Genomic DNA, 115,343 nt, shown 5'->3' on the forward strand with positions numbered 1-115,343 from the left:
GGGCATCATCATACTATCAAAGCTCCTATCGCGGGAGAGGGGGTAGATCGAAGTGAAATAGAAAAATTTGTGCTCAATTTAAGATGAAATCTTGTCTAAAAAACTTTAGGGACGTTGCCTAATCAAGGATTGGGCACAGATTTTTAATCTCGCCTCGTTCTACCTCTTCCCGCTATTAGCCTTTGAAAGTAATGGTGGTTTCTCGGGAGAGCGAAGAGCGATTAATTTGAAAAATCCCTGCTCAGATTCAGCCTGGGAAAGCTATGAGAAAACTTCAGGGACGTTGCCTGGTGGGTTTTAATTGCTGCAATAATTGTTTTGCCGCCTGCTGCTCTGCTTTGCGTCTGTTGGCTCCATGTCCTTGGGTTTTTAGCTTAAGCTTTGCAACTTCACACGTTACATAAAATATTTGATCGTGTTCTTCGCCATCAATTTTTGTCAGTGTGTATTCGGGGAGGGGATACTTTTCCGCTTGCAAAAATTCCTGCAGCTGAGTTTTGGCATCTTTCAAATTATTATCCAGATTTTTGTCGTTAAGCCGTGATTCATACAGCTTTAAAATCACTTGCTGGCAAGCGTCAAGGCCGCCATCAAGAAAAACAGCTGCAAATACAGCTTCCAGAGCATCGGCTAAAATGGAAGCACGCCGAAAACCACCACTTTTTAATTCGCCTTGTCCTAGGTACAAATAATCTCCAAGCTGTAGTTCCAGAGCGATTTGTGCCAGCATTTCTCCTTTTACCAAATGGGCGCGCAAACGGCTGAGTTGGCCTTCACTTTGGTCCGGAAATTTTTCAAATAAGGAATTGGCAATAACAAAACTCAATATTGAATCACCCAGAAATTCCAAACGTTCATTATTGATCATGCCGGCGCTGCAATGAGTCAAGGCTTGAATTAGATAGGCCTGGTTGTTAAAGGTATAGTTCAGGCGCCTCATGAAACGCGGTAAATTATTATTTGCCAATGTTCACCTCTTTAGATACATCAAAATTAAATAGAAGGCTGGCGTTACTCACCACGGGTTTTATCACTTGATATTTAATTTTAACCGTAAAATTTCCACCATTCCCTGGAATAACCTGAATTTGGTTTTCCGGTATTTCTACCCCATTTACATACAATTGGTTCATAAGTTTACTTTTTAAAAGTTGCGCGTTGGCTGATGGATCTGCTGAGAAATCCTCGGCTGGTATTTTTTTTAGCGCATCGATGGAACGGGTTATCGTATAATTTTCTATGTATACTGGAATAACCCGCATAACGAGTATCCCCAAAATAACGATTACCGCTGCGGTCAATAACATGCCGATTACAGTCATTCCTTTTTGCGTATGCATAATACCTTCCTGGTGATGTGTAAGGTTTAAACTTAATATTAATGAATCAGGTTTCCTATTTTCGACCAGCGGACGGTGTCTTTCTTACCATTCCAGCTCATCCACACAATGAATGCTTTCCCGCGCAAATATTCATCAGCAACGAATCCCCAAAAACGGCTATCCGCGCTGTCATCACGGTTATCACCCATCATAAAGTAATGACCAGCAGGCACTTCCACGGCAAAATCGGTAGCTTTTATGTCCGGTCGGATAAAAATATCGTGTTCGATGCCGTTTAGGTTTTCTCTATATTTTGCTACGGCTTTTCCTGAGCTTTCATCCGTTGTGTATTCAACAAATGCTTGTTTGACTTCCTGGCCATTGATGGTCAGTACTTTGTTGCGATATTCAATCTTATCACCGGGCACGCCAATGACTCGTTTAATGTAATCATAGGATGGATCAGGCGGCCAACGGAACACGGCTATTTCACCACGTTTGGGGTTTGCGATGGAAATGGCTTTCTTTTCCCAAACGGGCAAGCGCAACCCGTAGGCAAATTTATTTACGGCTACGAAATCGCCAACCAGTAAAGTAGGTTCCAGGGAGCCGGATGGGATGCGGAAAGGTTCCACCAAAAAAGAACGCAACAGTAAAACAATTAAAAATACTGGGAAAAACGAGCGCGAATACTCTACAATGCGTGAGGCTTGTTTGCCAGGCTTGCGTTTTTTTGCCCAAAATAACACATCCAGTAAATAAATAACCCCGCTTAGCAGGGTTAAGATGACCAACATTAAAGCAAAATTCATGCAGAATTACCTCTAAAGTTATTTTTTCCTATCGGTTTGAAAAACAGCCATGAATGCTTCTTGGGGAATTTCTACATGCCCCACTTGTTTCATACGTTTTTTACCAGCTTTTTGTTTTTCTAATAATTTTCGTTTGCGCGTTATGTCGCCGCCGTAGCATTTTGCGGTTACGTTTTTACGTAATGCTTTTACTGTTTGGCGGGCAATGATATGGCTGCCCAAGGCTGCTTGGATGGCCACATCAAACATTTGCCGGGGGATTAATTCGCGCATTTTATCGACCAGCGCTTTTCCACGGCTGTGGGCGGTGGCACGATGCACGATTACCGCAAGCGCATCCACTTTTTCGCTGTTGATAAGAATATCCATTTTTACCAAATCCGCTTCCTGGAAGCGTAAGAAGTTATAATCCAAGGAAGCATAACCTCGGCTTACGGATTTTAAGCGGTCAAAGAAATCTGAAACCACTTCACTCATCGGTAAATCGTAAGTTACCGAAACCTGCCGGCCGCTGTATGTCATATTCACTTGTACGCCGCGTCTTTCAACGCATAAGGAAATGATTTGCCCAAGATAATCTTGTGGTACTAATATATTGGCGCGCACAATGGGTTCAAGCATTTGCTTAATTTGCGGGGAAGGTGGCAGCCGTGATGGGTTGTCCATCATCAAGGTTTCACCTTTGGTGGTGATAACTTGATAAATAACGGTAGGAGCCGTTGAAATCAACTCCAAATTATACTCACGCTCTAAACGCTCCTGGATGATTTCCATATGCAGCATGCCAAGAAAACCGCAGCGGAAGCCAAAGCCAAGTGCGTCGGAAGATTCAGGCTCATAAAAAAGAGAAGCATCGTTTAGGCTTAATTTCGCCAAGGCTTCACGGAAGGCTTCAAAATCGTCTGAACTGATGGGGAAAAGACCGGCATACACTTGCGGCTTTACTTTCTGGAAACCGGGTAATGGTTTTTCCGCTTGATTTTTTTCCAAAGTCAGCGTATCGCCTACAGGCGCACCATGAATGTCTTTAATGCCAGCAACGACATAGCCGACTTCCCCGGCTTGCAATGCGTCTGTCGCTGTGCGCTTAGGTGTAAATATACCCACTTGATCCACTTCATATGCCCGGCCGGTAGACATAACCCGCAATTTATCGCCTTTGCGCAACGAGCCGTTTACGATGCGTACCAAAGAGATGACGCCTAAATAACTGTCGAACCAGGAATCTATGATTAACGCTTGTAAGGGAGCTGCAATTTCGCCTTGGGGTGCTGGTATGCGGTTGACTAGTGCTTCCAGTACGTCCTCGACACCCAAACCGCTTTTGGCGCTCACGCGAATGGCATCATGAGCTTCAAGACCGATGATGTCTTCAATTTCCGTGATTACGCGCTCAGGCTCTGCTTGCGGCAAATCAATTTTGTTCAGCACGGGAAGAACTTCAAGGCCCTGGTCAATGGCGGTGTAACACACGGCAACGGTTTGTGCTTCTACGCCCTGTGCCGCATCCACAACCAGTATAGCCCCTTCACAAGCAGCCAGGGAGCGCGATACTTCATAACTGAAATCCACGTGTCCTGGAGTGTCAATAAAATTGAGAAGATAAGTTTTGCCGTCACGGGATTTATAATTTAACGAAACGCTTTGGGCTTTGATGGTAATGCCGCGTTCACGCTCGATATCCATAGAATCCAAGACTTGGTCGGCCATTTCCCGATCGGACAAGCCGCCGCATAATTGGATAAACCGGTCAGCCAGAGTCGATTTGCCATGATCGATATGGGCAATAATAGAAAAGTTACGAATACGCGTTAAGTCGCTCAACTGAAAAACCTGCTGGTAAATTGGGCTATTTTAACGTAATTATTGGTATCCAGAAAGAGGATAAGGATATTTGCCGAGGCTTTGCTGCAATTATTGCCAGTGACAAAGAAAGCGCCCAGGTTCTACGCCACTATGTGGATGGCACGGCCCGAGTGAGCAAGGCAGCGGTTTGTGCTGAATTTAAGACAGGTGAAGATTGCAAAATATGGCGAATCCATGGATGATCAAGTCCAGGTTTTTTGAGAGGATAATTCATGCGAAATATGGGTAAACTTGTTTTAATGTTTTTTCTAATGTGCTGCTCTATTGCTCATGCAGATGAATCTTTGCTCAAACGTAAAGACGTGCAACGATTTGTAAGCGACATGGTACGTCATCACGGCTTCGATAAACGGCAACTTTTAGCTATTTTAAGGGAAGCGCAATATCAGCCCCAAATCATTGAATCGATGAATAAGCCCTTTGAGAAAAAGACTTGGGATGTATATAAAGCCTTGTTTTTGACAGAAGAGCGCGTGCAAAAAGGAATTGAATTTTGGCGGATGAACCAGGCTGCCCTAGAAAAAGCGCAGAAACGATTTGGAGTCCCTGCGCATATCATTGTGGCCATTATCGGCGTCGAAACCCTTTATGGTGAACGGCAAGGGAATTATCGCGTCCTGGATGCCTTGTCCACCTTGGCATTTTATTACCCGAAACGTGCGGAATTTTTTACCAAAGAGTTGAAAGAATACTTATTGCTTTGTCGCGAACAAAGAGTTTCTGTCACAGAGTACAAAGGATCTTATGCAGGCGCTATCGGTAAACCGCAATTTATGCCGAGCAGCTATCGGTTTTATGCTGTGGATTTTACCGGAAATGGTAAGCGCGATTTAGTGAATGACGATCGAGATGTCATAGGCAGCGTTGCCAATTATTTCCATAAGCATGGTTGGAAAATGAATGAGGGCGTTGCTGAGCCTGCCATCGTGAACGGCAGTTCCTACAAGCAAATCCAGAGCAATGCCAGAAAGGCGGAGTATGATTATTCACGTATTGTTGCGGCGGGAATAACACCTGTGGTGCAAGCGGCAAATCATCCGCACAAAGTAGGTCTCATTGAGTTAACAACGCCGGAGGGGCAAGAATTTTGGCTGGCTTATCCCAATTTTTATGTCATTACGCGCTACAATACGAGTCCGCAATATGCATTGGTGGTTTATTTGTTATCGCAGCAGCTACAGCGGCAGTGGGCAGCTATCAAAGCCAGCTCTGCCACGAATTTAACTTAACAAACAAGGCAGTATAAGGGATTAATGTGGCCACTTGTTTTTTATTCATCCAGGGGATGGATGACGAGAATTGCTTGAGCCTCCGGCTTGGAGAAGATGGGGATGTGGATGTCCCCCTTAAGACCCGTTCATTTTCTGAAATAAAAAGCCTGCAAAAAGATGCCAGGACGTTTGTCATTTTGCCGGCTGAAGTGAGCAGCTTGTATGAGGTGGAATTGCCCTGGCTTTTAGAGCGCAAGGCACGGGCTGCCATTCCTTATGCCTTGGAAGAACAATTGGCCCAAAACGTAGTGTCGTTGCATTTTGCCTATGACAGACGTCACTATCAGAATGGCCGATACCTGGTCGGCGTTATTGATAAAGACTATTTACACAATCTATTGGCGAAGCTTGCGCAAGCTGGGCTAGCTTTCGATGCAATCACCTTGGACTGGTTTGCATTGAAAGACGATGAGGCTTGCATTTCCGAAACCAGCTTGCTCATCCGTGAGGAGCATTTTAAAGGGGCATTAAGTTTTGCATTGGCAAGCCGCTACCTAATGAACAAACCCGCGTCGTTAAACCTCTTTTCTTTTTCCGATAGCCCCGATTTGGGCTATTCATCCGCAAATAAGCTGGATAGCTCCTCCCAGCTGTGGATTGCCAAGCGCTTGTATGAAGTCCCATTTTTAAATTTTTGTCAGGGAGAATTTCAACTGCGCTCCGCACAATATAATAACCGTTATTGGTATGCGGTTGGCGCCGGTTTGGCAGGAACTTGGTTAGTGGTCTGGTTAGTAATGAATATTTTCAATTTGTATTTTTTGAGTAAGGAAAATCGCAAATTGGACGAACAAATTGCAGTAATTTACAAGCAATTTTTTCCGGAAGCACGGCAAGTGATTAGTCCAAAATTTCGCATTACCCAATTGCTGAATTCCAAAACGGGGGATGACAACCCATTATGGCCGTTACTAGCCAAATTGACGCAAGCATTTAACCCGGACGAATTTAAAATCCAGCAATTCCGTTTCCAGAATCAAGCGTTGACGGTCACTTTGGCCAGCAAGAATTTTGCGGCGCTGGAGCAATTACAGCAAAAATTGCAGCAAGCTGGGGTAACGGTGAAACAAACCCAAGCCGCATCGTCTGAGCAGGAAGTATTAGCCACCCTGGAGTTAAACTTGTGAAGGCATATTGGAATAACTTAAATGAGCGTGAACGCTGGTTGTTAGGCGTTGGATTTTTGGTATGTATTTTTTATTTATTTTATTTATTATTGTACTCACCGCTGGTCAATGCCATACAAAGTAAAAAACAACAGCTAGCCGAAAAGCGGGAAACCCTTAATTGGATGCAGCAAGTGCGGCAGCAGCATAAGGCAGGAGGACGTCCGGCAGAAAGGTTGAATAATACGCAATTATTAACTGCTGTGGCCAATCAATTAAACACATCGGATGTCAAATCTTATACGCATCAATTGCAACAAACCGCTAATGGAGATGTGCAATTGAGTTTTGAACGAGTACCGTACGCGGTTTTTATTCACTGGTTATGGTTATTGAATCAAAAATACGCATTGACCATAAAGCAATTCAATGCGGAGCAGAATGATACACCAGGAATCGTTAAAGCCGTCGTCATCTTGTCGGCGCAGTAATCTAAATTGCACCTTGAATTTCATTTAAGCTGGTGCTAGGGTTCGTGATGAAAAATATGATAAAGGGGAAAGGTGTGAAATTAACAAGCATTTTAACAGCAGGAGCGTTGGCCGCGGTTATAGCATCACCGGTTAGTGCTGCAGAAACCATGTCAGCCGAACAAAAAAAAGAAATTGAACAAATTATTCATGATTATTTAGTCAATAATCCGGAAGTATTGGTAGAAGCTTCACAAGCTTTGCAACAAAAGCAACAGCAAAGCATGCAAGAACAAGCAAAAGGCGCCATTATTGAAAATGCCGAGCAATTGTTCAACGAAAAGTTGGCTATTGCTGGCAATCCCAAAGGGAATGTGACCTTGGTCGAGTTTTTTGATTATCAATGCATCCACTGCAAGAAAATGAAGCCTATTATCAGTGCACTCATTAAGAAAGATGCTAATTTACGGGTGATTTACAAAGAATTTCCTATCTTTGGTAAAAGTTCTGAATTAGCTTCGCAAGTTGCATTAGCGGCTGCCATGCAGGGTAAATACCAACAAATGCATGATGCCCTGTTAGATTTGAACAAACGTTTGGATGAAACCATCATTATGGATGCTGCCAAATCGGTTGGGCTTGACTTAGAAAAATTGAAAAAAGACATGGAAAGCAAGCAGGTGATGGATGCCTTGAATGCCAATCGTGAATTGGCGGAAAAAATGCACTTGATGGGAACGCCTGCATTCATCATTGCGGCTACCCCGGGTGGTCAATTCAAAAAGGACAGCGAACCTGCTTTCATTCCAGGGGCTGCCAGCGAAGAAACGTTACAAGACTTAATTAAAAAAGCTGAAGGTTAATAGATATATAGCGCGCCTGGCGGTAGAGTGACCCAGGCGCTAATCCTCGTGATAGTTCGCATCAACTATTAAACCAATTCTGTTGTAATCCGAGATACAAATGACAAAACCGAGCACTTTTCAGGATATTATTTTAACTCTGCAAGAATTTTGGGCGGCTCAAGGTTGTGTAATTTTGCAACCTTTGGATATGGAAGTAGGGGCAGGCACATTTCATCCTGCAACCTTCTTGCGAGCCATTGGTCCTGAGCCTTGGTTTGCAGCATATGTGCAGCCTTCACGCCGGCCTACAGACGGTCGCTACGGGGAAAATCCGAATCGAGTACAGCATTATTATCAATTTCAGGTAGTACTAAAACCTTCCCCCCTGGACATCCAGGAAAAATATTTGGATTCCTTGCGTGCTTTAGGGGTTGATCCTTTAGTCGATGATATTCGTTTCGTCGAAGATAACTGGGAGTCCCCTACGCTTGGTGCTTGGGGGTTGGGTTGGGAAGTATGGCAAAATGGCATGGAAGTGTCACAATTTACCTATTTCCAGCAAGTGGGCGGTTTGACTTGCAAGCCTGTAACCGGGGAATTGACATACGGCCTGGAACGTTTAGCCATGTTTATTTTAGGTGTGGATAATATGTTTGATATGCCTTGGAGTGAAACAGCCATGGGCATGGTCACGTATGGGGATGTATTTCATCAAAATGAAGTGGAAATGTCGGCCTATAATTTCGAACATGCCAATGTCCCTGCTTTATTCAAGCAATTTGATTATTATGAAGAAGAAGCGCAAAAATTAATCGCCTTGCAGCTGCCATTGCCGGCTTACGAAATGGTAATGAAAGCTTCGCATACGTTTAATTTGTTAGACGCACGACATGCTATTTCAGTAACTGAGCGGCAACGCTACATTTTACGGGTACGGCAATTGTCCAGAGCTGTGGCTCTTGCCTATTATCAAGCACGTGAAGCGCTTGGTTTCCCCATGCTCGCTAAATAATATTGGTTGCGATCCGAAGCTTGGATTGCGAAGGTACAGGTGTATAAGATGTCCAATAATTTATTATTTGAATTAGGAACAGAAGAATTACCGTCTGCATCCGTATGGCCTTTGGCAGATGCGTTGGCTAATAATTTGATTACTGGTTTGGCACAAGCCGAGCTTAAACATGGCAAAGTATCCCGATATGCTACTCCGCGGCGTTTGGCAGTTTTCATTCAAGATGTGGAAACCTTGCAGCAGACACAAAAAATTTCCCGCAAGGGCCCGGCTTATCAAAATTCACTCAATGAAAAAGGTGAGCCCAGTGCCGCTTTGCAAGGCTTTGCCAAATCTTGCGGCGTCAGCGTGGCAGAATTGACCCGCCTGCAAACCGATAAAGGAGAATGGTGGGCTTATGAGACATTAAAGGAAGGGGCGCACACTGCTGATTTGCTGCCGGATATGATCCGGCAGGCGGTAGCGGCATTGCCTATTGCCAAATTAATGCGTTGGGGAGCAGGTGATGCTGAATTTGCACGCCCTGTGCATTGGGCGGTTTTATTATTCGGAAATAAAGCGATTACCACCGGATTGCTTGGCATCACAACCGGCGCTCAAAGTTTCGGACATCGTTTCCACCATCCTCAGGCAATCACTATTTCTTCGCCGGACCTATATGAAGCCTTGCTGCAAGATGCATATGTGATTGCAGATTTTGCGAAAAGACGCAATATGATTAAGCATCAGGTAGAAAATTTAGCACAAAGCATTGGTGCCCAGCCTGTCATGCCAGATGCATTACTTGATGAAGTGACTTCCATTGTGGAATGGCCGCGAGCCTTATTAGCCAATTTTGCAGAAGAGTTTTTGGAAGTACCGCCCGAAGTGCTGATTGCCTCCATGCAATCCCATCAAAAATGTTTCGCATTGCGCGACCTTCAAGGTAAATTATTACCGCACTTTATTACCATCAGTAATATTGAAAGCCAGCAGCCCGCACAAGTCATTTTGGGCAATGAAAAAGTGATGCGCGCGCGGCTTAGCGATGCTGCCTTCTTTTACCGGCAAGATAAGAAGCAAGCGCTACATACTTATCAGGAAAGAACCGCACATGTTATTTTTCAAGCACGTTTAGGCAGTTTACAGGATAAAGCCCAGCGAATACAAAGATTGATGGATTATCTCGTACAGCCATTACAGCTTAAGCATACCCAGGCTTTGCGCGCAGCAGAACTTAGCAAATGCGACTTGATGTCCGGGATGGTGGGAGAATTTCCTGAGCTGCAGGGGCTAATGGGTTATTACTACGCGCACCATGACGGGGAAGATGAAGCAGTTGCGCAAGCCATTAATGAGCAATATATGCCGCGTTTTGCAGGCGATATATTGCCGGCATCAACTTTAGGCCTCGCTTTATCCTTGGCGGATCGCATCGATACATTGGTTGGTATTTTTGCAATTGGGCAAAAGCCCACAGGCATGAAAGATCCCTTCAAATTGCGCCGCCATGCATTGGCTGTAGTGCGTTTGTTAGTGGCAACCCCTGCTGCGTTAAATTTATCCACGCTTTTAGAAGAAGCAGCCAATGGGTATGAGGAGTCAGTAAAGGCGCATGACATATTAGCAGAGCTACGTTTGTTTATTTTGGAACGTATGCAGTCTTTTTATCAAGGGCAAGGAATACCGGCAGAATTGGTGCAAGCAGTACGGGCAGAGCAGGACGATTGGCTTTATGATGCCGACAAGAGGATAAAAGCCCTGTTGGATTTTATCCTCTTGCCAGAAGCAGCTAGCCTGTCGGCAGCTTGTAAACGGGTGAATAATATTTTGCAACAATCTTCACCCAACGCAGAGATAACCTTGGACCCGAATCTATTTACGGAAAGTGCAGAGCAAAATTTGTTTAATTCTTTACAAAAGATGGAAAATCTTGTGTTTTCCCTTTACACAGAGGGGGATTACAAGGCTATTTTGAACCAATTGGCCAGTTTGCGTGAACCTGTAGACGCTTTTTTTGATCAAGTCATGGTGATGGTAGACAATGAGGCAATAAAAAAGAATCGCCTGGCACTGCTTGGTAGACTAAGATTATTATTGCAGGGCGTGGCTGATATTTCCTTGCTGCCGCAAGCATGAGTAATGCCGTTGCAGTAGGTTATGCAAATGCTTCTTTAAAAGAAGAAGCTGGAATTTTGGCGGATAAATTACAACTTGCGTTGGACAATGCATTATTTCCGCAATTATGTCTAACTGAAGACAAGCTTGTATTACTGCTTACTGGTTTCTCGCCATTGTTTGCTGATTTTTCTGTTAAAACCTTGCAGAGGAGGCGAGATGCTGGAAAGAAACAAGGATTGGTAAAAGCATGCAAGCCTTTTCCAGGTAAACGTATTCTCGACGCTACAGGCGGGTGGGGTCGAGATGCTGCCATACTTGCAAGTTTTGGCGCTCAGGTATTGCTGATAGAGCGCGACCCCGTCATGGCAGCACTGCTTGCCGATGCCTTGCAACGGATCCCGCCTGAATCTCGATTGCGCCATTCATTATCATTGCAATCTTTGGATGCCAAATGCTATTTGCAGGAATTATCACCCAATGCCTATCCGGATGTAATTTATATTGATCCCATGCATCCAGTACGGGAAAAATCTGCTTTGGTAAAAAAAGAAATGCAAGCTTTACAGCAAATACTCGGGGCAGACGAAGATGCGTTGGCATTGCTGCAAACAGCATTACCGCGTGCACGCGAGCGTGTCGTAGTGAAATGGCCGCACCGTTTGGAACCGCTAATGCCGCCAGATCTCAGTTTTGATGGAAAAACGGTACGTTTTGATGTTTATTTAACGAATAAAAAAGCGGCAGGGAAGAAAACTTCATGATGCCGCTCCAAGGGAGCGGGCTTGCTACTAATTCAACTAATAATAGGATTAAAAATCTTCTTCTATTTCTTTAAGCAAACGTTTATGGTCTTCAAGTTCTTCGATGCGTCTTCGCCTTTGTCCTTTTGTTGTTAAGCTGGTAGGGTTTTCATCAGAATCAATGAGTTTATCAAAGCTTGTTTCATATTCATCAAAAGAGGGAGCAGACATGGCTTGTTCTCCTTGTGCAGCCTATTATCCTGGTACGGGTTTCCACCCATCGATAACATACCAGAATTCATGCTTGAGAAACAGAGCCTAAAGCGTCCTTGCTCTTTATTTATTAGATAGTCGGAGCGGGAGGTTGCTCCTCGGAAATTTGTTGTGCCGCTTGTTTTGTCTTATATTCTTCGAACGATTTTTTAAATTCCTGACATTTAAGTTTAGGATCCACGCTTTCGCTGATTTCATGCCGGGCCTTGGCATAAGTTTCAGCTTTGGATTGGATGGCTTGCAGCTTAGAGGGTGAATTCTTGAAAATTTCATCGATGCTCATATCCTTTCCGTTTACTTTCATTTGCTTTGGGTCGGTGCCCGCTTCACGGCACGCAGCATACATACGTTGTGCCAATTCAATGGCATGTTTTTCTTCCTTATGAGAAATGACCCATTTTACATTATACCCGGAAATTTTGGCGGCTTGCACAAGCGATACCATATCGGCTTGGGATTTGCTATTCCAACCACCATAGTAAAACGGGCTTATGATGCGGTTTGGCAATTGTATGGCAAAGCCATCATCTTGTTTTTGGATGGGTAGTCCTGTTACTGTCTGGAAAGTTTTAAGATCAGTTAGTTTAATACCTTTTAGCAAGGCAGATTTTTTATCGCCGTCTACTGCAATGGTGATGCCTTGTTCTTCTTCTGGCGTACCCTTTTTCCTTTTCTCTTCAATTATGCGATCAATTTCTTTTTGCATAATCTTATTTTTATCGTAAAGGGCAGCTATAAAAGTAATTTCATCGCGTCTTTTTTGCGCTGCAATGTGCAAGTCATCAATTGGTTTTTTCATTTCCTCATCGAATTTTTCCAATTGTTTTTTATTGGAATCTTGCAAAGCACTGAGCATTTGTTCCTTAATTTGCGGAATCTCGCTCTCGTTTATTTTCAAACTCGTAGTTAATTGCGTGCGAAATTCCTCTGAATCAAATTGTTTGCTTAGTTTATCGACCTGGGCTTGCATTTCATTTTCAATAGCCCTGCGTGCATCGTTTTTAACTGTATGCAGATAAGAAACCAGGCCATCGGGATTATAGGCACTGTCAGGATCCATAATAAATTGATTAATGGATTCCAATTCTTGATTAAACTTTTCCTGGGCTTGTGTGGTTTTTTCATCAAATTTTAATGCTTCCTGCAAAGACTGTTTAAATCCTGCTATAGCTTCAGCAGAATCTTCTTCGGCCTCTGCTTCTGCATTAGGAGCTTGTTTCAGTCTTTCCTCGAAGGTTTTGCCGTCTTCAGTTTTAAGCATTGAAAAACCTGAAAAATCCTTGATGCGGTTTTGTGCGTAATTATTGAAGGCTTCCTTGTTAATTGGATTTTCGCCTATATCCATGCTGTCGGCGTATTCTTTAAGGTATTTTTTCTCATCTTCAGGGGTTAATCCTGGAGGGGGGCCTGCTATTTTTTCTTTCAAAGATGCCACACCGGAATTAAACAAACGTGTAGCGGCTTCTTTACCAGCATACCCAAGAACAAAGGCACCAGCGCCAAGAATGATTGGAAGCATAATACGTACCTAATGATTACGACTAACTAAAGTATAACATTAAAATCATTAAGCAATAATTAAGGGATTGTGTTTAAAACATATCGAGTAAATTTTTTACAATGCTTGCATTGGAGCTTTTAAAAACCCGTTACTACATCTTACAACGTATCTTTTTAGTCGGACTTGAAGCATGCAAAAGCATCAGCTTCATTTGCAAACAATTCCTCAAAGCTGCCCCGCGAGGGGCAGCCTTAGGAACGGCAAAGTCCGCAGGCTTTATGCTATTTCCAGGCTGGTATAGCAGCGTCGCCGAACAATTCCTGCGCTTTTTTCTCCACTTCCGGGGAATTTAAGGCTTTAACAAATAATTCCAATTGCGGGTTTTTCGTGCTGTTACTGCGGACTACAATGAGGTTTGCGTAGGGTGAATCTTTATTTTCAATAAAAAGGGCGTCCTGTTTTGGACTAAGCCCTGCCGGAATGGCAAATGTTGTGTTAATGATGGCTGCGTCCACATCAGGTAAGACGCGGGGAAGCTGCGCGGCATCTAATTCTTTAAAACGCAATCTTTTGGGGTTCGCAGCAATATCCTGGATGGTAGCATTTTGTTTTTCATGTAAAGTAATCAATCCTGCTTTTTGCAATAGCAAAAGGGCGCGCGCTTCATTGCTAGGATCATTGGGCAAGGCGATTAAGGCGTGCTCTGGCAATTCTGCCAATGATTTGAACTTTTTAGAATAAATCCCCGTGGGGTAAATAAACGTTTTTCCAATCACTTTAAGATGATAACCGTGCGCTTTACTGGCTGCTTGCAGGTAGGGGAGATGTTGATAGACATTGGCATCTAAACTGCCATCCTGTAAGGCTTCGTTTGGCAAATTATAATCATTAAATTCAATGATTTTTATATTTAAATCGTAGCGGTTTTTGCCTACTTCTTGTGCTACTTCGACCAGCTCAGTCTCAGGTCCGGAAATCGTCCCGATGGTTAACGTATTGGGTGAGGGTTTACTGCAGGCAACCAATGCCAGCAACAAAGAAAAAACACAAACAATGCGCATGTACATCTCCTAGTAAGTAATTGCAGCCTCTTAATGATGAGAGAAACGGCGAGCCAAACGATCGCCTCCCATTTGCAACAGTTGCACCAAGACAACTAAAATCGCAACGGTTGCCAGCATGACCATCACATCAAAGCGTTGATAACCATAGCGGATGGCTAAATCCCCTAGACCACCGCCACCTACTGTGCCCGCCATGGCTGAATAATTGACCAAGGTAATCGCCGTTACTGTCGTTGCATGAATCAAGGCAGGAATTGCTTCGGGCAACAAGATGAAGCGAATCATTTGCAGGGTACTGGCACCCATGGCATGGCCGGTCTCAATTAAACCTGCAGGCAAACTTTGATATATATTATCCACCAACCGCGCAAAAAAAGGCGTGGCGCCCAAAGTTAGAGGAACTATGGCAGCGTGTAAGCCTATGGAAGTCCCTACAAGTAAACGGGTAAAAGGAATGAGCGCCACCAGCAAAATGATGAAGGGGATGGAGCGGCTAATGTTAATAACTCCTGCAATTAAACGGCTAATCCAGGGATTAGGTTTTATTTTTTCCGCAGTAAACAACAAAGTACCTAATGGTAAACCCAATAGCACAGCCAACAGAGTGCTGAGTGCAACCATGTAAATCGTTTCGCCTGTGGCAGTTAAAAAATCATAAAGCATGGTCGGCGACATACCCTAAAACCTCCACAGTTAGGCCAAATTGTTCACAACGTTTGCTGAATGTTTGCAGCAATGTTGCATCCGCTGATAATTCTGCGATGAGTACACCGCAAGTGACTGTATCATAGCGGTCAATATTCGCGAGTAAAATATTAATATCCAGATGCAATTCGCGGCTGGTTTGGCTGATGAAAGGAACGGTTGCTCCTTCGCCTTCAAAAAATAAACGCACCAAAGGCTTATGATTGGCTACCTCGGTTAAGTGACTGCTAAGGCAGATCGGTAATTCCGGGCTCAATTCCTTATAAAGCATGGTGCGTGCGATGCTGTTTTTTTGTTTAAAAACATCGGCAATGGCTGTGGTTTCAATGATTTTACCCGCTTCCATTACCGCCAGGCGATGACAAATGCGTTTCACCACATCCATTTCATGTGTAATGAGAACGATGGTAATCCCATAAAGGCGGTTAATTTTTTTCAAGAGGGCCAAGATGGCATCGGTTGTTTCAGGATCAAGCGCCGAGGTTGCTTCGTCGCAAAGGAGAATCTTAGGGGAACAGCTAAGAGCCCGAGCGATTGCTACGCGTTGTTTTTGCCCTCCGCTCAACTGGCTTGGATAGGCTTGTACTTTGTTGGTTAATTCCACCAAAGGTAGAAGTTCATCGATTTTTATTTTTATCTTGTCTTCCGATAAGCCTTGAATGCGCATGGGTAAAGCAATATTGTCGTATACGGTTTTCGAATTGAGCAAATTGAATTGTTGAAAAATCATCGCCATTTTATGGCGCGCGCGCCGGAGTCCGTCGCTATTTAACTCAATTAAATTTTCTCCATCGATAATGACTTGCCCGCAATCAGGACGCTCCAGCAAGTTAAGGCAGCGCAATAACGTTGATTTTCCGGCACCGCTTTTGCCGATGATGCCAAAAATTTCATTTTCCTGAATGAATAAATCAATGTCATGCAAGACCTTATGGCCTGCGTAGGATTTTGATAAAGCAGATAATTCTATCATTTTATTCCAAGCTAATGCAGCAGGCGGGAGACTGAAGGGGGTAAATGCTGGATGCCCGCTTTAGCCGATTTTCAACAGTTCGTTGAGCGCCCGCAAGCTGAGAGTTCAAATCGGCGCATTGAGATTATACCGCAAAATTTCATAAACAAAAGTAATAATGATAGGTCCTGAGCGCTTGCATCCTTGTTTTTTCCTGCAGGTTAAGTTATCAACACCATGCATGGGAGCAGGATGCAGCATATCTAATGTCAGAACAATAATTCTTCCCGGTCTTTAAAATCATCCAAAGCTTCGGGATTTGCAATCGATTGCAAATTATTAATTGCTTGCCCATGGATGATTTGACGTACCGCCAGTTCTACAATTTTGCCATTAATGGTCCGCGGGATGTCTGTAACTTGCAGAATTTTGGCTGGGACATGTCTTGGCGATGCATTATTACGGATGGTTTGACCAATGGTTTGCTTAAGATGTTCATCCAAAGTCATGCCCGCCTTTAATTTCACGAAAAGGATGATGCGAACGTCATCTTGCCAATCCTGGCCTATGACGAGACTATCCAATACTTCAGGAATTTTTTCCACTTGTCGGTAAATTTCTGCAGTCCCTATGCGTACGCCGCCAGGATTTAATACCGTATCGGAACGCCCATAAATGATAAGTCCGTGGTGTTTTGTGATTTCGGCAAAATCACCATGCGCCCAAATACCGGGGAAGCGTTCGAAATAAGCGCGACGATACATCTTTTTATCTGCATCGTTCCAAAAGCAAACAGGCATGGAGGGAAATGGTTTCGTACAAACCAGTTCGCCGCGCGCTTCGCGCACCGGTTGCCCTGCCTCATCGAATACATTCACACTCATACCTAAACCAATGCACTGCAACTCGCCACGATAAACCGGCAGCAGGGGATTTCCCAGGGCAAAGCAAGAAACAATATCAGTCCCGCCTGAAATCGAACTCAACTGCACGCCAGGCTTTACATGCATGGAGACGAAATCATAATTTTTAGGCAGCAAGGGCGATCCTGTCGAAAGAATACAGCGCAAGCTTGCCAGTGAACACGCAAGACGGGGTTTAACTTCTGCTTTTTCGATGCTGGAAATAAATTTGGCACTGGTGCCAAATACCGTGATGTGTTCATCATCAATTAATTGAAATAAACGATTGGCTGTGGGAAAGGTGGGTGAGCCTTCATAGAGCGTTAAGGTAGCACCTAAAGCAAGTACGGACACCATCCAGTTCCACATCATCCAGCCGCAGGTAGTATAAAAAAATAAATTATCATGGGTGTTGATGTCGGTATGTAATCCTAATTCTTTAACATGTTGTAAAAGCACGCCGCCGGTGCCATGTACAATGCATTTTGGTTTGCCGGTGGTGCCGGAAGAGAAAAGAATGTATAAAGGGTGGTCAAAAGGAACGGATACAAACTCAAGATGATTTGCAGGCTGTAAAAATTCTTCCCAAACCATGGTCTTAGTGGAAGAGGGTATGGACTCCACTGCATTTAATACCGGACAAACAACCACATGTTCAATGCTTGGAATAGTATCTTTTAGCTTAATCTTATCCAGATCGCTGTGGGTTTTTCCATGGTATTGATGGCCGTTGCTGATAAATAAAACTTTAGGTTCTATTTGTCCTAAGCGGTCAAGGATGGCATTAGTACCAAAATCAGGCGAACAAGATGACCAGATGGCTCCAAGGGAAGCTGTGGCTAAAAAGGCAATGATTGTATAGGCAACATTGGGTAGAACCGCAGCGACGCGATCGCCTTGACCGATCCCTAATGCCTGCAAGCCGGCCGCACAAAAAGCTACTTGCTGCTTTAATTCTGCATAACTAAGGCATTGGCGGCTGCCCTGTTCATCGATGCTGATGATAGCAGGGTGTTCATCGTTGCGGGACAATAATTGCCGGGTAAAATTAAGGCTTGCGCCGCTAAACCAGCGTGCGTCAATCATGTGCTGATAATCATTAAGAATTCGCGCGGCAGGCGTAGCAAATTGTATACCAAAAAATTCTTGCAAAGTGGGCCAGAATTGCTCGCAGTTTTCTACCGACCAAGCATGTAGGGCTTCGTAACTGCGGAATTCTTTTTGATATTTTTTGCCGGCAAATTGCATGAATTGCCACATCCTGCTGTTTTCTGGGTTCCTGGGTCCCCATACTTTGCTTTCCATCCTTTATCCTTATTCATCTGGATTAGCCATCCGGTGCGGCTGTTGTTGTGTAATGCAATGAATGCCGCCGCCGCCTGCGAATACATCCCGCGCTGCCAATTGCATGATTTTATGCTGTGGGAAGAGTTCGGTAAACAATGTGTAAGCTGCTTTATCATAAGCATCATATCCAAAAGCGGGCATAATGATGCCTTTATTCGCCAAGTAAAAGTTTATGTAGGACAAGGTCAAACGCTCACCATCAAGGTAAGTGGCTGGCGGTTGTTCAATGGTAAAGACTTGCAGGGGACGGCCTTTTGCATCCGTTGTGGTATTTAAAATTTCAAGATTTTCCTGCAAGGTTGTAAAATTAGGATCATCCTTATCGTGGGTAATTAAAGCCAGCGCTTTTCCCGGAGCGACAAAGCAAGCTATTTCATCGATGTGGCCATCAGTTTCATCCCCTAAAAGGCCTTTATTTAACCAGATTATTTTATCTGCCCCCACATATTCGTATAAATAATGCTCGATTTGGCTTTGGGATAAATGGGGATTACGGTTTAAATTCAGCAAACACTCGCGGCTGGTGAGTACAGTTCCCTCTCCATCTACGTGAAAAGAACCACCTTCCATAACCAAAGGCGCATGGAAGTATCGCGCTTGTACCTGATGAATCACGTGTTCAGCAATTTTATTGTCAAGTTCGTATTCGGAGTAATTGCCTCCCCAAGCATTGTGTATCCAATCGATGCCGGCCAATTCGCCTTGTGCATTTAGCAAAAAGGTTGGGCCTGTATCTCTGGTCCAGGAATCATTGATGGGCAGTGCCAGCAACCGAATGGATTCATGGCCACATAAACGGCGCGCAGAATCCATGTCTGTTGGATTAACCAGCATATTGACTGGTTCAAATTGCGCAATTGCTTTGGCTACTTTCGCATAAGCCATGCGTGCTGCTTCCATCCCTATGTTTGCCCATGTTTCCTGATGGCAAGGCCATGCCATCCAGCATGCCTCATGCGGGTACCATTCGGGAGGCATAAAAAAGCCTGCTTGTCTTGGTGTCATAAATAACCCTTTCTTAAAAACACTTACCATGAGAATTAGGCTGGGTGCTGATTCTCGATATATGAATTTCCATTTAAATAAGTCAGCTGTGGGAATATACTGCGAAGTTCATTTAAGTATTGCTGGATTTTTTCTTCGGGTAATTCATTATTAACCAATTGTTTTTCATAGGATTGTAGCAATTTTTTAGTGTCGAAATGTGCATAAGTCAATACATTCGCGACTGTGTCGCCGCTAACCAAATCATTAATTTCAAAACGGCCATCTTCTAATAATTTTACATCCAAAGAATTGGTATCTCCGAAGAGGTTATGTAAATTTCCCAGAATTTCCTGGTAGGCACCTACCAGGAAAAATCCCAAGGCATAAGGGTTTTGTGCATCATAGGCTGGCAGCATTAGGGTAGAATTAATGCAACTTTGCCCGGTATATTGTTTCAATGTGCCATCAGAATCACAAGTCAAATCTTGTAAGATGCTGTGCATTGTTAGTTCTTGCCTCAAATGGGAAATAGGCGCCACCGGGAATATTTGCCCTATCGCCCAAGCATCGGGTAAAGATTGAAAAAAAGAAAGATTGCAAAATACCTTGGTTGCCAAACGCTCATTTATTATTTCCAACAGCTCTTTGTCCCCTGGGTTGTTTTCATCTAATTCCTGCCGAATTTCTACGCAAATTGCATGATACAATTGCTCAACTTTTGCTTTCTCCGTAAGACTGATGACCCCATGCTTGAATAAGGAATTTGCTTCTTTAAACGCATGCTCCGCATAATGGTATGTTTCCGTGGGTGAGTTTTTATTAATTCGATGGTAAGCATCCCAAATGCCGTGGAGCACACGTGACTCATGGGGTTTAACCGTTGGTAAAATAGAAATTGCCCCAACGGTTTCAATACCGGTTATATTGGTAATCAGAACGGCATGGTGAGCGGTCAAGGCGCGGCCCGATTCGGAAATGATATTGGGTTCGGGCATACCAGCTTCTTGACATAAATCGCGTACAGCCAAAAGGATATTGGTTGCATATTCCTCCAGGCTGTAATTCATGGAACAACCCGCATTAGAGCGCGTGCCTTCATAATCTACACTAAGCCCACCCCCCACATCAATGGTATTTATGGGCGTGTTAAGACGGCGCAATTCAATATAATAACGTGCCACTTCCTGCATACAATTGCGGATATCATGAATATTGGCGATTTGTGAACCCAGATGGCAGTGCATGAGTTGTAAACAATCCAACACACCACGAGATTCCAAGTAGTTTATTAAGGAAAGTACTTGCTCAGCATGCAAGCCAAATTTAGATTTTAAACCGCCGGTATTTTCCCACTTGCCGGCTCCTTGGGTAAGCAAGCGAATACGTACCCCAATGTTTGGTTTTATTTGCAATTGCTTTGCTTCCTGCAAAATAATCTCAATTTCAGAAGGCTTTTCGATCACGATGAATACTTGATGCCCCATTTGCTGGGCAATCAAGGCTGCACGAATATAACATCTATCCTTATAGCCATTACAAACGATGGTAGAGGGTTGCTCGCCCAGCAAGCCCAGGACAGCCATTAATTCAGGTTTGCTGCCAGCTTCAAGTCCTACAGGGTATTGTGGGGCTTTTAATAATTCACGCACTACACAATATTCTTGGTTCACTTTAATGGGATAAACCAATTGGTAAGTTCCCTGGTAATTAGTTTCCCGGATAGCCAAGTTAAATGCCTCGTATAACTTTTTCACCCGATCATGCAGAATATCGGTAAAGCGGATCAATAAAGGAAGGTGCAAACCTGCGCGTTTAGCGGCGTGAACAATTGAAAGTAACTCTACGCCCGCCTGGGAAGAATGTTTACATATTTCAATATTACCTTTTGCATTAATATTAAAATAGCCTTCCCCCCAAGTATTGATGTTATATAAATTTTCATCGGAAACAGCATTGTGATTCATGACACGCTCCATTGGCGTCAGGGTGAAGGGATAACCAAGTGATGGTATGTCGCGGGCTGGCGCTGCAGTGGGAAAGGAAATAAACGCCCCCATAAATCTCGCTTGGAAAAATCTAGTTCGGCTACCAGTACTGCGGCTTCATGGCGCGGAGCTTGGGCTAAAATTTCTCCCATAGGGGTGCTGATAAAACTGCTGCCATAAAATTCCAAGCCATCTTCACAGCCAATGCGATTTACAGCGATGATAAATGCATTGGCCATAATGCCCTGGGCAACCATGACTTTTTGCCACATGGGTTGACTGTCAAAGCCTGGAGCAGTTGGCTCAGCCCCAATAGCCGTTGGGTATATTAAAATTTCTGCCCCTTTTAAGCCATAGATCCTTGAAAGTTCGGGAAACCACTGATCATAGCAAGTGGGCAGGGCCACCTTGTGTTGAGCAAGAGTATGCACAGGATAATTTGAATCACCTGGCTTGAAATAATAATTTTCGTGGTATTTTTCGCCGCTTGGGATGTGTTGTTTACGGGTATAGGCAACCAGTTGTCCGCAATCATCGAATGCGACTGCAGTGTTATAACCAGCTTTTTCAAATAATGAAGCGGTGATCCAAACTTTGGCTTCTCTTGCGCACTGGCTTACAAATTGAGCGGTTGGACCTGAATGCAGCTCCTCGCAATAAGGGGTGCTGTCAACATCAGGGCGCGTGCAAAAATAGGGGGATAGGGTTAATTCCTGCAGGCAAACGAGTTTTGCTCCTTGTTTGGCTGCTGAAAAAATTCCCGTAGCCAGCTTGTCACGGTGCACTTGAGGATTTTCATGCCAGCGTTCTTGCACTAAACCTACTTTTAACTGCAGTGCAGACATCGTTTCTTATCCTTAGGAAAAAATTACTTAAGTATATATTTCTTAAATTAATTTTCACACCCATAATCCACATAATTTTATGGTAAAAAAAATTAATTTTTTGTTGAATTCTTAATCAATTCTTAAGGTGATTTTTGCTACACTTTCAGGAGAAAAAGAATTAATTTATTTAACCAAGAAGGCAGCCATGTTGTTTGTTGTAATTGAATTGCCGCTTCGCATCAGTTTTAATCCGTTTTGTTCGCTGCACGATGATTTATTTGCTTTTTACAAACAAATCAAGCATTACGAAGCGCAAAAACGGATGCCACTGACGTCTTATTTCACTAATTATCATCATGCCGCAGAGCATACGGATGAATTGTCGAGACGTTTATCTCGGTACTTGGTGCTGGAAATGGTCTTGAATAATCGTTTTGAAATCAGCAATCGTCCACTACACTTCACGCGTTCTTTGGTAAGTGCCACCTTCCATTGTGGTGGCTTGGAGACTTATATTCAAAGAGAGCGTATCGAGAATGTATATCAGCCTATCCATGCAGTTAAGCCGTTTTCGCATATTCCAACTCAAGAGCCAAGCCTTGTTGCAAAAGCGCAGGAAGTTGCCAAAGAATTGGGCGAAGATTTGCCGGAAGAATTTCTCGACCCAATAACTGCAGAATTATTGCATGATCCGGTGGAAATCAATCATCGCGTCTATAATCGCCAATCTGTCGAACACATGATAGAAGAAGGGAAGTTCAAAGACCCATTTACTCGACAAAAAATTGACCCAGCGACCATGAAGTCGGCTTCCTATATGCTGGAAGCCATGGTAGCGCACCAGGAAGTTGTTGCAAACAAAAAAGAACCAGCCTTGATGGAAGCTTATAAACAAACTAAAGTCTTGCCGTTAAAAACATTGTTTAAACACTGGGAAGAATTGATCCATAATTCCTCCATGCAGTTGCGAAGCTAATTTTCCAAAATTATCAGTTAAATTGTTTGCGCTTTAGACAAACCGTACGGTGATGGCTTAACCCATTTGATAGATATTGGTGTCAAGCACTGCGCTTAAACCATCTAATTTTTTAGAAGAATCTGTTTTATTGAAAAAGAAATTTCTGTTGATTAAAACGGCAACAAAATATAGGACACCAAATCCTAGGATTGCGAGTGCAATATTGGCTAATATCGGCTTCCATACTTGCCGGTGTTTATCGAGCTCTTGATGTGCCTTGTCGATTTCTTGCTCTGCATTTTCTTTAAATTTGACATAGCCATGCTCAGTAGGATTGGCGAAATAAATTTTCGAAATCTCGGTTAAGTTAGTATGGAGACGCTGAGCTGCTTCGGCCGCAGGTAGGTAATTATTTTTGCGTAAATCAGCAGCTTTTGCCCTAATGATGTCTAATTGCATAAGGAAGTCGGCTTTTTTTTCTTCCAGTTTCAGTGAGAACTCCATTGCATGCGCTTCTTTTTTTAAGAGTCCCTGTAACCAGGATTCCGGATAGCCTGCAACGGAAATCTTCCTGATTTCATCAGCTTCCTCTGCTGCTTTTAATGGGGATTGTTCCTCCCCTATAGTCATTAAAGTCCAGGAAGCAAAGGCTCTATACTTCTTAATTTCTGAAAGCATTTTCTTAAGAAGCTCTTCCCTATTAGGGCATAATGGATCATAAATTAAGATGAGTTTGGTAGTGGTGACACTCGGATTTGCTGGTTCGATGGATGAGAGAAATTTAATGATATTGTCAAGGCCCTGAACCATGCTAAAGCCATCAGAGCTATTCACGTCCAAGTCACCGGAGGCATGATTGAGTTTAGTATTTTTAAATCTTTTTTCTATTTCACATAGTCTGAAATTTTTTTCATCTGCGTCAATCATTATGCCAATAACATTAACACTTATGTGCGACATAGAGGTACTACCTGTGTGATGGTTTTGCAGAATTGGTATTTTTCAGATCAAATCATCCGAATTGCGAAATTTACTTGAATTATCCGGGGTTTGCAAGTAAAGCATTCGCCACTTTAGATTGATTTTTCTTGCCCATTTTTTTACAAATCATATCGCCGATGACTGCGATTTTAAAAATATCCACCCCAGTTTCAATCCCTAATCCGTGCATGAGATAAAGCACATCTTCCGTGGCGACGTTGCCTGTTGCCCCGCGCGCATAAGGGCAGCCGCCAAGGCCTGCAACTGAGCTGTCGAAGCGGTGAATACCACACTGCAGGGCAGTATAAACATTTGCTATGGCTTGCCCGTAGGTGTCATGAAAATGCATGGCTATTTTTGAAAATGGCATATTGCTTTCAAGCGCATCAATAAGATTTTTGGTTTGCCTTGGCGTGCCGACACCTATGGTATCGCCGAAGCTAATTTCATCCACGCCCAGCAATAATAATTGTTCGGTAACCGCCAATACCTGCCGTGGAGTAATTTCTCCCTCATAGGGACAACCTAAAACACACGAGATATAAGCTCTCACGCGGATATGATGGTGTCTTGCTAATGCCATGACAGGAGTAAACCGTTCGATACTTTCTGAAATGGAGCAATTGATGTTGCGTTGATTAAAGGTTTCACTGGCGGCAGTAAAAATAGCTATCTCTTGCACTCCTGCTTCCAAGGCTTTCTGCATTCCCTGTTCATTCGGTACCAAAGCTGAAAAATGCACCCCGGGTTTTTTCTCAATGCCCAAGGCTACCGCTTCGTGATCGGCAAGTTGGGGGATGGCTTTTGCGGAAACGAAACTGGTGATTTCAATGTGCTGCAAACCGCTTTGGCTTAATGCATTGATCAACTCGATTTTAATGGGGGTAGGAACGAATACCGTTTCATTTTGCAGGCCATCGCGTGGTCCAACTTCAATAATCGTCACTTGCTGTGGGTAATTCATGGCAATCCCTTATGTAAAGCGAATTTGACAGTTAACTGCCGGTTAGCCAAGGCATGCGGTTTTGCTTTAATCCAAGGCTTCCATCGCCACCAATTCTGCCCCTTCGTTAACTTGAGCACCAATGTCATAAAATATTTCAACCACTCGCCCGTCTGCAGGAGCTTGAATGGTATGTTCCATCTTCATGGCTTCCAGCACAATTAAACGCTCCCCAGCCTTAATTTTATCACCTTTATTTTTTAAAATCGCTACTATGGTGCCGGGCATGGGAGCAGTCAACTGGGCTTTGCTGTGGCTTGTATCAGCGCTGGCTGTGTCCCAGTTAAAGCGATCCACCGTAATGGGCCCGGTTTCCAAATAAAAAATCATTTGCGGGGCTAGCTCTTCCAGCCACACCATCCAGGTTTCCTTGCCATCGCTTAAGCGCAATTGCCCATTGCACCAGCTTGCCTGGAGCTCACGGGTGGTTTTATTATTTAACTTAAGCACAAATTGTTCCAGACTTTTGGGGGAAATGGTTACTTCATAAAGCTCGTCCTGGATCCGATAGCGCCAGCGCCACTCGCTTGGTAAATGCATTTGCCAGGCAAAGGTGTCTGCTTGTAAGCCAGTTTTGTCCGTAGGGACAATGCGCAAATAATCGACACTGGCTGCCAGATATATTGCCAACCTGTTATCGCCTAGAGGAAGTTCAATCGTTTCCCGCTCCAGAAAATCAGTGCTTAGCATGGCTTCGGTAAATTGCCGATGCTTGGTAATTGCTTGTAAAAAGGCAATATTGGTTTTTACACCACCGATGTGATAATGCTGCAGAGCTTGTTGTAAACGTTGTAAAGCTTCATGGCGGTTATCTCCACAGGCAATCAGCTTGGCAATCATTGGATCGTAATAACGCGTAATCATAGAGCCGGCAATGACCCCGCTATCGATGCGTATCCCTGGCGAAGAAGGCTCTTTCAACAAACGTATTTGCCCAATGGAGGGTAAAAAACCATGTGCAGGATCTTCGGCATAAATACGGCATTCAATGGCGTGACCCTGCAAGTTGATTTCTTCCTGGCGGCAAGGTAAAGGCTCATTGGCAGCGATGCGTAGCTGCCATTCCACCAGGTCAAGTCCGGTTATAAGTTCGGTAACAGGATGCTCTACCTGCAGGCGGGTATTCATTTCCATGAAATAAAAACATTCATTATTTTCTACCAAAAATTCCACGGTACCGGCACCGCGATAATCGATGGTACGGGCAACCGTAATGGCAGCATTGGCCAAACCTTGGCGCAGAGCTTCTGACAAATTCGGGGCAGGGGCTTCCTCAATGATTTTCTGATGGCGGCGCTGCATTGAACAGTCGCGTTCAAAAAGATGCACAATGTTCCCATGATTGTCCGCCATAATTTGTATTTCTACATGCCGTGGATTGCGGATTAATTTTTCAATGAGCATGGTATCGTCTGCAAAACCGGCTGTTGCTTCCCGGCGCGCCCCTGCTAGGGCATCAAAAAAATTTGTTTCATCAAACACAGCGCGCATGCCTTTGCCGCCACCACCTGCAGCGGCTTTAAGCAACACAGGAAACCCCAGACGTTTGGCTTCAGCTAATAAATATTCGTCGTCTTGCCTCGTCCCATGATAGCCGGGTGTTAGGGGAACTGCGGTATTCTCGAGCATTTGTTTGGCAAGCTGTTTTGAGCCCATAGCTTCCATCGCTTGTTCACCAGGACCTATGAAAATGATCCCGGCTTTATTACAGGCTCGTACAAAATCGGAATTTTCCGACAGAAAGCCATATCCAGGATGGATAGCTTCTACTTTTGCCTGTGTGGCCACCGCAATGATTGCCTCGATATTCAGGTAACTCGCAATGGCTGCGGGTTCTCCTATACAAAAGGCTTCATCAGCCAAAGTAACATGCAGGCTGTTTTTGTCTGCAGTAGAGTAAACGGCTACCGTTTCAATTCCCATATTCCGCGCAGTTTTAATGATGCGGCAGGCTATTTCGCCACGGTTGGCTATTAGAATTTTTTTAAACATGAAATTCTTTTCCTGTTTATAATGAACCTTTTGACTAATCCCAAACGGGCGTCTCTTTATTAAGAAAAGCTTGCAAGCCGCGTTGTCCTTCTGCAGAAACGCGCTTTTTAGCAATGAGGGCTGCTGTTTTGTGCAGCAATTGTTCATTGATGGATTCATCAGCCACCTCGGCAACCAATGCCTTCGCTGCCTGAACTGCAAGCGGAGCCAATTCCGCAAGCTTTTGAGCATAATCTAGCGTATAAGCATAAAGCTCGCTTTCTGGAACGCAATGTTGTATCAAATTAAGCCGCAGTGCTTGCTTGGCATCAAACATTTCCGCGCTCATAAATAACCAGGCGGCAGCGCGTGCTCCAATGGCGTTGATGACATAAGGGCTTATGACCGCAGGAATTAATCCAAGCTTGACTTCAGAAAAGCAAAACCGGGCAGTATCTGCTGCTATGCCGATGTCACAGGCAGCAATCAAGCCTGCGCCGCCGCCAAAAGCAGAACCTTGCACCATGGCTATAGTGGGTTTAGGGCTTTGATTTAAAGTAAACATCAACCGCGCCAAAATAGTCGCATCGGCCAAATTTTCAGCCTCACTGAAACCTGCCATGCGCTGCATCCAATTAAGATCCGCTCCTGCAGAAAAATGTTTGCCGTTTGCTTTTAACACAATGACGCGGACTTCGTGGTTATGCTTTGCCTCATCCAGGAGCTTTTGCAATTCTTCCAACAGCAATTCATCGAATGCATTGTATTTATCAATTCGATTTAAAGTTATGAAGAACACACGCCCTTGCAGTTCACTTAAAACATCACTCATGTAAATTCCTTTCTTAATTACATTCTAAATACGCCAAAATGAGTTTTCTCAATAGGAGCATTAAGAGCGGCTGACAAGCTCAATCCCAAAATTTTACGGGTATCGACCGGTGCAATAACCCCATCATCCCACAGTCTGGCACTGGCGTAATAAGGATTTCCTTGAGTTTCATATTGTTCGCGAAGGGCTGCTTTGAATTGTTCTTCTTCAGCAGCCGGCCATGCAATTCCTTGTTTTGCATATTTATCACGATTGACTTGAGCAAGGACATGGGCCGCTTGTTCGCCTCCCATCACGGAGATGCGTGCATTTGGCCAAGACCATAAAAAGCGTGGATTGTAGGCGCGTCCGCACATGGCGTAATTTCCTGCGCCAAAGCTTCCCCCTACAATCACGGTGAATTTGGGCACTTGCGCGTTTGCAACAGCAGTAACCATTTTTGCCCCATGCTTTGCAATACCCGCTGCTTCGTATTTGCTGCCTACCATGAAACCGGTAATATTTTGCAAGAACAGTAATGGAATTTTCCTAAGGCAACAAAGTTCAATAAAATGCGCGCCTTTTAATGCGCTTTCACCGAATAAAATGCCGTTATTGGCAAGGATGCCGATGGGGAAACCATACAAATTGGCGAAGCCGCACACCAGACTGGTTCCATACAAAGCCTTGAATTCCTCAAATTCCGATGCATCAACAATCCTTGCAATGATTTCCCGCATGTCGAAAGGCTTGCGTGAATCGGTTGGAATAATGCCATTTAATTCAGCCACATCGTAGAGGGGTTCACGGCTGGCAATCGTCACCAGTGCTTCAGGCTTGCGGCGGTTAAGCTGTCTTACTATGCCTCTTGCCAAATGCAAAGCATGCTCGTCATTTTCGGCATAATAATCAGCGACCCCGGATTGCCGGCAGTGTACATCGGCTCCGCCTAATTCTTCGGCGCTGATTACTTCGCCAGTAGCGGCTCTCACTAAAGGTGGGCCGCCTAAAAAAATAGTCGCTTGATTTTTTACCATAATGGATTCGTCCGCCATGGCAGGCACATAAGCGCCGCCAGCTGTACAAGACCCCATGACCACGGCAATTTGCGGGATATTTTGCGAAGACATGGTGGCTTGATTATAAAATATGCGTCCGAAATGATCCCTATCGGGAAATACTTCATCTTGTCGAGGTAAAAAAGCGCCTCCGGAATCTACTAGATAAATGCAAGGTAAATGGTTGATTTGCGCAATTTCTTGGGCACGTAAATGCTTTTTAACCGTAAGAGGATAATAAGTGCCGCCTTTAACTGTGGCATCATTTATGACAATCATGCACTCTTGATTTTCAATGCGCCCAATTCCTGTAATCAGACCCGCAGCAGGCACGTTGTCTTCATAAACTTGATAAGCCGCGAGCTGAGACAATTCAAGAAACGGGCTGCCTGGATCAAGCAGCTGTTGCAAACGTTCTCTTGGGAGTAATTTCCCATGCTGTAAGTGACGTGTGCGTGCTTTTTCATCGCCGCCAAATGCAATTTTTTCTACTGTGGTTTGCAGCTGTCGGACCAATGCCTGCATTGCATCCTGATTGGCTTTAAACTCGCTGCTTGCCGTGTTAATTTTGCTCGTGATTTTCATTGGACTTCTCAAATAAGAATGTTACTGAGTACGATAATCAGCCATAAAAGCCATGTAGCCAAAATAAAATAGGGGAGGGATTTTCCTTTAACCAGCCGGTAAATAAATGCGGGCACAGCTACGATGCAAACGGGTATGAATACCAGCGTAATGATTTCACGGATCATCACGCCAAGCTTGCTTGAGCTAAAGACAGGCATTAGTTTTAAATTCACATAAGTGTAAAACATATCCACATAGACGATTAACAAGTGGGCATATTTAGCACAAGCAACGAGCAAGATGCTAAACAAAAGATAAAGAGCGCTTTGTTTAAGTAACATAAACTTCCTTGACAAGCTGGGTGTTATGCCCGGATAACGCGAAGCGTATCCGGCTTTTAATTGCTGCCTGGCGCGAGCCATGCCGCAATTTTATCATATTAATTCAATGGCTATGGCAGTTGCTTCGCCGCCGCCAATACAAAGAGCTGCCACACCCCGACGTTTTTGTTGTTGTTTTAAGGCATGGATTAAGGTAACCAGAATGCGTGCGCCGGAAGCGCCAATAGGATGCCCTAAAGCGCAGGCGCCGCCATGAATGTTTACTTTTGCAGCATCCAATTCCAAATCTTTAATGGCAGCCATGGCAACTACAGCAAACGCTTCATTGATTTCATACAAATCCACTTCGTGTGCCTGCCAATTTATTTTATTTAATAAATTCCGTATAGCGATAACGGGTGCGGTAGTAAACCAGGCAGGTTCTTGTGCATGCGTCGTATGGCCTATGATCCTTGCCATGGGGTTTATGCCTCGTTGCTCGGCCCATGCGGTGCTTGTTAAAATTAAGCTGGCTGCTCCGTCTGAAATGGAACTGGAGTTGGCGGCCGTCACGGTACCGTCTGCTTGAAATGCCGGGCGTAAATTAGGGATTTTTGCAATTTTTTGCGCATCAGGCCCTTCATCGCGGTTTACGGTCAATGTTTCTTTCCGGCCGCTGCTGGTAACGGGAGTTATTTCCTCGCGAAAGCTGCCGTCTTCTTCTGCCTGTAAAGCAAGCGTCATGGAGCGGATAGCATAAGCATCTTGCTCTTCGCGCGAAAAATTATATTTTTTAGCTGTGGCTTCGGCAAAATACCCCATAAGCTTGCCGCGATCATAAGCATCCTCAAGCCCGTCCAAGAACATGTGATCTTTTAATTCGCCATGGCCCAGGCGGTAACCGGCACGTGCTTTAGTAAGCAAATAAGGTGCATTACTCATGCTTTCCATGCCGCCTGCCAAGATGACATTAGCGGAGCCCGCCTTAATGGCATCGTGAGCCATCATCACCGCTTTCATGCCTGAGCCGCACATTTTATTGATGGTTGTCGCACCCTTGGAGTCAGGGATGCCGGCAAGTTTTGCTGCTTGGCGTGCAGGTGCCTGGCCGATGCCGGCTTGTAAAACACAACCGCTTAATACTTCGTCAATTTCAGACGGCTGGACGCCAGCTTCTTGCAATACGGCGCGATGGGCTGGTGCAGCCAATTCAGGAGCAGAAAGTGAAGATAAACTGCCTAACATATTGCCCATAGGGGTGCGTTTGGCTGCAACAATAACAATATCATCCTGTTTCATGTGAGAATCCTATTAATTTTTTGTGTCGTTAAATAATTCACGCCCAATTAACATGCGCCTGATTTCCGAAGTGCCGGCACCGATTTCATATAATTTTGCATCACGCAACAATCGTCCGGTCGGGTATTCATTGATGTAACCGTTTCCACCCAGGATCTGAATGGCTTGCAGAGCCATTTGCGTTGCATTTTCTGCAGTATATAAGATGATGCTTGCCGCATCTTTCCGGCTTACCTTGCCTTGATCGCAAGCGCGGGCAACAGCATAAAGATAAGCGCGGGAAGCATTTAAATCCGTATACATATCAGCCAGTTTGCCCTGGATGAATTGAAACTCTCCTATGGCTTGATTAAATTGGCGACGTTCATGCACATAGGGAAGTACTACGTCTAAGCATGCTTGCATAATGCCTACCGGACCTGCTGCCAGAATAGTACGCTCATAATCCAGGCCACTCATTAATACTTTTACACCTTGGTTCAACTCGCCAAGTAAATTTTCCGCAGGTACTTCACAATCCTCAAAGACCAATTCACAAGTATTTGAACCACGCATACCGAGTTTGTCGAGTTTCTGGGCAGTACGAAAACCTGCAAACCCTTTTTCAATAATAAAAGCGCTTATCCCTTTGCTGCCTGCTTGCTTGTCGGTTTTGGCGTATACCACGAGAACATCAGCGTCTGGACCATTGGTGATCCACATTTTTGTGCCATTGAGGATGAAAAAATCACCGCGCTTTTGCGCGTTTAACTGCATGCTAACCACATCGGAGCCTGCATTAGATTCGCTCATGGCAAGTGCGCCAATGTGTTCCCCACTAATGAGTTTAGGTAAATAACGGCGTTTCTGCCAGTCATTGCCATTGAGATAAATCTGGTTCACGCACAAGTTGGAATGTGCGCCATAGCTCAAGCCTACGGAAGCGGAAGCACGCGAAATTTCTTCCATTGCAATGACATGCGCAAGATATCCCATGTTTGCGCCACCGTATGCTTCGCTAACCGTGATGCCCAGCAAGCCCATGTCACCTAATTTTTTCCATAAATGATTTGGAAAAGCATTATCTACATCAATTTGGGCAGCCAAGGGGGCTATTTCATGACGTGCAAATTGCTTTACACTGTCACGCAATAAGTCATACGTTTCACCAAGACAATGTTGTAGACCGAGATGCATAGACGACTTCCTGTTGCTCAGACAAATACGTTAGACTATACCTCTCATAGTTGCAGTTGTGAAGATATGGAGAATACCTGATGCGTGAACTGGTTTTATGGGGACACCATGTGGATGAATATCGGGAGATGTTTAATTTAACTGCGGCAGATTTTAATTCCCGCATACTGGAATATGGTTGTGGTCCTAGCGCAATCAATGCAGAATTGCATGAAGTGACACACCATATAATCAGCTGTGATCCTTTGTTTACGTTGGACAAAGCCACTCTCTCAACCAAAGCTTCCCTTATTTTTGAAGACGTAATTTCTAAAATAAGTATGGAAAAAGAGAAATTTGATTTTAGCCGATATGGAGATTTGCAAGGCTTGATCCGTAAACGCAGGCAAGGTATGCAAGAATTTTTTAGGGATTATGAGCGTGGTCGTACAGAAAAACGTTATTTACCCGTTCATGACTACCATTTGCCTTTTGCCGATTTCTCTTTTGATTTTGCATTGAGTTCCAACTATTTATTTGCTGATTTGGAAGAACAAGACGTCGAATTTCATCTGCGTATTTTGCGTGAATTGGCAAGAGTTGCCAAAGAAGTACGGGTCTTTCCCTTGATCGACAGGCAGGGACAACCTTCTTCTTTCCTTGGTCCGGTTCTTTTGGGGTTGCAGAAAGACAATTATGGTGTGGAAGTTTGTGAAGTGCCTTACCGGTTGCAACGGCAAGGCAATGCCATGTTGCGCGTTTGGGCACAACAATGCCCGGTTGAATAATAGCAAGCAATCTTTGGGTTTGCCAATATTCTCCCTCACTGTTTAAGGTTTTTATGTATTCATTACTTAAGCATTTGTTATTTTGCCTGGAACCTGAGAGGGCACACCGCGTTGCGCTTTCTCTATTGCATTATTCTCCTGCGGCTTTCTTTCCAAAGCCTTTGCAAAAACCGGTTGAAGTATTGGGTTTGTCGTTTCCCCACCCGCTTGGTTTAGCTGCAGGTTTTGACAAAAATGGGGAGCATTTGGCTGCATTAGCTAAATTAGGCTTTTCGTTCATCGAAGTGGGTACTGTGACGCCCAAACCGCAGCCGGGAAATCCTAAACCCCGCTTGTTTCGTTTGCCTAAAGCGCAAGCATTGATTAACCGCATGGGTTTTAATAATGGTGGAGTTGATGCGCTGGTAGAGAATATAAAAAAAACCAGTTATCAGGGAATTTTGGGCATTAACCTTGGCAAAAATAAAGATACGCCGCTTGCGCAGGCAGCAGATGATTATTTATACGGTTTACGTAAAGTTTATGCGCATGCTTCTTATGTGACCGTCAATATTTCATCGCCCAATACTCCGGATTTACGCCAGTTGCAGCAAGGCATTTATTTCAATCAGCTGATAAGTGCTCTTCGAGAGGAACAATTGTATTTAGCGGATTTGCATCAGCGTTATGTCCCTTTGCTGATTAAATTGTCGCCTGATGAAACAGATGAAGAATTAAAAACAATGGCTGATGCGATTGTTTCCTGTGGGATAGACGGTATCATCGCCACGAATACGACCTGCACACGTGAAGCGGTTAAACATTTACCGCATGCTGAAGAAAGCGGCGGTTTGAGCGGATGTCCGCTGGCTAAGCGCTCTACTGAATGTCTGCGCGTGTTAAAACAAATCGTAGGGGATGAAGTCACCTTAATTGCCGCAGGGGGTATTGATTCAGCCGAAGTGGCGCAAGAAAAACTTGCAGCCGGGGCGTCATTATTGCAAATTTATACAGGATTAATCTATCAAGGGCCGCGTTTGATTAAGAGCATAGTCGACACCATCGATTGATTAGTTCGTGCGCTTGCTAACCCTACTATGGGCCGTTATGAATACACTTAAAATAGGAATTATTTGTCTTTCACTGTCTTATGCCTGCAATCTTTATGCTGCAGAAAAATGGCCGGAAATACTTTTGTACAAGGATAAGCCGGTTGATTCCTTATGCCTTTTTGAAGGAAACGAGGAAGCAGAAGGGGAAGTGAGTTTAGCGAAATGCGGACTTCATGCAGAAGCTGCGCGGAAAAAAACTGGAGAAAATCCGGATCTTATTCAGCAAGGATATGCTGGCTATGATTATACGTGGGAAGTAGAAGATGCAGATACGCAAGGGTATAGCTATTACAAGCCTTTTGCCATGACTGGGAATGCCGCCGTTGTTTTAACCAGAAACAACAGTGGCGGTACCGGCCAGTTTTCATCGTTAATTTTGGTAGCGCGGAATGCAGATCGGCTTAAAATTACTGCTTTTGCTGGCGGAGATCGCTGTAACAATGGCATTACCGATATGAAGCTTGAGCAGGACGCACAAGGTAACTCATATTTAGTATACGGGGTTAATTTAACAGCATTTGATTTCTTGGATTTGGCCAACGATAATCCACATCACCTAGAAGCTTATGCGGATTTGGATGCTTGCGCGGCTTGCTGCAAAGCAAGTGCCATCATGCAGCGCAGTTTGGATGAGAATTTTGCCAAGGAAAAGTTGTTATACGTTGATTTGTCTTCGTATGCTGCCAATGCAGAGGAAGCTTCATCCGACATAAAATATCAGGCTTGTTTTGACAGCTTGTTTAACGAATATGTGAAGAAAAATAATTCTCGATTGAATCCGCAAGCCCTGGCCCAATTCACGCAGCGGTTTAATACGCAATGCGTGTCAAAAAAATAATTCGGTTTGTTGCTGCAAAACTTAGGTATTCAGCAACGCACCAGAGGCAGTTCAGACCATTGCGTCGTATAGTTTGGAGACTTTAATTGCTTTAATGCTGCCCAAGGTTGCTGACAGCCCTCGGCAGCGAGATGGATGGTTTGCCGCCCAAATTTGGCATTAATCTTATCCATCAAACCCATAAATTGTTCTGTTTTTTCTCTTTCTTTTGCAGAGGCTGATAAAAATAAATCCAACTGCGAGGTTTCTCTAGCCACCAAATCGCCCAAACGGATCCCTACTTTTTTGTATTGGATCCCATTGCGGTGTATTTTTTGCAAAGCCAGTTTCGCATAATGGGTGATTTGCCGCAAATCGTCGGTAGGGGCGGCCAGCTTCATCTCTATCCAATTATCATATTGTTCTAAATCGTTACGGAAGCGATTGGAATAAACAAAAACAGTCACATGCTGTGCCAATAAGCGGTGTTCACGTAATTTCTCACAGCTTCTTCTGCAATGGAAACTAACTGCCTGCGCTATTACTTCATACTCTGCTTGCATAACCCCAAAAGAGCGTGACGAAATAATGCTATGCTGGGACTCTTTCACTGTGAGATTCGCACAACGGGTGCCATTTAATTCCATAACCGTGCGTTGCAACATGACCGTAAATAAATTTTTCATATGATGCGGATTAGCTTCTGCCAAATCCATGGCTGTATAAATTCCTTGCTCAGTCAGTTTCTTATGAAGTTTGCGGCCTACTCCCCAGATGTCACCGACGGAGATTTTTTGCAGCCATTGTCTTTGTTGATTGATATTAAACACCGGGATTTTAAGTTTACTTTTGGCAATGTAGTTGGCTGTTTTTGCTAGTGTTTTGCTGGCCCCTATGCCGATGGATGTAGGAATGCCAGTGCAGCGCAAAATAGTTTTTTGTAAAGTGGAGCAAAAAATTTCCAGCTCGTTTTCGGGTAAACTGCTTAAATCCAAAAAAGCTTCGTCAATGGAGTAGATTTCAACATGCGGCCAATGAGCTTCGATTACGCTCATTACCCGCTGTGATATATCGCCATAGAGCGTAAAATTTGAAGAAAATATTTGTACATTATGTTGTTTGCATAAAGTTTTAACTTTGAAAAAAGGTATTCCCATGCCAATGCCCAAGTCTTTGGCTTCATTGGAGCGCGCAATGACACAACCATCATTACTCGATAACACCACAATCGGGTGGTTTCTTAAATCTGGGCGAAACAATCGCTCGCAAGAAGCATAGAAATTATTGCAGTCGAGCAAAGCGAACATTATTTCATCTCATGGATGACAAAAGTGACTACACCCCAAATGATCACGTCTTGTTCGTGCGTGATATCAAGCGCGGGATAATCTGGATTCGCCGCAAGCAGTTGCACACGCCCATCCCGCCGTGACAGGCGCTTTACTGTGAGTTCGCCATGGACAGCAGCGATGATAATTTTCCCGTGTGTTGCCTCCAAACTCTTGTCCACCACGAGAATATCGCCGGGTTGAATTCCTGCATGCATCATGGAGTCACCAGTGGCGCGCACCAGAAAAGTAGCTGCGGGGTGTTGGATGAGATGTGAGTTTAAATCCAGTTTTCTTTCAATATAATCATCGGCTGGGGAGGGAAAGCCTGCCTGTACTTTGCACCCGTACAACGGTAATTGGTAAGGATTATCCTGCAAAAGGAGTGTGCGAATTTCTTCCACGCGCGATAAAGGAAGCCGCATTGCTGTCGTCGCTTCCCCATATTTACCCAAACCTTTAGGCCGCCCGGCGCCCGGCCTTGCCCCGCCGCGTTTACTCATCATAAAAACTTGAAAAATGTACAATTATCAAAATTATACTCACCTGAGCATGTTTTGTATAGAAATGTTTTGAATTCCGGCGCAGTTCTTGTAAATCAGAAAAAGATAACTTACTTTGTACATACTGCAAAGCAGGGAGCAGCCATGCGCATATTAGCCAATATTGTCCTATTCCTTTTAGCTTCATTCCCGCTGCATGCGAATGACACCGCTTTTGGTGGACAAGGAGCATTGCCTTTTCCGGTTAGTGAAACCGGCATTCGTATGTTAAGCGAGAAAATTACAATTGTTGGCCACCATTTAAATCAGGAAGGTTGGAAGGGCGAGTGGAATTATACCTGTCATTTTACCTTTCAAAATATGCTGGATAAGCCCATGCAGATTAAGATGGGTTTTCCTTTTCCAATTTATGATGAATTGAGTGAAGTGGCTATTCCTGAAAAACAAACGCTCCGCAAAGGAGATCCGTTGATTTACGGTTTTATTGTCCATGTTAATGACCGTTTGATTCCTGCGGAAAAACAAAAAATTGCCGCAAATGAAGAAAAGGGGTTGTATTATACGGATGCTTATCTTTGGAATATGTCATTTTTGCCACGGCAAACAGTTGAAATTACCCATCGCTATAAAACCGGTGCTACGTTTGATGCGCTTGGTTTTCATTGGATAACTTACGTTTTAAAAACTGGAGGATTATGGAAAGATGGCAGTATTGGCCATACTGACATAGAAGTCATCCCCAATACTCCAACGCGCTTGTGCAGTGAGTTGGACTTAAAATCTGCCTACCTTAAACCACTTCCTCCTGGTATAAAAATTATTGCTGAGGGTAAAAATCGAATTTATCGTTGGAATTTAAAAAACTTCCGTCCGCAGGAAGACTTAAGGTTATGCCTGCAAACAGGGAAAAACTATGTGCGCTACCAATTACTTTATCCTTTACTGCAGGAAGAAAATGCGATTTCGCTTAAAAAACTGTCGCGGGCTGAAGTCAATCTTTTAAAAAATACGGTGTATGCTCAGTATGGACGGCCGTTTAAATCGCAAAAGCTGCAATCTTTTTTTAATAAACAATGGTGGTATGAAATAAATCCGAATTATTCCGATGCGCTGCTTAGCACAGAAGATAAAAAAATTCTTGCCATTTTACAAATACAGCAAGGCGAAAGCCCATAGGATAAACGTTCACGTTATCGGTTATCGCTTCTGCATCGGATTCAGTTTTATCATAAAAGATTTGCGAAAAAATCTCCTTTTGTTGGTGCAAGGCTTCAATAAGGAGTACAATTTGACATTTTTAAAATCAATTCGATTACGTTTTCTTATGAAAAAAAATCTACACGGGAAGGCTTGGCCTTTATACTGCCGCCTGCTTGCCTACATTAAGCCGTTTTGGCCTATCCTTTTGCTGGGAGTATTTGCCAACATTTTGTACTCCGCGATTGATGCGAGTTTTACCTACATGATGCGGCCTTTTCTCGATAAAGGTTTTATCGATGTTGACATGGCGTTTGTCAAAAAAATTCCCGCGATTGTATTAATCGGGATTACAGTACGGGGACTTGTCAGTTCACTTGGCAGTTACTGCATGACTTGGGTGGCGCGCTCTGTAGTCAAGGTGCTGCGTCAACAAGTATTTGCTCACATCATTCGCTTACCTGCAAATTATTATGATGAAGCCACATCAGGGCAATTGTTATCTAAAATTCTTTATGACGTTGAGCAAGTAGCACAAGTCAGTGCAGATGCATTGACTGATTTTGTACAAAATACCTGCCTGGTTCTTGGCTTGTTAACCGTCATGATGGTGATTTGTTGGCAGCTCTCATTGATGTTTTTACTCACGATTCCGTTTGTCGGACTTTTGGTTAACTTTACAAACAAACGCGTACGCCGCGTCAGCCATAAAGTACAAAGATCCATGGGGGAAGTCACTGAAATTGCCGGCGAAGCCATTGAAGGCTATCGTGTGGTGCGTATTTTTGGCGGCGAACGCTACGAAGTCGATAAATTTAATAAAGCCATTGAAATATCCCGGCAAAACGACATGAAAGTAGCAGTCAGCAAAGCCATTAACGTATTTGGCGTGCAGTTCATTATTGCTGTAGGCATTGCTGCGATTATTTTCGCTGCCATTCAACTTGCAACCGTGATAACGATTACAGCGGGTTCATTCCTTGCCATCATTGCTGCCATGTTGCAATTGATAAAACCCATGAAAACCCTAACGACTTTGAATGCAACAATTCAGCGTGGATTGGCAGGGGCTGAAAGCGTATTTGCCCTGCTGGACAAACCCATTGAGCCTGAAAGCGGCAAGATTTTAGCGCAGAAGGCGCAGGGAAACCTTCGTTTTGAGCAAGTTAGTTTTGCTTATCGCCAAGGTCCTGAAGTATTGCATAATATAAGCTTCAGCATGCAGGCTGGAGAAACCATTGCGCTGGTTGGGCATTCAGGCAGTGGCAAAACAACCATAGCCAGTTTATTGCCGCGTTTTTACGAAGTAACGCAAGGTAAAATTTTGTTGGATAATATGCCAGTGCATGAATTAGCCTTAAGCAGTTTGCGCTCACAAATTTCCTTAGTGAGCCAGCACGTGACATTGTTTAATGACACATTAGCCAACAATATTGCCTATGGTTCGTTTGCGGTAAGCCGCGAAAAAATCATTCAAGCTGCCAAATTAGCCTATGCAGATGAGTTTATCCGCGACTTGCCACAGGGTTATGATACGCGCATTGGTGAAAACGGCGTACTGTTATCAGGTGGTCAGCGTCAACGCTTGGCGATCGCACGTGCGATTTTAAAGGATGCCCCTATTTTGATTCTGGATGAAGCGACCTCCGCATTGGATAGTGAATCAGAGCGCTACATTCAGGCAGCATTAGAAAAAGTGATGCAAAACCGCACCACATTGGTGATTGCCCATCGATTATCCACGATTAAGCGGGCTGATAAAATTATTGTGGTGCAGCATGGAAAAGTAGTTGAGCAGGGAACGCATCAGGAACTCATCGCATTGGATGGCCATTATGCGCAGCTTTATCGTATTCAAAAGCTGGGGGCGGAACTGTACGAAGAGGAAGAAGCAGTCGCCTAGAAAGAGGAAGCAGTTGTCTGATGAATGAGTTGATCGAAAAAATATGGTACGGGCGGCATCCTTTGCGCTGGTTCTTATTACCATTTTCTTTAATTTATAAACAAGTGGTATGGGTGCGGCGTTTTTACTTAAAACGCTTTTGCACCAAAATTTTCCCAATACCCATTATCGTGGTGGGTAATTTAACCGTTGGTGGCGCAGGAAAAACTCCATTGGTGATTGCTCTGGCGCAAAAATTACGTGAACGCGGTTTGCGGGTTGGCATTGTAAGCCGTGGTTATGGCGCGTCAGTTAAGCAGTTTCCCCACGAAGTCAAGCCAGATGCAAATGCACGATTGGCTGGCGATGAGCCTTTGTTGCTGGCGAGGAGAACGCAGTGTCCAGTCGTCATCGATCCGAAACGCGTACGGGCTGTGCAATATTTAATGGACACGTACCAAAGCCAGATCATTCTCAGCGATGATGGTTTGCAGCATTATGCGCTGGGACGGGCGCTGGAAATCATGGTGATTGATGGGGTACGTGGATTGGGGAATGGCATGTGTTTGCCAGCAGGGCCGTTGCGTGAGGATGTGAGTCGCTTGCAACAAGCGCATTTTTTGATTGCAAATGGGGGGCAATGGCCCGGAGCATTTACGATGGAGTTAATGCCAGGCCAGTTAACGCAGCTGACCAGCGGTAAGCCTTTACCGTTAGCGCGTTTAACCGGGACCGTTGCAGCCATTGCCGGCATCGGTCACCCGCAGCGTTTTTACAATACCTTATCCAAATTGGGAGTGGCGTTTACCCCGTATTCTTTTCCGGATCATCATCCTTACACACAGGAAGAATTATGTTTTGCTGAAAAAACATTGGTGATGACAGAAAAAGATGCGGTAAAATGCCAAGCATTTGCCACGGATGAAATGTATTTCCTACCGGTGGAAGCTCAGGTTAATAATGCATTCTGGGATGCATTATGGTCACATGAACAATTACAGGGTTATGTTTAACATGCATCGGATTCAATTAGGTAGGTTATTGCTGTGCCTTGCTTTATTTTTTGCAGGGTCGCTTTTTGCAGAAGAAGCAACGGAGGCAAATATCTTTTTGCCCAGTGCTGCAAAGCATGTAAATTGGGTTTTTTCGGGAATTGTCACCAATGAACGCGATGAGCAATACGGCTATATTTTTCAAATGCAACGTGAAAACGATAAATTTCATGCCATGGCTGCATTGCTGGATGCACAAAGTAAAAAAGTAATTTTATTTGATGAAAGCGAGGCCATTATCCCCGAGCCAAAAGCAAATAATTGGCAAGTCGGGAATGAATTCATGAGCTTTAATCCAATCAATGACAGTTGGATCTTCGGCTTTAAAACTAAGGATAAAAAAGGTTTTAATTTTAAGGTGGACATGCTGGACGCGTTGGAGCATAAACCAATTGTACAAAATTTAAGGCCTGGCATGCGTTTGCTCATTAGCCAGACCAGCCGGTTAAATGGTCATCTGCAAGTAGAAACTGGCGAGGGCAAGAACACCGGGGAACAGTTTGTGACGGCTAAGAATGCTTGGTTCCGGCAAGTATGGCTTAATGAAGAAGAAGACAAAAACCATCTTTTTTCAGGGGTATTATGCCAGTTTAATGATAATAGTGGCTTTTACTCCGTAAATATAGAAGAAGAGGATGCCCAGCAAGGAGCGGTCACCGGACTTTGCAATGCGCAGGGAAAAAGCCTTTCCATGTCACAATTTATCGATGTAAAACGGGGGGAGGATGGTCTTTGGCATATAAAAATTTCTTCCCCGAAGCATCATTTAAGCGTCCCGGAAGAAATTAATAATAAAACGGTTATTGCCGGTTTTATTACTGAAGATAAGCAACCCGGATTTTGCGTGTTAAGCCAAAATGAACTAGGTAAAGAAGCGCTGCTTAAGCCCCAAGCGCCAGCAGAGAATGAAGTTAATCCTGCCGCTTAATGTTTTAAGGCTTGCCTTTATTTTTCGTAACTTTCCGGCAGATGCCAAGCCAGGACGGTAGCAATCAGCAAACACATCGGTACCACGGCGAGCGCTAGATGGTAATCGTGCAGGGTATAGGCTCCCTTGTGTCCAAACGTATCCAATAAATATCCGACAAGGGGTTGCAATAAAGGCGCTGAAATCACGGCCAGCGTGTTTGTAAAACCGGTGCAGGTAGATAGGGAGTTTTCCGGAGCAAGTTCATTGGCAATGGTAAATGCCAACATATAAGCTCCGCAGCAGCAACCCATGAAAAACATTAACATGCCTATGAGCAATGGATTTTGAATCGGGCAGTATAAAGTAATCAGAAGCAGTAGATTGGTGGAGATGCACGAACTTAAAATCAAGGGTTTGCGGCGTGGCATTTGGCTGGATAGAATTCCAAACAAGGGACAACTGACCCCCGCTCCCAGGAAAAAAACGGCACCTAGAATGCTTGCTTCAGGCAACGTACAATTTAATTTTACCTGTAAAAAAGGGATTGCCCACAAAGCGCCAAATACGGTCACCAGAGCGAAACTTAAGCCCACAAAACAGCCATTTACCCAAGCTTTACCGTTTTTCAATATTTTTAATAATTGTTGCGTATAATTTCGCTCTATTTTTGCAGTTTTCGCAGAATCAGGGAGATATTTCCAGCATAAAAAAGAAATGAGCAAGCCTATGATTCCGGCGCCATTGATAAAGCCGCGCCAGCCCCATTGTTGCAATAAAGTGCCCATGCTGATCATACCCATTACGGTAACCAGAAAAGCCAATGTCTCGGAGAGTCCAATCATGAAGGCAAATTTACGTAAGGGGAAATGTTGTCGCAACAGGTGGGAAAAACCAACAAATGCAAAGGCTGAGCCCATGCCGATTAAAACTCGTCCCAGCAAAAGGCCAGGCAAGGTATGGCTTGCAGCAAAAAGCAGGCATCCCAGACTGCAGATAAAGGCATTTACGGCAAGCAGAAGGCGAGTATTTCCTCGATCAAACATAATGCCGACTGGTATTTGCAAGCCTGTGTAAACAATATAAAAAGCGCTTCCCAACCAGCCTGCGGTAAGGGCGGAAAGTTGCATATCATGCATGATGGCCCCAATCACCACACCAGAGGACAATTGCATAAAGAATTGAAATAAAACAAAAGAAACACCCACCCACCATATACCCAAGGGTGCACGGGCTTTAAATAAACTAACTGCTATCATTTATGAAACTTTATGAACTTTAATTAACATCCCGGCTTGAGGATGATCAAGATAATATACCACCCCACCTTTCAGGCGTTGCTTTTGCGAAATAAGAAAAGAGCCGCGATTACTATTTGCAGCTGAAAAAAGAAGATTGGCATCCAGTGAATAATAACTGCTTTGCTGGATAGCCAAGGTACCTTCAACATTCCAGCCATTCTGATCAACAATCGCAACAGCTACCGGGCGCTTATTATTGCTGGGTTGTAGCCAGGAATAATGAGCGAGTACCTGATAAGCGGATTTATTTCGCAAAGTCCAAAATTCACCGCGTAACTGGGAACGTGAAGGAGGCAGCAAGCGAAACGGGGGATTTCCTCTTTCCGCATTTTTTTGCAGCAAGATTGCCTGCCTGGTGCTTGGGGCAACCAAGGAGGACAGGCTTTCTTCGCCTTGGCTGGAAGCAGGCTGAGCAAAGATAATCAAATCCACCTGATAAAGCGAAGATTTCTGAGCAGCAAAATTTAATCCTGTATTTAGAATCAAACTAAATAATATCAATATCCGTAACATGTCTATATGCTTAAGAAAATAAGCTGAGCATTATACACATTCGCTGAACTTAGGAATACTGGCTTGGAATTAGCAGTTACAAAATGGATTGATAGTCATTCTCAAGGTAAGGCTTGGAACAATCACAATCCAGTTGAAATGGCCAAGATACAATCATGCAAGACCAATGGTGTGGGCGTGACAACACCTCCATACTAACCCCTGTTGGCGGAAATTATTGTAAGGCCAGAGTTGGCGCCAAGCCTTGGGTTTCGTTGAAAGAAAAGTAACTAAAGAGCGCTGCAGTTAATATTACATTCGGGATCTTGGATATGTCCCTTCAACAGGGTTTTCTAATTGCTCGCTCCTGCTTTGACTTGAAATTGCCACGTTAGCATATAATGTACTTCCATAAGCAGGATCTTTCTGAGCTCTTTCAATGACTCTTTCATATCTTGCCTGATCAGTAGCCTTTAAACGTTCTAGATTGTCCTTGTACTTATTAACTTGGTTGATATCGCTGGTTATTGTGCCATTCTTTAATACATACAGTATGTTAGAGGTAGATGTAGTCACTTTTATTCCTATTTGCTGGAGGCAGGGGATTATAGTTAAATCATGATTGGAGTGGAAGATATAAGTAAGAGCGATACAGTGATAATAAGCTTTTTTGTTATGAATGCTTGTGGCTGCAATTCTTAAGCTAAAGCTAGAAAGCAATGGATAGCTGAAGCTTTTTAAAATTTTAAACAAATGGATTTGGTAATTGGTAGATTGGCCAAAATTTCATTGGCAAGAGCAAATCATACAATTTGGCGTAGGACACGCTTAAAGCAGGGAATTTAAAGAAAGTGACCTTCTCAAGCAACAAATAAAATCATTAATCTGATGTCGGTGATGGGAATAAAACTGTTGAAAACGGGATTAGTGCTGTGCAATATAAAAAAATCTTATTGGTCGGAGTGACAGGAATTGAACCTGCGACCCCTGCCTCCCGAAGGCGATCCCGATTGTTTCTTAATGCATTTCTATACATCTCCATGAACAATAACTCCTTGTAATACGAGGGTTAATGGCATTTTTATGATGTACAGTGATATATTGTTATGTTACATTCCACAATGAAAATGCACCCTATATGCACCCTGTAATTCAAAAATAGGATTTTTATTACATGAATGTGATATTAACTATGATAAAGTCCAGGGTATTAAAAAAGCAAGGATTAAGCAGCAGAAGAATTTCACGGGTGCTATAAACCAAAAAACCACCGAAAAGGTGGTTCTTGGTCAACTGCTAAAAGGGGCGCTTTCGCGGATCCCTAAAAGCTTACGTTGTAATTATGAGTCATTTTACATGGATATGTCAATTTTTTTTGGTTATTTTTTGGATAACTATTCTAATTTGATGCAACAGGATAGGGTATGAAAGAATATATTAGTGCATTATCAATAGATAGGCTTACAAGCTATGAAATATTATGTCCAAGTAAAGTGGATACGGATATTATAGGAGCTTATCATTGGAATTTATTGATAAGCCAAGCATTTTATCCCTTCATACATTCAGTAGAAGTTGCATTACGTAATTCAATTCACCACGCAGCCACCAAGAAATTTGAAAATGAATTTTGGTTCGATATCGTTGTAACTGATGGTAAGTCAAGATCAATTCTTGAAGATACCAAAAACGATTTACATCGTAGATTTGGGCAAGTAACAGCGTCAGACATTGTTGCAGGATTAACATTTGGATTTTGGACAAATTTAATAAAACAAAAAACATACACTGATCAATTTAATCCAAACCGACTATGGCCTGACTTAATTCCTTCGGTTTTCCCCCATTATGCAAGAGGGCATGATGATAGAAAGAATATTTCCAAGCGATTTGAAGAAATAAGACTGATTAGAAATCGCTTGTTTCATCACGAGCCTATCTGGAAATTTAAAAATGCCCAAACACCGCAAGAATGTATCGCTGAATTGCGTCGTAAGTTCAATGACACATTTAAAGCGATTGGCTGGATATCAAAATACAAACGAAATTGTTTAAGAGAATTTGGTTTTGTTGAATCGTTTAAAAACAATTGCACTCTTGAGACCTTGGAAAGCTATAAAGTGAAGGGTGCTGAAATATTACAACAATTAGCAGATTAATTATGAAAGCAAAAATCAATAACACGCTTATTAAAAAACTGCTTCCTAGAGATAAAGAATACGAAGTCCATGATCTTGATCTAAAAGGATTCATGATAAGAGTTTTTCCATCAGGAACCATGCGTTACGTCTGCCAGTACAAAAGAGGCAAAAAAATTAATCTTGGAACAGTCGGCGTTATGACAGCAGCTCAAGCTCGTGAAAAGGCTATTGAGGTGCTAAGTAATGCCAATAAAGGGATTGAGCCAACCGCACAAAAAGGGATAAATAAGCCTAAGACACTACAAGAATTTATTGAGAGTGATTATAAGCCATGGGTTTTATCAACGCATAAACGAGGTCAAGAAACGCTAGCAGGACTTATTAGATGTTATAAGGCTTTTTTTTCAAAGCCGTTGGGTGAAATTACGCCTGCTCTTGTAGAACAATGGCGCGTTAAACGTCTTAATGAAGGCACTTCTCAGGCAACCTTAAATCGTAATATTACCATGTTGAAATCACTGATGACCAAGGCAGTTGAATGGGGCTTTATAAAAGAAAATGCACTTGGTAAGTTAAAACCGTATAAAATAGATCGTTCACCTAAAATCCGATACTTGTCATTTGAAGAAGAGACACGTTTACGCAAAGCGTTACTCGAACGAGACAACCAACTTCGGTTGATGCGAAAAAATGGAAATCTCTGGCGAGAAAAGCGAGGTTATGATTTATTACCTGAGCTTTCAGAAGACGATGCCTGTGATTATTTAATGCCGATGGTGCTATTGTCAATTAACACAGGATTAAGACGAGGCGAATTATTTCATTTGACATGGGATATGGTGAATTTGTCAGAAGGTTCATTGATTTTGTCTGGTGAAATCACAAAAAACAAACATTCTCGTTTTATTCCGCTTAATGATGAGGCTTATAAAATTTTGGATCATCTGCATAAAAAAACAGCGAAAAAAGAAGGATTGGTTTTTCCAAGTAAAAATAATCAACCATTTAACCATGTGAAACGATCATGGGGATCGTTATTGAAAAAAGCAAATATTACACAGTTTCGATGGCATGATTTACGCCATCATTTTGCGAGTAAGTTGGTGATGGCTGGGGTAGATCTAAATACGGTTCGTGAGTTATTAGGACATTCTGATATTGCCATGACACTAAGGTATGCACATTTGGCGCCAGAACATAAAATTAATGCTGTTAAAAAAATAGATTGGACGATGCAAGAACCAGTAACATGAGTGGTCGTATCCCCTAGTTTGATAAGGCATCAAATTTCCATCGATGCCAAATAACTGGGGCAATAGATAAAATTGAATCTGCTGAAATAACGGGATCACTGACTGAAGTTCTATTGTTATTACAAACCAATAAATATTTATCTTCACTTTTTATCAATCGTCGAAAAAAGGTGCCTTCGGTGGTTTCCACTATACAATTATGCCCTACGCATTGATTTTTTTTATTTTGATTTATAAATTTTATCCCGCCAACAATGTCTCCAACCTTATACTCCGGCTCCATCGCATCATCTGAGACCGTTATCACAACAGCATTTGGGTTATTCGTTTTAAAGAAGTCTATCTCTTTTTGTATGGCTTGTTCTGAGGCGAGAAGGTTACCAACTGTATCTGCAAGAAATGGATAATTTTGAAATTCATTTTCGATTACTGATGGGCCTTTTCCTATCCCTTCTAATAACCAATCAATTGAACAACTCACATCATATTGATTAAGTATTTCTACTAAAGAAGCAGCTTTGGCTTTATTTAATGGGTTTCTTCCAAGCTCCCATGATTGGAGTGTATGGATACTGATTCCATGCTTTTCTTCCAAATCTTTTCGAGATAAGCCAGCAAGCATGCGTGCTCTTTTGATGCGTTGTCCCATTGCAGAACTATCTTTTTTTACTTTAGTAGCATTTTTCATAAATATGTCTTTACATTTATACGCTTTATATGTATATAATAAATTATTATACGCGATTCACGTATATGAAGTGTGGATTTATACGCGTTATGAGTGTAAGGATGCCTCTAAAATTAATTATTTTCAACATATTAAAGAGGATTCAGTTTTGAAGGTCAATTTCAGATAGGAATGTAAGTAGTCAATGGACATGTTAATAAACCAGGATGAACTGGCAGCAATGAGTGGCTTACCTCATATCCAGCAATTGGCTTATCTAAGAGGAATCAGACCGTATCTGGATGTTAAAACAGGAATAACAGGTATCAAGCGACGAATCAGCTATCAATCGATATCTGAACAATTATATATCGAGCCACATCAGGGGATTAAAAGCCAAAGCTTTTCTCGTGATCAAGTACGTCGTGCAGTTTCAGGTTTGGTACGTGCGGGAATGATTGAAGTTCAATCTGACGGCATGCAGCTCATTTTAAAATGTCCCTTAGCTTCAAGGCATTATTCTGCCCAAAATAAAGCCGCCATAAACCCGCCACAGAAAGCCACCATAAAGCCGCACGTGGAAACCCTTGTAAACAATGAGTTTTCTGAAGGTGAGGCCATAAAAGCCGGCATAGCTGAACCCCAAAAAGTCGCCACACCTCTTAAAGATAATAATTATATTTATTTATTAAACCGCTTCGAACAATTTTGGAATTTATACCCCGAGAAAAAATCCCACGAGCGTGCTTTTGAAGCCTTCAGAAAAATCAGCCCTGACGAGCATCTATTGCGAATGATGTTGCAAGCACTGGAAAACCAAATCAAAGCACGAAATGTAAAAATAGCCCACGGCGAATGGGTGCCACCCTGGAAATATCCAAGCAACTGGTTGGTTCAAAAATGCTGGGAAGATGAAGTCAAAATCGAAGTAAAGCAGGAGAAAAGGAATGCAAAGCGCCGCCCAAATACTGAACTCACAACCGTTGATCCATTCTGGAACCCAGAAGGAGAAGACACAGCAAGCACCAGTGAAGACGAGTACGAACAAAGCAATGTCATCAACCTGCGATGCTACCGACAGCAATAAAAAGCGGATTGAGAGTTTGTTTACGCGCTTTGCAGTTTTTTATGGGCATTTGTGGCGCAGTCAGTTCAAAAGCGATGGGTTTTTGGAGTTTGCCAAAAAGGAGTGGATGGAGGGGTTAAGCAAGTTTAGTGATGACGTTTTGAATCAAGCCATCGTTGAGTGTCGTGATTTTTGTGAAATGCCGCCAAGCTTGCCTCAACTGATTCGCATTTGTCGTGACATAAAAAAACGAAATAACGTTTATGTCACGCCTGAAGAAGTTGCTCCTGCGAGTGCCGAAGTGGCGGAAGCGAATATTAAGCAATGTAAAGCCTTTTTATTTTAAAACCTGATAGGAGAGAAGACATGTTGGTATTAACAAGAAGAGTTGGGGAGTCTGTTGTGATCAGTGAGGATATTTACTGCACGATTGTGGGGTATCAAAACGATGAGGTCCGCCTTGCTTTTGATGCGCCTAAGTCCATCCCAATCCATCGTGATGAAATTCAACGCCGCATTTACCGCGATCAGATTAAAGATAACAAGTTTGTAGATAAAGCAGCTAACAACGAGAGCATTGTCGACAGGCTTATTAATAAGTTCAAAAGCAGTGCTTCTTCAACAAATTCCTGAGAATTGAGTCATGACTATCGATGAAGAACAGCTGATTACGGTTAAAGATCGAGCCAAAGAAAAGTTAAGGCGTGATCTGGGTGGATTGATTGAACGGGCTTTAAACGATCCAAAAACCGTTGAAATCATGCTCAATGCGGATGGCAGGCTTTGGCAGGAACGTCTTGGGGAAACAATGCGTTGCATTGGAAGTATCAATGAGGTGCGTGCCGAAAGCATCATCAAAACTGTTGCAGGCTTTCATGGTAAAGAAGTGACCCGATTTAAGCCGATGCTTGAAGGGGAATTACCACTGGATGGTTCCCGTTTTGCAGGACAACTGCCACCGGTTGTATCACGCCCTACATTCGCTATTCGTAAAAAAGCCCTATCCGTTTTTACACTGGATGAATATGTTCGAGCAGGAATTATGACGGATGAGCAAAACGAGATAATTCAACAAGCGGTTTCGAACCACCGGAACATTTTAGTGATTGGCGGCACAGGTTCAGGCAAAACAACATTAGTGAACGCCATTATTCATGAAATGGTAAAAAGCGCACCACATGAGCGCATTTTTATCATAGAGGATACCGGCGAAATCCAGTGTTCAGCTGAAAACTGCGTTCAATACCATACCACCATGGATGTCAACATGACCCAACTTCTAAAAACCACACTCAGAATGCGCCCTGACCGAATCCTTGTCGGTGAGGTTCGAGGCAGTGAAGCTTTAGATTTATTGGATGCCTGGAATACCGGCCACGAAGGAGGAGCGGCCACCTTACATGCGAATAACTGTCTTGCAGGGCTTCATCGTTTGAAATCATTGATTACCAGAAATCCGGCTGCACCCGCTGAAATTGAACCTTTAATTGGCGAGGCGGTTCATTGTGTGGTGCATATTGCAAGAACGCCAGATGGTCGCTTTGTCAAAGAAATCATATCTGTCGAGGGTTTTAAAAATGGTCAATACAACATCAAGAAACTTGTTTAAGGAGAATATGAATGAATCAGTTAAGCAGTTTTAATCACAAGAAAATTTGGATGCTGGGGGCAGTCATATTATTTCTATTTTTAATGACTCATCCGGCTAGCGCCTCCACAGCAGGTGGAGGACTTCCATTCGACTCATGGTTGACCAAAATCCAGAAGTCCATTACAGGTCCATTTGCCTTTAGTGCGGCGATTATTGGTCTGGTTGCTGCCGGTGCCACACTTATTTTTGGTGGTGAATTAAATGGTTTTATGCGAACCCTTGTCTTTTTTGTATTGGTGCTTTCATTCCTGGTAGCGGCACAAAATACTATGACAGCGATTACTGGTAAAGGGGCGGAAATTTCCAAGCCATCTGTTGAGATGACAGCAATCGAGTCTCAGCCATGAGCCTTCGCACTATCTCCATTCGTAGATGTGGAAATCGTCCCAGTCTCTTTATGGGCGGAGACCGTGAGCTTGTCATGTTTTCAGGATTGCTATCAGCCATTTTGGTATTTGCCGCTCAGGATTGGCTGGCGGCGATTGCTGGTATCGTCATGTGGTTTTTATCTCTGAAAGGACTTCGCTTAATGGCGAAATCTGATCCCTATATGAGAGCGGTTTATCTGAGGCAAAGACGTTATCAGGCTTATTATCCGGCTCGTTCAACCCCTTTCAGGGAAAACAAAAGAGGTTATCAATGATTGAATTAATCGCCTTTTTGATTAGTACTACAGGGCTTGTCATTTTGGGTACTTTGTTTTGGGAAATTCGAAGTAAAAGCTGTGGGCACCATGTCAAAAAGCATCGAAGTCATACACCTGGACTAGTTGATTTACTTAATTATGCGGCGGTTGTAGATGATGGCGTAATTGTCGGAAAAAACGGCTCTTTTATGGCGGCCTGGCTTTATCATGGCGAAGACAATGCCAATACTACCGATGAGGCGCGTGAGATGGTGTCATTTCGGATCAATCAAGCCTTATCCGCTATGGGTAGCGGTTGGATGATTCATGTAGATGCCATGAGGCGTGCTGCACCTGGTTACAGTGCGCGGGGTTATTCTCACTTTCCTGATCCCATATCAATGGCAGTTGATGAAGAAAGAAGGAAGCTATTTGAACAGTTGGGAACCTTATATGAAGGATATTTTGTTATCACGTTAACCTGGTATCCGCCTGTATTGGTACAAAAACGTTTTGTTGAATTGATGTTTGATGATTCAGGGGAGCGCTTAAGCCAGAAAGCAAAAACGCATCAATTGATTGAGACCTTCAAGCAATCTTGCCGCAATTTTGAATCACGCATGAGTTCGGCAGTTCATCTGGAAAGGCTTGGCTCAGATGATAAAGACGATACAGTAATGCAGGATAACTTTCTAAGGCACTTACAGTATTGTGTCACAGGACTTAACCATCCCGTCAATCTGCCTAAAAACCCAATTTATCTTGATGCCTTGATAGGCGGTCAGGAATTAACGCCAGGCATTACTCCCAAAATTGGTCGGAAGTTTGTTCAGTGCGTCGCGATTGAAGGTTTTCCCATGGAATCTTACCCTGGAATTTTAACCGCGCTATCGCAACTACCCATTGAATATCGCTGGAACTCCCGCTTCATATTCATGGATGCGCATGAAGCTGTCGCACATTTCACTAAATTCCGTAAAAAATGGAAGCAAAAAGTCAGAGGATTTTTTGATCAGATTTTTAATACCAATTCAGGCATTGTCGACGAAGATGCGCTTAGCATGGTCAATGATGCGCAATCAGCCATTGCTGAAACCAATTCTGGCATGGTAGGGCAAGGTTATTACACTTCGGTTGTTGTTTTAATGGATGAAGATCGCGCACAAGTTGAAAAAGCAGCGCTGTTCATTGAAAAGAACATCAATGCGTTAGGTTTTGCGGCCAGAGTAGAAACCATTAATACCATGGATGCTTTTATGGGAAGTTTGCCAGGCCATGGTGTTGAAAACATCAGACGACCATTGATTAATACTATGAATCTAGCGGACTTATTGCCAACATCCAGCATCTGGACAGGTGAGAATAAAGCACCGTGCCCACTGTTCCCACCCTTGTCACCACCTCTGATGCATTGCGTCACCAGTGGTAATGCACCGTTTCGCCTGAATCTTCATGTCAGAGACTTAGGCCATGGCATTATGTTTGGTCCAACGCGTTCTGGTAAATCAACTCACCTTGGTTTACTCGCATTGTCTTGGCGTCGGTATAAAGATGCCCGTATTTATTCATTTGACAAAGGACTATCCATGTACCCAACCTGCAAGGCGACAGGTGGTGAGCATTACACCATTGCCGATAAAGACTCAAAGCTTGCCTTTGCGCCCTTGCAGTTTTTAGAGTCCAAGGCAGACAGGGCTTGGGCTATGGAGTGGATTGATACAATATTGGCATTAAATGGTTTGGATACAACCCCAGCACAGCGTAATGAAATCGGCTATGCCATTATCAGCATGCACCAAAGTGGCTCTAAAACCTTATCTGAATTTGTCATGACCATTCAGGACGAACACATTCGTGAAACCCTAAAGCAATACACCATCGATGGATTGATGGGGCATTTATTGGATGCTGAATGTGATGGTTTAGGTCTGTCCTCGTTTATGACCTTTGAAATTGAGCACTTAATGGGATTAGGCGAAAAATTTGCACTACCTGTGTTGCTCTATCTGTTTCGACGCATTGAAACCTCACTGGATGGCCGCCCAACGCTCATCTTACTGGATGAAGCGTGGTTGATGCTCGCGCATCCTGTCTTTAAAAACAAGATTGCTGAATGGCTTGATTCCATGGCCAAGAAAAACTGCGCTGTATTTATGGCAACTCAACATCTTTCCCATGCAGCAAAATCCGGCATTTTAGACATCATTGTTGAATCCACAGCCATCAAAATCTTTTTACCCAATCTATATGCAAGAGATCCTGAAACCTGCGTGATTTATGAACGCATGGGCTTAAATCCACGTCAGATTGACATCATAGCTCAAGCCCAACCCAAGCGTGATTACTACTATGTCAGCGAAAAAGGACAACGTCTTTATCAATTAGCATTAGGCTCTATGGCTTTGGCTTTTGTAGGGGCTACTGATCCCGATTCTATCGCGCGGATGAAACAGCTTGAGTTGAAGTACGGTGATGGGTGGGTATCTAAGTGGCTTACGGAAAAAGGAATCCAATTGGAACGGTACGGAGAAGCAGCATGAAAAAAATAAAACAATGGCTTAATACCCCAAGACTTGAAAAGAAAAATGAAGCGTTAACGGATAATCCCTTTCTTAACGCCAGACGCTCCTGGAATGTTCATACCGCAGGTCTTATGAAATCGGTACAGGTTTGGCAACTGGTGGGCTTAAGCAGCCTCTTAGTGGCACTGGCCGCTGTTGGTGGGCTTATATCCATTGGCACCCAGTCCAAATTTATCCCTTTGGTATTTCAGCAGGACGCTAATGGCAATACCTTGTCAGTCACCCGTGCGGATAGGGTTGGACAAGCCAATATTGATGATTATCGGGCGGCTGCTGCACATTTTATTGAAAATATCCGCATGGTAAGTAGCGATGTTGAACTACAAAAGAAGGCTGTGTTTCAAGTTTATTCCTATTTAAATCAGAATGATGCGGCTCTAGCCAAAGTTCAGGAATTTTACAGTAATAAACAGCAGTCTAATCCCTTTGAAAGAGCGACGCATGAAATCGTCAGCATTGAGATTCGATCAGTTCTACAAGAGTCTGATGAGACCTGGCAGGTTGATTGGGTTGAGACGGTGAGAAATCGTGACGGAACGCTTAAAGAAAAGCCCTATATGATGAAAGCCATGATCACGATGTATCAGGACAACGAACTTAATGATGTCTCCAGTGAGTCTATTTTGAAAAACCCACACTTAATTTTTATCCGTGATTTTAACTGGTCCTATGAATTAAAGCATGGAGAACAGCGATGAAAAAAATAATGCTCATTTTTTGTTTATTGATGCCATTGACAGGTTTTGCCCTGGATAATAATGAGCTGGCCACTCGTTATTTTTCCGAAAACGATCCAAAACTGTCAAATCAGGAAAAGCAGGCTTTAGATATTGCAGAGCGTTGGCAAAAGGGAGACAAAACCAGCAAACCATTTCCATCCTCGGATGGATCAGTCAGTTTTGTCTATGGCTCAGGGCAAATAAGGGTAGTATGCGCGCCCTTGCAGGTTTGTGATATTGCTTTGCAGGCAGGTGAGCAGTTTAATGATATGAATGTTGGTGATCCACGCTTCATTGTTGAGCCATCCATTACGGGTGCGGGTAGCGCGCAACAAATCCACCTGTTAATCAAACCTAAAGATGTTGGACTTGACTCCTCTTTGGTCGTAACCACAGACAGAAGAACTTATCATTTCAGATTAAAGTCAGACCGCTTTGAGTTTATGCCCTATGTATCTTTCATTTATCCCGATGAAGCAAAAGCGAAATGGCAGTTAATTCAGCAAATTCAAGCAGAAAGACGGAAAGCGGATACCCTTCCAGAAACCAATGAATATCTTGGCAATCTTAATTTTAACTATCGAATTCAGGGGAATGCACGATTTAAGCCAGTTCGGGTTTACAACAATGGCGTTAAAACCATTATTGAGATGCCGAAAACGATGGCACAAAGTGAAGCCCCTGCTTTATTGGTTTTAAGAAGCCGTGGGTTGTTCCAAAAATCAGAGTCCGTCATGGTGAATTATCGTCTGCAAGGTTGTCGTTACATCGTCGATAGCGTTTTTGATAGGGCAATATTGGTTATCGGAAGTGGAAGCTCTCAAGAAAAAATTACCATTACGAGGTGCTAAAGATGAAGAAACTAAGCGTTTTATTGCTCGCTCTATTGTTATCAAGCTGTGCAAGTCAGCGTTATGGGAATTTTACTCAAGTATCTCAAGGCCGAGACGTTTATTTGGCACAAGACGCGGCATCCCAATTAACACGTGTCTATCCACCTGCTCAAAATACGTTTTACATCAGTCAAAAGGTAAGGGATGCTTTTGGCATCAGCCTGATTCATGAAATGCGAAAAAAAGGTTATGGCGTGATTGAAAACAATTGCCCCAAACAAAAGGCCAATTTTTTCTATGTTGTCGATGAGATTAAAGCAACCAACCTTTACCGAGTCAGCCTTTTTATTGGCTCACAGACCCTCAGCAGAATTTATGCCAAAACCGGTGGAAAAATTCCCCCAGTTAGCGCATGGACTCATAAGGAGTGAGACTGATGAATCAAAACAACGATTTTTTATCAAAAGACTACTCACCGCAAAAACTCCAGACAGCCGGTGTGAAGCGGGTGAATAACGTACCATTAATCATTGTCATTGGTATTTTAACTGTGTTTGTGGTGTTGATAGCTTTTGTTGCCAATAAACGGGCAAATGCACAGAACCAATCTCCCGAAATAGTAAAGATTAAAAGTCAGAAAAAAAACACCATGAGTCTGGCTTATGAAGTGGTAGGAAACCACAAAGTACCAGTCGTAGCTCCGCAAACTGAAACGATCACAATCAAGCAGGAGGCTTCCCTACCCATACTTGAGCAACAAGACTTGCCTCAAAAACAAGAGACGTTGGATCAAAATGTGACTGATGCTGAAATAGAACGCATTCGCCAGGAAAAAACACAAGAATTTGAAGAGGCGGTCAAAGCAAAAACATCCATTATGGTGGATAACGTACGGCTGAATAACAGAGCAAGTGTAAGGACATCCATGAGCGGGAATGACGTGACATTCAATGTTGACCCATCTACGGCCTTTAAAGAGCAACTCATGTTAGTACAAGGGATGCACAACAAACCCATGCCGCAAACCTTAGGTGGTGAAGAAAATGAAATGCGTTGGCATTTAAACTCAAGACTTGAAAGTCCAAACAGCCGATATGAACTCAGAGCGGGTGGGGTGATTCCAGGAGTAATGGTCAGTGGCATCTCCTCTGAATTACCAGGGCAAATCATCGGTCAGGTATCACAAAACGTCTATGACACCGCAACGGGTAAATACCTTCTCATTCCTCAAGGAACCAAAGTATTTGGCATTTATTCCAGTGATGTGAGCTTTGGCCAGAATTCCGTATTAGTGGCTTGGCAGAGACTGGTATTTCCTGATGGCAAGGCATTGGATATTGGCTCCATGCCAGGCGCTGATAGTGCGGGATTCGCCGGATTTCGTGATCAAGTGGATCATCATTATGCAAGAATTTATGGCTCAGCGCTTTTAATGTCTGGCATTGTTGCAGGTATTACCTACAGCCAGAATAGTAATCAGCCTAACCAGTTCGGTTACAGCCAACCCACAGCGGGTTCTGTCTTGAGTCAGGCATTAGGACAACAGTTAGGTGAGGTGACATCACAACTGGTTTCAAAAAATTTGAACGTATCCCCGACCATTAATGTCCGTCCGGGTTACCGTTTCAACATCATTGTAGTGAAAGATTTAACTTTTAAACAACCTTATAGACAGTTTGCTTATTGATACAGGAGGAGTGCAATGAAATTTAGAATCATGCTTATTTATTTATGGACACTACATGTTTTCGCCAGCGGTGCGCCCGTATTTGATTTTGCCAATTGGATTGAAAATGGAAAAATCATACTGAATCAGGTGAGTCAGTATAAAACTCAGATCGATCAATACAACAATCAGCTGCAGCAATACCAAAATATGTTAGAGAACACTAAGTCGCTCACTTCCTTCCAGTGGGATAATGCCAACTCTGTCATTAATAATCTGCTTGAATCGACTAATACAATTGATTATTACAAGCAGGAAGCAGGCAGCCTTCAAGGTTATCTGGACCGATTTCAGAGCCAGGAATACTATCAGAAAACTCCTTGTTTTAATGGTAATGGTCATTGCTCACCCGAAGAACTCAGGAAAATCAAACAAAGTAGACTCTCAACTTCTGTTGCCGAAAAGCGTGCTAATGATGCCATGCTCAAAGGGATTGATAAGCAACAACAGAGCTTGAAAGATGACTCAGAAAAACTACGGGTCTTGCAATCTCAGGCGCAAAGTGCCGTTGGGCAAAAGCAAGCACTACAGGCTGCTTCACAATTAGCCAGCAATCAATCACATCAATTACTTCAAATCAGAGGGCTTTTATTAGCACAACAAAACGCGCAGGCGGTAAAAGATGCGGCAAACGCCAATAAAGAGGCCATACAGGCCGCGGGTGATGAGCAATTTCGAGCGGGTACGTATCATAAAAGTTCAGGTAAAAAATGGTAATTCAGTCATAACGACAAGGAGAAGAAATGAAACGCTTAAGTTTATCCATCATGGTGTTCGCTTGTTTGCTTTCAGGCTGTGAAAGTACAGAAACCAAAGCAAGGAAAAAGTCAGAGCACTTGGCCTCGTTAACCTGTGACAGCCCAAGAGAAGGCCACACAAAAGAAGAACTCCAGGCCATTGGCGAGGCTTGTTTCAGAGGGGGAAGCTATTCAAAAAGTTCAGGGAAAAAGTGGTAATACTATGAATAAAAAGACAACCACCTCTTTACTCATACTCTGTTTGCTAGGCTTTTCTGTATGCTGTCATGCCCAGGGCCATGGTATAGACAGCAGAGATTTGCTAGACAATATCTTATATCGTTTTTCCAGCACTGCCTCGATGTGGAGCCAAACTATTTTAAGTTATGCTCGTTACCTTTTTTGGTCTTTGGCCACCATCAGCATGGTATGGACTTATGGTCTCATGGCTTTGCGAAAAGCAGACATTCAAGAGTTTTTGGCAGAAACCGTAAAATTTTTAGTGGTTGTCGGTTTTTTCTATTGGATTTTAGATAATGGGCCTGCGATTGCAACTGCAATTATGGATTCTATGCGACAGCTCGCTGCAAAAGCTTCTGGAATTAACGAACATGTGTCGCCTTCTGACATTGTGGATGTGGGGTTTGATATTGTATCAAAAGCAATCGACAGCTCATCAATCTGGTCACCGGCTGCAACGACGGTAGGATTAATTGTTGCTGGGCTTATTCTGATTATATTGGCGTTGGTCAGTATTAATATGCTCATTATCCTGATTACAGCCTGGATCTTGATTTATAGTGGCATCATTTTATTAGGTTTTGGCGGCGGACGCTGGACACAGGATATTGCGATTAACTATTACAAAACAGTACTAGGGATCGCATTACAAGCCTTTGCCATGATTTTGATTATCGGCATAGGAAAGTCTTTTGTAGATCAATATTACGCGGCAATGTCAGAAAACATCATGCTAAAAGAAATGTTTGTCATGATGGTTGTTGCCGTACTTTTGTTGGTACTTATCAATAAAATTCCCCCTGTTTTATCCGGCATCGTTTCAGGTGGAGGATCAGGTGGCGGTGGTGGTCTTGGTCTTGGAGGCGCGTTAGGGGCTGCGGGAATTGCAGGAACAGCCTTAGCAGGCGCTGCGGGTGCTGCAGCTCTGCAGAGTGCTGGGGGATTATCCGCTTTACAGGCTGCATTCAAGGCTGCTTCTCATAGTATCGGCGCAAGTGGCGCTGGCTCCGTGTCAGGAGATAGCCCAGGCTCAAAACAAGGTAGTTTGGCTCAGGCTATGGGACAAGCTTCTAAATTTGCTGGTTCCTTTGGTTCACATTTAGCTTCTGGGGCGTTTGATGTCGCCCGTGAAAAAGCAGCAAGTATGAAAGATGCTTTTTCTGCAAAAGCGGCTGATACCACAGGCGGTAAAATTGCTGATGCCATTCATCAGCGCATATCTTCCAATGCTGAATCGCCAACTATTAATCAACAGGTATCCGAGTCTCAAAATGTCACTTCTATGGGTGCTCCAGAAGGTAGTTTTAGTTCAGGGAACATAAACAGTGATGATGAAGTCAGTCAATTTGTCAATCAAAAAGCATCTGGAGACGGTCAATGAGCTTGAACAAACCCAACAAAGCCATTGGCCCACAGGTGAGACAAAAGCATAATGAAAAAACGAATAAACAACTTGTTATTTTAGTTGCTCTCTCGCTTTTCATCAGTATGCAGGTTGGCACACAATTTGTGGCTTATAAGTTGCATTTTAGTGATGAATTAGGGTTTTCTCTGAATCATGTCTACTTTCCATGGCAGTCCCTTTGGTGGAGCTTGAAATACCATCATTATTATCCTGATTATTTTAATGCAGCCTTTGGTTTGATGGCGATGAGTGGCTGTCTTTTTTTAATGTTGATTGTTTTTGTTGCTAAGCATTTAAAAAAAGAAAACATCAGTGAATACCTGTATGGTTCAGCCAGATGGGCCAACAGAGATGATTTAAAAAATGCTGGACTGTTTGGCAATGAGGAAGGCGTTTATGTCGGTGCTATTGAAGATGAAAAAGGGGATATTCATTATTTACGCCATAATGGCCCAGAGCATATTTTAACTTATGCCCCAACGCGTTCTGGCAAAGGGGTTGGTCTTGTTATTCCTACCCTTTTATCCTGGAAACAGTCTTGTGTGATTACGGATTTAAAAGGAGAGCTTTGGGCATTAACAGCTGGTTGGCGTCAAAAGCATGCCAACAATAAAGTCATTCGCTTTGAGCCGGCAACATTAAAGGGTTCAGCCCGATGGAATCCATTAGATGAAATTAGAGTAGGTACGGAATATGAAGTTGGTGATGTACAAAATCTTGCAACGCTTGTAATTGATCCTGATGGTAAAGGACTTGAAACCCACTGGCAGAAAACATCCCAAGCACTTTTGGTTGGGTTTATTCTACATGCAATTTATAAGCTGAAAAATCAAGGAGAACCGGCTACTTTTCCAAATATTGATCGCATGTTGGTCGATCCAAATACCAACATCGCCGATTTATTGATTGAAATGACTCAATACCCGCATGTTGATGGCAAAACACATTTTGTTATCAGCGCATCGGCTCGCGATATGATTGATAGGCCGGAGGAAGAAGCAGGTTCTGTCTTGTCCACCTTAAAATCGTACCTGGCTTTATACCGTGATCCGATAGTTGCTTACAATGTCTCTGCATCAGATTTCTGTATTAAAGATTTGATGCATCATGCAAGCCCTGTCAGTCTTTATATCGTGACCCAACCCAATGATAAAGCACGATTACAGCCTTTAGTTCGGGTTATGCTGAATATGGTTGTCCGCCTTTTGGCGGATAAAATGGAATTCGAACGAGTCGATGATGGGCGAGGGAATTATTTCGTAAGAACGAAGAAAACCTATAAACATCGCCTGTTGTGCATGATTGATGAATTCCCAAGTCTTGGGAAGCTTGATATTTTACAAGAGTCATTGGCGTTTGTTGCCGGTTATGGTTTGAAGTTTTATTTAATCTGCCAGGACATTAATCAGCTTAAAAGTCGTGAGCGCGGCTATGGCCCAGATGAAACCATCACCTCGAACTGCCATATCCAAAATGCTTATCCGCCCAACCGGATTGAAACCGCCGAGCATCTATCAAAACTTACCGGCCAAACCACTATTGTGAAAGAGCATATCACGACCAGTGGCAAACGATTTTCAACCTTTTTAAACCAGATTTCCAAAACAAAACAAGAAGTCTCGCGACCGCTTTTAACGGTTGATGAATGTCAACGTATGCCTGGACCAAAAAAAGATGAAAACGGTTTAATCAAGGAAGCAGGCGATATGGTGGTGTATGTGGCAGGATTTCCTGCCATTTATGGCAAACAGCCGCTTTATTTTAAAGACCCTGTGTTTATCGCCAGAGCTTCTGTTGAAGCGCCAGAGCAATCAGATATCTTACGCGTCCGCCTTCGTGAAGATGAGGAAATCAGACTATGAAAAAGTTCACTTCCTGGATTGCTGTTCTTATGCTAAGCATCATCGGCATGGCATTTCTTTTCATGCTGATGGGCTTTCGCCTGAACACCACAGATTCCATTCCTTTTGGTCTTTATCGTATTACAAATATAAAAAACATCAAAAATTCCTATGTGATTTTTTGCCCTGACGATCGACCGGCTTTTAAACAGGGATTAGATAGAGGCTATATCGGAAGTGGCCTTTGCCCTGGCGGTTATGGGTATTTAATGAAAAAAGTGGTGGCAACAAATGGTGATCAAATATCTATCACCTCCGACGGCATTTTTGTTAATCGCCAACTTATTCCCTTTTCAAAACCGATATTAATAGATGGAAGGAAACGACCTTTGCCTCAATGGCGCACCATAGATTATCAGATCAAAGAAGATGAACTCATAACCATGACTAGCCAAAGCGAATGGTCTTTTGATAGTCGTTATTATGGCCCTATTCGTATATGGCAAGTGAAGGGAGTGATTAAACCCATATGGGTAAATGCAACAAGTGGAGAAATAGCATGAATAAAGCTGAATTAATGGATGTAATTTCAGAAAAATTAGATGATTTGATGGTTCCTGGTTTTATCGCCGAAGTCACTCCCATCGAAGCAGAAATCATGGGTGCCTTTTCTGAGGATGCGCTTAGTGAAGATGACGCTAAGGAGGCAGCCTATGACTAAATTGTCTCACCATCAGGTTGTGGCCAACCAAATCATTGAAAGCCTCAAACAAGGAACCGCGCCCTGGGTAAAACCATGGGAACCAGGCACGGGCGGCGGCCAAATCCCGTTTAATCCAGTCACAGGAAAGCGGTATCGAGGCATCAATGCCTTGTATTTGATGTTGAATCAAAGCGGGGATAACCGCTGGCTCACCTACAAACAGGCGCAAAGCATTGACGCGCAGGTTAGAAAAGGAGAAAAAGGCACGACTGTTCAATACTGGAAATTTACTGATGAAAAAATCAAAAACGATGATGCGGGAAACCCAGTCCTCGATGAGCAGGGAAATCCTGTCAAAGTGCAGGTTAACCTTGAAAGACCCAAGGTGTTTTACGCAACGGTATTTCATGCCTCACAAATTGATAATATGCCGGAACTTGTCCAAAAAGAGCAGGACTGGTCTTTAATTGAAAGAGCAGAAAACCTGCTACTTAATTCTGGTGCTGCCATTTTTCATTCGGAGGCTGATAGAGCATTTTACAGGGTATCAACCGACAGCATTCACCTCCCTCCCAAAGAGCAATTTAAATCAGCCGCCCATTATTACGCCACAGCCCTTCATGAGCTTGGTCATTGGAGCGGGCATCCTTCAAGGCTTGATCGAGACCTACGCCATCCCTTTGGCAGTGAAGCTTACGCCAAAGAAGAACTAAGGGCTGAAATCGCCAGTATGCTGTTGGGTTCGGAGCTTGGTATTGGACATGACCCCTCCCAACACACGCCTTACATCAAATCATGGATTCGCGTTTTAGAAGGTGATCCGCTGGAAATATTCAGAGCGTCAGCGGATGCTGAAAAAATTGTCAATCACATTTGCTCATTGGAACAAGCACAAGACATCCAGCATGAGCAATCTATTGTAAACAGGAATGAAAAAAATAATGAGGAAACTCTAATGGAATCCGAAAAGAATATCCCTGAAAAAGTCTGGCTTAGCATCCCATTCAAACAAAAAGAGTTAGCCAAATCCGTGGTAGGGAAGTTGCCCGATGGAACATCTGGCATTGCCTGGGATAAAACACAGAAATGCTGGTATGCAAAACCAGGTGTTTCCATTGAAAAAATCAAAGCCTGGCTTCCAGAAAATCAAAACTCACCAGAAGACAAAGCACTTTCACCAGCCGATGAATTCAAGGAAGCGTTAATCAGTTTGGGTGCAGTATTGACAGGTGAGCATCCTATCATGGACAGCAAGACTCATCGTATACAAATGGAGGATGATAAAGCTGGTGAAAAGGCAGGATTTTACGTGGCCCATTTAGATGGTATTCCCGCAGGCTATATCAAAAATAACCGCACAGGTGCTGAGCTAAAATGGAAAAGTAAAGGTTATGTTTTAACCGATGAACAAAAAGCAGCACTTAAGGCTCAGGTACTCGAAAATCAAAAAAATCGCGAGCTTGAATTGGTGGAAAGGCACAAAAGCACCGCATTAAGGCTCAAGCAAAGGCTTTCCAAAATGAGTGAGATTACCGAGCCAACACCCTATATGAAATCAAAAGGCATTCAGGTTCATCCAGATGTTTATACTGATGATGACAAAAAATTAACGTTTATTCCTGCAACCGATATTGAAGGTACAATTTGGACGGTTCAATATATTGCAGAAGATGGCACCAAGCGCTTCGCTAAAGATTCAAAAAAGGAAGGCTGCTTTCATGTTCTGGGCGGCATGAACAAACTTTCTGATGCGCCGGTTATTGTCATTGCGGAAGGATATGCAACCGCTGCAACGATAAAAGAAGCATGCGGGCTGCCTGCTGTCGTTTCTGCCTTTGATTCAGGTAACCTTAAATCGGTAGCGAAAGCATTGCATGAAAAATATCCGCATACTCCCGTTATGATCGCATCTGACGATGATAAGCACTTGGAGTTAACGCAAGGCATCAATCCAGGGAAAGAAAAAGCTTTGGAGGCTGCGAGTGCAGTTAATGGCTTTATTGTTATGCCGACTTTCGCACCCCATGAACAATCTTTAGACCCTAAAAAATTCAGCGATTTTAATGATTTGGCAAATCACAGTATGCTGGGCTTGGATGGGGTTAAGCGTCAACTCAAACCAAAAATTGAAAAAGTTGCCAAACGATGCAATCGTCTGCGCTTATTGCAAAAAGTAATGTGATTCATATTGCTTAGGTTATTTGATAAGGTGAAGTTTCTTACTTTCATCAATTAACCAGCGAAGGCCATCAGTAACCTTGGTTTGTAATAAAATGTGGGCGCTTTCATTAAAGAATCGTGGCAAGCCTTCATAACAACCCGTTATAGTTCCTTCCTTATCATGCCAGAAAAAAGTATGTATCAATTCTTTATGCTTTGACATGGATTCAGTGATTGCACCAAATGATACGAGTTCTTTGAGCTTTACATTACCGCCTAACTCTTCCTTAAGCTCACGGATTACAGCTTGTTCTGGCGACTCATTATGTTCTATTCTGCCGCCAAATTCGCAAAGATAATCAGGGTATGTTGGCCAGTCATGAGGGCGATGTTGTAATAGAATTTTATTATCTTTGGTTAAAACAAGGCAGCCTACATATTGATTTGGGTAGCGGTCTATATTGATATTGAAATTTTTTATTAATTGAACAGTCATAGTATAAAGGTTACTTGGCCAACTCACTATTACCTATTGTTATTTCACCATTAATATTATAAGAAAAACAACCCAAGAATTCGTCTAGATAATCGATGTTTAGAACCAGTATCGAAATCGAGTCATATTCTATTTCATATTTCGGAACAATGAATAAATTATTTTTTATTTTTACTTTATGTAAAACCCATTTATGTTGGCTAACTCCAGGTTCTGAAGATTTATTGTAATCAATTACCCATATTTTTGCATTTGTGACAATCATAGGAATTATAATCGGAAAATCTTTTGATTTATCTTTATCTGTATCCGTTAATGATATGGCTTTTATTGCTGACAAAATTTGATATTGGGCTTTGAAAAAATTATTTTCAGAGTCGTTCTTAGATATTTTTTTTAATTGCTGGCCTGTTTTGTTAAAAAAATCACCGGTAAAGGTGAAGAAATATTGATTTTCATCCGGCTTGAATTGAGCAATCCGATAATTGGAATCTTGAATAGCGTGTCGTTTTGTGTTGTAGCTCTTTGGGTCATTGCTACTATCTTCTTTTATCAAAATTAGATGTGATGAATCAGATGATCCTTTACACTCAATTAACCATTCCCTACCTGTATATTGCGCTGCCCTAATATCGATTTCAACAAACTCATCCCCACTTTTCATTAACTGGTTCATCAAAACAGAAAAATTTTTCTCTTCTAGTACCTTTTTTGTTCTGAATTCTAAGTTAAAACCATATCTGTTAGCTGCATCCAAAATTAATTTTTTATCATCCATAATTTTTCCTAAATTACCAATTATTAATCCAAAAATCAGTGCACTTCCTAATTATTCCCTTTAATTATAATTATAGGGTTACAGGGGTGAATTATCCCAATTCATTTATTATTTGTGCTCTACCTTTCTGCTTAATCCAGAAACTTTCCGTCGCACATAGTTATCAGATTTGAGTCTTTGCCGCTCCAGCTGATCATGTGCATTATCCGGCAATAACACTTTACTTCTTCTGGCGAGCTGAACCATATCGAGTTGGGACAAGTCTCGCAAGCTGTTTTGACTTTTGGCTGGCGGGCCTTGTCTAATGCTGTCAGCGTTGGGCTTCGTACTGGAAAGTGTTCCTCTTTTTCCAATGGCTGCTCTAGCAGCTTCATTGCTTCTTGGAGTTCTTCCTCCATCATTAAATCTGTATCGTCTTGATTGCTCATAGCGTCTCTCCTGTTCTAAGACCATTTTTTGGCGCTGTGCTTCCATTTCTGAATTAGCAAAGGTGATCGGGATATTATGCTGGATGGTTATTTGAAGAATGATCTGTTTAAAAAGTGGCGAGCCATTTACCTGGATACAGTTGCCGTATCTCTGCTGTGCCATCTCAATGGCTTTTTTCAGTGTAGCAATAGAGCCGCCCTTAGAAATTTTAATTTCCTTGCCGGTGTTTCTGATGACCGCCTTATCCATTTTATATATCTCTGTTCCCTCTTTAGTAATGGAATCAACTTGCTTAATATCCGCTAAGGAAAAATTAGATGACGCGGCTGATAAGGAATAATTACTTTGATTTTTTCGATTGTGATAACGCATAGCTGTTAAGGCTTCTTTGTCTCCTTCCCGAGCTTTTTGCTGCAACCAATCAGCCCAGGTTTTGTTTTTATGTAATTCAAGAAGATGCTTTCGTTCTTTGGCATAATTTTGGCGAACTTTTTCAATTTCTTTCAAAAGGGTTTTGCTGGTTTGCTGGTAAAGATATTTTTTTTGAGTCCTCGGGGCTTTCATTAACTTCAAAACTGCTCGTTCGGTTCGACCACGTTTCTTGGCTTTCGTAATCAGTCTGGCTTTAGCTTCACGCAGATGTTTGAGTTTCTCGGCAAGCAGAGTTTTGCCATGTTCTTTTTCATGTAGGTAACGCGCATAAATTTCTGAACCGATCACTTTCCTATTTAGTGGTTCATAACGATAAATATTTTGCCTGGATCTTTCAGTACTAAATGGTGAGGGCTTAAATTCACCCAGCCTGGATTCCAGGTTCTTTTTGGAAAAGCATCGTGAAACAGAGCTTGCCTTAACTATAAGTCCTGCCTCATTACAAAAGACCAGACCATTAGCTTTAATATGAATTTCCAAGCCATGAAGGGATAGGATTTTATGAACCTCATTCCAATGGTTGGCCTGGTTAATCTGTTCCAGACAATTTCTCTTTATCCAGTTAATCAAGCTTTCAATGCCAGAATGTTGTTCCATATCATCGGCAAGATTCTCTGAACGACTTTTTCGGGTTCGATGATTGGTTATTTCAAGACCATACTCAATTTCCAGTTTCGATGCCACATCTGCAAAAGCTCTATAAGCTCTATACGGCTCAATCATGTTAAAGGTTTTTGGATGAATTTTATTGATAGCAATATGAATGTGAAGGTTGTCTGTGTCGTGATGAATAGCGCTAATCCTTTGATGATCTTTGAATCCAATAGATGATGCGACACTTTCCTCTATAGCTTTCAATACCTCGTTGGAGGGATTTTCCCCTGGGGCAAAAGATATGAGCATGTGGTAAGTTTTATCGCTTTTAGCTCTTTGGTTTCTCGCCTGAGTTGCCAATACTTCATGAATAGCCCAGGTAGGATCAACACTGTTACAGTTTGATATCCTGACTTTACCTACTCGTTCCTGTTTATTTTGTTCATCAGTAATGTATTTTACCAGATCTGAATAGCTGCTCAGTCTTGCCGACTTCATTGGGATATGGCGAATAATCATAACTTTTTCACCACTTCAAACATTGCAGCCTGCATTGTCTGAATGCGATCCAATAAGGCTTTTACTTTTCGGTGATCAAAATGTGCGACACGTCTATCCTGGGTAAGCCATAGCTTAAACAGCCCGCCAAGCCTTCCCATGTCTGCATTTATTTTGGATAACTGGAGAATATAATCCTTATCAATGGCACTTTGGATTTGATAGCCCAACCCAATCCGGCGCAAATATTCCGCAACAGAAAGTCCCGCTTGGGCAGCATGGGATTTAATAGAAATTTCTTCATCGGGAAGGACGGGAACACGAAGATGACGACCGTGTTTTCTGGAAGGTGATTTATTTTTATCGTCCATAAGGATGCTGACCTCTTAACAAGTGGTTTGCAATCCTTTAGGTGCTGATTAATTGTTTTCTTTTTGATCTCAAAAAGCAAGATACCCGTTGAGCACCGAAGGTGCGAATAATGTTCGTGAAGATTGATAGCCAGCTTACTGGTTAGCTAACTTCACCTATCTTGCCCTGCTTTTCCAGATCACTTTAAAGAATCATATCAGGAACTTTTTGGAACTTGCAACGATTTTTAAAGAACTTTTTTGCCTATAGAACTAAAATAATCCAAATTATTCCTAAAAGTTCTTTTATAATGCTCAAATGCTCATTTTTATATTCTAGTAAATTCTTAATAGTTCTAAAATATTCCTTTTTTCTTGTTCCAATCCTAATTATGATTTAGACTTTTTCAATAATAAAAATTGACACCAAAGAAGAATGAAAAAGCCACTTTCCGAACGGGTAATCCAGAATCAGTCAGAAAAAAAGAACGGGCGAACCAATGCCAAGATTCAATTTATCGCACTGAAAGAAGATATTCGAGAAGCCCTTGATAAGGGCTGTTCGATGAAAGCTGTTTGGGAAACTTTATCTGATGAAGGACAAATTTCATTCGGCTACAAGGCATTTAGGCATTACGTACTTAAGTTAATTAAGTCAGAGCAGGAAAACATCAGGGATGATAAACAAAGCAAAAGTAAAACTACCAATGAAATCAAAGGTTTTACTTTTAATCCAATACCCAACCCGGAGGAACTCTTGTAATGGCAAAAATACATATCACGATGCAGGGCAAAGGCGGTGTCGGTAAATCCTTTGTTTCGGCAACTACCGCTCAGTACAAACTTAATAAAGCACAATCCCCACTTTGTATCGATACCGATCCCATTAACGCTACCTTTCATGGCTTTAAGTCACTTAATGTCGAACGCCTGAATATTATGGAAGGCGATGAAATCAATCCGCGCCATTTTGATACCTTAATTGAAAAAATTGCAAATACACAAAATGACGTGATTATTGATAATGGCGCCAGTTCTTTTGTGCCTTTATCGCATTATCTCATCACCAACCAAGTACCCACCTTGTTAAAAGACATGGGGCATGAACTTATCATCCATACTGTTATCACTGGTGGTCAAGCGTTACTGGACACAATAAATGGTTTTGCTCAGCTGGTAAATCAATTTCCAGGAGATGTTCGCTATGTTGTGTGGCTAAATCCCTATTGGGGAAAGGTTGAGAGTGAAGGAAAACCTTTTGAGCAAATGAAGGTATACAAAGAGACCAAAGATCGAATCGCAGCAATAATCAACATTCCTGATTTAAAGGAAGAAACTTTCGGCCATGATCTCTCAAATATGCTTCAACAAAAAATTACATTTAATGAGGCAATCGATTCCCCTGAGCGAAATATTATGACCAGGCAGCGATTAAAGTTGATACGGGATCAACTATTCAGCCAGATTGACAACGCTATGGTGATCTAATGTCAGAGAAAATTAATGAGGCAATTCAAGACATTGCAGGCAAGCATGGTGTTGTTCTGGGTAGAGATGATCCAGTTCTTATCTTCCAAACCATGAATGACAGGCTGCTTGAGGAAAATCGAAAAGCACAACAGGAAATGCTGACTCAATTCAAAGAGGAAATGGAGAGCATTTCCTCTCAATGGAAGGTTGATGCTAAAGACAAAGCTGAGAAAGTACTTAATGCTACATTGGCTAGTAGTAAAGAAGCTATGAACAAAATATTGAGAGAGGCCACCAATGAATTCGTTCAAGTCATGAAAAACGTGATATCAAATTCACTGACGGAAGCAAAGGATTTGACTCAACAGACGCGTAAAGCAAATCGATTTACATTGTTAACATCGGTAACAATACTGACTGTTTCTTGCGCATTTATGTTGTTCTTACTTATTAATTTTTTGAGGTAACTCATGCATTCAATTGGAATCAAAGATGAAGAATGAAAATAATAAAAAGATACAAAATCTGAGTACATTTTCATGGTCAATAGCTGAAATACTGCGAGGTGATTTCAAGCAGTCAGAATATGGTAAGGTTATTTTGCCATTCGTTGTTTTGCGTCGATTGGATTGTATTTTAGAACCCTCAAAAGATGCCGTAGTGCGTGCGTACGAAAATTTACCTGAAGGAATTGATGATCATACTAAAGACATGATGCTATTTGGTGCTGTTGGTGGCGGTCTGAAAGTATATAACTACAATAATCTCACTTTTAGTAAAATACGAAATCAAGATCCAGGCGATGTACATAAGAATTTATTAGACTATATTACCAGTTTTAATAGCAGCGTTCGCGATATTTTTCTTGAAAAATTTCTCTTTACTGATCAGCTTAAGCGCCTAAAAGATGGTGGAATTTTATGGCAAGTATTCGATCTTTTCTGCCAGATAGATTTACATCCTGACAATGTTTCCAACATGGAGATGGGGTACCTCTTTGAAGATTTGATTCGCCGTTTCTCTGAAATTTCGAATGAGACAGCAGGGGAACATTTCACACCTCGTGAAGTCATTCGTTTGATTGTGGATCTTTTATTGATTAATGATGCCGAAGCATTGGCGGGTTCAGGAATCATTCGTACAGTTTATGATCCTGCCTGTGGAACCGGCGGTATGCTTGCACTTATGGAAGAGGCAATGAAGGAATATAACTCTAAAATTCGTGTTGAGCTCTACGGGCAGGAACTAAACCCAGAATCCTTTGGTATTTGCACGTCTGACATGCTGGTGACAGGTCATAACCCAGAGCAAATTGCTTTCGGTAATACGTTAACAGAGGATGCTCACAAGGATAAAAAATTTCACTATATGCTTTCCAATCCTCCGTACGGAGTAGATTGGAAAAAGTACCAAGACCCTATTAAGCAGGAAGCGCAAGAAAAAGGGATGGATGGTCGTTTTGGTGCTGGACTACCGCGTATATCTGATGGACAGTTGCTTTTCCTGCAGCACATGATATCAAAAATGCGAGATGATGAAGTAGGCTCACGTATCGGTATAGTGATGAATGGTTCACCTCTTTTTACAGGTGGGGCAGGCTCTGGGGAAAGTGAAATCCGTCGCTGGATGCTTGAAAATGATTGGGTAGAGGCGATTATCGCATTACCTACAGACTTGTTTTACAACACCGGCATTCAAACCTATGTTTGGATGCTTACCAATAAGAAGGATAAGAACCGTCGAGGAAAGGTGCAGCTCATTGATGCAAGCAGTGAACGATTTTGGCAATCCATGCGAAAAAGTCTTGGTAGCAAACGTCGAGAGATTCCAGATCATGCTCGTAGAGAAATTGTTAAAATTTATTATGAAATGCTCAATGGTGGTGGTGATTGGAGCGAATTTTCTAAAATTTTTGATAGGCAAGAGTTTGGTTATCGAGAAATACGCATCGAGCGGCCTTTGAGGCTAAATTTTGAAGGAAGCAAAGAGCGCTTGGAATTGCTTCAACAAGAAAATACGTTTCTAAAACTTTCTGAAATAGAGCAACAAGAATTATTAACCGCACTTAATCACAACATATTAAAACAGCAATTTAAAAATCGTGATGCATTTGAGAAAGCACTTAAAACAGCATTAAAAAATTTAAGTTTCAAATTAACTGCACCATTGAAAAAAGCGATCCTTACAGCGCTCTCTGAGAAAGATGAAACTGCTGACGTTTGCTGTGACGCTAAAGGTAATCCTGAACCTGATACTGATTTACGTGATCATGAATTAGTGCCACTTACAGAAGATTGGCATGAATATGTTGAACGAGAAGTAAAGCCTTTTGTTGCAGATGCTTGGGTAGATGAAAACCACAAGGATACCACCGATGGCAAGATTGGCCGTGTAGGGTATGAAATTAATTTTAATCGTTATTTCTATAAATATGTCCCACCGCGCCCTGTGACTGAGATTGATGAAGAGCTTAAACAATTGGAAGCAGAAATTGCTAATCTGTTGAAAGAGGTAGTGGCATGAGCATAATGATTAGCCATGTCCCAGAAACCTGGAAGCTTGAAAAATTAGGTCAGCTTTTCGAAGAGCGTAAAGAGAAGGTTAGTGATAAAGATTTTGCTCCACTCTCTGTTACAAAACAAGGAGTTGTCCCTCAGATGGAGCATGTCGCTAAATCAGATGATAGCGACAATAGGAAACGTGTAGCAGAAGGGGATTTCGTAATTAACAGTCGCTCAGATAGGCGCGGTTCTAGTGGATTATCTAATCTGAATGGCTCTGTTTCTCTGATAAATATAGTTTTAACCCCTCGACATGGATATCCACGATTTCTGCATTATTTGATGCGTAGTTATGCCTTTCAGGAAGAGTTTTATCGTGTTGGTCATGGAATTGTCGCTGATTTATGGACTACCCGCTATTCTGAGCTCAAAGGTATAACGGTAGCTCTACCAAGTGAACAAACTCAAAAAGAAATTGCAGATTTCTTGGATCGTGAAACTGATCGCATTGATCAGTTGATAGAGAAGAAGCAAAAATTAATTGTGGTTCTTCAAGAAAAGCAAGGAGCTGAATTAGATCATCTTACATTTAGCAATCCAAGTAAAAATGAATGGAAGAGAATACCATTTCGATGGGTATGTAGAATTCCAAATGGACAAGTAGATCCCCGTGAGCAGCCTTGGTTAGAAATGCCTCTTATTGCGCCGAATCATATTGAAAGCAATACCGGAAGAATAACGCATATTGAAACCGCCAAAGAGCAATATGCAATTAGTGGTAAATATACTTTTCCTAAAGGAACTGTGTTATATAGCAAAATTCGACCAGCCTTAGCTAAGGCATGTATTGCCCCACGCTCAGGGCTTTGTAGTGCAGATATGTATCCTCTTATTCCAGCTAAAAATCTAATACCTGAATATCTGCTGATGCAAATTCTCTCACGAACATTTACTGATTGGGCGTCAATAGAGTCTATGAGAGTTGCGATGCCAAAAATTAATAGAGAGACTCTAGGAGGCTTTAAACTACTTATTCCACCGTTGACTACACAAAATAAACTTGCTTCCATTTGGACAATAAAAACACAAAAAATTGATACCTTAATACAAAAAATTAAGGATAGCATTGGGCAATTAATAAATTATCGAACATCTATTATTACCGAATCTGTAACGGGCCAGCTAGACATCAAATCATGGAAAAAGAGAGGTAGCACCGACAAGCACCTCGATAATATCGAGGAGGCAATGCGGTATGACGGATACAAGTAAGCGAATTTACTCTCAGGACACTATCTTTCGGGAAAATGTGTTGCAATATCATGTGATCGATCAGCTAGTTAAAAAATTAAGTTATGTCCATCGCAGCACAGATGATTATGATCGTGCTTCAGCACTCGACAAAAATTTAGTGATGCAATTCATTAAATCCACACAGCTTGATCAATGGAAACGGTTGCAAGAGCAATATTCTGCTAGCGCCGAAACTGAATTTTTCAAACAATTGGAAAAAGCGTTGAAATCTCGCGGAACGCTGGATGTGCTGCGCCAGGGTATCAAACTTATTCCTGGCATTAAATTCTCTCTTTGCTTCTTCAAACCGGCTTCAGGCATTAATAAAGAACTATTACAGCTCTTCGAGGCCAATATTCTTTCGGTGATTGACGAGCTGAAATATAGCAGTAAACATGATAACCGCATTGATATTGGCGTGTTTGTTAATGGCATTCCATTGGCGACTATCGAATGCAAAAATCAATCAACAGGTACGACGTTCCGTCATGCTGAAAAACAATACCGTACCGATCGTTCCCCAGCAGGTGAGCCATTACTAACCTTTAAACAAGGCGCATTGGTACATTTCGCAATGGACGAAGACAATGTTTCCATGACGACACGATTAGCAAACGGTAAAACTCGATTTTTGCCATTTAACCGAGGCCATAATGGTGGTGCAGGAAACCCTGATATCGCCGATCAATTTCGTGTTGGTTATCTTTATGCTGACCAACCAGAAGGAAAAGCCATTCTCTCGCGAGATATTCTGCTTGATATCGTTGGACGATTTATGCACCTGGAAGTAAAAGATGGTAAAGAGGTCATGATATTTCCGCGCTTTCAGCAGTTAGATGCTGTATTGAAGTTATTAAGACATGCAAAACAACATGGCCCAGGTCATAGCTATTTAATTCAGCATTCAGCAGGTTCAGGTAAATCTAATACCATTGGTTGGACAGCTCACCGTATGATTACTCTACATGATGAAAAAGACCAACCAATTTTTAACACAGCCATTATTGTGACTGATCGTATTGTGTTAGATCGCCAACTACAAAATACTGTGGCTCAGTTTGAGCAAACTAAGGGCGTGGTGAAAAAGATTGATGGCACCTCGCGACAGTTGAAAGAAGCCATTAAGCAAGGTGCGCGTATTATCATTACCACCATCCATAAATTTTCGACTGAGCACCTAAAGGAAATCTCTGGTCAAAGCAAGCGCCGATTTGCTGTACTGATAGATGAAGCCCATGGTTCTCAGTCGGGTAAGCACGCTGATAACCTCTCAAAAACTTTGACACGTGAAGAAAGCAATAATAGTCCGTCTGATATAGAAGATATGATTGCTGATTATCAGCGCCAGCGTGGGCCACAGGCTAATATCAGTTATTTCGCTTTCACAGCTACACCACGTAATGTCACATTGGAGCGTTTTGGTACAAAAGGATCAGACGGTTTGCCATATCCATTCCATCTTTATTCTATGCGTCAAGCTATTGAAGAGGGCTTTATTCTTGATGTGTTGCAGAATTACATGACCTACAAACAGTACTATAAGCTGGAAAAAGCCATTGAAGATGATCCTGAATTGCAAGGACGAAGAGCGCATCGCCGTGTTGCCAGATTTGCGATATTACATCCAACTGCAATTGCTCAGAAAGTGGAGGTTATTGTTGAGCATTTCCGTCGCCATGTGATGCAAGAGATAAATGGCAAAGCTAAAGCAATGGTTGTCACTCAAAGTCGTGAACATGCACTTAAATATTATTTTGGTATAAAAAAGTATATTGAAGAGAAGCAGTATGTAGGTGTGAAAGCCTTGGTGGCTTTTTCAGGTGAGCTAGAAATCGATGGTGAAACCTACACTGAAGCAGAATTAAATGGCTTCGCTGAAACCCAATTGCCAGAAAAATTTGATAAAGATTTTCAATTATTGATTGTGGCAGAGAAATATCAAACCGGGTTTGATCAGCCAAAGTTATGTGCCATGTATATTGATAGAAAACTGGATGGTTTACAAGCGGTACAAACCCTATCAAGGCTAAATCGCACTACCCCAGGTAAAATTAATACATATGTGCTCGATTTCCAGAATACGATTGAAGACATTCAAAATGCATTTCGACCATTTTATGAAGTCACGTCGCTGGAGGAGATATCTGACCCTAATCAAGTTTATGAGTTGGAGGGTCGCATTAAGTCTTTTTCTATTATCGACGAAGATGAAGTTAACCGTTTCTCAGAAGTTTTCTATAAAGGAGCGCTTGATCCCCACGATAGAATCGCGCTAGAAAAGTTGGTTAAGAACGCTGTCCAACGTTTTGAATATGAAGAAGACGAAGGAAAGCGTGAAGAATTTCGACAATTGCTGAAGAGCTACATGCGTTTTTATTCATTTGTCGCGCAGGTGATGAGTTTGCAAGACACTTGGCTGGAAAAACTTTTTTCCTATGTATCATGGCTTAATAGATTACTGCCTAACCGAGAAGTGCCGCCGGAAATTGAGATTACAGACGATATGATTCGTTTACAGGCATTCAGAATAGAGAAAAAAGAACAGGGTTCAGCTTCGTTATCTCCTGGCACAACTTCACCCCTATCTGCTATCAAAGCGTTTGGGGCTAATGCTTACACGGAAGATGAGGAACGTTCATTATCTGAAATTATTGAGTCTTTCAATCAGCGTCATGGCACTGAATTTACTAAAGAAGACTTTTTGCGTTTTGAGAAAGTTAATCAAGAAATACTAAGTGATGAAAACTTAAAGGATATGCTGAAGAATAACCCGCCGGATGTGGTTTTTGGTGCTTTTTCTCAGGCATTTTTTGAAAGCGCGATCCAATTATTCCAGCGCGATAATCAATTACAAAATATAATCATGACAGATGCTGAGGCACGGAATCAGGCGATTAAACATTTCTTTAGTCGGGCGTTGAGGGAAGTTAGAGATGATGGTCATAAATAGTTTAAATACTGACATGATAAGTTAAGAAGACTCGGATGAAGATACGATACATTGAGATTAATAATTTTAGAGGGATTAAGCAGCTTGCATATCCAATAAAAAGTGATTTTATCTGTTTAATCGGTGCAGGAGATAGTTGTAAAAGTACAATACTAGATGCGATTGATTATACATTATCACCACGTTGGAATTTAAACATAGATGATTCAGATTTTTTTAATCAAGATGTGTTACATCCGATAGAGATAAAATTAACATTGAGTGATTGGGATCAGGATGATGATGAGGTAAAAAAATTTTTATTAGAAAAAAACTTTGGTCAATATCAATGTGGAATAAATGAAAGTGGTTCAACATCTGAGCCAGAAGAAAATGATTCTTTAGCTATCGTTATTATTTTAAGAATTGATGAATCACTTGAGCCAAAATGGTATGTAACCAAAGAGGATGAGAAACATATTTCAGCATCTCAACGAAATATTTTTGGTGTTAGTCGTATAGGAATGTATTTAGATAATCATTTTTCATGGCAGCAAAACTCCCTTTTAACACGGCTTTCAAATCATAAAAAAGAAAATATGACTTCAATATTAGCTAAAATTGCAAGAGATGCAAAATCAAAAGATATTGATCTACCAGATTGTCAGGTAATAGAGAAGCAAATAAGCGATGAGACTAAGAAGATTGGTGTTAATCTAAGTGCTTTAAAATCAAAAGTTGATATTCAAAGGATTGCATTTTCCTCCAGTGCGTTGACGTTACACCAAGAAGATGTGCCAATAAGGAATCTAGGTGACGGATCGAAAAAGTTAATATCATGCGCAATGCAAATGTTGCTGAATAATGGCAAGAATATTTCATTAATTGACGAAATAGAAGTTGGGCTTGAACCTCATAGGATCAGAGGATTACTGAATAAATTAAAATTATCTAGACAACAAGTATTTATTACATCACATTCACCCGTTGTTATCAGAGAATTAAACGTAAGTAAAAATGAGTTATATGTTTGCAAGCGAAGTTCCGATGGTACAGTTACACTAACAAGTTTTAAGGATGTAGAAAATTCTCAAGGATCTTTGCGTAGTAATGCAGAGGCTTTTCTTGGTAGAAAAATTGTTGTATGTGAGGGGGCAACAGAAATTGGTTGTTTGCGAGCCCTGGACATTTATAAATCTAAAAATGGAGACATTCCTGTATGGAGTCTATCAACGGCATATTTTGACGCTGGAGGAATTGATAAAATCAAAAAATCAGCAGAAGCACTTCAACAAGCAGGATACTATGTATTAATTTTCTGTGATAACGATGAGCCTACAAAATTAACCCAAAAAGATCTCCATGACCTGGAAAAACTTAACATTCCTTCAATTCTTTGGAATGAAGGAAATTCAATTGAACAACAGCTGTTCATTGATATTCCTTGGGGTAACATTGCTGAACTTTTAAAAATTATTTGTGAAAACAATGATGTTTTGTCGGAACAATCGATGATTGATTCTGTTAAAAGCAAACTTTCTGGAAATGAGAAACTATCTAATAATTTTTGTGAATGGAATGAATCAGAGAGCCTCAGAAATTCTCTGGGTATTTCTGCAAAAAATAAAGGATGGTTTAAGACAATAGATCGCGCTGAAAGAGTATTTGAATTTGTGTTACCTAAGTTACCTGCTAGTAGCCTCATAAATGCAAAGCTGATGGAATTGTGGAACTGGATCCAAAATGATGGATGATTTATACAAAAATCTAGCGCAAGCCCTACTGGGCTATGTGGAATCTCCAGCAGGGTGTGGCAAAACGGAAGCAATTTTTCGTGCAGTTAGAGATTACTCGACTGGGACTCAATTAATTTTGACTCATACTAATGCGGGTGTTGCCGCTTTAAAGAAACGATTTCGCGAAAATAATGTACCAAATGAAAAATACCATATTGAAACCATATCTGGTTGGGCATGGAGTTGGGTGAGAAAATATCCGATGAATTCTGGGTATAATGTAGAGGGAGAATTGCCGAATAACGATGACTGGAGAAATATTTATATAGCAGCAACCAAGCTAATAAAAAAAACATTTGTTCGGTATGTGATCAACAATTCCTATACTGGGGTAATTGTTGATGAATATCAAGACTGCACGCGTTCAATGCACAATCTGATATATGAATTAAAAAATATATTGCCGTGTAGAATTTTGGGTGATCCGTTGCAAGGTATTTTTGGATTTGATGAAAATGACCCACTTATTGATTGGGACGTTGTTAAAAGAGATTTTGTTAATCAACTGGGGCAGTTGGCCATCCCTCATAGATGGAAAAATTCTGGAAATGAACAACTTGGAAAGTGGATTATAGATAACAGGAATTCATTTCAAGAAAATAGTTTCCCAGACTTTGATGGCTCTCCAATTCATAGTGAGCATATTGACATTCAACAGTTTCAATCAAAATTAATTTCTATCGCGAAAAGTACAAGTGGAAGTATTTGTATTATTGGTCCCAAACATGGGAACTTTCAGTCAGCTATTATTACTAGTTTAGTTAATCAGGGTTTTAAGTTTATTGAGTCAAATGACTTATCGAGAGTTAAAAAACTAATTGAAAAGCTTATAGCGAACGTTGATGTTAAGAAAAAAGGTGAATCTGTTTTTCAATTTATAGAATATTGCTTTTGTGGTTTGGGGCAGCATAAGAATTTTGTTCACGATATATTGCTGGGTAAGTCCATGAGGCCTAAGATACAGGATAGGAAAAATATTTATCAAAAATTTAATGGCGGTTATGAACCAAAATTAATTTTAGCTCTTATAGATTATTTATATATCAATGAAATATCCTGTCAAAGGACTGATTCTGTATCGTGTCTTACAAATATTCTATCTACACATATAAATACAGGTGAAAATTTAATAAATATTTTTAACTCTGAGATTACTTCAAGGAGATATTCAAATCAAAGGCTTCATAAACGAGTTTTGGGGACAACGCTTTTGCTTAAAGGCTTAGAGTTTGATCATTCTGTAGTGTTATATGATCATAAGGGGTGGGGGAATAATAAAGATCTATATGTTGCTGTGAGTAGGGGTAGTAAATCTGTAAGAATTTTACAACGGACGTGAATTGATGGGTTCTAAGGCATGTATTATATAAATAAAAAACTTTGTTTTTCCCCGACAGATCTAACCCTCTTTATGCGTAGCCCTTTTGCATCTTGGATGAATCGTTTCTCTTTAGAGTTTCCTGATAAAGCACCTGAAAAAGATCCAAAAGATGAGCTGATGGAAGTGCTTCAAAATAAAGGCTTTCAACATGAAAAAGCACAAGAAGAATTATTCAAATTTCAAGAGTTATTTGTTCAGAAAATAGAGGCAGATACAATCGAGTTAAAGCAGCAATTAACTTTAGAAGCCATGAAGAATGGCACAGATGTTATAGTCCAGGCTTATTTAGAAAATCAACAGTTCTTTGGATATGTAGACTTTCTAGTTAAGGCACCTGGCGAAAGTAAATTTGGTGATTATCATTACGAAGTCTGGGATGCAAAATTATCACACAAAGCAAAACCTGAATTTATTATTCAGCTATGTTGTTATGCTGAAATGCTAGAAGCTATTCAAGGTAGGCGACCTGATAATATTATTATTGTCCTCGGAAATGGTAAAAATGAAGCATATAAAGTTGATGATTATTTCTATTATTACCTCTCATTAAAAGAAAGTTTTTTGTTGAGCCAAGAACAATTTAATTATCGAAATATACCAGATCCCGCAGATTCAAAGGAATGGGGCTGCTGGTCGAGTTATGCAGAAAAGCTTTTGATTGAAAGGGATCATTTATTTCAGATTGCTAATATTACAAAAAGCCAGATTAAAAAATTAAATAAAGCTGGTATTCAAACAATGCAGCAACTAATTGATATAAAGTTAAATCGTATACCTGGTATTAATTCTGATGTTTTAGAGCGTCTCAAAGCGCAGGCTACTATACAAAAAGAAAGTATAGGAAAAGAAAAGCCGCAATATAAAATTATTGCACCGGCACCCAATGAAAAATCAGGACTTGCCTTGTTGCCACCACATTCGCCACTCGATGTTTTTTTTGATATTGAGGGATATCCTTTAGAAGAGGGTGGTTTGGAATATTTGTGGGGTTGTACCTATTTTGATGAGAAGGGTAATCGATGCTTTAAAGATTATTGGGCACATAATGAGGTGCAAGAAAAAGAGGCGTTTAAACAGTTTATTAAATGGGTTTATGCAAGATGGCAACGTGATCCAATGATGCATATTTATCATTATGCCAATTATGAAATAGCTGCGTGTCGTAAATTAATGGGGCGCTATGGTATATGTGAGTATGAGCTTGATCAGCTATTGCGAAATGAAGTTTTTGTTGATCTATATAAAATCGTGAAGGGCAGCCTTTTGCTGGGCGAACCAAGGTATTCTATAAAAAACGTCGAGCATCTTTACCGTGATAAACGTGAAACCGAAGTTGGGACTGGTGGTGATTCAGTTGTATTTTATGAACAGTGGCGAGACCTGCACTTGCGTGATGAACAAGGTGAGACTTGGGAAACCTCTAACATATTAAAGAATATTCGTGATTATAACATTGATGATTGTAATTCAACTCAGGAGTTGGTTGCTTGGCTGAGAGAACAGCAGAAAACTAATTGTATTCTTTATCTAGGTAAAACAGAAATAGTAGAACCTGAACCAAAAGAAGAAATAACCCAATGCGTTGAATTACGAGATCGCTTGTTAACCAAGGCAAGGCAGAGATTATCTGACGATTCAGAGTATGCAGCATTAACAGAAAATTTAGCTTGGATGTTGGAATTTCACCGCCGAGAGTTAAAGCCACTTTTCTGGCGTTTATTTGATAGATTAGGTTTGAGCGAGGAAGAATTATTTGATGATTTAGACTGCTTGGCATTTTGCAAGAGAACCGAGAGAGCGCCATTTAAGCCAACACCAAGAGCAAAAAATTTAGCTTATGAATATCAATTTGATCCCACGCAAGAATTTAAAGGGGCAGCTGATTATTTTTATTTATTAGGGGTAGAAGACGAAAATGGCAAAAATGCTAAGGTGAAATTTTGTAGTGAAGAGAGCAGTTTAGAAAATGGGATAATTGTATTACAAGCTAGAGAAGAGCCCCCAACTTTAATTACTTTAATTCCCGATGAATATATTAATCCAGACCCTATTCCACAGGCCATTTATCAAATAGTTTCTGATTATGACAACGACCGAGTGGGTAATTGCGCTATTTTAGATTTTTTAAGACGCTCAAAACCTCGTATTAAAAACCATTGTGGTGGTGCTATAGCTCCGAGTCATGATCCAAATATAAAGCTGCAACAGACAATTCAAGCTGTAAGAAATTTAGATTATAGTTATTTAACTATACAAGGACCGCCAGGTGCTGGGAAAACCCATACTGCAAAACATATCATAGCAGAACTTATTAAAACTGGCGCGAAGATTGGTATAGCAAGTAATAGTCACAAAGCCATCAACCATTTATTGTTAAAAACAAAAGAATATTGTTTTGAGCAAAGCATTAATGGGATTTTTGCTTGTACCAGAGATACGGATTCTAACTTGCAGGCAATAAATATATCTATTTTAAAAAATAGTGACCTTGTTAATAATATAGTGGCATCCTGCGTTATAGGCACTACTGCATGGGGATTTGCCAGGGATGATATGTTGGATCAACTTGATTATTTATTTATAGATGAAGCAGGGCAGGTTTCAGTGGCTAATCTGGTTGCTATGAGCCTCTCTGCTAAGAATTTAGTGATTATGGGTGATCAAATGCAATTAGGACAGCCATCACAAGGCACACATCCTGGTGAAAGCGGTCTTTCTATTTTAGATTATTTATTACATCAAACCCCTACGATTGCCGATGATATGGGAGTATTTTTAGGAACGACTTATCGAATGCATTCGGCAGTCAATCACTTTATCAGTAAATTTATATATGATAATAACCTTGAGCCACATCCTGATAATGATGTGCGTGTTGTTAAAGTACCTGATGGTTACCAAGGAAAATTAAACAAAGAGGCTGGCATAATCTTTGTTCCTGTGGAGCATGAAGGTAATGCCTACGCTTCAGATGAGGAAGTCAGTGAAATAAATCTATTAGCTCAAGAATTAATTGGCAGGACATTTATAGAAAAGCTGGGAGAAACTCGTAGGATTGGTTGGAATGATATATTGTTTGTTGCTCCATATAATTCTCAAGTTAATAAACTCAAGCAAGCTCTTGGTGAGCAGGCACGTGTTGGCAGCGTTGATAAATTCCAAGGGCAAGAGGCACCCATTGTATTTTTGAGTATGTGTACCAGCGATGCGAATGAATCACCTAGAGGGATTGATTTTCTCTTCGATAAGCATCGAATTAACGTTGCCATTTCAAGAGCTCAAAGTTTAGCAATAGTAGTTGGCAATCCCCAGCTCTGTACTATTACAGTAAATAGGGTTGAACAGCTCAAGTTGGTTAATTTATTTAATGCTCTTGTAAATCAATCAGAATCATAGGCCCTAACCACGTCATCCTTCTAAAGAGGTTATACACCCATGCATTAATTTCTTTAATTCATAATTTTTTTCCAATAGCAAATACCTTGCTAAGTCATGATCTCTATGTTCAGTTGCCAATACAAATATGTAATTTTTGTTATTGAATTTACTAACAATCGAGACACCATTGTAAAGCCCAAAAGCGGATCGGCCAGACATGGTTTGTTTTTCATGCTTATTCATAAAACTGGCTTGATTCCATGGGAGTACTGAAATGTTTGACTTTTCTACAATTCTTTTTAATGGATCATTTTCGATTAATTTTTCTTCATAATAGAAAGCCATCCAATCTTCATGGGTGCAGAATCGGTAGGATTTGCTTTTTGAAGTTTGATCTGAGACTAGATAATAGAAATAATCACACCCTAATGCATTTAGGGGCCGTAATTGTTTGTTGAAAAGAAGTTCTTGTTTTTCATCGAAGGGAAGGAAAATCCTTTTGGGTACATCATGTATCATAACAAATCCTTAGAGGTACAGCTTAAATCTATTTAATGCTAAAATAATGTACGACACAATGAAGTGAATGTAAATGACAAATCTGGCTAGGATATCCGTTTTTATTAGTACTGCTATTGAAGTTTTCGATTTAAGTATCTTTGCTTTTCTTATTCCTGTGTTGTCTTCCGTATTTTTCTCATCCAATTCACAAAGTTCAGCGATTAATTTTACCATTTTGGCTTATGTAGTAAGCTATGTAGTGAAACCTTTTTCTGGAATGGTTTTTGGGTATCTGTCTGATAGTTATGGTCGAAAGCAGGTACTGTCAGTTACTACTTTGTTGATGACCGTTTCCACAGCGGTTATTGGTTTATTGCCCACCAGCCTACCTGGCATTGATTTATGGATAGCATTATTTAGTTGCCGGATTATTCAGGGGCTATCAATCTCAGGGGAGTTTTCTAATGGTTTAATATTTGCTGTTGAACAAGGGAAAGATCGCCCGGCATTTTCTGGCAGTATGGCATTTATGGGCGGAATTCTTGGACTGTTGCTAGCAAATTTATCGGTTTTTATATTACTAAACCTTTTACCATATGAGCAGATGATTCAATATGGCTGGCGTATACCATTTTTAATTAGTGCTATTATTTGGCTGGCACTCTACCAGATTAGAAGGTTTATTAAGGAGCCATTTGCGCAGAAGACGAATGATACTAAACATTTTTCATCTTTGGTAAAAAAATATAGAAAGGAGCTGGTTATTTGTTTTGTAACTGCAAGTTTATCTGCTTCTGCTTTCTATATGACCTTTGTTTATATGCCAACTCTTTTATCTTTAGTGATTCAAAATCAGACTCACCATAAATCTGTATGGGTGACGTTGATTGCTTTGTCAGTCTATTTCATCTGTTTGCCCCTGTTTGGTTCTTTGGCCGATCGGGTAGGTATTACTAAGCAAATTACTGTTGCTTCAGCATTGTACCTTTTATTTTCCTATGTATGTTTTGACCATATTAGCCATTTTAACTATGTCGTTATATTTTGTAGTTTGATATTACTGGCTTTGATTCAATCATTATATAATTCGGCTTTGCCTGCATTTATGGTTTCTTTGTTTCCCGCCATTCATCGAGGTAAGGCTTTAGCAATATCTTATAATACCAGCCTATCAATTTTTGGTGGTTTAATGCCCTATGTTATATTAAGCCATAAAAGTTTTATGAATCCGGGAATTGTTATTAGTACTTGTGCGATATTAACCTTGGTTGTATTACGTTTTGTGAGGGAGTAAACATGGTTGTATATGAAGTGAATCTATCTATTGATAATGAAATATATAGAGATTATAAGGATTGGTTAGACGAGCATATTCTTGAAATGCTTAAATTTCCCGGTTTTTTGAATGCTACAGTGATGCACCAATCAATGGATGGTGATAGCTCTGATAATCAAAAACATTTAACTGTTCAATATCAACTTGAAAGTGCCGAGGATTTGCAAAATTATTTTGAGGAACACGCGCCAAAAATGAGAGGGGATGGGATGAATCGATTTAAGGGGAGATTTACAGCCACTCGCCGAACTTTTGAAGTTGAAGCTGTTATCACTGCTGTTAATGAATACGTAAATCGCGTATAAATTAATTGATAAATACTTATACTTGGTATATATTGGTGTTGTTTTATGATGTTACACCAAAATATACGGAGGTATTTATTGTGGAGAAGAGAGTCTTTAAAGAAGCTGAAGCTGCTAATTATATATGCATGAGCCGTTCTTTTCTTTCTCAAGACAGGGTAAATGGAACTTTAGCAAATAGAACTCCAGGCCCTAAATATATTAAAATCGGACGATCAATACGCTATTTGAAGGATGACCTTGATTCATGGCTGGAACAGCACAGAAAATTTGGTTAGTGCGTTAAAGTATCTACTGATTGAGTTAGCGCAATAATGCTTTTGCGCTAACCCTACAATTTATTCAATTGTTATATTTTTAAATTGCTTAGGTAAATGTTCTTTTAATAGATCATCTATCTTACGTGCATAAGGCTCATATGCTGAAGGGCGTCTAGGATAAATTCTATCATTGACCCAGTGGTGTTCAGGCCAGTTATCCGTAGTTAATATACATTCTTTAGCAAAATCTTTTATATTAAATTTTTCTTCAATTTTAATGCAACCTCTAATAAAAATATCAACATATGATTGTGTAATGGGAAACTCACGGCTAGGTTGATCGTTCTGTGTTGATTTTGGATAGTAAATCCATACCTGTATTTTTTCAGGAATATTTTTTGTATATATTTTAATTTGTTCGGCGCTTAACTCTTTCCTACAATAAACAGTTTCTCTAGTGTCATATAGCTCTATTTCTTTGGGATCACTGACTCTATAAATTACGCCATTAAAAGTCCCTTTTTTGTTTTCATTTAAAGACAAAAAAGTTGCATTGAATCCTGGCAAATTACCGTGTGCACACCAACTCCTTTTAAAGCCTTTAATTAAAACAGGGATGTTTTCATAAGCTTTTGAGTCTGTAGTCTTTTTAGATTGCTCATCAATCAAACTTCCATAACCAGTTATATATTGAGGTAATCTTGGGTTTATTTTGGGATGGCATGTATCTGAGGCTGCTTTTATCTGAGGGGAAACTATCAACATTAAACTAATGTAGATTGATTTTAATATCTTACACATGATATCCAGATATATTTTTTTTCAATAAAACACATTCAATTTGCACCCTGTGTGCACCCTATAATTGAATTTTGGTTTTGTAAAAATGTTTATAACCCTTTATTTATATGGTCGGAGTGACAAGAATCGAACTTGCGACCCCTGCCTCCCGAAGGCAGTGCTCTACCAGTCTGAGCTACACTCCGTTTTAAAACTAATGATCCCGTTCAGTGGCATATTTTGCCAAATCAACAAGCGCGTCTTTATACACTGAATCCGGTAGGATTTGCAAGGCTGAAATGGCTTTATCTACTTCGGACGCCGCTACCTGCCGAGTATAATCAATCGCTTTGGTGGCGGTAATGGCTTTTTGAATTTCAGGCAAATATTCCAGGGTACCTTCCTTTAAGCTTTTTTTCACTTGCTCTTGTTGCTCTTGATTGCCATGTTTGAGTACATGCAGCAAGGGCAGGGTCGCTTTGCCATCGGCTAGGTCATCACCGATATTCTTACCCAACGTTTTGGCATCTGAGCAATAATCCAGAGCGTCGTCAATCAACTGAAAAGCATTACCCAAATGCAAACCATACTGATAAAGCCCGTCATTCACTGTGGCATTTGCCTTGCTCACCAAGGCTCCAAGGCTTGCAGATGCTGCAAACAACAGGGAAGTTTTCGAGCGGATGACGTCAAAATATTCTTCTTCGGTTAAAGCGGGATTATTGCGATTCAGCAATTGCTTTATCTCACCGCAACCAATTTGATGCGCAATGTCAGTGAGCAGGCGCATAATGGTTAAATCCCCTACATCCAGCATTAATTCCATATATTGGGTAAGTAAATAGTCACCCACCAAAATACTTGCCTTGCTTCCCCATATTTCATTCGCTGTTTCCTGTCCACGCCGCAGAGTGGATTCGTCGATTACGTCATCGTGAAGAAGGGTTGCGGTATGGAAGAATTCAATCATCGCAGCCAGGCGGATATGGTGTTCGCCTGAGTAGTCGCAGGCGCGGCTGGCTAGAAGAACCAACAAGGGGCGCAGGCGTTTACCGCCGCTTTTCACAATATGATTGGCCAAATCATCAATTAAACTAATCTCAGATTGAATTTTTTCAAAAATCAGCGTATTGACTGCATCCAGATCATCGCCCACCAGCATTCGCAAATGGTGCATCCCCATGGTGTACCCTCAAAAAAATAATGAAAGAATGCTAAGCGTGGGGGGTGGTAAAGTCAAGATTGAAAATTTTTCCAATCATTCTAAAAGCAAATTTTTGCTATTTGCAGGCAAAGCCATTTCTAAATGCTGCGCAATAAAGTAAAAAAAATTACAAATTGAGTTTTATTAACACTTTGTCCTGTCATGCCTATAATTTTTCTCTTAAAAAATATAATTTATTATTTTTCAATAATTTTAACTAAAAATCATATTTATTTTGTGCAAAAAATTGTTAAATAAAAAATAAATTTTAATAACGATACCAAATTTTATTGACGTTTTTCCCCGCGTACTCCCATAATGAAACATCAGGGATTAAACAGTGAGCTACACCATGCTTAACGAACTATTTTCCTGGCTAAATGATGATGCTAATCACCACCCAATAAGCAGTCAAATCGTGTATCTTTCTACACTAAAAAATGAGTTAGACGGCTTTTCATTAAAAAACAGAAAATTACTTGCCAGCTTTTGGTCTTCAAAATACTCCAGCAATGATAATGTAAATGCTGAATCTCAAAAAAATTTGTCTATGCAGAAGGAGTTTTTGGATTTCTTAAATTTCTGTGAAAATAAATTAGCGGTTAAAGATGGTTGCTCCGCAGCTTTGCTGGCTTTCCAATATGCCATTGCTTCTCAGCAGCAAGTAAAGAGGGCATACGATATTGAAAAAATGAAACAATTGATTTCTCTTGCTATGCAAGAAAATAGAGAAGAAACGTTATCTTATTATCTTAGCGAAAAAGAACATTTGAACTCTGATGTTAGATCAGCCATTTCAACGGCCATTGTTGAGCATAATTTATCCTACTTCACCGTACAATTTACACATCAAAAAAATCCTTTAGGTATCATTCCGTTATGCAGACAGTTTTTGGGGACCCCTGAGGAATTTGCTGCTCTTTTACTGTGGCTTTTACAGCAAGGCGTTGCAGTTGAAAGGATATTAAAGGCTGGTTTATTGCATGATTTTATTGGTTATCATTTATTTTCCCTGCATGCGCCAGAAAGTCCAATCATCGAACTCTATGCTCTCATGGCACAATTTCCACAGGCGCATGCGCTTTGTGAAAAAGCGGCTAGAATATCCTGCTCTGCACGCGGCTTGGAAGCATATACACTTACTGGAGTCTTGCAAGAAGCAGAGGAATCATGCGAAATCGACCGTGAAGATAGTTATGATTTTACTAGTGATGCAGATAATTTTAAGGATCTATACACGGTATTTGCTCAGCCATTCTTGAGTGCCGCCTTGAAATTCACGGCGCAAGAAGCTTGGTTCGAGCAACTGGCAGCTGCTTTAAATAGCCTGCCGCTTAAAGATTTATCCCGATTTATTGATATGACAGCTGCTGAAAAAAATCCAAAGCTTATTGAAAAATTATCTGCGCTTATTAGTGTAGGTACTTTGAATGGCTTGCTCGATGGCAAGCATTGGTCGGTGTTGCATTTACTGCCTTATAAGGGTGATTTATATGAAAAAATAAGCTCTATAAAGATTGAAGGAGTGTTAAATTATCTGGATCAGCAAGAAGCAAGCCTGTTTGATAAAATCCCGCAACTGATGTCTTTATTTTTAGCTTTTCGTGATAAGAAGAAGGAGGTTGCAATTTCTATTTATGAAAATATTATAGATAAGATTGCTGATAACCCGCAGTTTTCAGAAGATTCTTATTTGCTTAAAAATTTAAGGAAATTTAAACATAAAGAAAGGATTTTGGTAAAAAAATGTGGGCAATATGAGGCATCTTTTCATTTTGAAGTTCTTAAGCAAATTGCCTGTTTCCCATTTACAATAAGTCATTATTATGCGATTGAAGACGCATGGTTGCATGCAAGTAGAAAGTTAAATGCATTAAAAGAAATCGTTTATTTTGATTCCGGTTTTCCACACGATAAATATAATTTGCAGGGTTATATTGGCAAGCTTTTATTTAAGCAGCAAGGTGAGCAATTTAACATAGAAGATTTCATGGTATCTTTGGGAGTTGATTGCATTTTAAATCCTACTGAAGTCAATGAATATGAGTATGCTTTAATTGAGAGTTTATGTGCTATTGATGAGGAAAATTGTCGCAATAAAATAATTGGGATGCTTGCAGAAAAATATAAAAATTATAATTGGCTGCACCGCAAATATGGCCAAGAGGGTATATTGGCCCGCGTCCTTAGGAATGATAATGCGGGATTATTCATTTTTCTGGCAGAAAAGCAGCCTTTGCAAATCACACGCGCACTCATAAAAGAAATTTGCCGGGAAGCGGTGCATTTTATCCCATGGGAAATAACGCCTTGGAATGTCATCCATTATCTGGTCACAACCAATGCGGAACAATTTGATTGTGATGTAATCAGGCAGTTCCTCGATTTGGCTATACAGCAAAACCGCCCAGCCAGTATTGAATTATTTTGTAAATTAGGCATTCAGCATCAAGATAAAAAATTGGGACGCATGATCGAACGTGCTTTCCGCTTGGCTGTAGAGCAAGCAAATATTCCTTTAATCAATTTTTTCTGCGGCTTAAATCAGTCACTCATCTCACCGACGTTAATGCTGGAAGGAGTAGGACAAGCATTGACAAAGGAAAATTTTGCAATTGCTGCCTACATTATGGAGAGCATCCCCAAGAATAACTTTTTCCAGCATTCCATCGAGATGCTATTGCAGGCTGCGGTTGCAAAAAACAAACCCAACATTATCCAATTCTTGTATGGTGCGACGGAGACTCTTTCTAAAAACTGTTTGCAGAAAGCATTCTTAAAAGCTGTTAACTTGGGTTTTACGGACAGCGTGCGGCAACTTTGCAATTTGCCAACTGCTTTACCAGTCAGCATACTGGACGCAGGGCTGGAATCCGCCATAAAACTTGGCCATTTGCACGTTGTTGAGTATTTGTGTACGGTTAAACTCGCAAAGGGCAAAGAATATCTTACCCAAAAAACATTGGATATTGCTTTGCAAGTGGCGGCAAGGCATGGGGTGCTCATGGTCGTGGATTACCTTTGTAATCTTGATTTGCAGCCAAGCCAGGCTGCGCTGCGTTCTGCGTATAAGAGAGCGGTTAGCAAAGAGCATACTGCGGTGGCTTTGTATTTGCGCAACAGAGAAAAAGCCACGAGGCAAGTTACGCTTGAGACGCCATCAATTGGTGAAGAAGCCATGGGTTTACTGCCGTCGATGAGTATGTTTGCCCAGAAAACATTAAAGGAAAAAAACAGCGAACAATTAATTGGGGCCAAGAGCTTGCTTTCATAAAGAAATCATAGGCAGTGTTCTTGGTTGTGATACTACATTGCCTTGTTTTGCCTGAACAACAATTTGCTGCCCGCACATATCTATGGGATAATTTTTCCTTTGCATTTTCTAGGGTGAGTTATGGAAGAAAATAAACAAAAAGCACTTAATGCCGCGCTCGCACAAATTGAACGTCAATTTGGTAAAGGCTCTGTCATGCGTATGGGCGAAGGCACTGACATGCGCGATATCGAAGCCATCTCAACCGGCTCATTGGGTTTAGACATCGCTTTAGGAATCGGCGGTTTGCCAAAAGGGCGTATTGTTGAAATTTACGGGCCTGAATCTTCCGGAAAAACCACGCTTACCCTGCAAGTTATTGCAGAATGTCAAAAAAATGGCGGCACAGCCGCATTCATCGATGCAGAGCATGCACTGGACCCAAGTTATGCTGAAAAACTCGGCGTCAAAGTGGATGAATTATTAATTTCGCAGCCCGATACAGGCGAGCAAGCGCTTGAAATTACCGATATGCTGGTACGCTCTGCTGCGGTGGATGTTATTATTATTGACTCGGTAGCGGCACTAACGCCAAAAGCCGAGATCGAAGGGGAGATGGGTGATGCGCATGTCGGCTTGCAAGCGCGTCTGATGTCGCAAGCTTTACGCAAATTGACAGCCAATATCAAACGCTCAAACACACTGGTCATTTTCATTAACCAAATTCGTATGAAAATCGGGGTAATGTTTGGCAATCCTGAAACAACAACCGGCGGTAACGCACTTAAATTTTATGCGTCCGTACGATTGGATATCCGGCGCACCGGGGCTATTAAGAAGGGTGAGGAAATTTTAGGCAACGAAACTCAAGTGAAAGTAGTTAAAAACAAAGTGGCGCCGCCGTTTAAGAAGGCTGAATTTGACATTTTGTATAACGAAGGAATTTCGCGCGAGAGTGAAATCATCAATTTGGCAACGGAATTAGGCTTGATTGAAAAAGCTGGTGCCTGGTATAGCTACAAACAAGAAAAAATCGGCCAAGGTAAAGAAAACGTACGCCAGTATCTGAAAGATAATCCACAAGTTGCTGCGCCGTTGGAGCAACAAATCCGCGCCGCTTTTTTAGCTAAAAAGCCTGCACCGGTTGTTGAGCCCGTTGAATTAGCGGATGAATAAACCGTTTTCTCACGCTATTCGCCTGCTTGCGAAACGCGAATATGGCGCACACGAGCTCGAATTTAAATTGGCACAAAAAGGCTATGATGCAGCTCAAATTGAAGCTACGCTGGTCAAGTGCCAACACCTTGGCTTGCAAAGCGACGAACGTTATGCTGCAAGTGTGTGCCGTACCCGCATTGCCCAGGGATATGGGCCTTTGCGGATCAGGCAAGAATTACTGAGTCAGCAAGTTAATGCTGACTTGATAGAGGAAACCCTGCAGCAAGAGGATGAGAATTGGCTTTCCTACGCCTTGGCAGTGCATCAGAAAAAATACAAAGAGAAGTCGGAATTATCTTTTGCACAATTGCAGAAACAAAAACAGTTTTTATTTTATCGTGGCTTTCCCTCCCATATCATCGCTAAAGTATTTAATGATGAATTTGCACAGCATGAGCAATAATTTGATGCATTTGCATGATTTGCGGATGATAATTGAGAATTTAATAACCTTTCACTGAAGTATTAAACATGAAAAGTTCTGAAATTAGAGAAGCATTCCTTAACTATTTTGCAAAACACAACCATCAGATAGTGAGTTCAAGCTCGCTGGTGCCTGCAAACGATCCCACTTTATTATTCACCAATGCGGGGATGGTGCAATTTAAAGATACTTTTCTCGGGATGGAAGCACGGTCGTACAAAAGGGCAGCCAGCGTGCAGCGCTGTGTGCGTGCCGGGGGCAAGCATAATGATCTGGAAAACGTGGGTTATACAGCGCGTCACCATACATTTTTTGAAATGCTTGGAAATTTTAGCTTTGGCGATTACTTTAAACGCGATGCCATTAAGTATGCCTGGGAGTTTCTAACCCAAATATTGAAATTGCCTGTTGAACGCCTGTGGGTTACGGTTTTCGAAGAAGATGATGAAGCTGCGGATATTTGGCTTAAAGAAATAGGTGTTTCCCCAGCGCGTTTTTCCCGTTGCGGGGAAAAAGATAATTTTTGGTCGATGGGTGATACAGGGCCGTGCGGGCCTTGTACGGAAATTTTCTATGATCATGGCCCGGAAATTGCTGGCGGCCCGCCGGGAAGCGCAGAAGCTGACGGCGATCGCTACATTGAAATCTGGAATCTGGTGTTTATGCAGTTTAATCGTGATAAAGCCGGGAAGCTGCACCCTTTACCCAAACCTTCTGTAGACACGGGTATGGGGCTGGAACGTATTGCAGCAGTGGTGCAAGGTGTGCATAGCAATTATGAAATAGACAGTTTTCAATATTTGATTAAAGCAATTGCCTCTTATGCTCAATATGAGATAAATCTTGAACACCCTTCCTTGAAAGTGATTGCCGATCACATCCGTGCCTGTTCTTTTCTAATTGCAGACGGCGTGCTGCCCAGTAATGAAGGTCGCGGGTATGTATTGCGCCGAATTATCCGGCGTGCTGTCCGCCATGGTAATAAATTAGGGTTACCAACGCCTTTCTTCTGTAAATTAATTACGCCGCTCATCGAAATTATGGGGGATGCTTATCCTGAATTAGGCGCGCAAAAACAATTGATTACGCGAATTTTGGAACAAGAAGAAAATCAGTTTGCCCGCACGTTGCAACAAGGGTTAAACCTTTTACAAGAACAAATCAAAAACCTGAAAGGGGGGTTAATACCAGGGGATGCGGCATTTAAGCTCTACGATACCTATGGTTTTCCCGTCGATTTAACAGCAGATATTGCTCGGGAGCAAGGTTTGCAAGTAGACATGCAGAGTTTCGAGCAATGCATGCAGCAACAGCGCGAACAATCTCAATCTGCAAGTCAATTTCAGGCTGATTATTCAGGCACCGTGCAGTTACAAGAAGCGTCCACCTTTCATGGCTATGAAGAAAACAGTCTGCAAAGTGAAGTGCTTGCATTATTGGTGGATGGCGCCAAAGTCGAGAAATTGACCACAGGGATGAAGGCGGCTGTCATTTTGAATAAAACACCTTTTTACGCCGAAAGCGGTGGGCAGGTGGGTGATCGCGGGCAATTACTGGGTAACCAGTCAGTATTTCGCGTAGATGATACGCAGCGTATCGGCCAAGCCATTGTTCATTATGGCGAAGTGGCGTCCGGTGAATTAGCAGTCAATCAGCATGTGACAGCGCAAATTGATATAGCGCGGCGTGAAGCCATACGCTTAAACCATACGGCAACTCATTTGTTGCATGCCGCATTAAAAATTATTGTCGGTACGCACGTGCAACAAAAAGGTTCTCTGGTGGATGCAGAAAGGGCACGTTTTGATTTTTCCCATTTCGAGGCGTTGACGCAAGTGGAATTGCGGCAACTGGAAGCATTGGTTAATGACAAAATACGTGCCAATTTACCCGTGGTTACCGAGTTGATGGATATTGAGGCTGCCAAAGAAGCCGGTGCAATCGCTTTATTTGGTGAAAAATACACGGATGTAGTACGCGTATTAACCATGGGTGGTTTTTCTAAAGAGCTTTGTGGCGGTACCCACGCTCGACAAACCGGTGATATCGGGTTATTTAAAATTACCAGCGAGTATGGAATTGCCAGCGGCGTGCGCCGCATTGAACTGGTCACCGGTGCGCATGCATTGGCCTGGATTAATGAGCAATTGGACGTCTTGAACGACGTTGCAGATAAATTAAAAGCAACACCTGCAACGATTTCCGAAAAACTAGCGCAATTCTTGCAGGAAATAAGGCAAAAAGAAAAAGAATTGGAGCGTTTGCAGGCAAAATTGGTTACCCAATCCAGCGAGGCTTTGCTTGCCGAAGTTAAGACCATAGGTCACATTAATTTGTTGGTCAAAAAATTGGATAATGCCGACAACCAAACTTTGAGAACGACACTCGATCAGCTAAAGTCCAGGCTTAACCAGGCAGTGATTGTGTTATTTACTGCAGAGCAAGGCAAGTTAAATGTCATTGCAGGTATAAGCAAAGATATTTTGGGGCAAGTCCCGCCTGCCACAGCTTTCGTACGGCATTTATGCGGTAAGGGGGGAGGGCGTGAAGATATGGCACAAGGCGGCGGGTCTCTCCCGGCTGATCTTGATGCTAAGCTTGCACGCATTCCTGATTTGATTGTGGAAAATACAGTTAATTAATTTTTTATGGATAAGTCTCAACTTATCGGCCAATATGCCGATACAAAAGATAAACCCTGTTTAATGAGGCGGCTAAAATGGCACTATTAGTGCAGAAATTTGGAGGCACATCGGTTGCTACCTTGGCTCATATCAACCATGCCGCAGATATTGTTGCCAAAGCAAAGCATGCAGGGCATGACGTAGTGGTTGTTGTCTCTGCCATGAGCGGTGAAACTGATAAATTAATCGGGCTCGCGCATCAGATGAGTGAAAGTCCTGATCCCAGAGAATATGCCGCTTTGGTGGCTACCGGCGAGCAAGTTTCCATGACTTTGATGGCTATGGCGCTTATTAACCGTGGCATAGCGGCGCGCTCTTATACCGGTGGACAAGCGCGCATACAAACTTGCAGTCAATTTAAAAAAGCCCGGATTCAGGGTATTGATACTCGCCCCATTGTAGAAGATTTAAAACAAGGGCGAGTGGTGGTAATCGCCGGTTTCCAGGGAGTTGATAAACATGGGAATATAACCACGCTTGGTCGTGGCGGCTCCGATACTACAGCGGTGGCAATCGCTGCTGCCTTAAAAGCGGACGAATGCCAAATCTACACGGATGTGGATGGTGTATACACAACGGATCCACGTGTGGTTCCAGAAGCTAAACGCCTGGATCAAATTACGTTTGAAGAAATGTTGGAACTATCCAGTCTAGGCGCTAAAGTATTACAAATCCGCTCCGTAGAATTTGCCGGGAAATATAACATTCCATTGCGGGTTTTATCGTCAGCAAAAGAAGGCCCGGGGACTTTGATCACGTATCGTCAGGATCAACACATGGAATCCTTTTCCGTCACCGGCATTGCGTTTAGTCGTAATGAAGCAAAAATTTCCGTGTTGGGTGTGCCGGATACGCAAGGCCTTGCTTCCGCAATTTTAGGCGAAATCAGCACCATAGGCGTAAACGTAGACATGATTTTGCAACATTCCTCGAATGGCAAGACCGATTTCACCTTCACGGTGCATCGGGATGAATATAAACAAACGCTCCAGTTATTGCAAAAAATCGCCAAGGAAATGGCAGCAAAAGATGTGGTGGGATTAGAACAGCTGGCTAAGCTATCCTTAGTGGGCGCGGGCCTTAAGAGTCACCCGGAAGTTGCTCCCATTATGTTTAAAACGTTGGCCGCGCATGGCATTAATGTGCAATTAATTGCAACTTCTGAAATTAAAATTTCCGTGGTGATCGATGAGACGTCTCTGGATGAAGGAGTGCGGGCGCTGCACCGTGCGTTTCGTCTGGAAGAAAATGTACTGGATGAATCTAAGGAGAGCCGGCTGGCGTATGTAGCCAATTCTCTAGGATGAAGGATTAACCAGAAGTCTTTGGCTTTTGGTTATAGGTGCAGGCTATTAACTAAAATAGGGATTTTTTATGAGCATGAATGAACTTTTGAACCTGTTGGCCAATATTATTGTGTTTGGATTGGTGCTATGGTTGATTAATGTGTTTGTTCCCATGGCAGGTGCGATAAAAAGCTTATTAAACATTGTAGTCATCATCGTTATTATTTTGTACATACTGCAATCTTTTGGCATTATCCCGGTCATTATTCCCATGTTTCGATTAATCCGGTAAGTTTGCCGGTAACCCGCTCGCATGGCAGCGTTAGTCGGGTTACCACTACGGATTCAATCCCACCCACAGTTAATAAAGCCTTAATCTTTGCTGTTTATTATGGCTACTTTATAAAATATATGGCGAAATGATGAAAGCTTTTACTCACCTTTGTAAAAAAGTCAACCTCAGCATTTTCAACGATACCCTTACGGTATATCCAACAAAAAATGGCAACACGAGTCTGGAATTATTTGAGCTGGATACAGGGGAAAAAGTTTGGAATGAAGTTGACTGCCTACATTCAGAATTTGATGATGTGGCGCTTGCTAATGATGAAGAAGAAGAAAATGAGCTTGGCGTCATTCGTTACGTGGAACGAGCCGATCCTAACCATGCTGATTATCACCAAGATTCGTTTCCACTTTCTGATCCACATTATCATTTGCAATTTAAAGCCCCCATTGATCAAAAAAAATTGGCAGACATTTTAAGCGTGTTACTTAAGTATCATGTTTTATCAAGCGAAGAAGCCACTAGTCTGTCACATGCTTTCCAACAAGCGAATAGCTTGCCTGTCTTTGCTACGCATGAACCAAGGCAGCAGGCAAAAACCACTGGGAAAAAGAGAGAATTTGCCTGCCTGCAAGGTAAAGCCGAGCAAGATAAGCCTGAACAAGATAAAAATCAGACTCCAAGCATGCAAGTAGAATCGTCTTCGCCTAAAAGAATGAAGTTGGGCGAGAATCGTCAGGGTTTATTTCAAGCTTCCCAGTCAGAAGAGCAAAAAGATGAGGATGCAACTGAAACGTTAGGTTATAGTTAAGAATGTGGATGCGATGTATTTTTTTACCGGGTGCTATCCACAGCATTAATGCCACGATCAAACACGTAATTTACGATAGATAAAAAAGGGCAGGTTGCGAATCATAAATAGGATAAAGCGCCAAAAAAATGGATGATAAATTTGTCGCTTTTTTAATTTTATTGCCCGCCAGCAAGCAGCCGCACAGCGCTCGGGGGCTGATGCATAAAAAATTCCCGGCTCACCATAAGTGGTTTTGCTGTCAATAAAGCCCAAGCGGGCTATTGTGATGGTTTGCGCTGATGTTGCTGCTTGTTGCAAACCTTGTAAATACACTTCAATGGCGGCTTTGCTGCCCCCGTACAAACTATTTTTGGCTCGCCCGCGGCTGGCTGCTACTGAGCTTAAAAAAAGCAAATGATGTTCGCTTTGTTTTTTTTGGAAATAAGTATGGATCAATTGCGCCGTACTGAGGATATTAACCTGGATAAGATCTGCAATTTTTACATCATCCAATGAGTAATTATGCAACATCAAGCTGTGGGCAATAATTAAATCCAGTTCAGTTTCCCTTTCATATAATTCTGAAAGTAAATTTATAATGGGTTTAGAAAAATCCGTAGCGATAACTTCGCATGAAACCCGGTAACGTAAGCTAATATCCGCTGCCTTGATCGTTAATTCTTTTACGTTGCGGCCAATAAGAATAATCGCATGGCCTTCTCGTGCAGCACAATGAGCCAACTTTTCGGCGATGATTGAGGTTGCTCCCAAAACGACCCAGGTACGATTCATGGTGTTAAGCCCAAGCGCTGGCTGAGATCAGAAGCCATGGGGCTTTGGTAGCGGTTTAAAATTTCAATAAATTCCTGATGCCACGGGTACATTTCTGCAAATTGTTGCCGGGTTAAAAATAAGTCTTTAGCCAGATAAATGCTTCCGCCCAAGGCTACGATAGCTTGATTCATAGCGTCAATTGCTTGACGCGCTTGTTGATTGTGTACGAAATCAACCGCCAAAGTAAACCCAGGCTTCACGAAAGATAAAAGACCACTTCCCGGGCGAGTAAAATATTTAAGTACGGCCAATGTGGGTAATGCTTTATATTGGCGAATAATTTGAGTCAACCTTTCCAATGCGCCTATTGCTTGTTCGCCCGGAAAGACTGCTTGAAACTGCAACAATCCTTTTTTTCCATATAAATAATTCCAGTTTTTAATGCAATCCAGGGGATTATTAAATTTCCATAAAGGCAAAACTTTAGAGCCGCTTTTTGACCAGTAAAAATAAGCACGGTTAAATTGTTTCATCCCCCAAGAGGTAATCAAGCGGACAGGGAATTTCGGTACAGCCCAAGTCTCTTGCAGAATATTTTCAGCATGAGCGTCACAATCCACATGATCGGCAAAGGATAATACAGCACGGGGTTCATTCATTAGGTCCAGCCAAGCTACCTGGTATTGATGTTGAATGCCTTCTTCCTGCATACGTTGCAGCAAACCAGGCCAATCCATATGTTTTTCAGTGTATTGGGTAACGTAGCGGGTATTTTTTTGTAAGCGGATGCCGATGCGTTTAATGACGCCGGTTAATCCTAAACCCGCAATGGTAGCAGTAAAAAGATCCGGATTTTTGTCAGCACTGCAATGGAATGTCTCCTTTCCTGTCTGCAATTCCAACCAAGCGATATGCCTACCTAAACTACCATGAATATGATTATTTTTGCCATGCACGTCATGAGCAACTCCACCAGCGAGCGTTGCATATAAAGTTCCAGGTAAAACAGGTGGAATGAAATCAGGACTCAACAAGAAAAGATCGGCAAATGTTGCTGCTCCTTGACAAACAGCTATACCGGAATCTTCATCAAATTCCAGCAAATGATTTAAGCGACGGGCATCAATCATAATACCATGGCTAAGAATACAGCAGTCGCTGTAACTTAAGCCATTCCCGCGCGCCAGTATATTTTTATCGATATTTTCGACAAAAATTTCCCGCAAGTGCTTTTCTTCATCGGGACGAAAGCAGGGAGTGGTAACAGTTATTGCTCGGCTGAAATTGGATACAGTTTGGATTTTAGAGCGCATGTTCCTGATAACTGACAAATCATCATTTAAGTGTGGCATATTCTCCTAGCCACGAAAATGCCTGGCTTAAAATAAACTATAATTAATTTACTGGTTTATTACCTAAGAATGCCATGAAGCGAATTTTACTGCTTTCTTTCTTTACTTGCTTTTCTCTCACGGTAAATGCTGCGGATGATCCACCGAATATTGCAGATGCCGAAAATCTTGACGCGAAAATGTGCGTGGATAATACTGCGAATGATTGCGTCAATACCGTCTGTCTTAATTCCGAGGAAAGAGATTGCATCGAGCAGTGCCAGGCAGACGCCCAAGCTAAATGTAATGTACAGGCAGACGAATAATATCCATCTTTTCTTTTCCAGTTTATTCTTTTTCTCCAATCCGGAATTGGCATGATGTTTGCATGAGCTTTTTCAGATCTTTTCTTTAAAGGTGACGTCATGACAGAAAAAAACACTCATGGCCTGAGCCATGCACTGGGGCTTCATAAGCTGATGCGCACGCTTCCTGTGAAAGTCATTGCAGTAACATCAGGTAAGGGAGGGGTTGGGAAAAGTAATATTTCCTTAAATTTAGCAATAGCGCTTGCTCAAAAAAATAAAAAAGTCTTATTGCTTGATGCCGATTTAGGATTACCGAGCCTGGATGTCATGTTGGGGTTACGCAGCAAGCATAACCTGGCGCATGTCATTCAGGGGGTATGTTCTCTCAACGACATTATTTTAGCAGGTCCTGCGAATGTTTTTATAATCCCTGGAGCAGCAGATGCTGAGTTTATGACCAATCTTACCTCTGCAGAGCATGCTGGCATTATTAATGCCTTTAATCATTTGGCCATGGAATGGAACTATATGATTATTGACACCGGTGCTGGGATATCCGATGCGGTATTAAACTTCACGCGTTCAGCCCAGGAAATTATTACCGTGGTGGGCGATGAGCCCGCATCGCTTACCAGCGCGTATACGCTCATGAAAATTCTCAATAAGCGCTGCAAATTACATCACTTTCATATCTTGACTAATATGATGCGAAGCATAGAAGAAGGGCAGCGCTTATTTAATAAATTATATGAGATGATGGATCCATGGTTTGATGTGCATCTTGACTATTTAGGCGCCATTCCTTTTGATGAGCATGTGTATCGTGCCGTTAAAAGGCAAAAACCGTTTATTACTGCTTTTCCCACTGCCTTGGCTACGAAGGCAATAATAAAATTAGCGGAAACGATAGAAGAATGGCCTGTTAAATTAACCGTAAGTGGAAATACGAGCTTCTTCTTTGAGCGGCTGGTTGGTTAAGCAAGCAGGCATGATGATTTTTAAATGTTCATTTGACGGCAATGCAATAGCGATATACATTGAATATACAGCGAATTAGACCGGCGGGCTTTGCTGTTTATTGCCACTTTGCAGTGCAAATAATAATAAAAAGGAGACTCATCGTGGATGATACTTTGGCTTTAAAAAGCAAAGTGAATCAACAAACCCAGGAAGAATTAATTAAAAAGCACGCGCAAATGGTCAAGCGCATCGCACATCATTTATTGGGCAGATTGCCGCCATCCGTACAACTGGATGACTTGCTGCAAGCCGGCATGCTGGGTTTGCTGGAAGCGGTCAGGCATTATGACGATACAAAAGGTGCTTCTTTTGAAACTTATGCCGGGATCCGTATCCGTGGGCATATGCTGGATGAAGTCCGCCGCAACGATTGGGTGCCGCGTTCAGTTTATCGCAATGCTCGCATGATTTCTGCCGCCGTACGGGAGGTGGAGAACCGCCTTGGCCGTGACGCCAAAGATCAGGAAGTCGCCGCGGAATTGGGCATTAGCCTTGAAGAGTATCATGATATGCTAAGCGATTCGGCAGGCGGTCATTTATATCCATTTGAAGATTTAAGTGCAACGGATGAAATCATAAAAGAAGAAACATTGAGTAATTCAACAGAACCGCATGTCCAGGCGCTTCATGATGATATGACGGCACAATTATCACAAATTATTGACAGTTTGCCAAAGAAGGAACAATTGGTATTGTCGCTTTACTATGAGCAAGATTTAAATTTAAAAGAAATAGGCGAAGTGTTAGGGGTTAGCGAATCGCGTGTTTCGCAAATTCATTCGCAAGCCACCCATCGAATCAAATCCAGACTGCCTGAATTCTAATCGGCGCCATGAATTTAAGGCGCTTCACATCAAAAGACAGCTGAGAAGTGCAGCAGAGCATTTCTCAAGGCTTGTCTGTTTGCAGACTTTTTATCTTTCGCTGTAAAATAGACACATTTTTAAATTAAGGGATATCATGTTAGAAGTAAATCAAATTCATCATACTTTGACCGATTTAAAAACGCGCGTGCATGCTCTTCGGGGGTATCTTTGACTTCGATACCAAACGGGAGCGTCTTGAAGAAGTCGTCCGCGAATTAGAGTCACCCGGAATTTGGGACAATCCTGAGCAGGCACAAGCCTTGGGTCGGGAGCGGGCCCAGTTGGAAGCAGTTGTCTTTCAACTCGAGAATCTGTTGCAAGGCATTGTTGATTTGATTGAGATTTTTAATATGGCTCGTGAGGAAGAAGATACCCAGGCTATAGAAGATGTTGCGTCAGAAACCCATGCCATTGAAAAACAGGTAGAAACGCTCGAATTTCGCCGCATGTTTTCCGGCAAAATGGATAAAGCAAGCGCTTATATGGATATTCAAGCGGGCTCAGGCGGCACAGAAGCTCAGGACTGGGCTGAAATGTTGCTGCGTATGTATCTGCGCTGGGGCGAGCATCATGGATTTACAACCGAACTAATAGAATGCTCGCCAGGTGAAGTAGCAGGAATTAAAAGTGCTACCATCCATTTCGTTGGGGAATATGCCTATGGCTGGCTGCGTACGGAAACTGGTGTACATCGTTTGGTGCGCAAATCTCCATTTGATTCAGGCAACCGGCGTCACACTTCTTTTGCAGCGGTATTTTTATCGCCGGAAGTGGATGACGACATCGATATTGCCATTAATCCAGCGGATTTGCGTATCGATACGTATCGTGCGTCGGGAGCCGGGGGGCAACACGTAAACCGCACCGATTCTGCTGTGCGCATTACGCATGAACCGACCGGGATTGTTGTACAATGCCAGACGGATCGCAGCCAGCATAAAAATAAAGACCAAGCCATGAAGCAGCTGCGCGCTAAACTTTATGAGCTTGAAATGCAGAAAAAAAATGCAGAACAGCAAGCATTGGAAGCCAGCAAGTCTGATATCGGTTGGGGCTCGCAAATTCGTTCTTATGTATTGGATCAATCACGCATTAAAGATTTACGCACTGGCGTAGAAACTAGCAATACTCAAGCCGTTCTCGATGGGGATTTAGATCAGTTTATCGAAGCGAGTTTGAAATCAGGAGTAGGTGAAGTATGACTGAAGAATTTTTAGATGAGAGTGAAGTCTATCAGATTCGCAAACAAAAATTAGCTGAATTACGTTCGACAGGGTTTAATTTTCCAAATGAATTTTATCGTGAGCAATTTGCTGCTGAACTTTTGAGCCAATATGCAGAAACTGGCAAGGAAGAATTGGCTGAACAAAAAATAAAAGTGGTTGTAGCAGGACGTATCGTTTTACGACGTATTATGGGAAAAGCCAGCTTTTTCCACATTCAGGATTCATCCGGCCGTTTGCAGATTTATGTACGCCAGAATGACTTGGCAGAAGTATATGAGCAGTTCAAGCATTGGGATTTGGGCGACATCGTGGGTGTACATGGCGAATTATTTAAAACCAATACGGGTGAATTGACGGTCAATGCCGAGCAATTGCAATTGCTGACTAAATCCTTGCGGCCTTTACCGGATAAATTTCATGGGCTGGCGGATCAGGAATTGCGTTACCGTAAGCGTTATGTCGATTTGATTGCCAATGAAGAAAGCCGTAAAACATTTATCATCCGTTCTCGCCTGATTTCTGCATGCCGTAAGTTTATGGACAGCCATGGCTTTATGGAAGTGGAAACCCCGATGATGCATCCTATCCCGGGAGGCGCTTTGGCGCGCCCTTTTATCACGCACCACAACACGCTGGATATGCAAATGTTTTTGCGTATTGCCCCTGAGCTTTATTTAAAGCGGCTGGTGGTCGGGGGTTTTGAGCGTGTCTATGAAATCAATCGTAACTTCCGCAATGAAGGCATTTCTACGCGTCATAATCCTGAATTCACTATGATTGAATTTTATGAAGCGTATGCAACGTATCAGGATCTCATGGATTTTACTGAAGAATTATTGCACTTTTTGTGCGATGAAGTATTAGGGACACGGCAAATTGAATATCAAGGCCAATGCATAGATTTTTCCAAGCCTTTTGCCCGCATGAGCATTAAGGATGCTATTTTGCATTACCATCCTGAACTGAGTGTTGCCCAAATAGAAGACATTGATTTTTGCCGCAGTTTATTAGACAGGATGAAATTCCCTTATAAAAAATCGGATGGCATTGGTAAATTGCAAATGATTTTGTTTGAAGAAACCATCGAACATCAATTGCTTCAGCCTACTTTTATCACTGAATATCCGACAGAAGTATCGCCTTTGGCACGCCGTAATGAAGAAAATCCTGAAGTTACCGATCGTTTTGAATTCTTTATTGCAGGCCGCGAAATGGCAAACGGGTTTTCCGAGTTAAATGATCCGGAAGATCAAGCCGCACGTTTCTTGAAACAAGTAGAAGAAAAAGATGCGGGCGATCTGGAAGCCATGCATTATGATAGCGATTACATTGAGGCGTTGGAATATGGTATGCCGCCCACTGCAGGAGAAGGGATTGGCATTGATAGACTGGCCATGTTATTTACCAATTCCCCTTCAATCCGCGATGTCATTTTATTTCCGCACTTACGTCACAATGGCTAGTGGTGTTTCGCGATAAAATCAAACAGCCTGGGAAAGGAAGCCCATTTGCAAGTCTGGATGTGTGAGTATAATCCAGGCTATGCAGCCGCAGAAACCAGGACTTTTATAAACAGTTGAATTTCTTTTCTTCTTAGCTCTTAAGATTTTTTCCTCTACGCTATGTAACATTGTTTCATTCGATAATCACAGAACCGGGTTTTGCTGCAAAGTCTCATGGCAACGCTTATTTATTAAGCGTGCTGGTTAAAATATCGTTTACAGACAAGCGTTAATTCATCCAAATTCTCGCAATGGTTAACAGCTTGTACAAATTCAGTTTGGCCTGCCAAATTTCTTGCATAATACTTGGCAAATTTACGTGCCTGAATCACTGCAAATTTCTCGCTTTGCAATAATTCTTCCAAAGCGCGGACATGTCTTAAAAACAACAAGCCGCGCTCACCCGGAGTTGGCAGATTAAATTGCTCGCCTTTACTTTCTGCGATTAATTTTGCAATTAACCAAGGCTGGCCGACCCCGGCGCGGCCAATCATCACCCCCGCACAGCCGGTTGCAAACATTTTTTGTAGGGATGCAAGGCATGATACATCGCCATTACCAATAACAGGAATATTAAGTTCATTAACAAAAAATTCGATTTGAGAATAATGACAGGGGGTATCATAGCCTTCTCTCCAGTTGCGACCATGCACCGTTATAAAATCGATGCCTGCATCTTGCACAATGCGGGCAATTTCGCGGTTATAATGATCATTGCTATTGCCATCCACGCGTATTTTTACCGAAACGGGGACATTCGTGCTTGCTTTCATCGCGCGCATCAGCTTAAAAAGTTCTTTGGGTTTTTGCAGCAAACTGGAGCCAGCCCCGCGCGAACGTATTTTGTTAACCGGACAGCCACAGTTTAAATCGATTAAATCCGCGCCATAATCCGTAGCAATTTTTGTAGCTTCACCCAACTCTTTCTCATTACTTCCCGATAATTGAAAACAAACCGGGCCTTCCTTTTCATGCTTATATACAAAACGAGTTTTTGCCTTGGCATGCAATAAGGTTTTACACGAAATCATTTCAGTATAGGAAAAGGCAGGTTGCCCAAGTTCCCAGGTGAGGAGCCGGAATGGTGCGCAACTTACACCAGCTAACGGACCTTGAATGATGTTGACTGGGAAGTGCAATGAACCTAAGTTTAAGTGGGTAATCACCGTACGAGCAGCGATAAAAATCGACATGTAGCGAGTTGACCATAACTTGCAGGCAAAAAGCAAGGATTAGAATGCAAGACTTTAGTTACATGGAAGAATAGCGTATGCCCATACTTTAACTAAGGGTGATTATTAATTTCTTGCAAGTGATATTTTAGTGTCATTTTGCGTCTATTATTTACATAATGGTATTAAAATACGAGATTAATTATGAATAAATTTGGTGCGGCAATTGAAAAAATCAACACCTCGCCCGATGCATTAAAGACAATTTGCCTGGCTTTATATGAGGAGGCTTGTATAGAGCTCCAGGAAGCAAATAAAGTAAGGGGAGTGAGCAGAGTCATTCCCAGGGAAGCAATTATTTCTCGGATTGAAGAAAAAATGAATAACGAGTTTAAGGAATATGGCTTCCCATCTTTCAATGCAGAAAAGGTGGGTGCAATTAAAGATTCACTATATAAGTGGGATCCTGAATTATCTTCTCCTGAGGAGACGGAAAAAATTGGAATGATGCAAGGATTGCTGTTACATATTGTTATAGAGCAGCAAAAGCGCCAAGAGGAAATGCATTCTTCCTTGCTAAGACTGAAAGAAAAGATTGCTCAGGGTAAAGAAATTCTCGAGGAAAAATTAACTGAGCTTCAAGGCAGGCAAGGCCAAAATACTGCGGGAAAAATAACCATGTTGCAGGAGGCAATTGGTAATGCTGAACCTCCCTGGTATAAAAATGATATCCCTTCATTTAATGGCTTAACTGCCCAGCTTGAGTATTTAACCAAGTCAAAAGAAGCCATCACCGCTTTAGAGATCAACGCCCTTAGTACTCAATTTGATGAGTTAATCAATAACAAATTGGTAGCTCCGCTTAAAGAATATGAGAATGAAAAAGGAGGATGGCAGAAGCTCAAAGATTGGATAAGCGATGTGGTAAAAGAACTCACGGGCTTAGGTACGCTCAGTACAGGCGGGACAGTACAAAAAGTTGTTGCCAACCAATCAGCCGTTTTTAAGGAAGAAATTAACAAAATGAAGGCAAATTTCCCGCAAGCCGAGGGAGAAAATGTGATTGTACTAGGAACAAGCAAGCGAATGTAATTTATTGATTTTGGCTTAATATTCTCGTAGCCGGTGCGGGTTGGGAAGTTCAACCCGAATACCAGCGTATCCGGGTTGTTTTACCTTAATTGTCATCATCCCAGCTTAATGTACCGCCAGCCTGATATTCAATGACACGGGTTTCGAAGAAGTTTTTCTCTTTTTTCAAATCCAGCATTTCGCTCATCCAGGGGAAGGGATTTTCAGCCCCGGGGTATTGTTCAGGCAAACCTATCTGGGTAAGACGGCGATTGGCGATGAAATGCAGGTATTCTTCAAACATGTTGGCATTCATTCCCAGGATACCATGCGGCATGGTGTCTTGAGCATATTGGTATTCCAAGGCAACCCCTTGCTTAATCAATTCAATCATTTCTTCCTTGAATTGTGGCGTCCATAAGTGCGGGTTTTCAATTTTAATCTGGTTAATGACATCAATACCAAAATTCATGTGCATGGATTCATCGCGCAAGATGTACTGGAATTGTTCGGAGGTGCCCACCATCTTGTTGCGACGGCCCATGGATAAAATTTGCGTGAAACCGACGTAAAAGAAAATGCCTTCGAAAACGACATAAAATGCAATCAAATCGCGCAGTAAACGCTGGTCATTTTCAGGAGTACCGGTACGGAAATTCGGATCACTTAAGCTTTGCGTATACGGTAAAGCCCAGGCTGCTTTGGTAGCTACTGAAGGAATTTCCCGATACATGTTAAACACGGCTGCTTCATCCAGCGCCAAACTTTCAATGATGTATTGATAGGCATGGGTATGCAAGGCTTCTTCAAATGCTTGCCGCAGCAAATACTGACGGCATTCAGGATTAGTGATGTGCCGGTAGACTGCCAGAACTAAATTATTGGCCACCAGGGAATCAGCAGTTGAGAAAAAACCCAAATTGCGCAGTACAATGAGGCGCTCATCCTGGCTCAAACCATATGGGTCATTCCATAATGCCAGATCAGCGCTCATGCTGATTTCATTGGGCATCCAATGGTTTGCACAAGCGGTTAAGTATTTGTCCCAAGCCCATTTATATTTAAAGGGAACCAATTGATTTAAATCAGCTCGGCAGTTAATGATTTTTTTATCATCCACATGGATGCGTCCTGCGCCCATATCCAGTAATTCGAGGCCGGTGGCTCCTGTTTGAGCATTCATGGGTTCTAAGATTGCGCTAGACATTGTGTTTTCTCCTATTGGCAAGCTTCACAATTCGGGTCAAGAATTGAGCACAGTTGTGGTTCATCGATTTTCACCGCGTTCAAGGCTCCGTCTGTAACCGTTGATTTCTCGGCGTTGCTTGCACCTAAACTTCGTAAATAATAGGTGGTTTTCAATCCGCGTATCCATGCCTGGCGATAGAGCTCATCCAGTTTTTTACCCGAGGGTTTCGCCATGTATACGTTCAATGATTGCGCCTGATCCAGCCATTTTTGTCGACGCGAAGCCGCTTCAACTAACCAAATGGGTTCAATTTCAAAAGCAGTAGCATAGCGGGCTTTTAAATGTTCTGGAATGCGGCTTATGGGTTGCACGCTGCCATTGAAATATTTTAAGTCATTAACCATGACTTCATCCCATAAATTTAAGGCTTTGAGATCATCTACCAGATAAGGGTTAACCACAGTAAATTCGCCGGATAAATTCGATTTTACATACAAATTCTGATACGTAGGTTCAATTGATTGAGAAACTCCGCAAATGTTAGAAATGGTTGCGGTTGGCGCAATAGCCATCACATTTGAATTACGCATGCCTTCGGTACGAACTTTCACCCGCAATAATTCCCAATCCAAATGTTGTGAACGGTCTTGTTCCAGATACTGGCCACGTGCCTGTTGCAGCAAGTTGATGGAATCAATAGGCAGAATGCCTTTGCTCCATAAGGAATTTTCATAGCTTGGGTAGCGGCCGCGTTCTTTCGCCAATTCACAGGAAGCTTCGATGGCATAATAGCTTATCAATTCCATGGAGGTATCGGCAAAAGCTACTGCTTCGTTGGATGCATAATTTAACTTAAGTTTATACAAGGCATCTTGAAATCCCATCAGCCCTAAACCGACGGGACGATGTTTCAAATTGGAGTTACGAGCTTGCGGAACTGAATAATAGTTAATATCGATTACATTATCCAACATGCGTACGGCAGTGCGGATGGTTTGCTGCAATTTGGTTTTATCCAGTTTGCCGTTTTTAATGTGCGCTGGCAAATTAATGCTGCCTAAGTTGCACACTGCAATTTCTTCTCTGGATGTGTTCAGTGTAATTTCAGTGCATAAGTTGGAACTGTGGATTACACCGGCATGTTGTTGAGGAGAACGCAAATTACATGCATCTTTAAACGTTAACCACGGATGCCCTGTTTCAAACAACATGGACAACATTTTACGCCATAATTTAACGGCGGAAACCGTTTTTACATTCCTAAGCTTACCCTCGCGTGCTTTTGCTTCGTAAGCCATGTAAGTACTTTCGAAAGTTTTACCATATTGTTCATGAAGTTCAGGAACTTCATCCGGGGAGAATAATGTCCATTCACCTTCTTCATGTACCCGTTTCATGAATAAATCCGGAATCCACAGCGCGGTATTCATGTCATGCGTACGGCGACGATCGTCACCGGTATTTTTACGTAACTCAAGAAATTCTTCCACATCGCGGTGCCAGCATTCCAGATAAGCGCACACGGCCCCTTTGCGTTTTCCACCCTGGTTCACGGCAATAGCGGTTGCGTCCGCTACGTTTAGGAATGGCACAACGCCTTGCGACTTGCCATTGGTGCCTTTTATGTAAGAGCCCATGGCACGTACGGGGGTCCAGTCATTGCCTAAGCCGCCTGCGAATTTGGAAAGCAGGGCATTGTCTTTAATGGCACTGTAAATACCTTCCAGGTCGTCGGGTACGGTTGTTAAATAACAGCTGGAAAGCTGAGGTCTTACTGTGCCTGAATTAAACAGGGTAGGTGTGGAAGACATATAGTCAAATGAAGAGAGCAGTCTGTAAAATTCAATGGCTCTTTCTTCTTTATCTGTTTCCCGTATTGCAAGCCCCATGGCGACGCGCATAAAAAATGCCTGGGGCAATTCATAGCGAATACCGTGCTCGTGAATAAAATAACGATCATAAAGTGTCTGCAAGCTTAAATAAGTAAATTGCATATCCCGTTCCGGCAATAAAGCTTTGCCCAAGGTTTCCAAATTAAAATCGCTTAATTTGGGATCCAATATGCCGTGCTCAATACCGCGGGCAATATACGCTTTAAAATATACAGGATAAAGCGCCGCCATTTCATCGAAGGTGGCTTCCTCTTGCAATTGCAGTTTATTTAATGCTTCCGCCCGTAAGCTGTCTAGAAGCAGGCGTGCGCTTACGTAGGTATAATTAGGCTCGGTTTCCACTAAAGCGCGGGCTGCCATAATCAATGCTTTATGCACATCAGCCAAGCTGGCTTGGTTATAAAGATTGCGAAGAGCATCTTTAATCACCGGCTCGGCATGCACATTTTCCAATTCCCGACATGCTTCAGCCACAATGGTATTGACGCGTGCTATATCTAGGGGAGCAAGTTCACCATTAGGCATGGTGATTAACGGGATCTTGTCATCATTTGCTTGCTGCTTTACTTGTGCCGCGCGGGCTTTGCGGCGCTCCTCGCGGTAGAGCACATAAGCGCGGGCAATTTTATGTTGTTCATTACGCATTAAAGCCAGTTCAACTTGATCTTGAATATCTTCGATGTGAATGGTGCCACCACTTGGCATACGGCGCTTAAATGCTTGTGTAATTTGCTTGGTGAGGTCATCGATTTGCTGATAAATGCGGTTTGAGGCGGCCGCACTGCCTCCCTCTACGGCAATGAATGCCTTGGTGATAGCAACTTTAATCTTGCTTTCGTCATAATGTACGACTTTGCCATTGCGCTTAATGGTTTTTAATAAACCCGGCGCATTCGTCGATAATTCCAGTTGACTGGTTCTGGATACATCTTTTACGGAATCAAGAATCTCTGACATAGTTCCTCCACGGAAGGTGAGATTGCCAAGTATGACAAATTCAACCTATACGTTAATTATAAACCAAAACACAACATATAGGTGTGTCTGCTAGGAAACCTAACAAGATAATGTGTTTTTCGGTTGATTTCAATAGAATAAGTCTGGGTATATGTTGTGGATAAATAAAGGATAAGTTGTAGATAGGCGAGAAAATAAATGGATAATCAAGGCACCTGGTTTTGTTGGCCGATTGCCGGGGTTTTTATTCATGCTGTCTGCCGCGGTTTAACTACAATGGCATCACTCACGTGCGCAAATCCGGTGTTAATCCTTAAGTTATCGGTGTTGGTGATTAACTGGCTGGAACTGCCACCATCCAAATTAAGTGCATCTTTACAATGCAGTGGAGCCGATTTCATTAGATTGGCTAGCGCGGTTGTGGTCATGGGGCTGTTTTCCGTCACTAAAATAATGATTTTCCCTTGGGTGGTAATGCCAAGAGCAGAGCGCTCGGCAAGACCGGGTTTCAGGGCAGGGATTACCCCATTGATGAGCAAGCGTGGCCCGCTTTGCACGGCAAATTGTGTTCGCGGATTATGCAAATATTGTTGTTGGCCGGATAAATATGCTTTTTGATTTTTGATGTAAAACACACCCCACCAACTGATGCGCTTCAAGGGATTTAGCACTTGTTTTTTACTGATGCGAAGACCAAGCGGGTGGTAGTTGTGATCGAAAAATCCTCCATTCAATACGATCAATGCACGGCTCTTTTCAGCAAATTCGCTGATGGAAGCATGGGCAAGGGACAAATTTTTTGCCAAAATTAAATCAAGTTCGTTTTTTTTGAGATCAATACGAAAAACATGGATATGCGACCAGGTTTTTAATAAATTCGTGCCCAAATCCTGATATTCAATCCCTGGCGCAACAGGCTCCCAATTGCTTGCTAAACTGTTAACACTCACGAACAATAATAAAGTGAAGCCTAAAAGCAATTTGCTTATTTGCACGAAGTTTATAGGCGTTGATATATTAATCTTGTATCCTTGTCTAATCTGAATTCATTGGAATTGCTATGCAAACATCTCCGCAAAATATCAACATTCAGCAGGTTAAGTCAACCGAGGAATTAAGAAAAATCATGCAGGAAGTTTTGGCATGTGCCCATGAGCAAGGGGCTAGCGATGCTTCCGTCACCGTGAATCGCGATCAAGGTTTTTCAGTCAATGTTCGCATGGGAGAAGTGGAAACAGTCGAGTTTAGCGAAGATAAAGAGATGAGCGTCACGGTGTATTTTGATAAGCGCAAAGGACATGCCAGCAGTACGGATACATCTTCTGCAGCAATCAGAGCCATGGTGGCTGCAGCTTGCGATATCGCACGGGTAAGTGCGGCCGATCCTTGTTTTGGTTTGGCAGATGCCGATTTGATTAACAACTGTTATCCCGAGCTTGACCTTTGTCACCCTTGGGATATTACTCCTCCTAAAGCCATTGAAATGGCGCTTGCATGTGAACGCCACGCCCTGGCGCAAGACAAAAGGATCGTTAATACCGACGGTGTTAGCCTTTCCAGCTATAATTTTACCCATGGTTATGCAGACACGCATGATGCGGGTGGGGTGCTCTACGGAACCAGGCATAGCATGAGTTGTTCCCTGATTGCACAAGAAGGCGATGCCATGCAACGGGATTATGATTATACCACAGCACGCCATTTTAAAGATTTATTAGCTTTGGATCTGCTTGCAGAAAGAGCGGCAGAGCGTACCATTAGCCGCTTAAACGCAAGAAAAATCAACACACAAAAAGTTCCTGTTTTGTTTTCCTCCCGTTTGTCCGGAGGATTATTTTCCGCATTTGTGAGTGCGATAAGCGGTTCCAATCTTTATCGAAAAAATTCTTTCTTGCTGGATAGCCTGGGAGAACAAATTTTCCCGGAATACGTGCAAATTTATGAACAACCTCATCTGTTAAGGGCTTTGGGGAGTGCTCCCTTTGATGGAGAAGGCGTGCCCACTCGCAATAATGTTTTTGTAAAAGACGGGAAGCTTTGCCAGTATGTTTTAGGAAGTTATTCAGCGCGTAAGTTAGGATTAAAGACAACCGCCAATAGCGGTGGGGTATTTAATTTAACGATTGATCCAACCCATGGCGGCTTCCAGGAACTTTTACAATTGCTTGGCACGGGGCTTTTGGTGACGGAGTTGATGGGACACGGCATTAATATCTTGACTGGAGATTATTCGCGCGGGGCTGCGGGTTTTTGGGTGGAAAATGGCGAGATTCAATACCCGGTGGAAGAAATTACCATCGCAGGCAATTTAAAGAATATGTTCCGTAACATGGTGGCGGTAGGCGATGATCTGAACCCAAATAGTGCGACACGTTGCGGTTCAGTTTTGATTGAGCAAATGACAGTAGCCGGTAACTAGGTAGGGGGCGAAAGCCCCGCTAACATTAATTTTTATCGCGAAAAATGATACGGCCTTTGGTGAGGTCGTAGGGTGTTAACTCAACTTTTACCTTATCGCCGGTTAGGATGCGGATATAATTTTTGCGCATGCGACCGGAGATATGAGCAGTTATCACGTGGCCATTATCCAGTTCAACGCGAAACATGGTGTTGGGCAAAGTATCGACTACTGTGCCTTGCATTTCTATATGATCTTCTTTTGCCATAAATCTCTCTGGAATTAAAAACCCAAGCAGGGGAAAATGAAAGTACAAATAGTGCCCTAAAATAATAAAAATGGCAATGAGAGCCAGTAAGTTTCACGAGCTTAGGTGCGATTAAATAATTTTATTTTGCAAAGCGGGTATATTTCCGCTTGCGGCTTGATAAATTGCCTGCAGCAAGGTTTCAGTCGTGCTGCGGCTTTTAAAACCGCTTTGAAAAAAATAAAACCCGGTACCCCGGTTTATAATTAAGCTATGTTCTTTATTTTCCAGGATCTCATGAATACGCGGCGCAATTTCCTGCGCGGATAAACCTTTTAATTCCTGCACCAAGTATTGGATCTCATTGGCCTTAATTTTCCCTTTTACATTACTTTTTTCAAGTTGGGGGGCATAGCGTTCCAAAGCGTTGATTGCTTGGGTCAAGGCTGTAGGCTGAGATACGGCTTCTGCCGGGGCACTTGCTGTTTCTGTCAGGGCACTTTGTGGCACTGCGGCAAAAATATCATGGTCGGCCTGATTGGTATATGGCAATCTATAAACGGTAATAAAACTTATTTCCCCGGCATTTTTCCGTGCTTCCTGGAGTAAATGAGAGGCTAAAAAATTAACTGCATTTTCGCGGTTTATAAATTTGACCAAACCATAATTATTATCATAATATTCAATGCCATTACCTACCATTCTTAGCGCGGTGGAATGGAAACCAACGGAATTGATTAGAAAATTAAAATTTAACGTATGCTTATCATCCAACCCTTTTAATGCATTCCAGATTGCTTGACGCAATTGCATTTCTTTTGCCACCCAAAAATACCAGCCTACTCGTCTGAAAAGAATATCGGCAAAAGTCCAGTTGGTTTTAAATGTATCGTAAAGTGTTTCGTCAGAAGCTACAGATAGCTGATTTAATGATCCTTGTGAAGCAAGTTTTCCATAGCGGTGGGAGTGTCCCCAACAATAGCCCATAAAATCAGAACCTTTAAAAGGATCGCTCCCTTGGCTGAATGGAATAAAGTGAGTGGCATATTTTTCTGCCGATGCACTAAAGTGTGAATGTTGGAAAGAACAAGCAAGCGACTGCCGGTAGGCAGTTGTTTGTATGTCTTTCAATATATTTAAAATTTGCGTCAGGGTAGGATCGTCTTGTTGCTGCTCTTCTAATGTATTGATGAGGTTAATAATGCCTTTTTCGACTTTTTTCAGTTGCAATACATCGTATTCTTGCCGTAGTGCAAAAATTGATTGCATGGACTGGGTATTATCTTGCAGGAATTGCACGAAGGTTGGACTGTTGGCTTCTTTTTCCAGGTTTTCCAAGGCAATTTTTAATTGAGCCGCCAGTTCGCGATTACGAAGAGTTTTAAGTAGCTTATAGCAATCTGAATAATGCATTTAGGAGTATCAGGGGAAAATAATGTTTTATAATAACTCTTATTGGTTTTTTTATCAACACAAAATATATTAAGAATACAAAATTTTCTGTAACCATTGCAGAAACTCATGGCGGCATATTGTTTCAGCGCCAAGGCTTTGCAAATGTGCGGTGGGTAATTGACAGTCGATGATTTCAAACTTTAATTCTTGCAGAGTTTGACATAAAAAATACAAAGCCAGCTTCGAGGCATCGCGAACGTCATGAAACATGGATTCGCCGAAAAAAATCCGGCCAAGGCTAATCCCGTATAAGCCTCCAACCAGCTTCCCGTCTAGCCATACCTCAAAAGAATGGGCAAATCCCATTTCATAGAGCTTGGTATAAGCCGCGATCATTTCTGCGGTTATCCAGCTGCGATTTAAGCGTTTACCCGTGCTGGCGCAGGCCCGAATAACATCTGAAAATGCTGTATCAATCGTAAAACGAAAAGGTTTATTTAAGGTTTTCTTTAGGCTGCGTGTTAATTTAAATGCGTGCGGTTTTAAGATTAAACGCGGATCGGGTGACCACCATAAAATCGGGTCACCCGGATTAAACCAGGGAAATATTCCATGACGATAAGCTTCAAGGATACGTTTGGGGGATAAATCACCGCCGATGGCGACTAATCCTTCGGCATCAGCGGTTTCCGGATTTGGGAAACTGTAATCGTCTGCGGTTAAAATGGTGGGTTTTATCGCTTTATCTCACTGTGTCTAGGTATTTTTCCGCATCAAGAGCCGCCATGCATCCAAATCCAGCGGATGTAATGGCTTGACGATAAACATGGTCAGCCACATCGCCACAGGCAAATACACCGGGGATATTGGTGGCAGTTGCCATTCCTTCCAATCCCGAGCGAATGATGAGATAACCGTCTTTCATATCCAATTGGTCCGTAAAAAGACTTGTGTTCGGTGTATGCCCAATGGCAATAAAAATGCCATCCACGGGTAAATCTGTACAGGCATCGGTAAACACATTACAAACACGCGCCCCGGTTACTTTCATGCCATCGCCCAATACTTCCTGTAAAGTATGATTCCACAATAATTTTATGTTCCCGGTGCGTGCTTTTTCAAAAAGCTTATCCTGTAAAATTTTTTCCGCACGCAAGCTATCGCGACGATGGATTAAAGTCACAGAAGCTGCCAGATTTGACAGGTAAAGCGCTTCTTCAACGGCGGTATTGCCTCCACCTACTACACATACGTGCTTGTTGCGGTAGAAAAAACCATCGCAGGTAGCACAGGCAGAAACGCCGCGGCCTTGATAAGCTTTTTCAGATTCAAGGCCAATATATCGTGCTGATGCACCGGTTGCGATGATTAGGGCATCGCATGTGTAGGTTTGCGTATCTCCTTCCAGAGTAAATGGACGAGA

104 protein-coding genes, 1 tRNA gene and 1 pseudogene (1 of these 106 running past the window's edge) are annotated in these 115,343 nt (G+C 42.0%); 61 read left to right on the forward strand and 45 right to left on the reverse strand.

Translation table 11 applies throughout. From position 1 onward, the window contains the following. Window positions 1–274: 274 nt before the first annotated feature. Genes rnc through lepA form a run of 4 tightly spaced genes read right to left on the reverse strand, consistent with a single transcriptional unit; the run spans window position 275 to window position 3,979 of the window. Window positions 275–940, reverse strand: coding sequence for a ribonuclease III (gene rnc, locus ELY11_RS01875; protein WP_126953124.1), 666 nt, complete (start codon window positions 938–940; stop codon window positions 275–277). Between the two features lie 16 nt (window positions 941–956). Continuing rightward, window positions 957–1,340, reverse strand: coding sequence for a DUF4845 domain-containing protein (locus tag ELY11_RS01880; protein WP_126952972.1), 384 nt, complete (start codon window positions 1,338–1,340; stop codon window positions 957–959). Between the two features lie 38 nt (window positions 1,341–1,378). Continuing rightward, window positions 1,379–2,134: a signal peptidase I gene (gene lepB / locus ELY11_RS01885; RefSeq protein ID WP_127032408.1), complete on the reverse strand. Its 756-nt coding sequence runs from the start codon at window positions 2,132–2,134 to the stop codon at window positions 1,379–1,381. 18 nt (window positions 2,135–2,152) lie between these two features. Continuing rightward, on the reverse strand, window positions 2,153–3,979 hold the full coding sequence (lepA, locus tag ELY11_RS01890) for a translation elongation factor 4 (RefSeq protein WP_371923209.1): 1,827 nt from the start codon (window positions 3,977–3,979) through the stop codon (window positions 2,153–2,155). Between lepA and ELY11_RS01895 the strand changes: the two genes are divergently transcribed. The 8 genes from ELY11_RS01895 (at window position 3,979) to ELY11_RS01930 (ending at window position 11,565) form a co-directional block, all read left to right on the forward strand. Next, window positions 3,979–4,182 (forward strand): hypothetical protein, encoded by a 204-nt coding sequence (locus ELY11_RS01895; protein ID WP_126952975.1) that lies wholly within the window; start codon window positions 3,979–3,981, stop codon window positions 4,180–4,182. The two genes, lepA and ELY11_RS01895, sit on opposite strands and share 1 nt — an antisense overlap. Before the next feature lie 30 nt (window positions 4,183–4,212). Continuing rightward, window positions 4,213–5,229 (forward strand): lytic murein transglycosylase B, encoded by a 1,017-nt coding sequence (mltB, locus tag ELY11_RS01900; RefSeq protein ID WP_127032409.1) that lies wholly within the window; start codon window positions 4,213–4,215, stop codon window positions 5,227–5,229. 26 nt (window positions 5,230–5,255) lie between these two features. Next, window positions 5,256–6,398 (forward strand): type II secretion system protein GspL, encoded by a 1,143-nt coding sequence (gene gspL / locus ELY11_RS01905; RefSeq protein ID WP_127032410.1) that lies wholly within the window; start codon window positions 5,256–5,258, stop codon window positions 6,396–6,398. After that, window positions 6,395–6,868 (forward strand): type II secretion system protein GspM, encoded by a 474-nt coding sequence (gene gspM, locus ELY11_RS01910; protein ID WP_158614946.1) that lies wholly within the window; start codon window positions 6,395–6,397, stop codon window positions 6,866–6,868. Before gspL ends, gspM begins: the two co-directional genes overlap by 4 nt. A 74-nt stretch (window positions 6,869–6,942) precedes the next feature. Next, window positions 6,943–7,710, forward strand: a complete 768-nt coding sequence (locus ELY11_RS01915; RefSeq protein ID WP_126952979.1) for a DsbA family protein — start codon at window positions 6,943–6,945, stop codon at window positions 7,708–7,710. A 100-nt stretch (window positions 7,711–7,810) separates the two neighbouring features. Next, window positions 7,811–8,704, forward strand: coding sequence for a glycine--tRNA ligase subunit alpha (gene glyQ / locus ELY11_RS01920; protein ID WP_126952980.1), 894 nt, complete (start codon window positions 7,811–7,813; stop codon window positions 8,702–8,704). A 48-nt stretch (window positions 8,705–8,752) separates the two neighbouring features. After that, complete coding sequence (gene glyS / locus ELY11_RS01925; protein WP_127032411.1) at window positions 8,753–10,822, forward strand: glycine--tRNA ligase subunit beta; 2,070 nt, start codon at window positions 8,753–8,755, stop codon at window positions 10,820–10,822. Continuing rightward, entirely contained in the window at window positions 10,819–11,565 is a 747-nt protein-coding gene (locus ELY11_RS01930) for a class I SAM-dependent methyltransferase (protein WP_127032412.1), read from the forward strand. The genes glyS and ELY11_RS01930 overlap by 4 nt, the downstream gene beginning before the upstream one ends. Before the next feature lie 48 nt (window positions 11,566–11,613). On the opposite strand, the gene ELY11_RS12365 is transcribed toward ELY11_RS01930, so the two are convergent. The 9 genes from ELY11_RS12365 to ELY11_RS01970 form a co-directional block, all read right to left on the reverse strand. Next, on the reverse strand, window positions 11,614–11,775 hold the full coding sequence (locus ELY11_RS12365) for a PA3496 family putative envelope integrity protein (RefSeq protein WP_158614947.1): 162 nt from the start codon (window positions 11,773–11,775) through the stop codon (window positions 11,614–11,616). Window positions 11,776–11,887: 112 nt separating this feature from the next. Next, window positions 11,888–13,336: a hypothetical protein gene (locus tag ELY11_RS01935; protein ID WP_126952983.1), complete on the reverse strand. Its 1,449-nt coding sequence runs from the start codon at window positions 13,334–13,336 to the stop codon at window positions 11,888–11,890. Window positions 13,337–13,599: 263 nt separating this feature from the next. Further along, window positions 13,600–14,379, reverse strand: coding sequence for a MetQ/NlpA family ABC transporter substrate-binding protein (locus ELY11_RS01940; RefSeq protein ID WP_126952984.1), 780 nt, complete (start codon window positions 14,377–14,379; stop codon window positions 13,600–13,602). A 30-nt stretch (window positions 14,380–14,409) separates the two neighbouring features. Continuing rightward, on the reverse strand, window positions 14,410–15,057 hold the full coding sequence (locus tag ELY11_RS01945) for a methionine ABC transporter permease (RefSeq protein WP_126952985.1): 648 nt from the start codon (window positions 15,055–15,057) through the stop codon (window positions 14,410–14,412). Next, window positions 15,035–16,060, reverse strand: a complete 1,026-nt coding sequence (locus ELY11_RS01950) for an ATP-binding cassette domain-containing protein (RefSeq protein WP_126952986.1) — start codon at window positions 16,058–16,060, stop codon at window positions 15,035–15,037. Before ELY11_RS01950 ends, ELY11_RS01945 begins: the two co-directional genes overlap by 23 nt. A gap of 248 nt (window positions 16,061–16,308) precedes the next feature. Continuing rightward, window positions 16,309–18,246 carry an acetoacetate--CoA ligase gene (locus ELY11_RS01955; protein ID WP_127032413.1) on the reverse strand — a complete coding sequence of 646 codons (1,938 nt, stop codon included), beginning with the start codon at window positions 18,244–18,246 and terminating at the stop codon, window positions 16,309–16,311. 9 nt (window positions 18,247–18,255) lie between these two features. Further along, on the reverse strand, window positions 18,256–19,293 hold the full coding sequence (locus ELY11_RS01960; protein ID WP_126952988.1) for an agmatine deiminase family protein: 1,038 nt from the start codon (window positions 19,291–19,293) through the stop codon (window positions 18,256–18,258). A gap of 35 nt (window positions 19,294–19,328) precedes the next feature. Beyond that, window positions 19,329–21,239, reverse strand: a complete 1,911-nt coding sequence (gene speA / locus ELY11_RS01965; RefSeq protein WP_127032414.1) for a biosynthetic arginine decarboxylase — start codon at window positions 21,237–21,239, stop codon at window positions 19,329–19,331. A 17-nt stretch (window positions 21,240–21,256) separates the two neighbouring features. Further along, window positions 21,257–22,105 (reverse strand): nitrilase-related carbon-nitrogen hydrolase, encoded by an 849-nt coding sequence (locus ELY11_RS01970; protein ID WP_126952990.1) that lies wholly within the window; start codon window positions 22,103–22,105, stop codon window positions 21,257–21,259. Between the two features lie 127 nt (window positions 22,106–22,232). On the opposite strand from ELY11_RS01970, the gene ELY11_RS01975 reads away from it, so the two are divergent. Then, a complete protein-coding gene (locus ELY11_RS01975; protein ID WP_148110498.1) occupies window positions 22,233–23,063 on the forward strand; it encodes a U-box domain-containing protein in 831 nt (276 codons plus the stop codon). Between the two features lie 57 nt (window positions 23,064–23,120). Here ELY11_RS01975 and ELY11_RS01980 read toward each other — a convergent pair whose 3' ends face one another. The 8 genes from ELY11_RS01980 to ELY11_RS02015 all read right to left on the reverse strand — a co-directional run bounded on the left by ELY11_RS01980 (window position 23,121) and on the right by ELY11_RS02015 (window position 32,231). Next, window positions 23,121–24,005, reverse strand: coding sequence for a hypothetical protein (locus ELY11_RS01980; protein ID WP_127032415.1), 885 nt, complete (start codon window positions 24,003–24,005; stop codon window positions 23,121–23,123). 79 nt (window positions 24,006–24,084) lie between these two features. After that, on the reverse strand, window positions 24,085–24,990 hold the full coding sequence (locus ELY11_RS01985) for a hydroxymethylglutaryl-CoA lyase (RefSeq protein ID WP_126952993.1): 906 nt from the start codon (window positions 24,988–24,990) through the stop codon (window positions 24,085–24,087). A gap of 66 nt (window positions 24,991–25,056) precedes the next feature. Then, window positions 25,057–27,021, reverse strand: a complete 1,965-nt coding sequence (locus tag ELY11_RS01990; protein WP_127032416.1) for an acetyl/propionyl/methylcrotonyl-CoA carboxylase subunit alpha — start codon at window positions 27,019–27,021, stop codon at window positions 25,057–25,059. A 34-nt stretch (window positions 27,022–27,055) separates the two neighbouring features. Further along, the gene (locus tag ELY11_RS01995; RefSeq protein ID WP_126952995.1) at window positions 27,056–27,832 is read right to left on the reverse strand and encodes an enoyl-CoA hydratase-related protein; all 777 of its coding nucleotides are present in this window, start codon (window positions 27,830–27,832) and stop codon (window positions 27,056–27,058) included. A gap of 17 nt (window positions 27,833–27,849) precedes the next feature. Next, on the reverse strand, window positions 27,850–29,454 hold the full coding sequence (locus ELY11_RS02000; protein WP_126952996.1) for a carboxyl transferase domain-containing protein: 1,605 nt from the start codon (window positions 29,452–29,454) through the stop codon (window positions 27,850–27,852). An 8-nt stretch (window positions 29,455–29,462) separates the two neighbouring features. After that, window positions 29,463–29,777 carry a hypothetical protein gene (locus tag ELY11_RS02005; RefSeq protein WP_126952997.1) on the reverse strand — a complete coding sequence of 105 codons (315 nt, stop codon included), beginning with the start codon at window positions 29,775–29,777 and terminating at the stop codon, window positions 29,463–29,465. A gap of 93 nt (window positions 29,778–29,870) precedes the next feature. Then, the gene (locus ELY11_RS02010) at window positions 29,871–31,055 is read right to left on the reverse strand and encodes an acetyl-CoA C-acyltransferase (RefSeq protein ID WP_127032417.1); all 1,185 of its coding nucleotides are present in this window, start codon (window positions 31,053–31,055) and stop codon (window positions 29,871–29,873) included. Between the two features lie 12 nt (window positions 31,056–31,067). After that, window positions 31,068–32,231 (reverse strand): isovaleryl-CoA dehydrogenase, encoded by a 1,164-nt coding sequence (locus ELY11_RS02015; RefSeq protein WP_126952999.1) that lies wholly within the window; start codon window positions 32,229–32,231, stop codon window positions 31,068–31,070. A gap of 80 nt (window positions 32,232–32,311) precedes the next feature. Between ELY11_RS02015 and ELY11_RS02020 the strand changes: the two genes are divergently transcribed. From ELY11_RS02020 to ELY11_RS02030, 3 genes are read left to right on the forward strand one after another with little or no spacing between them, the layout of a single operon-like run. Continuing rightward, a complete protein-coding gene (locus tag ELY11_RS02020; protein WP_127032418.1) occupies window positions 32,312–32,998 on the forward strand; it encodes a class I SAM-dependent methyltransferase in 687 nt (228 codons plus the stop codon). A gap of 53 nt (window positions 32,999–33,051) precedes the next feature. After that, window positions 33,052–34,047 carry a quinone-dependent dihydroorotate dehydrogenase gene (locus ELY11_RS02025; protein ID WP_126953001.1) on the forward strand — a complete coding sequence of 332 codons (996 nt, stop codon included), beginning with the start codon at window positions 33,052–33,054 and terminating at the stop codon, window positions 34,045–34,047. Window positions 34,048–34,084: 37 nt separating this feature from the next. Next, entirely contained in the window at window positions 34,085–34,927 is an 843-nt protein-coding gene (locus ELY11_RS02030) for a PI-PLC domain-containing protein (RefSeq protein WP_126953002.1), read from the forward strand. A gap of 29 nt (window positions 34,928–34,956) precedes the next feature. Here ELY11_RS02030 and ELY11_RS02035 read toward each other — a convergent pair whose 3' ends face one another. Together ELY11_RS02035 and ELY11_RS02040 are read right to left on the reverse strand one after the other, a co-directional pair. Further along, window positions 34,957–36,213: a Y-family DNA polymerase gene (locus tag ELY11_RS02035; RefSeq protein WP_127032419.1), complete on the reverse strand. Its 1,257-nt coding sequence runs from the start codon at window positions 36,211–36,213 to the stop codon at window positions 34,957–34,959. Then, complete coding sequence (locus ELY11_RS02040; protein WP_126953125.1) at window positions 36,213–36,737, reverse strand: LexA family protein; 525 nt, start codon at window positions 36,735–36,737, stop codon at window positions 36,213–36,215. Before ELY11_RS02040 ends, ELY11_RS02035 begins: the two co-directional genes overlap by 1 nt. A gap of 144 nt (window positions 36,738–36,881) precedes the next feature. Here ELY11_RS02040 and ELY11_RS02045 point away from each other — a divergent pair, with 144 nt between their 5' ends. The 4 genes from ELY11_RS02045 to ELY11_RS02060 all read left to right on the forward strand — a co-directional run bounded on the left by ELY11_RS02045 (window position 36,882) and on the right by ELY11_RS02060 (window position 41,796). Next, window positions 36,882–37,913 (forward strand): YARHG domain-containing protein, encoded by a 1,032-nt coding sequence (locus ELY11_RS02045; RefSeq protein ID WP_126953004.1) that lies wholly within the window; start codon window positions 36,882–36,884, stop codon window positions 37,911–37,913. 148 nt (window positions 37,914–38,061) lie between these two features. After that, window positions 38,062–39,837 carry a lipid A export permease/ATP-binding protein MsbA gene (msbA, locus tag ELY11_RS02050; RefSeq protein ID WP_127032420.1) on the forward strand — a complete coding sequence of 592 codons (1,776 nt, stop codon included), beginning with the start codon at window positions 38,062–38,064 and terminating at the stop codon, window positions 39,835–39,837. 20 nt (window positions 39,838–39,857) lie between these two features. Further along, window positions 39,858–40,829 (forward strand): tetraacyldisaccharide 4'-kinase, encoded by a 972-nt coding sequence (lpxK, locus tag ELY11_RS02055; protein ID WP_127032421.1) that lies wholly within the window; start codon window positions 39,858–39,860, stop codon window positions 40,827–40,829. A gap of 1 nt (window position 40,830) precedes the next feature. Continuing rightward, window positions 40,831–41,796, forward strand: coding sequence for a hypothetical protein (locus ELY11_RS02060; RefSeq protein WP_126953007.1), 966 nt, complete (start codon window positions 40,831–40,833; stop codon window positions 41,794–41,796). A gap of 17 nt (window positions 41,797–41,813) precedes the next feature. Here ELY11_RS02060 and ELY11_RS02065 read toward each other — a convergent pair whose 3' ends face one another. The 3 genes from ELY11_RS02065 to ELY11_RS12370 form a co-directional block, all read right to left on the reverse strand. Continuing rightward, the gene (locus ELY11_RS02065; RefSeq protein WP_126953008.1) at window positions 41,814–43,034 is read right to left on the reverse strand and encodes an MFS transporter; all 1,221 of its coding nucleotides are present in this window, start codon (window positions 43,032–43,034) and stop codon (window positions 41,814–41,816) included. After that, a complete protein-coding gene (locus ELY11_RS02070) occupies window positions 43,035–43,589 on the reverse strand; it encodes a CsiV family protein (RefSeq protein WP_126953009.1) in 555 nt (184 codons plus the stop codon). It abuts the gene before it with no gap. A 291-nt stretch (window positions 43,590–43,880) separates the two neighbouring features. Continuing rightward, on the reverse strand, window positions 43,881–44,144 hold the full coding sequence (locus ELY11_RS12370) for a hypothetical protein (RefSeq protein ID WP_126953010.1): 264 nt from the start codon (window positions 44,142–44,144) through the stop codon (window positions 43,881–43,883). A gap of 848 nt (window positions 44,145–44,992) precedes the next feature. Between ELY11_RS12370 and ELY11_RS02080 the strand changes: the two genes are divergently transcribed. Together ELY11_RS02080 and ELY11_RS02085 are read left to right on the forward strand one after the other, a co-directional pair. Then, window positions 44,993–45,727 carry an Abi family protein gene (locus tag ELY11_RS02080; protein ID WP_011945677.1) on the forward strand — a complete coding sequence of 245 codons (735 nt, stop codon included), beginning with the start codon at window positions 44,993–44,995 and terminating at the stop codon, window positions 45,725–45,727. 2 nt (window positions 45,728–45,729) lie between these two features. Beyond that, window positions 45,730–46,962 (forward strand): site-specific integrase, encoded by a 1,233-nt coding sequence (locus tag ELY11_RS02085; protein ID WP_127032422.1) that lies wholly within the window; start codon window positions 45,730–45,732, stop codon window positions 46,960–46,962. A 13-nt stretch (window positions 46,963–46,975) separates the two neighbouring features. Here the strand turns inward: ELY11_RS02085 and ELY11_RS02090 are convergent, their stop codons facing one another. Continuing rightward, on the reverse strand, window positions 46,976–47,650 hold the full coding sequence (locus ELY11_RS02090; RefSeq protein WP_061721645.1) for an XRE family transcriptional regulator: 675 nt from the start codon (window positions 47,648–47,650) through the stop codon (window positions 46,976–46,978). A gap of 184 nt (window positions 47,651–47,834) precedes the next feature. On the opposite strand from ELY11_RS02090, the gene ELY11_RS02095 reads away from it, so the two are divergent. From ELY11_RS02095 to ELY11_RS02175, 18 genes and pseudogenes are all read left to right on the forward strand, one after another. After that, window positions 47,835–48,716, forward strand: a complete 882-nt coding sequence (locus ELY11_RS02095; protein WP_127032423.1) for a hypothetical protein — start codon at window positions 47,835–47,837, stop codon at window positions 48,714–48,716. 16 nt (window positions 48,717–48,732) lie between these two features. Next, window positions 48,733–49,041, forward strand: a complete 309-nt coding sequence (locus tag ELY11_RS02100) for a hypothetical protein (protein WP_027226392.1) — start codon at window positions 48,733–48,735, stop codon at window positions 49,039–49,041. A gap of 20 nt (window positions 49,042–49,061) precedes the next feature. Then, complete coding sequence (csrA, locus tag ELY11_RS02105; protein ID WP_027226391.1) at window positions 49,062–49,328, forward strand: carbon storage regulator CsrA; 267 nt, start codon at window positions 49,062–49,064, stop codon at window positions 49,326–49,328. Between the two features lie 10 nt (window positions 49,329–49,338). After that, window positions 49,339–50,304 (forward strand): P-type conjugative transfer ATPase TrbB, encoded by a 966-nt coding sequence (trbB, locus tag ELY11_RS02110; RefSeq protein ID WP_027226390.1) that lies wholly within the window; start codon window positions 49,339–49,341, stop codon window positions 50,302–50,304. An 11-nt stretch (window positions 50,305–50,315) separates the two neighbouring features. Then, the gene (locus ELY11_RS02115; RefSeq protein WP_127032424.1) at window positions 50,316–50,693 is read left to right on the forward strand and encodes a TrbC/VirB2 family protein; all 378 of its coding nucleotides are present in this window, start codon (window positions 50,316–50,318) and stop codon (window positions 50,691–50,693) included. Beyond that, window positions 50,690–50,989 carry a conjugal transfer protein TrbD gene (locus ELY11_RS02120; RefSeq protein ID WP_027226389.1) on the forward strand — a complete coding sequence of 100 codons (300 nt, stop codon included), beginning with the start codon at window positions 50,690–50,692 and terminating at the stop codon, window positions 50,987–50,989. The genes ELY11_RS02115 and ELY11_RS02120 overlap by 4 nt, the downstream gene beginning before the upstream one ends. Continuing rightward, the gene (locus ELY11_RS02125; protein WP_061721642.1) at window positions 50,986–53,511 is read left to right on the forward strand and encodes a VirB4 family type IV secretion/conjugal transfer ATPase; all 2,526 of its coding nucleotides are present in this window, start codon (window positions 50,986–50,988) and stop codon (window positions 53,509–53,511) included. Before ELY11_RS02120 ends, ELY11_RS02125 begins: the two co-directional genes overlap by 4 nt. Next, on the forward strand, window positions 53,508–54,251 hold the full coding sequence (locus ELY11_RS02130; protein WP_027226387.1) for a conjugal transfer protein TrbF: 744 nt from the start codon (window positions 53,508–53,510) through the stop codon (window positions 54,249–54,251). The genes ELY11_RS02125 and ELY11_RS02130 overlap by 4 nt, the downstream gene beginning before the upstream one ends. Beyond that, complete coding sequence (trbG, locus tag ELY11_RS02135) at window positions 54,248–55,123, forward strand: P-type conjugative transfer protein TrbG (RefSeq protein ID WP_027226386.1); 876 nt, start codon at window positions 54,248–54,250, stop codon at window positions 55,121–55,123. The genes ELY11_RS02130 and trbG overlap by 4 nt, the downstream gene beginning before the upstream one ends. Window positions 55,124–55,125: 2 nt before the next feature. After that, on the forward strand, window positions 55,126–55,536 hold the full coding sequence (locus ELY11_RS02140; RefSeq protein WP_027226385.1) for a conjugal transfer protein TrbH: 411 nt from the start codon (window positions 55,126–55,128) through the stop codon (window positions 55,534–55,536). A 5-nt stretch (window positions 55,537–55,541) separates the two neighbouring features. Continuing rightward, a complete protein-coding gene (locus ELY11_RS02145) occupies window positions 55,542–56,792 on the forward strand; it encodes a TrbI/VirB10 family protein (RefSeq protein ID WP_027226384.1) in 1,251 nt (416 codons plus the stop codon). 15 nt (window positions 56,793–56,807) lie between these two features. After that, window positions 56,808–57,548: a P-type conjugative transfer protein TrbJ gene (gene trbJ / locus ELY11_RS02150; protein ID WP_011945692.1), complete on the forward strand. Its 741-nt coding sequence runs from the start codon at window positions 56,808–56,810 to the stop codon at window positions 57,546–57,548. A 26-nt stretch (window positions 57,549–57,574) separates the two neighbouring features. Continuing rightward, the gene (locus ELY11_RS02155; protein WP_027226383.1) at window positions 57,575–57,787 is read left to right on the forward strand and encodes a hypothetical protein; all 213 of its coding nucleotides are present in this window, start codon (window positions 57,575–57,577) and stop codon (window positions 57,785–57,787) included. A gap of 4 nt (window positions 57,788–57,791) precedes the next feature. Next, window positions 57,792–59,189, forward strand: a complete 1,398-nt coding sequence (gene trbL / locus ELY11_RS02160; RefSeq protein WP_127032425.1) for a P-type conjugative transfer protein TrbL — start codon at window positions 57,792–57,794, stop codon at window positions 59,187–59,189. Beyond that, a complete protein-coding gene (locus tag ELY11_RS02165; RefSeq protein WP_127032426.1) occupies window positions 59,186–61,075 on the forward strand; it encodes a type IV secretory system conjugative DNA transfer family protein in 1,890 nt (629 codons plus the stop codon). Before trbL ends, ELY11_RS02165 begins: the two co-directional genes overlap by 4 nt. Further along, window positions 61,072–61,617 (forward strand): conjugative transfer signal peptidase TraF, encoded by a 546-nt coding sequence (traF, locus tag ELY11_RS02170; RefSeq protein ID WP_061721639.1) that lies wholly within the window; start codon window positions 61,072–61,074, stop codon window positions 61,615–61,617. Before ELY11_RS02165 ends, traF begins: the two co-directional genes overlap by 4 nt. Beyond that, entirely contained in the window at window positions 61,614–61,775 is a 162-nt protein-coding gene (locus ELY11_RS12465; protein ID WP_027226379.1) for a hypothetical protein, read from the forward strand. Before traF ends, ELY11_RS12465 begins: the two co-directional genes overlap by 4 nt. Further along, window positions 61,768–63,953 (forward strand): annotated as a pseudogene (locus ELY11_RS02175) (zincin-like metallopeptidase domain-containing protein). The gene ELY11_RS12465 and the pseudogene ELY11_RS02175 overlap by 8 nt, the downstream one beginning before the upstream one ends. 1 nt (window position 63,954) lies before the next feature. Here the strand turns inward: ELY11_RS02175 and ELY11_RS02180 are convergent. The 4 genes from ELY11_RS02180 to traJ form a co-directional block, all read right to left on the reverse strand. Further along, window positions 63,955–64,413, reverse strand: coding sequence for an NUDIX domain-containing protein (locus ELY11_RS02180; RefSeq protein ID WP_061721638.1), 459 nt, complete (start codon window positions 64,411–64,413; stop codon window positions 63,955–63,957). Window positions 64,414–64,423: 10 nt separating this feature from the next. Continuing rightward, window positions 64,424–65,191, reverse strand: coding sequence for a hypothetical protein (locus tag ELY11_RS02185; protein ID WP_059427872.1), 768 nt, complete (start codon window positions 65,189–65,191; stop codon window positions 64,424–64,426). A gap of 108 nt (window positions 65,192–65,299) precedes the next feature. Continuing rightward, a complete protein-coding gene (traI, locus tag ELY11_RS02190; protein WP_127032427.1) occupies window positions 65,300–67,165 on the reverse strand; it encodes a TraI/MobA(P) family conjugative relaxase in 1,866 nt (621 codons plus the stop codon). Then, the gene (traJ, locus tag ELY11_RS02195) at window positions 67,162–67,515 is read right to left on the reverse strand and encodes a conjugal transfer transcriptional regulator TraJ (protein WP_127032428.1); all 354 of its coding nucleotides are present in this window, start codon (window positions 67,513–67,515) and stop codon (window positions 67,162–67,164) included. Before traJ ends, traI begins: the two co-directional genes overlap by 4 nt. Before the next feature lie 415 nt (window positions 67,516–67,930). Here traJ and ELY11_RS02200 point away from each other — a divergent pair, with 415 nt between their 5' ends. Genes ELY11_RS02200 through ELY11_RS02240 form a run of 9 tightly spaced genes read left to right on the forward strand, consistent with a single transcriptional unit; the run spans window position 67,931 to window position 82,260 of the window. Next, window positions 67,931–68,257: a TraK family protein gene (locus tag ELY11_RS02200; protein ID WP_011945703.1), complete on the forward strand. Its 327-nt coding sequence runs from the start codon at window positions 67,931–67,933 to the stop codon at window positions 68,255–68,257. Next, window positions 68,257–68,982: an ArsA-related P-loop ATPase gene (locus ELY11_RS02205; protein ID WP_058470667.1), complete on the forward strand. Its 726-nt coding sequence runs from the start codon at window positions 68,257–68,259 to the stop codon at window positions 68,980–68,982. The genes ELY11_RS02200 and ELY11_RS02205 overlap by 1 nt, the downstream gene beginning before the upstream one ends. Further along, on the forward strand, window positions 68,982–69,431 hold the full coding sequence (locus ELY11_RS02210; protein ID WP_127032429.1) for a conjugal transfer protein TraM: 450 nt from the start codon (window positions 68,982–68,984) through the stop codon (window positions 69,429–69,431). The genes ELY11_RS02205 and ELY11_RS02210 overlap by 1 nt, the downstream gene beginning before the upstream one ends. Window positions 69,432–69,456: 25 nt before the next feature. Then, a complete protein-coding gene (locus ELY11_RS02215) occupies window positions 69,457–71,487 on the forward strand; it encodes a type I restriction-modification system subunit M (protein WP_127032430.1) in 2,031 nt (676 codons plus the stop codon). Next, on the forward strand, window positions 71,484–72,737 hold the full coding sequence (locus ELY11_RS02220) for a restriction endonuclease subunit S (protein ID WP_127032431.1): 1,254 nt from the start codon (window positions 71,484–71,486) through the stop codon (window positions 72,735–72,737). The genes ELY11_RS02215 and ELY11_RS02220 overlap by 4 nt, the downstream gene beginning before the upstream one ends. Then, a complete protein-coding gene (locus ELY11_RS02225) occupies window positions 72,721–75,708 on the forward strand; it encodes a type I restriction endonuclease subunit R (RefSeq protein WP_127032432.1) in 2,988 nt (995 codons plus the stop codon). Before ELY11_RS02220 ends, ELY11_RS02225 begins: the two co-directional genes overlap by 17 nt. Window positions 75,709–75,743: 35 nt before the next feature. Beyond that, entirely contained in the window at window positions 75,744–77,441 is a 1,698-nt protein-coding gene (locus tag ELY11_RS02230) for an ATP-dependent nuclease (RefSeq protein ID WP_127032433.1), read from the forward strand. After that, complete coding sequence (locus tag ELY11_RS02235) at window positions 77,431–78,822, forward strand: UvrD-helicase domain-containing protein (protein ID WP_127032434.1); 1,392 nt, start codon at window positions 77,431–77,433, stop codon at window positions 78,820–78,822. Before ELY11_RS02230 ends, ELY11_RS02235 begins: the two co-directional genes overlap by 11 nt. 18 nt (window positions 78,823–78,840) lie before the next feature. Next, entirely contained in the window at window positions 78,841–82,260 is a 3,420-nt protein-coding gene (locus tag ELY11_RS02240; RefSeq protein WP_127032435.1) for a TM0106 family RecB-like putative nuclease, read from the forward strand. Window positions 82,261–82,272: 12 nt separating this feature from the next. Here the strand turns inward: ELY11_RS02240 and ELY11_RS02245 are convergent, their stop codons facing one another. Beyond that, window positions 82,273–82,761: an autoinducer binding domain-containing protein gene (locus tag ELY11_RS02245; protein WP_127032436.1), complete on the reverse strand. Its 489-nt coding sequence runs from the start codon at window positions 82,759–82,761 to the stop codon at window positions 82,273–82,275. A 73-nt stretch (window positions 82,762–82,834) separates the two neighbouring features. On the opposite strand from ELY11_RS02245, the gene ELY11_RS02250 reads away from it, so the two are divergent. Further along, complete coding sequence (locus ELY11_RS02250) at window positions 82,835–84,037, forward strand: MFS transporter (protein WP_127032437.1); 1,203 nt, start codon at window positions 82,835–82,837, stop codon at window positions 84,035–84,037. A 2-nt stretch (window positions 84,038–84,039) separates the two neighbouring features. Beyond that, window positions 84,040–84,384, forward strand: coding sequence for a DUF4286 family protein (locus tag ELY11_RS02255; RefSeq protein WP_011945714.1), 345 nt, complete (start codon window positions 84,040–84,042; stop codon window positions 84,382–84,384). A 338-nt stretch (window positions 84,385–84,722) separates the two neighbouring features. On the opposite strand, the gene ELY11_RS02265 is transcribed toward ELY11_RS02255, so the two are convergent. The 3 genes from ELY11_RS02265 to ELY11_RS02275 all read right to left on the reverse strand — a co-directional run bounded on the left by ELY11_RS02265 (window position 84,723) and on the right by ELY11_RS02275 (window position 86,607). Beyond that, window positions 84,723–85,445: a gamma-glutamylcyclotransferase family protein gene (locus ELY11_RS02265; protein WP_127032438.1), complete on the reverse strand. Its 723-nt coding sequence runs from the start codon at window positions 85,443–85,445 to the stop codon at window positions 84,723–84,725. Between the two features lie 108 nt (window positions 85,446–85,553). Further along, window positions 85,554–85,630: transfer RNA gene (locus ELY11_RS02270), tRNA-Pro, on the reverse strand. Between the two features lie 8 nt (window positions 85,631–85,638). Further along, entirely contained in the window at window positions 85,639–86,607 is a 969-nt protein-coding gene (locus ELY11_RS02275) for a polyprenyl synthetase family protein (protein WP_126953011.1), read from the reverse strand. A gap of 373 nt (window positions 86,608–86,980) precedes the next feature. Here ELY11_RS02275 and ELY11_RS02280 point away from each other — a divergent pair, with 373 nt between their 5' ends. The 7 genes from ELY11_RS02280 to ELY11_RS02310 all read left to right on the forward strand — a co-directional run bounded on the left by ELY11_RS02280 (window position 86,981) and on the right by ELY11_RS02310 (window position 96,590). Further along, complete coding sequence (locus tag ELY11_RS02280) at window positions 86,981–89,902, forward strand: hypothetical protein (protein WP_158615161.1); 2,922 nt, start codon at window positions 86,981–86,983, stop codon at window positions 89,900–89,902. Window positions 89,903–90,022: 120 nt separating this feature from the next. Further along, window positions 90,023–91,057: a recombinase RecA gene (gene recA / locus ELY11_RS02285; RefSeq protein ID WP_127032440.1), complete on the forward strand. Its 1,035-nt coding sequence runs from the start codon at window positions 90,023–90,025 to the stop codon at window positions 91,055–91,057. Next, the gene (gene recX, locus ELY11_RS02290; RefSeq protein WP_126953014.1) at window positions 91,050–91,502 is read left to right on the forward strand and encodes a recombination regulator RecX; all 453 of its coding nucleotides are present in this window, start codon (window positions 91,050–91,052) and stop codon (window positions 91,500–91,502) included. The genes recA and recX overlap by 8 nt, the downstream gene beginning before the upstream one ends. A 68-nt stretch (window positions 91,503–91,570) precedes the next feature. After that, a complete protein-coding gene (gene alaS, locus ELY11_RS02295; protein WP_127032441.1) occupies window positions 91,571–94,165 on the forward strand; it encodes an alanine--tRNA ligase in 2,595 nt (864 codons plus the stop codon). A 77-nt stretch (window positions 94,166–94,242) separates the two neighbouring features. Beyond that, window positions 94,243–95,514: an aspartate kinase gene (locus tag ELY11_RS02300; protein WP_126953016.1), complete on the forward strand. Its 1,272-nt coding sequence runs from the start codon at window positions 94,243–94,245 to the stop codon at window positions 95,512–95,514. A 73-nt stretch (window positions 95,515–95,587) separates the two neighbouring features. Continuing rightward, a complete protein-coding gene (locus ELY11_RS02305; protein ID WP_126953126.1) occupies window positions 95,588–95,785 on the forward strand; it encodes a Thivi_2564 family membrane protein in 198 nt (65 codons plus the stop codon). Between the two features lie 127 nt (window positions 95,786–95,912). Beyond that, window positions 95,913–96,590 (forward strand): hypothetical protein, encoded by a 678-nt coding sequence (locus ELY11_RS02310; RefSeq protein WP_148110501.1) that lies wholly within the window; start codon window positions 95,913–95,915, stop codon window positions 96,588–96,590. Between the two features lie 57 nt (window positions 96,591–96,647). Here the strand turns inward: ELY11_RS02310 and ELY11_RS02315 are convergent, their stop codons facing one another. After that, the gene (locus tag ELY11_RS02315; protein ID WP_127032443.1) at window positions 96,648–97,364 is read right to left on the reverse strand and encodes an SDR family NAD(P)-dependent oxidoreductase; all 717 of its coding nucleotides are present in this window, start codon (window positions 97,362–97,364) and stop codon (window positions 96,648–96,650) included. Further along, window positions 97,361–98,698, reverse strand: a complete 1,338-nt coding sequence (locus ELY11_RS02320; protein WP_325049658.1) for an FAD-binding oxidoreductase — start codon at window positions 98,696–98,698, stop codon at window positions 97,361–97,363. Before ELY11_RS02320 ends, ELY11_RS02315 begins: the two co-directional genes overlap by 4 nt. A 74-nt stretch (window positions 98,699–98,772) precedes the next feature. Between ELY11_RS02320 and ELY11_RS02325 the strand changes: the two genes are divergently transcribed. The 5 genes from ELY11_RS02325 to lysS all read left to right on the forward strand — a co-directional run bounded on the left by ELY11_RS02325 (window position 98,773) and on the right by lysS (window position 103,560). Next, window positions 98,773–99,003 carry a hypothetical protein gene (locus ELY11_RS02325; protein WP_126953019.1) on the forward strand — a complete coding sequence of 77 codons (231 nt, stop codon included), beginning with the start codon at window positions 98,773–98,775 and terminating at the stop codon, window positions 99,001–99,003. A 99-nt stretch (window positions 99,004–99,102) separates the two neighbouring features. Next, window positions 99,103–99,963 carry a MinD/ParA family protein gene (locus ELY11_RS02330; RefSeq protein ID WP_127032444.1) on the forward strand — a complete coding sequence of 287 codons (861 nt, stop codon included), beginning with the start codon at window positions 99,103–99,105 and terminating at the stop codon, window positions 99,961–99,963. Window positions 99,964–100,106: 143 nt separating this feature from the next. Then, window positions 100,107–100,829, forward strand: coding sequence for an RNA polymerase sigma factor FliA (locus ELY11_RS02335; protein WP_325049368.1), 723 nt, complete (start codon window positions 100,107–100,109; stop codon window positions 100,827–100,829). Window positions 100,830–100,965: 136 nt separating this feature from the next. After that, window positions 100,966–102,073 (forward strand): peptide chain release factor 2 gene (gene prfB, locus ELY11_RS02340; protein WP_127032445.1). Its coding sequence is split into 2 segments (ribosomal slippage): window positions 100,966–101,040 and window positions 101,042–102,073, totalling 1,107 coding nucleotides; the frame shifts between segments, so codons are not numbered across the junction. Then, complete coding sequence (lysS, locus tag ELY11_RS02345; RefSeq protein WP_126953022.1) at window positions 102,070–103,560, forward strand: lysine--tRNA ligase; 1,491 nt, start codon at window positions 102,070–102,072, stop codon at window positions 103,558–103,560. The genes prfB and lysS overlap by 4 nt, the downstream gene beginning before the upstream one ends. Before the next feature lie 230 nt (window positions 103,561–103,790). On the opposite strand, the gene ELY11_RS02350 is transcribed toward lysS, so the two are convergent. After that, on the reverse strand, window positions 103,791–104,792 hold the full coding sequence (locus ELY11_RS02350; RefSeq protein ID WP_127032446.1) for a tRNA dihydrouridine synthase: 1,002 nt from the start codon (window positions 104,790–104,792) through the stop codon (window positions 103,791–103,793). 183 nt (window positions 104,793–104,975) lie between these two features. Here ELY11_RS02350 and ELY11_RS02355 point away from each other — a divergent pair, with 183 nt between their 5' ends. After that, a complete protein-coding gene (locus ELY11_RS02355; protein WP_127032447.1) occupies window positions 104,976–105,863 on the forward strand; it encodes a hypothetical protein in 888 nt (295 codons plus the stop codon). 85 nt (window positions 105,864–105,948) lie between these two features. Here the strand turns inward: ELY11_RS02355 and ELY11_RS02360 are convergent, their stop codons facing one another. The 3 genes from ELY11_RS02360 to ELY11_RS02370 all read right to left on the reverse strand — a co-directional run bounded on the left by ELY11_RS02360 (window position 105,949) and on the right by ELY11_RS02370 (window position 110,836). Beyond that, window positions 105,949–107,049, reverse strand: a complete 1,101-nt coding sequence (locus tag ELY11_RS02360; RefSeq protein ID WP_126953025.1) for a ribonucleotide-diphosphate reductase subunit beta — start codon at window positions 107,047–107,049, stop codon at window positions 105,949–105,951. An 11-nt stretch (window positions 107,050–107,060) separates the two neighbouring features. Continuing rightward, a complete protein-coding gene (locus ELY11_RS02365; protein ID WP_127032448.1) occupies window positions 107,061–109,880 on the reverse strand; it encodes a ribonucleoside-diphosphate reductase subunit alpha in 2,820 nt (939 codons plus the stop codon). Window positions 109,881–110,128: 248 nt separating this feature from the next. Beyond that, window positions 110,129–110,836: a phosphodiester glycosidase family protein gene (locus ELY11_RS02370; protein ID WP_407656420.1), complete on the reverse strand. Its 708-nt coding sequence runs from the start codon at window positions 110,834–110,836 to the stop codon at window positions 110,129–110,131. Between the two features lie 104 nt (window positions 110,837–110,940). On the opposite strand from ELY11_RS02370, the gene pmbA reads away from it, so the two are divergent. Then, a complete protein-coding gene (gene pmbA / locus ELY11_RS02375) occupies window positions 110,941–112,299 on the forward strand; it encodes a metalloprotease PmbA (protein WP_126953028.1) in 1,359 nt (452 codons plus the stop codon). A gap of 25 nt (window positions 112,300–112,324) precedes the next feature. Here pmbA and infA read toward each other — a convergent pair whose 3' ends face one another. The 4 genes from infA to trxB form a co-directional block, all read right to left on the reverse strand. Beyond that, window positions 112,325–112,546, reverse strand: a complete 222-nt coding sequence (gene infA / locus ELY11_RS02380) for a translation initiation factor IF-1 (RefSeq protein ID WP_126953029.1) — start codon at window positions 112,544–112,546, stop codon at window positions 112,325–112,327. Window positions 112,547–112,657: 111 nt separating this feature from the next. Then, on the reverse strand, window positions 112,658–113,938 hold the full coding sequence (locus ELY11_RS02385) for a hypothetical protein (protein ID WP_127032450.1): 1,281 nt from the start codon (window positions 113,936–113,938) through the stop codon (window positions 112,658–112,660). 69 nt (window positions 113,939–114,007) lie between these two features. Then, window positions 114,008–114,646 carry a leucyl/phenylalanyl-tRNA--protein transferase gene (aat, locus tag ELY11_RS02390; protein WP_126953031.1) on the reverse strand — a complete coding sequence of 213 codons (639 nt, stop codon included), beginning with the start codon at window positions 114,644–114,646 and terminating at the stop codon, window positions 114,008–114,010. Between the two features lie 16 nt (window positions 114,647–114,662). Further along, window positions 114,663–115,343, reverse strand: partial view of a thioredoxin-disulfide reductase gene (gene trxB, locus ELY11_RS02395; RefSeq protein ID WP_127032451.1) — the 3' portion only. The gene runs 273 nt beyond the window's last position; 681 of the gene's 954 nt are visible here — the last part of the coding sequence; its start codon lies off the right edge, out of view; the stop codon is at window positions 114,663–114,665.

It is taken from the genome of Legionella septentrionalis (genome assembly GCF_003989745.1).
Taxonomy (GTDB): Bacteria; Pseudomonadota; Gammaproteobacteria; order Legionellales; family Legionellaceae; genus Legionella_A; species Legionella_A septentrionalis.

Coding starts and splice junctions, on each gene's coding strand:
- trbB (WP_027226390.1), top strand. CDS start 49,339: ATGACTATCGATGAAGAACAGCTGATTACGGTTAAAGATCGAGCCAAA.
- traI (WP_127032427.1), bottom strand. CDS start 67,165: ATGATTATTCGCCATATCCCAATGAAGTCGGCAAGACTGAGCAGCTAT.
- ELY11_RS02355 (WP_127032447.1), top strand. CDS start 104,976: ATGAATAAATTTGGTGCGGCAATTGAAAAAATCAACACCTCGCCCGAT.
- csrA (WP_027226391.1), top strand. CDS start 49,062: ATGTTGGTATTAACAAGAAGAGTTGGGGAGTCTGTTGTGATCAGTGAG.
- ELY11_RS02130 (WP_027226387.1), top strand. CDS start 53,508: ATGAAAAAAATAAAACAATGGCTTAATACCCCAAGACTTGAAAAGAAA.
- ELY11_RS02125 (WP_061721642.1), top strand. CDS start 50,986: ATGATTGAATTAATCGCCTTTTTGATTAGTACTACAGGGCTTGTCATT.
- lepB (WP_127032408.1), bottom strand. CDS start 2,134: ATGAATTTTGCTTTAATGTTGGTCATCTTAACCCTGCTAAGCGGGGTT.
- ELY11_RS02385 (WP_127032450.1), bottom strand. CDS start 113,938: ATGCATTATTCAGATTGCTATAAGCTACTTAAAACTCTTCGTAATCGC.
- glyQ (WP_126952980.1), top strand. CDS start 7,811: ATGACAAAACCGAGCACTTTTCAGGATATTATTTTAACTCTGCAAGAA.
- ELY11_RS02240 (WP_127032435.1), top strand. CDS start 78,841: ATGTATTATATAAATAAAAAACTTTGTTTTTCCCCGACAGATCTAACC.
- ELY11_RS02180 (WP_061721638.1), bottom strand. CDS start 64,413: ATGACTGTTCAATTAATAAAAAATTTCAATATCAATATAGACCGCTAC.
- ELY11_RS01930 (WP_127032412.1), top strand. CDS start 10,819: ATGAGTAATGCCGTTGCAGTAGGTTATGCAAATGCTTCTTTAAAAGAA.
- trbJ (WP_011945692.1), top strand. CDS start 56,808: ATGAAATTTAGAATCATGCTTATTTATTTATGGACACTACATGTTTTC.
- trbL (WP_127032425.1), top strand. CDS start 57,792: ATGAATAAAAAGACAACCACCTCTTTACTCATACTCTGTTTGCTAGGC.
- ELY11_RS02145 (WP_027226384.1), top strand. CDS start 55,542: ATGAATCAAAACAACGATTTTTTATCAAAAGACTACTCACCGCAAAAA.
- ELY11_RS12465 (WP_027226379.1), top strand. CDS start 61,614: ATGAATAAAGCTGAATTAATGGATGTAATTTCAGAAAAATTAGATGAT.
- ELY11_RS02215 (WP_127032430.1), top strand. CDS start 69,457: ATGAAGAATGAAAATAATAAAAAGATACAAAATCTGAGTACATTTTCA.
- msbA (WP_127032420.1), top strand. CDS start 38,062: ATGAAAAAAAATCTACACGGGAAGGCTTGGCCTTTATACTGCCGCCTG.
- ELY11_RS02250 (WP_127032437.1), top strand. CDS start 82,835: ATGACAAATCTGGCTAGGATATCCGTTTTTATTAGTACTGCTATTGAA.
- recA (WP_127032440.1), top strand. CDS start 90,023: ATGGAAGAAAATAAACAAAAAGCACTTAATGCCGCGCTCGCACAAATT.
- ELY11_RS02095 (WP_127032423.1), top strand. CDS start 47,835: ATGGACATGTTAATAAACCAGGATGAACTGGCAGCAATGAGTGGCTTA.
- ELY11_RS01880 (WP_126952972.1), bottom strand. CDS start 1,340: ATGCATACGCAAAAAGGAATGACTGTAATCGGCATGTTATTGACCGCA.
- ELY11_RS02230 (WP_127032433.1), top strand. CDS start 75,744: ATGAAGATACGATACATTGAGATTAATAATTTTAGAGGGATTAAGCAG.
- ELY11_RS02155 (WP_027226383.1), top strand. CDS start 57,575: ATGAAACGCTTAAGTTTATCCATCATGGTGTTCGCTTGTTTGCTTTCA.
- ELY11_RS12365 (WP_158614947.1), bottom strand. CDS start 11,775: ATGTCTGCTCCCTCTTTTGATGAATATGAAACAAGCTTTGATAAACTC.
- ELY11_RS01970 (WP_126952990.1), bottom strand. CDS start 22,105: ATGTCTGCACTGCAGTTAAAAGTAGGTTTAGTGCAAGAACGCTGGCAT.
- ELY11_RS02080 (WP_011945677.1), top strand. CDS start 44,993: ATGAAAGAATATATTAGTGCATTATCAATAGATAGGCTTACAAGCTAT.
- lpxK (WP_127032421.1), top strand. CDS start 39,858: ATGAATGAGTTGATCGAAAAAATATGGTACGGGCGGCATCCTTTGCGC.
- ELY11_RS02065 (WP_126953008.1), bottom strand. CDS start 43,034: ATGATAGCAGTTAGTTTATTTAAAGCCCGTGCACCCTTGGGTATATGG.
- ELY11_RS02010 (WP_127032417.1), bottom strand. CDS start 31,055: ATGAAACAGGATGATATTGTTATTGTTGCAGCCAAACGCACCCCTATG.
- trbG (WP_027226386.1), top strand. CDS start 54,248: ATGAAAAAAATAATGCTCATTTTTTGTTTATTGATGCCATTGACAGGT.
- ELY11_RS02235 (WP_127032434.1), top strand. CDS start 77,431: ATGATGGATGATTTATACAAAAATCTAGCGCAAGCCCTACTGGGCTAT.
- ELY11_RS02265 (WP_127032438.1), bottom strand. CDS start 85,445: ATGTGTAAGATATTAAAATCAATCTACATTAGTTTAATGTTGATAGTT.
- ELY11_RS01935 (WP_126952983.1), bottom strand. CDS start 13,336: ATGCTTCCAATCATTCTTGGCGCTGGTGCCTTTGTTCTTGGGTATGCT.
- ELY11_RS02000 (WP_126952996.1), bottom strand. CDS start 29,454: ATGAAAATCACGAGCAAAATTAACACGGCAAGCAGCGAGTTTAAAGCC.
- ELY11_RS02300 (WP_126953016.1), top strand. CDS start 94,243: ATGGCACTATTAGTGCAGAAATTTGGAGGCACATCGGTTGCTACCTTG.
- ELY11_RS02210 (WP_127032429.1), top strand. CDS start 68,982: ATGTCAGAGAAAATTAATGAGGCAATTCAAGACATTGCAGGCAAGCAT.
- ELY11_RS02020 (WP_127032418.1), top strand. CDS start 32,312: ATGCGTGAACTGGTTTTATGGGGACACCATGTGGATGAATATCGGGAG.
- recX (WP_126953014.1), top strand. CDS start 91,050: ATGAATAAACCGTTTTCTCACGCTATTCGCCTGCTTGCGAAACGCGAA.
- ELY11_RS02245 (WP_127032436.1), bottom strand. CDS start 82,761: ATGATACATGATGTACCCAAAAGGATTTTCCTTCCCTTCGATGAAAAA.
- ELY11_RS02060 (WP_126953007.1), top strand. CDS start 40,831: ATGCATCGGATTCAATTAGGTAGGTTATTGCTGTGCCTTGCTTTATTT.
- ELY11_RS02330 (WP_127032444.1), top strand. CDS start 99,103: ATGACAGAAAAAAACACTCATGGCCTGAGCCATGCACTGGGGCTTCAT.
- ELY11_RS02275 (WP_126953011.1), bottom strand. CDS start 86,607: ATGGGGATGCACCATTTGCGAATGCTGGTGGGCGATGATCTGGATGCA.
- lysS (WP_126953022.1), top strand. CDS start 102,070: ATGACTGAAGAATTTTTAGATGAGAGTGAAGTCTATCAGATTCGCAAA.
- ELY11_RS02280 (WP_158615161.1), top strand. CDS start 86,981: ATGCTTAACGAACTATTTTCCTGGCTAAATGATGATGCTAATCACCAC.
- mltB (WP_127032409.1), top strand. CDS start 4,213: ATGCGAAATATGGGTAAACTTGTTTTAATGTTTTTTCTAATGTGCTGC.
- ELY11_RS02040 (WP_126953125.1), bottom strand. CDS start 36,737: ATGAGTAAACGCGGCGGGGCAAGGCCGGGCGCCGGGCGGCCTAAAGGT.
- ELY11_RS01955 (WP_127032413.1), bottom strand. CDS start 18,246: ATGGAAAGCAAAGTATGGGGACCCAGGAACCCAGAAAACAGCAGGATG.
- ELY11_RS02085 (WP_127032422.1), top strand. CDS start 45,730: ATGAAAGCAAAAATCAATAACACGCTTATTAAAAAACTGCTTCCTAGA.
- ELY11_RS02365 (WP_127032448.1), bottom strand. CDS start 109,880: ATGTCAGAGATTCTTGATTCCGTAAAAGATGTATCCAGAACCAGTCAA.
- ELY11_RS01940 (WP_126952984.1), bottom strand. CDS start 14,379: ATGCGCATTGTTTGTGTTTTTTCTTTGTTGCTGGCATTGGTTGCCTGC.
- ELY11_RS02255 (WP_011945714.1), top strand. CDS start 84,040: ATGGTTGTATATGAAGTGAATCTATCTATTGATAATGAAATATATAGA.
- ELY11_RS02140 (WP_027226385.1), top strand. CDS start 55,126: ATGAAGAAACTAAGCGTTTTATTGCTCGCTCTATTGTTATCAAGCTGT.
- ELY11_RS01995 (WP_126952995.1), bottom strand. CDS start 27,832: ATGAGTGATGTTTTAAGTGAACTGCAAGGGCGTGTGTTCTTCATAACT.
- infA (WP_126953029.1), bottom strand. CDS start 112,546: ATGGCAAAAGAAGATCATATAGAAATGCAAGGCACAGTAGTCGATACT.
- ELY11_RS02205 (WP_058470667.1), top strand. CDS start 68,257: ATGGCAAAAATACATATCACGATGCAGGGCAAAGGCGGTGTCGGTAAA.
- ELY11_RS02305 (WP_126953126.1), top strand. CDS start 95,588: ATGAATGAACTTTTGAACCTGTTGGCCAATATTATTGTGTTTGGATTG.
- ELY11_RS02165 (WP_127032426.1), top strand. CDS start 59,186: ATGAGCTTGAACAAACCCAACAAAGCCATTGGCCCACAGGTGAGACAA.
- ELY11_RS02120 (WP_027226389.1), top strand. CDS start 50,690: ATGAGCCTTCGCACTATCTCCATTCGTAGATGTGGAAATCGTCCCAGT.
- ELY11_RS02185 (WP_059427872.1), bottom strand. CDS start 65,191: ATGGATGATAAAAAATTAATTTTGGATGCAGCTAACAGATATGGTTTT.
- ELY11_RS01990 (WP_127032416.1), bottom strand. CDS start 27,021: ATGTTTAAAAAAATTCTAATAGCCAACCGTGGCGAAATAGCCTGCCGC.
- traF (WP_061721639.1), top strand. CDS start 61,072: ATGAAAAAGTTCACTTCCTGGATTGCTGTTCTTATGCTAAGCATCATC.
- ELY11_RS02310 (WP_148110501.1), top strand. CDS start 95,913: ATGATGAAAGCTTTTACTCACCTTTGTAAAAAAGTCAACCTCAGCATT.
- ELY11_RS02360 (WP_126953025.1), bottom strand. CDS start 107,049: ATGTCTAGCGCAATCTTAGAACCCATGAATGCTCAAACAGGAGCCACC.
- ELY11_RS02005 (WP_126952997.1), bottom strand. CDS start 29,777: ATGTTACTTAAACAAAGCGCTCTTTATCTTTTGTTTAGCATCTTGCTC.
- ELY11_RS02325 (WP_126953019.1), top strand. CDS start 98,773: ATGAAGCGAATTTTACTGCTTTCTTTCTTTACTTGCTTTTCTCTCACG.
- ELY11_RS02350 (WP_127032446.1), bottom strand. CDS start 104,792: ATGTCGATTTTTATCGCTGCTCGTACGGTGATTACCCACTTAAACTTA.
- speA (WP_127032414.1), bottom strand. CDS start 21,239: ATGAATCACAATGCTGTTTCCGATGAAAATTTATATAACATCAATACT.
- ELY11_RS02315 (WP_127032443.1), bottom strand. CDS start 97,364: ATGAATCGTACCTGGGTCGTTTTGGGAGCAACCTCAATCATCGCCGAA.
- traJ (WP_127032428.1), bottom strand. CDS start 67,515: ATGGACGATAAAAATAAATCACCTTCCAGAAAACACGGTCGTCATCTT.
- ELY11_RS02090 (WP_061721645.1), bottom strand. CDS start 47,650: ATGAAAAATGCTACTAAAGTAAAAAAAGATAGTTCTGCAATGGGACAA.
- ELY11_RS02015 (WP_126952999.1), bottom strand. CDS start 32,231: ATGCATCTCGGTCTACAACATTGTCTTGGTGAAACGTATGACTTATTG.
- ELY11_RS02115 (WP_127032424.1), top strand. CDS start 50,316: ATGAATCAGTTAAGCAGTTTTAATCACAAGAAAATTTGGATGCTGGGG.
- pmbA (WP_126953028.1), top strand. CDS start 110,941: ATGCAAACATCTCCGCAAAATATCAACATTCAGCAGGTTAAGTCAACC.
- ELY11_RS02225 (WP_127032432.1), top strand. CDS start 72,721: ATGACGGATACAAGTAAGCGAATTTACTCTCAGGACACTATCTTTCGG.
- ELY11_RS01980 (WP_127032415.1), bottom strand. CDS start 24,005: ATGTCGCACATAAGTGTTAATGTTATTGGCATAATGATTGACGCAGAT.
- alaS (WP_127032441.1), top strand. CDS start 91,571: ATGAAAAGTTCTGAAATTAGAGAAGCATTCCTTAACTATTTTGCAAAA.
- ELY11_RS01950 (WP_126952986.1), bottom strand. CDS start 16,060: ATGATAGAATTATCTGCTTTATCAAAATCCTACGCAGGCCATAAGGTC.
- glyS (WP_127032411.1), top strand. CDS start 8,753: ATGTCCAATAATTTATTATTTGAATTAGGAACAGAAGAATTACCGTCT.
- ELY11_RS01945 (WP_126952985.1), bottom strand. CDS start 15,057: ATGTCGCCGACCATGCTTTATGATTTTTTAACTGCCACAGGCGAAACG.
- ELY11_RS02200 (WP_011945703.1), top strand. CDS start 67,931: ATGAAAAAGCCACTTTCCGAACGGGTAATCCAGAATCAGTCAGAAAAA.
- ELY11_RS01960 (WP_126952988.1), bottom strand. CDS start 19,293: ATGACACCAAGACAAGCAGGCTTTTTTATGCCTCCCGAATGGTACCCG.
- ELY11_RS02035 (WP_127032419.1), bottom strand. CDS start 36,213: ATGTTCGCTTTGCTCGACTGCAATAATTTCTATGCTTCTTGCGAGCGA.
- ELY11_RS01985 (WP_126952993.1), bottom strand. CDS start 24,990: ATGAATTACCCACAGCAAGTGACGATTATTGAAGTTGGACCACGCGAT.
- ELY11_RS02070 (WP_126953009.1), bottom strand. CDS start 43,589: ATGTTACGGATATTGATATTATTTAGTTTGATTCTAAATACAGGATTA.
- ELY11_RS02025 (WP_126953001.1), top strand. CDS start 33,052: ATGTATTCATTACTTAAGCATTTGTTATTTTGCCTGGAACCTGAGAGG.
- ELY11_RS02030 (WP_126953002.1), top strand. CDS start 34,085: ATGAATACACTTAAAATAGGAATTATTTGTCTTTCACTGTCTTATGCC.
- ELY11_RS02220 (WP_127032431.1), top strand. CDS start 71,484: ATGAGCATAATGATTAGCCATGTCCCAGAAACCTGGAAGCTTGAAAAA.
- rnc (WP_126953124.1), bottom strand. CDS start 940: ATGAGGCGCCTGAACTATACCTTTAACAACCAGGCCTATCTAATTCAA.
- ELY11_RS02320 (WP_325049658.1), bottom strand. CDS start 98,698: ATGCCACACTTAAATGATGATTTGTCAGTTATCAGGAACATGCGCTCT.
- ELY11_RS02045 (WP_126953004.1), top strand. CDS start 36,882: ATGCGCATATTAGCCAATATTGTCCTATTCCTTTTAGCTTCATTCCCG.